The following is a 115343-nucleotide window of genomic DNA, read 5'->3' as shown; positions in this document are numbered from 1 at the left end:
TGAGTAACACTGTACAAACCTATACTTGCCGTAAAAAGCGTTGCAGCAATAATCAGCCAACGTCTTTCAATAGCAAATCGAATTAATGCGTTTATCATAATGTCACCTCCTAATGATCGTGGCTTGCGCCATCTTTCAAGACATCCGCTTTCAAGATGAAGCTATTTCCATAAACATAAGGAGTGTTTGGCATTAGACCGCCTGTCACTTCAATATATTCGCCATCACTCTCACCGAGTTCGACCATACGAACCTCGAAAGTATTGCCGTAACGAGCAAATACCACAGGCATACCGCGAAACGTCTGCACAGCGTCCTTTCGTACTGCTAGATCGACGGTCTTTTGACTGACGCTTACATCGGCCTGCACATGCATTCCCGGCCGCCAGTGCCCTGACAGGTTTTTAATCAAAACTCTGGCTCGTGCTATGTGTCCACCAGTCATTTGCGGTGCAATGTAGATTATTTCTCCAAATACGTTCTCATGTTGGTGTAAGTCAAAGACTTTGGCCTGCTGACCAACTTTGAGCTTTTCGATATTTTCAGGAAATGCAGATAGCTCTACCCAAACACTAGACAAGTCAACGATTTCAAAAATAGCTTTGTCTGTTGCTATTTCTCCGGCATTCATGAACCGTTCCGTAACCTCTCCAGCTATTGGACTGACTACATCGTAGCTCACTCCGCTGGCGGAATTGATAATACGTGCTAACGTTTGGCCAGCTGAAACTTGATCGCCAACATCGACGAATATATCTGCAATCTTCCCTGAATAAGTTGCTTGGATATGCGCAATTTTTTGGTTGACCGGTGCAATAACACCGAATAATCGTTCCTTAAAATTTAACGTTTTAGCGCTCGCGTCTTCAACCAAGATGCCTGCTTTCTCAATGACACGATTGGATAAACTTGTTCTGCCCTCAAACGCTTCATAGTGCCACGAACTTTTCTGACCACGATAGCTAGCAGTTACTGAGACCTCATACGAATGAGGCTCTACAACAACTTCATTACTGACCAAATAATCTTTTTCAGTAGTGAATGAAAGAGCGTCAGTCACATCGCCAAGACGGTGCAACTTTATATCTAACTCGATCTGATCGGGTTGCAATATCTCACCTTGGTAATATGCATAAACGCGCATTTCTGGCGGGATCCCGGATTCAAAAATGGTGATCTCTACAGCAAATCCATCGTCACTTAACAACTTACCTCCATTCGGGCCTTCTATCGTGACTTCACTGTGTTGATGTTCTTCACCTGTACTTGCAATACTCGATTGTGAAAATGCCCAAATAAAAATGATTAAAGCAATTAATAAAAAAGAATGTTTATTAGTCATAGCGCTGATTCCAAAAATACTTGGCCAGTCATTCGCTCAAGTTCAAGAATATCTTGGTACATGGCGTGACGACGGGTGATTTGTTCATATTCCAGTTGTGCTAATTCTTGCTGCGCATCAAGCACCACAAGCAAACTATGAATGCCTGTCATGTATCCAGCTCTCGTTTCACGATTTAGCTGTTGTGCTAACGGCAATAGCTGCTCCTGAATATCCTCTAGATATGTGTAGTTCGTTTGCAGACGAGCATGAATAGCTCTAGCTTGCATTCGCAATTGCTCCCGGACGACACGCTGTTGCATCAAAATCAATTCACGTTCGGCCTTATTTGATTGAATTACGCCTAAATTAGGATTCGTGAGCTGAAGCGGCATCGACGCTTGAAAGACCAGTCCTGATTCATCGAACTCATTGTTATAGCGAACGCCAAATCCGAGCGTAAGATCGGCAGTCGACGCTGACTCTATTGCACTCGCTTTGGCCGCTAAAAGTCGTTCTGAATCTAACAAGCGCAGATATTCGGGCGCCTCGTTCACTGCCGTGTCGACCTTCGCTTTGGTGGGTAATTGAATGCGTTGAGGGAGTTTACCTTGAACTTCAACGAAGTCAGGTTCTGTTGCCCACATGGCGCTCAGTTTCGTGATAGCTTCGGTTAGATGACCGCGAATTTCGTCATAGTCCGCAATTAATTGACTTTGTTGCAGACGAATTCGCGTCAACTCGGAAGAGGGTGCAACACCAGCCTTGATCCTATCCTCAGCAATTACTAATGCATCAGCAATTCGTTTCTGTTGGAGTTGATTCCAAGTGGCAATTTCTTGTAGCCGCAAAACGTTGTAAAAGCGCTCAGTCGTTTCTGCAAGTACTGAGATTTTTGTGTATTGGAACTCGGCATTAATCTGGCGTTCTTGGGCTGAGGCGAAAGCCAATCGTTGCTCTCTTTTTCCGCCCAGCTCAACTAATTGACTGAATGACAACGTAGCTTGTATAGCATCAACTCCTGAATTGGCTCCACTTAAATTAATGTTCTCAAGTTCCACTCCAACCGTTGGATTAGGTCGCAGCGACGCTTGTAATTTTTGCGCTTCAGCCATTCTCTGTTGATAAGGATATTTTTGTAACGACGGACTACTTTGGATTGACCTTTGAAGGGCTTCACGCAAAGTGAGTTCGCTTGCAATTACAGCACTGGGAGTCAATTGAATGAACACCATCGCTGCAATCACGAAATTCAATAATTTCATGATTCATCTCCATGATTAATTTATTGTGCCTACAGCACACTACTTCAGGGTGATGATTATGCGTTTGGTGGGGGAACCGGTGGTTGGTTAGTCTTACTTACGAACGATGTGTCGATATGAGCGATAGCGAGTGTGGGACCATATGAATTCTGAAACGTGATTGAATAACCAGTGATACAACTAACGTGGGCATGAAAATTATGCTCGTGATCAGAGCCCTCAATGTTATCGAGGATGTTTTCATTTGTATCGTTGTGAGAATGCTCGTGAAAAGAATAGTCGTACGTATGCTCTCCGTCTGTTGAATGCCCAGCCGCAACCGCACACGTAAAAAAGGTGTGCAGTAAAATGACGACAATCATAGGCCAAACTAGTCTCGACACGTTCTACTCTCAAGTTTTCTCACTGAGCGGGCGTTCAGGTTAACAGAAATAGCTTCTCGTGCTCAACTAAAGCTGGTGAACGCTCGCTCAACAAATCAACATTTATTCAAGTAATTACTTCTGCAGTTGTTGGCGAATGACCTTTTTGTCAATTTTGCCGACACTGGTGCGTGGTAAATCATCGACCACACTGACCGTGTCAGGTATGGCCCATTTTTCAATCACGCCTTCATCAATAAATGGCTGTAAATGCTTCGCCACCGCCGCTTGATCAAGTTGTGCGCCACCTTTTACGGTCAGCATGGCGTGTGGCCGCTCGCCCCACTCGTCATCAGGCAAGCCAACGACCGCGGCAAGCTCAATATCTGGATGTTGTGAGATCAGATTTTCGATATCGAGTGAGGACACCCACTCACCACCAGTTTTGATCACGTCTTTGATGCGGTCTTTGATTTGCAGTGTGTAACCACTATCAATCGAACCTACATCACCGGTGTGTAACCAGCCATTTTCCCACAGCTCTGCGCCTTTTTCTGGCTCGTTCAAATAACCTTGGGTCAACCATGGTGTGCGCACGACCACTTCGCCCATATCCTCACCATTGTGGGGTAGGAAGCGACCCTTGCTGTCAATAATTCGCATATCGACAAAAGGTACTGGCTTGCCCGCTTTGGTGCGGATGCGAACTTGCTCTTCGAGCGACAAGTCGGCGGAATCCAGAGGCAACCAAGTGGTACTCAACAATGGACAAGTTTCCGACATGCCGTAACCGGTATAGACTTGAATGCCACGCTCAAGCGCTGCTTTCGCCAAGCCTTCCGTAAGTGCACTGCCGCCCAACAATACCTGCCAACCACTGAAGTCGATGGCTTTGGCTTTCTCACTACTTAATACCATTTGTAAGATAGTGGGTACGCAATGGGAGAAGGTGACTTTCTCGGTTACAAACAACTTCAGCAATTGTGGTGGGTCATAACGTCCAGGATACACCTGCTTCAAACCCATCATGGTGGCGACATAAGGGACGCCCCACGCGTGCACGTGGAACATCGGGGTAATCGGCATATACACACTCGATGCTTGCAATAACTGCATCGAATCGTTCATGGAGGTGGTCGCCGCCAGTGCCATGGTATGCAGGACTAACTGCCGATGTGAGAAAAACACGCCTTTCGGATTACCAGTCGTGCCCGTGGTGTAGAACGTGGTGGCAATGGCATTTTCATCAAAATCTGGGAAATCAAATTCGGGTAATGCTTTGCTGAGAAGCGCTTCGTACTCACCTATAACCTCAAACGGAGCCTCTGGGGCTTCAGCCGCATCGGTGCAATGGATATAGCCTTTGACTGTTTTCAGTTCACCCTTCACCTTGTCAATCAAGGGTAAGAAATCATCATGTACCAGGACGAGATCGTCCACTGCATGGTTCATGGTATAAACAATTTGGTCCGGTGCTAAACGCACGTTGACGGTGTGCAAAATCGCACCAATCATCGGCACTGCGAAGAAACACTCCAGATAACGCGGGTTATCCCAGTCTAAAACTGCAACCGTATCGCCTTGTTTGACGCCCGCTTCAGTTAAGACATTCGCCAAACGTTGTACACGCTCATAAAACTCAGCGTAACTGTAACGCTTGCCATTATTACCACCAACAATCTCGTTGGAACCGGCATAACGCTGGCTGGATAATAGGAGCTGCTTGATCAGCAATGGATACTGGTGGGCATCCGCTGTTGGTTTAATTGTTTTTACCGGCATGCTTCATCCTCGTTGTTCTGTCTGCAGAAAATAGTGAACAGGTAACAGTGAACTGAAATGCCAAAACAGCTCGACACCTCACCTCTCGCTCATGTTCACTCTGTTCACTGTTTACTATTCACCATCTCTTACTAGTATTTTCGGGTGACCTCGTACAGGTCGGTTCGGCGATCTTTGAGATTCGTCACCGAGCCTTCATGATGTAAATAACGCAATTCATCTAAGTTCAGATCGGAGAAAATCAGTTGTTCTGTATTGGGTGTGGTCTCAGCCATCGTTGCGTCATAAGGAAACGCAAAGTCTGACGGCGAGAAAACAGCTGACTGCGCATACTGCACATCCAAACTTTCCACTTGCGGCAAGTTACCGACACTGCCGCAAATAACCACATAGCATTCATTCTCGACTGCCCGCGCTTGTGCACAATGGCGAACGCGTAAATAGGCATTGCGCGTGTCGGTCCAAAATGGCACGAATAGTATCTCTAAGCCTTCGTTGGCCATTAGACGACCGAGCTCTGGGAACTCAACATCGTAGCAAATCAGCATGCCTACTTTACCGGCATCGGTGTCGAACACCCGAACCTCATTACCACCCTCAATAACCCAGTCGCGCTTCTCATGCGGCGTGACATGAATCTTCCGTTGTTCTTCAACGGTACCATCACGGCGACATAAATAGGTCACGTTAAAAATGGTGTCGTCTTCGTCCAGCGGCATTGAACCGGTGATGATGTTGACGTTGTAACTGACCGCCATATTCGACATTTCTCGTTTGAAACGCTCGGTGTAGCCTGCTAGGAAACGTATAGCATCCTTTTGCTGACTCTGGTCCGTTAACCCCATGAGCGGTGCATTAAAGAATTCCGGGAAAATGGCAAAGTCACTTTGATAACTGGAAATGGCATCCACAAAGTACTCCACCTGACGGAGCATTTCTTCAACCGAGTCCACCTCACGCATTTGCCATTGCACAGCGCCCACTCGAACATTGCGGATACGACTACCGAGAATATTGTCCGATGGTTCGTAAAGGAAGTTATCCCACTCCAGCAGCGTAGCGAAACCAGCCGAGCGCTTGTCCTCGGGTAAATACTTACCAAGGAGTCGTTTTACTGTGAAGTCGTTCGCAAGTTGGAACGTTAAAATCGGATCATAGATTTCACGACGATGAACCTGCTCAATATATTGGCCCGGTGTCAGCTCTTCCGCATATTTATGGAAGTTGACGATTCGCCCACCCGCCAAAATGGCTTTCAAATTCAGCTGTCGGCACAGCTCTTTGCGAGCGTCATACAACCGTCGACCTAACCGGTAACCGCGATAATCTGGGTCAATCAGTACATCCAAACCATAGAGCGCATCACCTTTGCGGTCATTCAGGATATTTTCGCGTGCGTCCATCAAGTCTTCATAGGTGTGCGGGTTCGAGAACCGTGCGTACTTCACCTTCATGGTCAGCGCGACACCGACAATCTTGCCGCCATCTTCAAGACAAATCTGACCCTCTGGGAATTCTTTGATCAGTTTTAAAATGGTGTGTTCGCCCCAAGCACCACCAATATCTGGATACACTCGATCCATCAAACATTTCAGTTGTTCATAATCATCACGGCGCAAATTGCGCAACTGCAAGTGGAGATCATCAGGGCTCATAGTTTTCCTTAATTCGATTTCAGCGGTCATCTGTGCGATAAAGTATGACGTACTTGTATGGAAAGGCAACCGCGCTGCAATTGGTGAATTTTGTTTGCATCGCCAAATTAAGACATATAAACTTCTGGACGTCTAAATAATAACAAGCTCATTGCACAGGATCTTTTATGACACAGCCCGCTCGCGCTAGTGCCAAGGCTCTTTTGCCACTTGGTCTCTTTCTTACCCTATTCCTCGGTACCGGAATCTATTTTCAACTTAGTGGCGTTGACTATGCGTTCTATCAATTAGCGAGTCCAGTTGCGATTCTACCGGCTATCATTCTTGGCGTGCTGCTAAGCAAAGAGGCTTTCGAGGAGCGCATCAATACGTTTGTGGCTGGTGTTGGTGAGCGCAACATTGTCACCATGTGCCTGATTTATTTATTAGCGGGCGCATTCTCAACGGTCGCTGCGGCAACCGGTGGTGTAGACGCCATGGTCGCCTTAGGATTACAGGTCATTCCAGCAAGCTTCTTATTACCCGGACTCTTCATTATTGCTGCGGTAGTAGCCACGGCAATGGGTACGTCCATGGGCACCTTAGCCGCATTAGCCCCAGTTGCACTTGGGTTAGCGCAAGCCGCCAATATTGACCTCGCGCTCATGGCTGGGGTGCTGGTCAGCGGCGCGATGTTCGGTGACAACTTGTCTATCATTTCCGACACCACCATTGCTGCAACGCGTACGCAAGGTTGCGAGATGCGTGATAAATTCAAAGCCAATTTGAAAATTGCATTGCCCGCAGCAGTACTGACGATTCTTTGGCTCAGCACCTACGACACCGGCAGCGTGCCACCCGAAGCACCCGATGCAAACTATTGGCTCAGCTTGCCCTACTTCCTCATCATTGCACTGGCGGTGATGGGACTGAATGTCTTTGCGGTACTGACCATAGGTATCATTTTGGCGGGTGCATTTGGTATGGTCGCCGTCGGCTACGAATGGGTCGCCTTCAGCAAAGACATCTACGAAGGCTTCACCAGCATGCAGGAAATCTTCTTGCTATCGCTTCTGATTGGCGGACTCTCCGCGTTGATTCGTCAGCAAGGCGGTCTCGCGTTCCTTGCAGGGACGGTGGCGAAAGTGACTAGCGCGCTGTTTAAGCACAAGCAGCAACGCGCTGCATTCGGTATTGCTGGGATGACCGGACTCACCAACTTTGCGGTTGCGAATAACACGGTCACTATTTTGTTATCAGGTGAGGTCAGCAAAAAACTCGCGGAAGATGGTGATTTGGCACCACGCCAAAGTGCGAGCTTACTCGATATCTTTGCGTGCGTGGTCCAAGGTGCGTTGCCGTATGGTGCTCAAGCTCTGTTGATGGGCGCTAGTTTTGGACTATCGCCCTTACAAGTCAGCTTACATACCGGCTACTGCTTTATTCTGGCAGGGGTATCTATTGCGATGATTATCTGGCGCAAGCCACTAGAGAGCCGCACGCCAGTCACGACCAGCGCCTAATTGGTGCTGGGAAGCTCCATAACGCCATCGATTTCAATTTGGGCGCCCTTCGGCAACCCTTTGACTTCGATGGCCGCTCGAGCGGGATAAGGCACTTCGAAAAACTCAGCCATCACTTCATTGACGACTGCAAATTGACCTAGGTCAATCAAATAGATTTGCACTTTCACCATATCTTGCAGCTCGCCACCGGCAGCCTCACAGACCGCCTTCAAGTTTTTGAACACCTGCGTGGCCTGCGCACGGAAATCGTCACTGATAAATTGCATGGTTTCTGGAACCAGCGGAATTTGTCCTGACAAATACACGGTGGTACCAATTTTAACGGCTTGCGAATACGTACCAATTGCGGCTGGCGCATTTTCAGTGTTGATAATCACTTTAGACATGATGAGTTCCTCAGCTTACTTGCGCAGGCGAGACACGCGCTGAACATCCGGCATTTTCCGAATGTAGCGGATCACGTCTGCGAGTTGCTTCCGATCGTGGACCGTCAGAGCAACATCGATATAGTAAATATTGGCATCGACTTCTTCAGTTTTCAGGCCATGAATATTACAGCCTGTTGCTGAAATAGCAGACGTCAGTTTAGCCAGTGCGCCTTGGTGATTGACAATTTCTACGCGCACTTCGGTAATAAATTCGGCTTCTGGTTTGTTATCCCACTGCACGGGGAAGTAACGGCCAGGCTCATCTTCGTGCCCACGCACGTTTTTGCATTCACGGCGGTGAATCACTAGTCCTTTGCCGGGGCTAACGTGCGCAATAATGTCGTCGCCCGGAATTGGTCGGCAGCATTTCGCGAAGCTCACGAGTAGGCCTTCCGCACCTTTAATCGCCAGCGTTTTATGATTCGTTGTGGTGGTCGCGGCGTCATCCTTCAATTGGGATAACTGACCCATCAAACGCTTCGCGATGGCAATCGACATCATATTGCCCAGACCAATTTCTCGCAGCAATGCCTCGCGTGATTCCACTTTGGTTTCTTTGATAACGCGCTTGAATTCCTTCTCTGGAATTTCGTCAAAGTTCGTTGAACCCAACGCGGCACGCAAGAGACGTTCACCTAAGTGCTCAGCTTCAAGAGTTTCTTGGCCTTTCAAATACTGTCGAATTTTCGCCCGCGCTTTACCCGTTACCGCAAAGTTCAACCAAGCAATATTCGGGCGTGATCCGGGTGCTGTTTTAATCTCAACCGTTTGCCCAGTTTCTAGCGGCTTACTCAGCGAAAATACGCGGTTATTGACGCGCGCACCAATGCAGGTGTTACCAATATCGGTATGCACCGCGTAGGCAAAATCAACCGGGGTAGCGCCTTGTGGCAGCTCAATAATGCGCCCTTCCGGCGTAAACACATAAATTTCTTCGGGGAATAGTTCGGACTTCACGTTCTCAATGAACTCGAATGCATTCCCGGTACTTTGCTGTAATTCCAGCAAACTTTGCATCCAACGCCGTGCGCGCACTTGCGCTGTGGTGCCTGAACTTTCTTCGGTTTTATACAGCCAATGCGCGGCAACACCACGATCAGCCATCAAATTCATTTCTTCCGTACGAATCTGCACTTCCACTGGAATACCATGAGGGCCTTTCAAACTGGTGTGCAACGACTGGTAACCATTCGACTTGGGAATGGCAATGTAGTCTTTGAAACGAGTCTCAATGGGTTTGTACAAATTGTGCAGCGCACCCAGCACGCGGTAGCAGGTATCGACCTCGTCGACGATCACTCGGAAGGCATAGATATCCATGACTTCTTCGAACTGTAATTCTTTGTGCAGCATTTTTTTATAGATGCTGTAGAGGTGTTTCTCTCGACCAATCACACGCGCATGTATCGACACTTCTTGCAGGCGCTTTTCAATTTCTTGCTGAACGCGTTCGACCAGCTCTCTGCGGTTGCCTCGAGCCTTTTTCACTTGCGATTCCAACAAGCGCGCACGCCATGGATACAGCGCGTGGAAGCCGAGCAGCTCCAATTCATTCTTAATGTCGTGAATACCCAAACGGTGGGCTAGCGGTGCATAGATCTCTAACGTTTCACGCGCAATGCGGCGCCGTTTGTCTGGGCGCAAATTACCGATGGTCCGCATATTGTGCGTACGGTCTGCGAGCTTGATGAGGATGACCCGAATGTCGTGCACCATCGCCATAATCATTTTGCGATAGTTTTCGGTTTGCAGTTCTTCTTTGGAATGAAACTGTAACTTGTCGAGCTTCGACACGCCTTCCACCAACTCAGCGACAGTCGCGCCAAATTGTTCGGCTAAATCTTCTTGGGTAAATTCGGTATCTTCAATGACATCATGCAGTAGGGCCGACATGATGGTTTCATGATCCAGCCGCATATCTGCCAAAAGTCCGGCAACAGCAACAGGATGGGTAATGTAGGGTTCGCCAGACTGGCGTTTTTGCTTGCTGTGAGCCACTGCGGCCAATTTGAAGGCCGCAGCAATTTGCTCTACCTGATGAGGTGGAAGGTAGTCCGTAAGTTGCTGTCGGAGGCCTTCAAACAAATACACCCGAGTTACTCAATACCACGCAGTGCATCAACCGCTGCTAATTCATCAGCGTCTTGTTGTGCCATTTCACGGCGCTCATCGGCATCTAGACGTTTCGCGTCAATTTTGCCTTCTTCAATTTCACGTAAAGCAACAACAGTCGCTTTCTCGTTATGCTTCCACGGCACCAAAGCATCTTTGCCTTGGGTGGCTAGCTGACGGGCACGACGTGACGCGACCAAGACTAAATCAAAACGGTTGCCAACACGGTCGACAGCTTCTTCAACAGTTACGCGAGCCATTACTTACTCCAGCACTTACAAATGGGTCAGGAATTATACGGATTTAGCCGTCATTCGCCAAGAGATCTTTGAGTTTAGCTGCATGCCGTGCTTGCTGCAACGGCATTCGATGGCGTCGAGCCAGCACAATATGCTCAAAATCTGCCAAAGTAGCGTTAAACTCGTCATTCACCAGCAGGTAGTCAAACTCATGATAATGCGACATTTCTGTCTGCGCTTTTGCCATGCGCTGCTGGATGACGGCATCACTATCTTGTCCGCGAGTACGTAAGCGCTGTTCTAATTCAGCTAAACTCGGCGGGACAATAAAAATCGACTGTGCTGCCGGATAAGCTTCACGAACTTGCCGCGCACCCTGCCAATCGATGTCGAGAAACACATCAACACCCTGTTGTAAGGTTTCTTCGATGACCGTCCGCGAGGTTCCATAATAGTTATCGAAGACTTTCGCCCACTCATAAAACTCGTGGTTATCGATTTTGGCTTGAAAGCGTTCAACGGAGAGGAAATGATAATGCACACCGTCTTGCTCGCCAGGTCGCGGCGCGCGGGTGGTGCAGGACACCGACACTTGCATGGAGCCATCATTGTGGCGTTCCAGCAATGCACGGATTAAACTGGATTTACCGGCGCCACTTGGAGCGGCTACGATAAATAAATTTCCTGGGGCAGTGGCGGTCGATGCTGTCATTAAATATTACAATTATGTCGCTTGCTAATGACGCTAAAGCATAGCATGGTGAGTGCATGAGACAGAAGGAGTTTTGTGATGGGTACTGGCTGGATTATTTTAATCGTTGTCGTTCTGTTGTTTGTCTATTTGATCGGCATTTACAACAAGTTGGTGCGTTTACGTAACCAATTCGAGAACGCTTTCGCACAAATAGAAGTGCAATTAAAACGTCGTTATGACCTGATCCCAAACTTGGTTGAAACCGCAAAAGCCTATTTAAAACATGAACGGGAAACTCTCGAGTCCGTGATTGCGGCTCGTAATCAAGCGGCAGCAGCCTTACCGAAAGCAGCGAAAAACCCGAGTGATGGTGCGGCAATGGCACAATTAGGCGGCGCTGAAGGTGCGTTGGGTTCCGCTTTAGGTCGCTTGAATGTGGTGATGGAAGCCTATCCCGATTTGAAAGCCAACCAGAACATGATGCAAGTCTCTGAAGAACTGACGAGCACAGAAAATCGTGTCGCGTTTGCTCGACAAGCGTTTAACGATGCAGTCATGACCTACAATACGTATCGGCAGTCATTCCCGCCGGTCGCTGTTGCCAGTTTCTTCGGCCACAGCAAAGATGCGAGCTTACTGGAGTTTGCCGATAGCGCTGAAATTCAAGCGGCTCCGAAAGTACAATTTTAGTTCTGAAGCCACAGCAGAAGAGCCACTATGGTTAACTTTTTTGAACACCAACAACAAGCGCGCCGAAACACGCTGTTGTTGGTGTTTTTATTTGTACTCGCTTTCTTCCTCATCATCGGCCTTGTGGTTGCTCTTGCGGCAGTAACTATGGGCGGAGTGACACAAACGCCCGGTAGCACAGACTATGTCGTGCAGTGGAAGCCTCTCGGTATTATCGCTGCGGCTGTGGGCGGTGCCATATTGCTCATCATGATGGCGAAGTGGGTCACATTGAAGCCAGGCGGTCATGTGGTGGCCGAACAACTCGGCGGTGTTCGTATTGCGCCCGATTCCCAAGATCCGGTTCAGAGACGTGTCCTGAATGTCGTCGAAGAAATGGCGATTGCGGCCAACATGCCGGTGCCCGCCGTCTATATTCTTCCGAACGAAGCTGGCATTAATGCATTTGCTGCAGGTTATGAAACCAAAGATGCCGCTATCGGACTCACGCAGGGCTCCATCGAAACCTTTTCGCGGGAAGAACTGCAGGCAGTGGTAGCCCACGAATTCAGTCATATTCTCAATGGCGATATGCGTCTCAATATTCGTTTGATTGCTGCACTTGCCGGTATTCTGGCGCTGGCCCATTTTGGCCGGATTATGCTGCATTCGGCACGCTTCCGCTCACGTGGCCGTAATAACAACAATATTTTACCGCTGGTGGGCATCGCGCTCATGATTATCGGCGGCGTAGGTGTGTTCTTTGGCAACATCATCAAAGCAGCTGTCAGTCGTCAACGTGAATATTTGGCGGATGCCGCAGCGGTTCAATTTACGCGAAATCCCGAAGGTTTAGCGGGTGCCCTGCAACAAATTGGAGCGCGCCAGCACGGAAGCCGTGTGCAGCATCAAAATGCTGATGAAGTGGCGCATTTATTTTTCGGCCAGGCATTGTCGAAGTGGTTCAGCTTGATGGCCACACACCCACCGCTGGATAAGCGCATTAAACGAATTCAACCGCGCTGGAATGGTCATTATCCAGAGCCACGCCAAGCGTTTGTCGAGAGCAAAGCAGAGCAAGTCGCAAAACAACCGAAGCCTTCTGCACTAGACCAGCTAGCACTACTAGCCCTACCGGCATTACTATTGGAGAGGGCCCGCTCACCGCAACATGCACCAGAATTGGTTCGGTCCCTAATTTCCAGTTCGATGGATACTGCCGCGAGCGATTTGGTGAACGAACTTGCTACGCTGGGGCCGTCTCAGCAGCTCGCACTGATTGAGTTGGCTGTACCTGCGTTGCGTCTTGCACCAGAGTCCAAACGCATTGCGTTGATTCATGACCTACAGTTGCTCGAACACAGCACCGACCTCTTCCACTGGTGTCTGTATCAACTGTTGGCTCGGCAACTTCTTCCCAAAGGTGCTTTCAAGGATACCTTAGAAAACAAGCTAGCCTTGGACACCACCTGCTCTGCACTACAGCAAGCCGAAGCAGGCGAAAGTGTTGATTATGCGCAGCTCAGCGCCGCAATAACCACTATCAAACGCTGGTCTCCGCAGCAGAAGCAACGTGTTGTGGAAGGTTGGACTGCCATTTGTACCCATGACGGTGTTATTTCGACCACCGAAAAGAAATTAGTCGCTACTTTGTGCGCATGCATTGAATCTCCACTACCAGACACCATGTTTGAGTAGTCCCTTTTATCTTCGCAACGAGCTATCGTTATAGAGATCCATAGCGATAGTCTGTGCGTAATAATCTCAAATACTAAGTAGGAGTCTTTATGGCCAACTCGATCCCGAGCGAGCTAGCACCATTATTTCAGCCGTTTCAATGCAAAAGCTTACAGTTGCGCAATCGCGTTGCGATGGCACCAATGACGCGTAGCTTCTCACCTGGCAACGTACCCAACCCGAAAAATGTTGCTTACTATCAGCGCCGCGCTGAAGGGCAAATCGGCCTCATTATTACTGAGGGAACCGAAATCATGCATGAAGGCGCTAGCGGTTATCCGAATGTTCCGCACATATACGGCGACGAAGCGATGGCCGGTTGGCGACAAGTGGTTGAAGCGGTGCATGCGGCGGGTGGTCAAATCATCCCACAACTTTGGCATGTCGGTTCGGTGCGTAAGCCAGAATCTGAAGATGCGGCACCAGCATACAGCCCGTCTGGTCTGTTTGCGCCTGGCAAAGCGAACGGTAAAGCGATGACAAAGGCTGACATCGATGCCGTCATTCATGGCTTTGCAGAGTCTGCGCGGTTAGCCAAAGAAGTCGGTTTCGACGGTGTTGAAATTCATGGTGCGCATGGCTACTTAGTCGATCAGTTCTTGTGGGCGGGCACGAACGAGCGGACCGACGAATACGGTGGTTCCTTCGAAAATCGCGCACGTTTTGCTATTGAAGTTGTGCGCGCTGTCCGTGCCGCAGTCGGCGAAGATTTTGCGATTGTGTTCCGTTTTTCGCAGTGGAAGCAGCAGGATTACACAGCGCGCCTGTGCGAAACACCAGCCGAGCTTGAGCAATTACTCAAATGGCTAAGTGATGCTGGCGTGGATATTTTCCATGCTTCACAACGACGGTTCTGGGAACCAGAATTTGAAGGTTCTGATCTGAACTTGGCTGGCTGGACTCAAAAACTCAGTGGCAAACCAGCAATTTCCGTCGGTAGCGTTGGGCTCACTGAAGACTTTATCAGCGGCACCTTTGCTTCCGACAAGCCTGCTGTTGAAAAGTCAGGTATTGAAGAACTCACAAAACGAATGAGTGCTGGTGAATTTGACCTCATCGCCGTGGGTCGTGCGCTGCTCCAAGATCCAAATTGGTTGCTGAAAATGCGTGATGGCCGCGATGACGAAATTGAAGCATTCAGCAAAAAATCATTGACCGAACTGGTCTAAGGTACTCCTAACATGCGACACCGCGTTGGTCTTATTTGGTTCCAAAACGACTTACGAGTTGATGACCATCGCGTGTTGTCGCAAGCCGCATCAGAATGTGATCAGCTAATCTGCTGGTTTCCAGTTAATCCACAATGGTTTATCCCGAACCGTTATGGCATGCGTAGCATAGGTCCGGCACGCTGGCTATTTTTACAAGAGTCTTTACGGCAGCTCGATTTAGCATTACGCCAACGTGGCAATCGCCTGCTCATCACTTACGAGCCACCGCTCCAAGCATTGGCAGAGTTAATCAGTCGTGGTCACGTTGATGTGGTGTATCGCTCGCGCAACGCTGGTTATTACGAAAATCAGTACTGGCAACTCGCGCAGCAACGCTATCCCTATTTAACATTCATCGAAGATGATACCCATACGTTGTTCGACCAAGCGCAGTTGCCATTCCAATTGAAGCAGCTTCCTGAGTCTTTTTCGAAATTTCGTCGCTTGGTTGAGAGACCCGATCTGCGCGTTGCCATACGTCCGCCTTTAGATGCACCGAAGCAACTGCCGACGGCACCATTACGGGCCAGTGATTGGCGTTACTATGATGGGAAACCTATGGCACCATTGCTGCCGGTGGAACAGCCCGTTGTGCAAGGCGGGTGCGAGGCCGCTCTGAGCCATGTCAGTACCTATTTTCGACATCGTCACGCCAGTACCTATAAAGAAACGCGTAACGCACTGGACGACTGGACTTCTTCTACCAAGTTCTCGCCATGGCTAGCGAATGGTTCGCTGTCGGTCCGCCGACTCAATCAGCGCTTACATACCTATGAACGAGAGCATGGAGCCAACGATAGCACCTATTGGATTTACTTCGAGCTGCTCTGGCGCGAGTACTTCCAATGGTATGCCCACACTCACAAACAGCATTTGTATCGCTTTCAAGGCATTAAAGCGCAACGTCCAACCACCAGTTTCTATGGTGGCCGCTTACAAAAATGGTGTCAGGGCAATACGCCCTATCCCATCGTGAATGCATGCATGAAGCAACTCAATGCCACTGGCTATATGTCGAATCGCGGACGGCAATTGGTCGCGAGCTGTTTCGTGCATGAATTACAGCTCGATTGGCGTTACGGCGCAGCTTACTTTGAACAACAGTTGGTGGACTACGATGTCGGCGCTAATTGGGGTAACTGGCAATATCTCGCTGGCGTGGGTGCCGATCCACGTGGCCATCGTCAATTTGACTTAGCCAAACAAACCCGCCAATACGATCCAGATGGTAGCTTTATTGAGCGCTGGGATGGTGCGGTGAATGACGGTCCGCTCGACCATATTGATGCCGCCGATTGGCCGATTAAAGACTAGGATTCCAAGTGAGTGTTGCGGTAGTTTGGCTGAAACGTGATTTACGGCTAACCGATCACGAACCTCTGCGACGTGCTATTGCCTCTGAGCGCCCGGTCATTTTGTTTTATTGCGTTGAACCAGACGTTGTCAAAGCGCCGCACTATGATGCCCGTCACTGGCGCTTTGTGTGGCAATGTCTGGATGACATGACCGCCGAGCTTGAATCCTTCCAGTTGTCGCTTTACCGAGTCCATGGCGACGTCCATCAATTACTCCAAGCATTGCATGACGCAGTCGGCATTGATGCACTGTACAGTCATCAAGAAATTGGTTTGGAAGTCACCTATGCTCGTGATCGTGCCGTAAAAAGCTGGTGCCAAGAACAGCACATACCATGGCATGAAAGCCAAACCGGCGCCGTGATTCGCGGCGCCAAAGACAGGCGTGAATGGGATTCACGCTGGAAACAAACCATGCGTCAGCGCATTCAACCGACTCCGCTGGCAGATGCTCAGCCATTCAAAGGCACCTTACCTGATTGCTGGGAAACCTATGAACCACCCACATCGTGGCTGACGCCAGATGATAACTTTCAACTTGGCGGTAGTAAGCAGGCGTGGGCGACGCTCGAAGATTTCTTTGCCGGACGTGGGAAGAATTATCCATATCACATTTCAAAACCAGAGGGCAGTCGGCTGAGCTGTTCGCGGATGTCGCCCTATCTTGCCTGGGGCGCTATCAGTTTGCGCGAAATGTACCAACAACTGTTGCGGCAGTGGCAGGTTCCCGGATGGCGCAAAGCACTAGTCGCACTGGCTTCTCGCGTGCATTGGCACTGTCATTTTATGCAGAAGTTTGAGAGTGAATCGGATATGGAATTTCGTCCGATAAACCGAGCTTATGAAGCCTTTCCTTATCGTGATGATGAACAGGTTGGTGAGCACTTACTGGCGTGGCAAGAGGGGCGAACTGGATTTCCGATGGTGGACGCTTGCATGCGTTGCTTGCATGCAACGGGCTACATCAACTTTCGCATGCGCGCCATGTTGGTGAGTTTTCTCTGTCATCATTTGCTGATCGACTGGCGTCGTGGCAGCTACCATTTAGCTCGGATGTTTCTTGATTTTGAGCCCGGCATTCACTATCCGCAGTTTCAAATGCAAGCGGGAGTCACCGGCACCAATACCATTCGTATTTATAATCCGGTCAAACAGAGCCAAGAGCATGATCCCGAGGGTTCCTTCTTGCGGCAGTGGCTACCAGAATTAGAACAAGTTCCCGACGAGCTCATTCACACGCCGTGGCAACTCACTCAAATGGAGCAGGCTCTTTATAATTGTCAGCTCGGAAAAGATTATCCAGAACCGATTATCGATTTAACCGAGCGCGCTAAAATTGCCCGTGATCTGCTGTGGGGCTATCGCAAACAGTCATCGGTCAAAGAGGAAGGCAAACGCATCGTGCAAACTCACGTCCGCCAAACCAAATCATAAATAATGCATCTTCTATTCAATGGTTTGTAGCCACTGAAACAGCGATTCGTGCATTTCTTCATCTAATTTTAAGATCTCAACGTGCTGTCTACCGAGCACGGGCTGCACTTGGATATGAGGACGAGACTCTGCAAGCTGCTGATACACCTCAAACGGAGCAACAGGATCGACGTCACTCACATAGATAAGTGTCGGCACATCGAGTTGGGGAATATAAGTCAGGGTATCCGCGCCGCCTTCCGGTACCTCTGCAGCCACTAGTGCATCTGCGACTGCTTCGCGAACCGAATCTTCGGGCAAAAGCTTACTGAACCTCGGCATCATCATCTTGATGACGCTGAGTGTCGAATCATCAAACTTAGCCATAGGTGCAAACAATATCGACGCATCAACGTCGTCTCGCATAATTGCTAGACGCGAAGCAGTCACACCACCCATCGAAACACCGGCCGCAATAAGTGGCTGCGGTAATTCGCGTTCGGGTAATGAATCTAACAGCGCGGAGATAAATTCAGCATCGTGATAACCAAAACTCGGTTGGTCGATACTCGAACCACCGTGTCCCTGCAAATCTGGCACGATGACGTTGAAGCCCATAAAGCGCAGATACATTGCTTGAAACATCCAAATCGACTTATCACCACCGTACCCATGCGCCAAAATCACCGAGCCACGACGCTCAAATGGAAAGTCTTCGCGCAGAAACTTCACTTCATCAGATGTCTCCACACCATTGATTTCCAGTGAATAGGTAAACCGCAACTTGTCATTTTTTTCATTGTCGAGTGACTCAATAAACCAGTAATCCGTGCAACCTCCTAAATGAGGTAGACAGAAAGTGCGCTGGTTGATATTCATTTCCTCATAAAATTTGGGCTGCAGATCAAACATATCTACTGGCGGCACACGTTTAAGCATATTCCGCTCAACAATAGTGGCGCACCCACTCAGACTTACGAAAGTTACTACAAGAAATATCAAAAAACGTGGCGAAAAGCCCATGCACTATTCCGTTATTATTTTGTTAGTTTCTGGAATAGTGCATGGTACTGGATAACTGGGGATCAAACTAGTGCTTGTTCGAGATCGGCGATGATATCGTCAATGTGCTCGATGCCGACACACAAACGAATGGCCTCGGGGCGGACACCAACCTTGAGTTGCTCGTCCGCTGATAGTTGCCGGTGTGTGGTTGATGCGGGGTGACAAGCGAGTGATTTAGCGTCACCGATGTTGACGAGTCGCTTAAATAATTCGAGCTTGTCGTAAAACTTGACACCGGCCTCGTAGCCACCTTTTAAGCCAAAGGTCAGTAATGATGCTGGCAAGCCACCGCGAATGTACTTTTGCGCGAGAGCATAGTGACTATGCTCGGGAGAACCAGCGTAGCTGACCCACTCGACTGCTGGATGTTCGCGTAAATACGCGACTACTTTGGCGGCGTTGTGACAATGCCGTTCAATGCGCAATTCGAGTGTTTCGAGTCCTTGTAGAATCAAGAATGCATTGAATGGCGACAGGGCTGCGCCAGTATTCCGTAACGCTACCGTACGCACCCGTGCAATGAATGCGGCGGCCTCAAAGGCAACGTTATACACGACACCATGATAGGCCGGCTCAGGTTCGTTGAACTGCGGAAACTTATCGGCGTGTTTGACCCAATCAAAGGTGCCGCCATCGACCACAATGCCGCCGACACTGGTGCCATGACCGCCGATGTATTTAGTTAATGAATGCACCACAATATGCGCACCTAATTCGATGGGCTTGCATAAAATTGGGGTTGCTACGGTATTGTCTACAACGAGCGGAATACCCGCTTGTTCTGCTACGTGAGCGAGCCCTGGGATATCCGCAACGATGCCGGCGGGATTCCCGATACTCTCGCAGAACAGAGCTTTGGTATTGGCATCTATCAACGCCGCCAAAGCTTCTGGACTATCCGAATCCGCAAACCGAACTTCAATACCAAATGACGGTAGCATGTGCGCAAATAGGGTATAGGTTCCGCCGTAAATTTGCGGCGTGGTGACAATGTTATCGCCTTGCTTAGCAAGCGTAATCAGAGCGTACTGAATAGCCGCCATACCTGATGCAACCGCCAGCCCAGCAATACCACCTTCCAACGCTGCTACTCGCTGCTCCAGCACATCATTGGTTGGATTCATAATGCGACTATAGATATTACCGGGTACCGCCAAATCAAATAAGTCAGCACCGTGCTGAGCATTGTCAAACTCAAAGGCGACACTTTGATAGATAGGAGTGGCAACCGCTTTAGTTACTGGATCAGTAGTGTAACCGTGATGGATTGCCAGCGTCGCGGGACGATAAGTCGAACTCATAACCACTTCCTAATTAGATGTTTATACGTTTAGACGTCTATAATAATCAAATTAAGATGAGGTGCAAGTCGTTTTTTAAAGATGCTGCAAAATGTCGAGTAAATCGGTGTGAATGCCAGCAGCTGTGACTTCAGGACCAGCCCCAGGACCTTGTATGAGCAACGGATTGGCATTGTAAAGCTCGCTGCGAATTACAAAGTTGGCGTTTCCTGCAGGTAAACTAGCATAGGGTGATGATGGGGTAATGGGCTCGAGACGCGCCCAAGCGTGTGGTTTTGCATTAGCATTCCGCTCAACGGCACCGATGTAGCAGAATTTCTGTGCGGTTGGATGCGTGCACTGGCGCCAGCGTTCAAATTCAGCATCAAAATGTTCAAGGTGCTGCCAGAATTCCTCGCTTGAAAGTAGTGCGAGTGAATCGGGCACTAAGCTCTGCACTTCAATTTCATCCAGCTCCAATGACCAACCCGCTTCACGAGCTAAGATTAGCAGCTTACGCGCGACATCTAGCCCACCCAAATCACTGCGCGGATCAGGTTCGGTGAGCCCTTGGTCTGCTGCTGCGCGCAGCCATTTTGACAGCTGATCACCCGGTTGATAGTGCTGAAAAATCCACGATAAGGAACCGGAAAAATTACCTTCAATACCGAGGATAGGGTCGGCCGAATGCAGCCGCTCCCGAATAGCAGATTGGATCGGTAGACCCGCACCAACTGTCGTGTTGTAACGCCAATGACGCTGGTATTGACGACTAATACGGCGTATCTGCTCATAATAGGTGCTTGAACTAGCGCCAGCATACTTGTTGGCGCAGACAATGTGCGCACCCGCTCGAAGCCAATCTGCATAACGCTGACCCACCGCAGATGAAGCGGTCAAATCAAGCACGATCACTTGTTCATGCTGGCGACTATGGTCACGAATATCTTGATCAAGCTGGTTAAGAATATCGCTGGAATGTTGCCAACCTGCGGCAGTGAGTCCTTGGGAAGGCACACTGTTCTTATCGAGATGAACGTATTGCTGTGATCGATAGAGTCCCCGCACAGACGCCTGAAACGGTAACGGAATAGTATCCGCATAACGGGCAAGCCAGGCTTGACCTATAGTACCAACACCCACCACCAGAATTGCTGTCGGCTGCAAGCTCATGAGTGCTCCACCGGCAAGTGCTTGATAAAATCACGGCAAAAGCTGGCGTAACTCGCTGTGTCTTTAATAAATCCATCATGACCATAGCTCGATGGCAACAGATGTAAGCCGGCACAGCGCGGCAATCTCTCAGCAAGTTCATTCAGTACTTGTGCGGAAACCAATTGATCACTGTCGAATCCAACGAGCAATGTCGGCACACTGATTTCAGCTGGATCAATGCGATACTCATCGAGGGCGGGGCCAAATGCCGTAAAGAAATTACGCGCCCGCTCTGGTGCTTTAGCCACAGTTTGTGCGGACCGAGATAGAATATAGTCGACTGCCGAGGCTCCTTGTGGGTGATAGGTATCCATGCCATCGGCACTGCGATAACTCAACATGGCCAGAGCTCGCGCTAATTGAACCCCACGTTCAGGCTGCCCGGCTTGTTCAGCTAGTGCAATGTACTCTCGCTGCAGTGCGCGCAACATGAGCGCTTGCGCTGTGGGTCGATGCGCAGCTCCAATAATGGCTAAGCCACCTACTTCTAACACCCCCCTGCGCGCTAGCTCCAGTGCTACCACGCCACCGAATGAACCGCCGACAATAGCACGTAGTTGCCGAATACCAAGTTGCTGCAACGCTTGCTCAATGAGAGCGGCATGCCCATCAACACGCTGCGGGACTGGCGTAACCGTGCTATCACCGCTGCCACCCGCATAATCGAGAGAAATCACATTAAGACCAGATGGAATCGCTTCAGCTAGCCCTTGCCACCAGCCAGAGCCGGAGCTCGTGAAAATGTCACGTCCACCAGAAATTCCACCGAGCACCAGCACAGGAGTTCCGGAAATGGAACCATAGGTGCGTAACACCAATTGACCTTCGGCGAGTTGAATCGAGTGGTCTTGAGAATGAAACGGAACATTTTCAAACACGGTTGTGCGGCCTTCAAAGCAGTGCTGGCGGATGCTGCACTGTAACGAGGTTTACCCCACCATGTCAATATGGACGTTTAGATGTCCATATGAGATGCCGTTTATTCGCGGTGAGTCACATTGCGTTTGTTACGCGACAGGCATAGTTTAAAAGGACGCATCATCCGAACCCTAAAGGACGTCAGGTATGAAAAAACTAGTTTCAGCTATTGCTATCAGTACTGCATTAATGAGTGCGGGATTTACCGCAACCGCCAGCGCTGAAAAAATTGCATTGGTCGGCGGCCGCCTAATTGATGGCACCGCTGAAGTTCCCATTCATGACAGCGTTATTTTGGTCGAGGATGGCATCATTCAAGAAGTCGGCAATCAAGATTCGTTACCAGTTCCTGAGGGCTACCGAATTGTCTCCACTGAAGGTCATGATGTGCTCCCGGGATTATGGGAGAGCCATGCACACATCCAGTTAGTTGGACACTCCAACTACAAACATTGGCAGGCTAATTATCGCGACCGCCAAGTCAACGAAATTATGCCAGCAGCGTTGGTTCAGTTGCTTCTTGCTGGGGTGACCAGCGCTCGAGATTTAGGCGCACCACTTGACGACACTGTCGCTATTAAAAAGCGTTTAGCCGATGGCGAAATTCCCGGACCGACGCTTTATACCTCGGGTCCATTTTTGCAGGCTGAAGTTGATGATTGGCAAGGCCATTACCGCTGGGAAGTGAAAAGTGTGAGTGACGCTCGAGCAAAAGTAAAACAACTCGACGAAGCTGGCATGGAAATCATTAAACTGATCGACCAAGACGATATGGATCGTGACGTTGCGCTAGCCATAGTTGACGAAGCACACAAACGCGGCATGAAAGTGGTCGCGCACGCTCACAAGCCGGATGAAATTCGAGTAGGCGTAGAAATCGGCATCGACAACTTTGAACATACCGGCCTGACAACGGCACCAGGCTATCCGCAAGATGTGTTGGACACTCTGGTCGAACGCACTGCCACCGGCATATTTGATGGGCTGTTGTTCTGGACACCGACGATGGAAGGGCTTTTTACCTATCCAGATTTGGTGAGAAATCCTGAACAGCTCGATGACGCATGCTGGAAGCGCGGTCTGCAGCCAGACACCATTGCCGATATCGCACAATCAATTGAGAAACCCGGCCACTTGGAATACTCGCAGCTCACTCCGGTGCGCACACCAACCATCAAAAACAAAATCCGTCAGCTGAAAGAAACTGGCGTGATGATGCTGATTGGTACAGATGTGGGTATTCCAATGAAATTTCATTGCCAAACGACGTGGCATGAAATGGCAGTATGGGTGCACGACCTAGGTTTTGATCCCATGGATACCATTCGCGCAGCGACCTATTGGCCGGCAGTGATGATGGGCGTGCAAGATAAATATGGCTCCGTTACCCCGGGCAAAGTAGCCGACATCATTGCTGTACGTGGCGACGTTTTGAAATACATGAATATTATTCGTGACGTCGATATGGTCATGAAAGATGGTGTGGTTTTCAAACAAAATGGCGTTGTTGACGAAGCATTACTTGCCAACTTTGGTAAAGATTAACGTTAGTCGATTCGAACTACGCAATTACGGCCGGCCTGCTTGCCCTGATATAGGGCACGGTCGGCCCTTCCTAACACGTCTTGATAGGTTTCATCTTGTGGATGAAATTGTGTCACACCACAAGTGACTGTGACTCGAAGCTCGCCCTCGGTGGTCATAAATAGCTCTTCTTCCATCGCCTGTCGCAACCGTTCTGCAAGTCGCTCGGAATCGTTTAGTGATGTATTCGGCAACATAATTGCGAATTCTTCCCCACCCGTGCGCGCGGGTATGTCCGACTCACGAATAGATGCCTTGACCACCTTACCTGCTCTTTTCAGCACTTCGTCACCCGTCATGTGTCCATATTGATCATTGACCTGCTTAAAGTGATCAAAATCGAACGTGATGATGCTGCAGACTGAGTTGTCATCACGCCGACGTTGGCGGAATCGATTTTCAATCATGTCCGTGAAATAACGCCGGTTGAATAGTCCAGTCAAAGAGTCACGAATGGACTGTTCACGTAACAGTATCTCGAGTTCTTTACGCTCGGTAATATCCTGCACGGTGCCGCCAAGCAACTGATGTCCATCTGTCGAGGTTTTTGAATAAGCCCATTCACGTACCCAGCGCACTTGCCCGTCAGGACGGATAATTCGGTGATCGATATCATGAATGCCAGTTTTCTTAGCGCGCTCCTGACTCTTGTCCAACAGTGCAAGATCGTCCGGATGCACAAGTTCGCGGAATGCTTTGACGCAGGGAGAAACTGTATGCGGATCTAAACCAAAAATTTCGTAAACCGTCGCCGACCACATTAACTCGCCAGTTTCTAAATTCGCTTCCCAATAGCCCAGATTGGCAATGCGCTGCGCCGCTTCTAACTGCACCTGACTGCGCTCTAGGTCAATCTCAAGGCGTTTCCGATCGGTCACATCAATAATGAGCCCATGCCAAAGGGTCGAGCCATCATCGAGGCGCTCCGGTATGGAATGTCCATACACCCAAGATTCCTCACCATCCAGTACAACGCGATATTCACATTCCCATGGTTGTAAAGTATCCCGTGACTGTTCAACAGCAGCAAGAACACGGTCAAAATCACCTGCATGGATGACGGCAAACACCACGCTTGCATCAGCAACCACTTGCTCAGGTTTTACGCCATAAACAAGTTCGATTCCCGCTGAGGCATACGGAAAGCTCATCGTGCCTTCGGTATCCATTTGAAATTGATACAACACACCATGCACGTTGTCGGCAATCTTTGTCAGTCGTTGCTCAGCTTCATGTTGCGCCGTCACATCGGTCAGCGAGCCGATAAATTCGATAAGTTCACCTGACTCGGCGCGAACTGCGCGAAGCAAGTCGTCCAGTACCACGAGATGGCCGTCCGCATGTCGGAATCGATAACGCTGCAGCAAGGTATTAGGGTAGCCTTGCTCTTGCCAGTGTTTGACGGCTCGGCGAACCCGATCGACATCATCCGGATGCATACGCTGCCAGAATAATTCGTTGTTTGGGGAGTGCCAGTCTTCGACGGTATAGCCCAAAATTTTCTGCACATTTGCAGAGACAAATACATTCGTCCAAGGCTCCCGACTCGTTTGCGAATAAACAATCGAGGGTAGAGACTCCAGAATGAAACGCTGACGCTCTTGTGCTTGTCTGAGATCTTCCTCTATACGTTTAGCTTCTGTGATATCGATATGCGCACCGCAGATCCACTCTGGCTCACCCGACTCAGTATAGGTTGCTACTTTGCCACTATCGCGAATCCAGACCCAGTGTCCCTGCTTATGCCGCACGCGAACTTCTAGCTCATAGAATTGAGTGGTACCGAGGAAATGTTGCTGCAACGCTTCATCTGAGCGCTTTAAGTCGTCTGGATGAACAAGGTTAATCCAAGTTTGAATTGAGATAGGCTCTAACTCAGCGAGGGTATAGCCAAACATGTCTGCCCAACGCTCATTGAAACGGGTCTCGCCAGTCTGCTTGTTCCACTCCCAAGTACCCACCTGAACACCCGTCAGGATGGCTTGTAAACGAGCAGATTCAGAACCCAGATAGTCGTTTGACATGAATGTCTTCGCTTCTACTTATAATTCGAGAGATACTTAACTAAACTATATTCTTCAAATGTAAGCAACAATAGCGAGTTTTGCCATGCCAAGTTTTGATGTTGTGTCGGAAATCGACAAAGTAGAACTAAAGAATGCTGTCGATAACGCCAATCGTGAACTTACTACACGATTTGATTTTCGCGGTGTCGAAGCAACTTTTGAGCTGAATGATTTCACGGTCACGATGACCTCAGAGTCTGACTTCCAAGTACGTCAGCTCCAAGATATCTTCAACAATCACTGTGCCAAGCGAAATATCAGTCTATCCGGCAGTGATATTGATGACGAGCCCACGCATAGCGGCAAGCTTTATAGCTTGAAAATTGTGTTTAAAAATGGGATTGAGCAACCACTTGGCAAAGAGATCATCAAGCTCCTGAAAGAGCACAAGTTGAAAGTACAGGGTTCTATTCAAGGCGACAAAGTTCGAGTAACCGGTAAAAAGCGCGACGATTTGCAACAAGCTATCGCCATGCTTCGCCAATCAAAAATTGAATTACCTTTGCAATTCGAGAACTTTCGCGATTAGAATAACCTAACATTAGTTATAATTTGGGCGATACTTAACATGGATTGGCGTACCTTTATTGAAGCAATGCCTGGAGTGGTGTATCGCCTAAAAAAACACCCTGATGGGCATTTCAGCCTCCCCTATATCAGCCCACTTATTGTCGAATGGTTCGGCATTCCAACCACCACATTGGAGCAGGATGCTGAATCTTTGCTTGCGTTGATTCATGAAGACGACTTCGATGAAGTCATTGCCTCTAGTGTACATTCTGCACTGAACAATACCGATTGGAATCGTGAATTTCGAATGGTGAAGCCAAGCGGCGAAATCATTTGGCTTGAAGCCTATGATCATGGGCGCACGCTGGATGACGGTAGCCTCGAGTGGACCGGTTACTTGAATGATATTACAGAGCGCAAGCGGCTCGAACGAAAGTTAGCCGCTAGTGAATTGCGTTTCCGAACCTTTGTCGAGAATGCCAACGACATTATCTATACCGTTTCTGCTGAAGGTGAAATCACCTATCTCTCGCCTAATTGGGAAAAGCTATTGGGTTATTCCATTCAAGACTCTCTAGGCACATCGTTTACTGAATTTGTCCACCCTGATGATGTGAGTCGGTGCTACCGGTTCCTCGAGTCTGTGCTTGCCGAAGATCATAAATATGAATCCGTCGAGTATCGCGTCCGGCATGCGCGCGGATATTGGCAATGGCATACTAGCACTGCCTCCATGGTGACAAGTGAAGATGGTCTTAACAAATATTATTTGGGTATCGCACGAGATGTCACTACGCAAAAGAAACAGATGGAAAAGATAGCCAATATGGCGCATCACGACATGTTGACTGGATTACCCAATCGGACGTTTTTCGGTGAAACGCTTGAGCATAATTTGAGCCGCGCTACACGAAAGAAACGAGCATTAGCTTTACTCTTTATAGACCTCGATCATTTCAAGCCAGTGAACGACAATCACGGTCACGCAATTGGTGACGAACTGCTGATTGCCGTCGCCGGACGTTTGCGTAAATGCCTCCGCGCTGGTGATGTGGCTTGTCGTGCAGGCGGGGATGAATTTATTGTGTTGCTTAACGACCTCGACCCGCTCGACCAAACTCAGGACTATGCCGCCATGATTGCGGAACGAATTCGGGAAGAGCTTGCCGAGCCATTTGAGGTTGACCAATTACACTTATCCGTAACCGCGAGTATAGGTATAGCCTCGTTCCCACATCATGCGCAGAAGTTGGGCGATCTTCTTCGCGCAGCCGATCAAGCCATGTATCGAGCCAAAAATGAAGGTCGTAACTGCGTCCGGATGGCTCACTCTGAAACCAGCGACTCCTAACACGAATGCTTTGCCCTCTTTGTCATCACTCACCTCTCGAATTAGTCGTTAAGGAAACCAAAGGTGCGCTAGTTGGGCGTGAGTTCTAGCGCTGCGAAGTATGCTATCTCATCTCGGTGCCGCCCGAGTTTCAAATAGATGATGTAGAAGAGAAAGCACTCTATGACTTACATGAAAATGATTCGGACGACTCGAGTTATCGCGGGTTTCTCAATCGAATAGCCCAACCGCTTCTCAAACTCCTCCCCGAGTCAGCACATGGACTCGATTTCGGCAGTGGACCTGGACCAACACTGTCAAACATGCTCGAAGATGCAGGCCATCGGTGTGCCTTGTATGACAAATTCTATGCAGCGGACGAAAGTGTGTGGAATCGTCAGTATGACTTTATTACCGCAACCGAAGTATTTGAGCATTTACGTGAACCAGCCGTCGTACTGGAGTCTTTGCTAACGCATCTAATGCCACATGGATACTTGGCACTCATGACGCAGCGTTGGATCTCCGAAGACAGATTCAAAAACTGGCAATATCGCAACGACCCAACACACATCATTTTTATGCATGAAGAAACCTGTCATTGGTTGGCAAGAGCCTACGGGCTGAGTATTGCGTACCTCGCACATGGTGTTGTGATCTTCCGCAAGACTGGTGAGCCTGCCAGAAAACCAGTACTATCAAACGATTCCCATTGATTGATCGAAAAAGGTAAGTTCGCATGACCGAGCACTGGCAAGCACGCCGTTCTAATGCCCCGCTACAACGTCCCGGTGACTTGCGCAACGCATGGCAGCGTGATCGCGCTCGAGTACTGCACTCGGCTGCCTTTCGGCGCTTACAATCCAAAACCCAGATCATGAATGTCGGTGAAAATGATTTTTATCGAACTCGCCTCACCCATTCGCTAGAAGCGTCGCAAATTGGCTCGTCATTGATCAATCAATTGCAGCACGTTTGCAGCGCTGAAGAGCGAGAGCTACTGCCTGATTTGAATTTAATGGAAACCTTGTGTCTTGCCCATGACATTGGTCATCCACCTTTTGGCCATGGTGGCGAAACAGCGCTTAATTACAAGATGCTGCCCTCAGGTGGTTTTGAAGGCAACGGTCAAACCTTTCGGATTGTTGGCAAGCTTGAAGCTTATCATCCTGAACATGGGATGGATTTGACCCGGCGTTCGTTACTGGGCTTATTGAAATACCCAGTATTGATGCCCGAACTACCGCAATCTCCAAAGCACGATAAGCCAGGCAGCTTGTCACAATGGAAACCGGCGAAAGCGCTGTTTGCCTGTGACGCCGATCTGCTGGATTGGGTGTTGGAGCCACTGTCAGCGGCAGACCGAGAATTATTTCAGCAAGTCGATACACTCACCAAAGCGCCGTGGCAGAAATCACGGCACAAGGCGCTCGATGCATCGATGATGGAACTTGCTGACGATATTGCTTATGGCGTTCACGACTTAGAAGATGCAGTTGTTACTGGCACTTTGAATGAAAAACAATGGCATCAGCATATGGATTCTGTGGTGGAGCACCTCGAACCAGCGCTGGCAACTCTGATGCATAAACTGGGCCGGCAGCTCTTTGCGAGCGCGCACCATGAGCGGAAAAATGCGATTGGTGCTTTGGTGAATATTTTTGTGACTGCGGTGCGCCTAGAAGTGGTGTTACCTGAGGCCGAAGAACCATTGATTCGCTACAATGCAACCTTGCCAGAGAGTGAGCGCTTACTGTTAAACAGTCTCAAAGCAGTGGTATTCGAACATGTCATTAATCAGCCGTCGATTCAGCAGTTGCGCTGGCGGAGTCAGAATATGCTGTTGGATTTATTCGCGGCATTTCATACCGAGCCTGAGAGATTGCTACCTCGCAACACTCGCGGTCGCTGGCGTGCAGCAATGGATAACCAAGGTGCTGCAGCCGCGGATCGGATTCTCTGTGACTACATTGCAGGCATGACCGACGATTATGCTGAGCGCATGTATCGCAACTTATTCCTGACCTAGTACAGCTGCGGTGACATGACTACGGCAGCGGTCGGTAGCCCATCCAATCGGGCTCTAAGTGCTGCGAGCCGCCATCATGAACCAGTCGAATATACCAACCGTCGAGTAGGTCGATCTGCAGACAGTCATCGACCTCCAGTAGGTCATCTTTGTGAAACTCCAGCGCGTTAGCCAAGCCTTGCTTTTGCACGCTGGCTTTACCTAATTGTTTGGCTTCATCAGCAGACTGAGCGACCACCAAAGTAAAATCGTGAAACTCCGCAATACGGCCCGGATAGTAACCGCCATAGTTCACGAAATAGAGCTTCTTCGATTGCTCCACAGGTTCGCGACTAAGCTCCACCCGATAGCCGTCAATGTGATGGATCTGCATATAGCTATCCATATGAATACCCTGCTGGCTGCCAAACCACTGCTGCCGCAACTGCGGGAAGGTCGCCTCAATCGATTCACCCACTACAAAACGTACATCGTGCAATTCAATGTTTGCCTTCGGCGCGGTACCGCCAACATAGACTAAATACAACTGCATGCTTTATTCCTCAGAAGTGGCAGCTGAGCTGCGCCGAATACGATGCCAAATCAAACCAACTACGATTAAACCGATACCATAACCCAACACTGTTAGCTCGACGAATGCTGCTAGTGATAAGCAAGAAAGTAAGCCAAGAATAGAAATCCACCGCGGAATAAACCGCAAATCAGCATTCACTTTTAACGCAGCTAGATTCGTCAAACTGTAATACACCAATACGGTAAACGCGCTGAATGACCACGCAATTTGTAAGTCACCAATAAGAACCAGCACCAGCATTACCGCGGCGCTAAACAAAATGGCGGCAGGTGCTGAGGTTCGCTCTGCATTCAAATTCGATAATGAGTCCGGAAGGTCTTTTCGCCGTGCCATCGCTAAAACAACTCGTGACACACCAAGGAGTAAATTCAACACCACGCCAGCCATCGCGACAACCGCACCGACTGCAATAGCAGAGTAGAGCCAGATAGGCGCTTGCTGGGCTTTTGCCAAATCAGCGAGTACCAAACTGTCCGCTGTACCCAATGGAAAATTCAGTAATGCCACACCAATAAATAGGTACAAAATAGTCACTACAAGTACGGTCGTGGCAATAGCGCGAGGAATGGTGTGGCGCGGCTCAGTGACCTCTTCGCCCATGGTAGCTATACGCCCATAGCCGGTGTAAGCAACGAACAATAGTGCAGCAGCAGCGAGAACATCACTCCATTGTTGCGGCTCTTGTGCAGCATCAAGTGCGGCCGTTACCGGCTCTAACGTGAAACTGTAACCAATAAAGAGAACTAGCGCGCCAACTGCAATAGCAACTAGCACCGCGTTCGCTCGATTCGAGCGCTTCAAACCGCCCATGACGAGCGCCGCCAAAGCTGCTAATACAGCAATGCTTAATCCAATTTCAGCATAGCTAGACCAACCAAACGCATTCGCTACGGTGGTTCCGATAGCCAAAGCGGCGGTGGCGGCAGACGCACTTTTTGCCAACACGAATAACCAGCCTGCCGTAAAGCCGAGGTCGTGATTCAGAAACCGATAGCCGTACTCGTAGGTACCACCACTCACTGGATGTATCGCAGCCAGTTGAGCGCTCGATAAACCATTACAAGCCGCGACTATTGCCGCTAAGGCAATAGCCCATACTAAATAGCTACCTGCTAACTCTGCACCAAAACCGATACTGACAAAGGCGCCAGTTCCTACAATTGAGCCAAGACCAAGCAGAACTGCTCCGGGCAACCCTGTCGTTCGCTGTAACTTCGAATGTTCCATTATGACTCCGTTTTAGGTAGCAACCAGCGCGGCTCGATAACTTGCGGTAGCCGTTCGCGCACATGGCTGACAAAGGTATGTGCTGCGTAACTTTCGTAACGCTCGCGATGGCGTACCAAATACCAATAGCTCTGCAAGGGAAACCCGCGCATCGACAACGTTGTAACGTGCTCTGCTCCATGCGCTAACGGATGCTCGGATATCACCGCAAGCCCGAGCCCGCTCGCCACACCAAGCCGAATGGCCTCATTACTTTCAATTTGCATGGTTTGCTGCAATCCATAGCCCTGACTACTCAACCATGCTTCAAACAACATTCGCGTTGCAGAGCCCGGCTCACGGATCAAAAAGCGCTCGCCATGCAGTTCTGGAAAGGTAATGGTTTTTCCTGCTGCCCAATGATTCGGCGGCGCAATCAACTGCAATGGATTTCTCACCAGCGGTTCAGCTTCAACATCGGTTCCTGTGGGCGGATGACTGAACCAATACAGATCATCAGCCTGCTCAGCAAATCGTTGTAATACGGTACCGCGGTTCCCAATGTTGAGGATCACTTCAATGTCGGGAAATTGCTCGGCAAAGCTACTCAGCAGTTGCGCCACCAAATACTTTGCCGTGGTCACCAAGCCTATGCTTAGCTTACCCGTTTCACCACCTCGATAGCGCTGCAATTGCAGCTCAAGATCATCGAACCGACCGAGCGCATCGCCGGCCGCTTGGTAAAAATATTCGCCTGCGGGAGTCATCGTAACGCCTTCACGATGACTCTCAAGCAACGGCTCACCAACAATATCACTCAAAGATTTCAATTGTAGTGACACGGTGGGCTGGGTCAGGTGCAACTGCCGCGCGGCTTGCGAGATGGAACCCGCTTGCACCACTGTACGAAACACTTGCAGCAATCGAAAATTAATTCGCCGACTATCCACGTTCAACACCTATATAGATAATTATCTATAGTTAATCACATTAATATTAATTATTAAATATAGATCTATTCACGCATAATCACGCCGCATCATTCACTTGCGACTTTATCGAGGGAAAAGGAAATGCCAGATATTGTGATAGCTTTCTTTGCTTTAGGTCTGATTGCGGGCGTACTCAAATCTGACCTAAAAGTACCTGCATCAGTCTATGATATTTTGACTATTTTATTAATGCTGAGTATCGGTATTAAAGGCGGACTCTCGTTACACGGTAGCGGTGATTCGATTCAATTGAGTCATCTTGGACTGATTGCCTTACTCGGGATTATTATTCCGATACTGGTCTATCCCATCCTCAGTAGAGTCGTACAGCTAAATTCTGAAAACGCTGCCAGTATTGCAGCGCATTACGGTTCAGTCAGCGCAGGTACCTTTGCAGTTGCGTGGGCATTAGCTGAAACCGCTGGACTACCTCTAGCCGGTGACACCACGTTGTACTTGGTGATCTTAGAACTACCCGCAATTATCCTTATGCTCGCTTTCTATCAACATCGCCAACAACAACAAAGCACAGAGCCGACCTCACTCTGGTCAGTATGGGTTGAAGCCTTAACCAGTCGCGGCGTTATTCTGCTGTTAGGTGGCGTCATCATAGGTGCACTGTACGGACCGAAAGGACTGGCACCGATTGAAGGAATTGTCATTGATGGGTTTAAAGTGCTGCTCGCACTCTTCCTTTTGGAAATGGGTTTGTGTACCGCACGTATTTGCACGCCGCTGCCACTGCAGCATTGGCGACTTATTCTGTTCGCGGCTCTCGCACCGTTTGCACTCAGCTGGCTCGGTATTGGACTCGGCCTATGGCTAGAACTCCCGCTTGGAAGTGTGCTCGTGCTCGGTGCATTGACTGCCAGTGCATCCTATATTGCAGCGCCGGCAGCCATTCGTGCGGCCATAAAAAAAGCCGACATAGGCATGGCTATGTTGGCTTCTTTGGGCGTTACATTCCCAGTCAATGTGCTTATACAACTACCACTGTTGACCAAGTGGCTGAGCGGTTAATGCCGCTCAGTCTTCGGTGTGAACGTGACGATTGACGTCAATATTGCCTTTAGTGGCGTGGCTGTATGGACACACTTCGTTGGCCTTTTCGACTAACGTTTGTGCTTGGTCATCAGCCATGCCTGGTAAGTAAACATGCAGGTCAACGGCAATTTGGAAGCCACCTTCACGTTTGCCGATACCGACATTCGCGGTGAGCTTTAAGCCATCGGGCAACTTAGCTTTTTCTTGTCCTGCAACGTGCTTCAACGCACCGAGGAAACACGCTGAATAACCAGCAGCGAATAACTGCTCTGGATTCGTTGCGCCACCTGGTCCGCCGAGCTCTTTCGGTGGTGCTAGTTTTACATCAAGTAAGCCGTCATCCGATTGCGCGCGACCTTCGCGGCCGCCCGTTGACGTTACTGAGGCAGTATAAAGTGCTTCCATCTGTTTACTCCTGTAAATAAGCAAATTGAAAATCAAACGATGCATTAACCTTAGCAGATAAACTCTTGCATGCAAGGTAATCAGTGTATTTAATAAGCAAAAAAGGTCTTTACGTTTGGTTACACTTTAGTGAATACTAAAATAAGACTTAAGGAAAGGAATGCTAATGACTTCTCGAGTGACATTGCCGCTCAACGAACAACTCTGTTTCGCTATGTATTGCGCAGCAAACTCTATCACCCGAATGTATCGTCCCATACTCGAACCCTTCGGGCTGACCTATGCACAATACGTGGTCATGCTCGCGCTATGGCATGGCGGTAAAATGCGGATGGGAAATTTGTCAGCCGAAACCCAATTCGACTCGGGCACGCTAACGCCTTTAGTTCGCAAATTAGAGGACAAGGGTCTGCTGCAACGCATCGCATGCCAGAATGATGATCGCGTCAAATTTGTTGAATTGACCCAAAATGGCGCAGATCTAGAGCGACGTATGAGCGGTGTTGCCGATCAGATGCGCTGCCAAATGGCACTCACTGATGAGCAAATTGCATACATGCGAGAACTCTCTCACCAATTGAAGCTTGGCTTTACTGACGCTGAGTATGCGTCACAGCGAACCGCTCGAATGAAATAGCTTGTCAGAGAACGCCAGGGTTTAGCTGCCAGATGCTGTAGTTTAATGCCGCAGCAAAGGTCACCCACAGCAAATACGGAATCAATAGAATCGCAGCCGCGCGGTTCACCCGCCAATAAGCCGCAATAGTAATGAGTATAGAGCCCCAAAGAAGCATAATTTCGACATAGCTAATCGCTCCGAGATACCAAGCGAAAAATAGCCAACTCCACAATGCATTGAGGCCAAGCTGAATAAAGTTGATTTTCAAAGGTCTGGTAGCGACACCTGAGAACCCATGCTCACGCCAAATCAACCAAGCGGCTATACCCATTAACGTATAAAGCGCTGCCCATACTGGGCCAAACAACCATGCTGCAGGCGCCCAGTCAGGCAACATCAGCTCGCGATAAAATACTGGGGCATTGGCTGAACCGATACCGCCGACAAAGGCAACTAAATACGACAGCGCGAGCCATCCAAACAAACCACCTACTTGCTTCGCTAACGACATGCTTTACTCCGAGAGATAGTGAACAGTGAATAGTGAACAGTAAAAACTTTCGCTTCAGTTTAGTCCAAGCTATTCTGTTTACCATTCATTGTTTTATGTTTTCTATTCACTATTCACTATTCACTGTGTTTTTATGAATCATTGGTTAATGAAAACTGAGCCGGATGAGTTGGGCATCGATGATTTTGCGCATGAACCGCAGCGCGATTTCATGTGGGACGGTGTGCGCAATTACCAAGCGCGCAACTTTATGCGCACGATGCAACCGGGTGACCACGTAGTGCTCTATCACTCATCCTGCAAGCACATTGGCGCAGCTGGCATCGTTCAGGTAACCCGTGCTGCTTATCCGGACCCTGAACAATTTAATCCAGAATCAGCGTACTACGATCCAAAAAGTTCACCAACGGAACCGCGTTGGGATGCCGTCGACTTGCGCTTTGTCGACAAATTCTCTCGCATTATTCCACTGACAGAGCTGAAAACCTTGTCGGAGTTGGCTGACTGCGCGTTGGTACGCAAAGGTAATCGACTTAGCGTGATGCCATTATCTGTAAATGAATATAAAGCGATCCTTTCCACTACCAACCGTTGATTCGTGACCAGCGAGTCGCTTGTGTATGGCGATCATCGCTCACTACATACTCGTCAAACTGGCTGGCGGTGGCACAGGCATGATTTGGTAACACACAAATTTTGGTACCAATGGGTAAATCGGGTAATGCAGCCTCGCTGCCTTCGCGTAACATCATCACACCATGCTCTTGACTGGTATTGGCGACGATAAGATCGGGATAAACCTCGCCATCAAGGGCAGTTACCACGCCATAACCTTGGTCTACCGCCTGTTTGGCTGTGCCACGATCACGTGACAGCGCCATCCAGCCCGCATCACAAAGAATCCAGCCTTTATCGGGGCGATGACCAATAACAGTTGCCACCACACCAATCGCAATATCTTCCAGTGCACAGACGTGAATGCCTGCCATTACCAGATCTTGAAAAACATAGACGCCCGCTCGCACTTCGGTCACACCCTCGAGATTCTCGGCATAGTGCGCCGTTGGCGTCGACCCCACACTCACCATAGATACCTGCATACCCTCGGCACGTATAGATTCAGCAGTGCTGACAGCGGCTTGGCGCTCGACTTCAGCAGCTGCAGCCTTCTCGGCATCTGTTTCGCAGTGATACGAGCCACCGGCATGCAATAAAACGCCGGCCAGGGCATTCCCCTCATGCAATTGGCGCGCAATGACGAGAATGTCTGAATCACCAGGTACCAGACCTGCACGATGACCATCACAATCCAATTCAATTGCCGCACGTATACCCGTATTCCATTTCTGATTTGCTGCCAATACCGCTTCAGCCTGAGCTGTGCTGTCTAACAACACAGTCACCTTCACTCCTTGTTGCATCAATGCTGCCAGTGGCTCCAACTTGTCTGGACTGATACCTACCGCATACAAGATGTCGCGATACCCGCAATCCGCAAAATACTCGGCCTCTTTGATAGTCGACACGGTGATAGGTCCAAGCGGCTGCTTGCACATCAATTCTGCAATGGGTGCTGACTTCGCTGTTTTGACATGCGGTCGCAGCGTCACTCCAAGAGCATCCATTCGGGCTTGTAACCGGTCGATGTTACGCAACATACGCGGACGGTCGAGCAGTAAATAGGGGGTACGAATCGCTGTCAGTTCCATGGGGGCCTCATATCGAAGTGCAGATAACAGTGAATGGTCAATAGTTAACAGAGCGCTTTTCGATTCACTGTGCACTGTTCACTTTTTTCATCTATACTAACTATATTCATTTGCATATATCGGAGTTGCTATGCGCCTTGACACTACTGCCGAAATTTCCGCTGCTATTAGAACAGCTCGTGTTGCACTGGGCTGGTCTCAAACCGAACTCGCTGAGCGAGTCGATACCACGCAGGCCGTCATCTCAAAAATTGAGAACCAAGGCGACGGTCGCGTCAGTACCTTATTGCGAGTGCTGGCTGCGCTAGAGCTGCAGATGATCGTGCTACAACAGCGCGACAGCTGCCTCTGGGCAAAAGTTAAAAGCTAGAGCCCGGCTGCTGTAAAAACTCGATTTCCGCTGCCGTCGATTCACGGCCAAGTACTTGGTTTCGATGCGGATAGCGCCCGAATTCCTCGATGATCACTTTATGTTTGTGCTCAAATTCAAGGTTATATTCGAGCCCCGGTTGATCAAATAGCCGCACAGCTTCTTCATGAATAGCGAGTGATTCACTGTGCATGTAGGGCATATACATAAATGCGCGTTGCAGCGTCGGCAATTGCTTATCATGTCCACCTGCCACCGCCTCTTGCGCCAGCGCCAGTGCTAATGAATCTGCTGCAAACGCACGGGCGGAATCACGAAACAAGTTACGGGCGAATTGATCGAGCACAATAATTTCGGCTAAACGCCCACGCGAACTCTCTCGCCACACCCACAACTCTGCCGCAGCCGCCTTTTCATAAGTTGCGGCAAAGCGCTTTTTAATAATGGCATCAACGTCAGCGTCCTTTTTAAACCACTGTTGCTGAGTCAGTTCTTTGAACCAAAAATTCAGTACTTCTGTGGCTGTTACCGCCATGCTTGATGAGCTTGCCATGCTTTATCCTCGCTCTTCCATTTCTTTCGTCGTACTCTTTGCCATACTAGTTGTCATACTAGCATGAAAAATAACAAGGAGAATTCCATGCGTTCCCTCTCAATGACTTTGTATTTTGCTCTGCTTTTCACACTACAAGGGGTCAGCACTGCTGCTTTAGCTGCAGAAGCCACTCACTCCAATCGCGCAGATGCAGTTGCGAAAACTGTCGACCATTTTCTCTATGGTGCCAGCGTCAATGACAAGATCAGTCATGGCGCGTTTTGGGCAGAAGATCTCACCTACACCAGTTCCAGTGGTATCCGCTTTGGGCGCGAACAGTTAATGTCGGGCATGCAAGACGCTGTGCGGATTCCAGATGATGAAGTGGACTCTTGGTACACCTCCGAAAACCTAGAAGTAAAGTGGGCGGGCGATGCTGCCATCGTTAACTTTACGCTGGTTGCTACCGCCGCCGACGGCAGTCGTCAGGAATATCTGAATAGTGGTGTATTGGTTGAACGAGATGGACGTTGGCAGGCCATGAATTGGAATGCCACGCACAAAGCGAACCCGACCGAGTAAGCGTTAACGCAACTGGTGGTGATGTCGCTTAAAGCGGCTCGCCAACCAGCGGTAGACAAAGCTGAAGCCAGGATACATGGCAATCACGCGGCCACTTTTGCTTTTGTACCAACTGTTACAGCCACCGACTTGCCATACCGTATTGCGCATTTCGCGGTGAATCATGTCAGTGTACTCTTCTTCCGCAGCAGGCTTCACTTCAATACTGGCTGCGGGCGAATCTTGCAGCTCCTGTAAACAGCGCAGAATGTACTTCATTTGTGATTCGATAATAAATAGTGCTGAGGTATGCCCAATGCCTGTATTGGGTCCAGTGACCAAGTACAAATTCGGAAAACCGGGCATGCTGGTGCCCAAATAGGCACGCGGAAATTCTTCCCAGAATTGCTCTAATGTCTTGCCATCACGCCCTGTTACGCGAAACGGAATCGAACCGTCGGTGGCTTGATAGCCCGTTGCATACACAATAGCGTCGAGCTCAAGTTGAGTTCCCTGCGCGGTTTCGATACCCGTGCTGGTGATGCGAGCGATACTATCGTTGCGATCATGCAGGCTAACATTATCCCGCTGCAATGCTGGATACAGCGTACTCGATACTAAAATGCGCTTGCAGCCAATAAGGTAATCGGGTGTCAGCTTTTGCCGCAACTCAGGGTCTGGAATGGATTTACGCATAAAGCGCTCGGCTTCAGACTGACCGATAAAGCGCATCAACCGCTTTGAGTATTTAAACGCGATGACCCGATATTCCAGTGCCCAATAAATAGTTTTGCGAAGCAAATGGTACATCGGTTTCCACTTCAGCAACGTGCGCGCTACTTTGCCAAATTTCCAATCGTGCCGCGGCAACACCCAATGCGGTGAGCGCTGAAAGACATGGAGCTCCTCAACCTCAGAGGCGATAGCAGGGATGACCTGAGCGGCACTAGCGCCACTGCCAATAATGGCTACCCGCTTCCCCTTGTGATCGAAGTCATGGCTCCATGCATTGGTATGGAATTGCTCGCCTTGAAAGGTGTCTTGCCCGGGAAACTCGGGTGTCAGTGGTTGACTGAGCGGCCCTGATGCGCTGATGACACTGCGCGAACGGAAAATATCGCCAGCTTTGGTTTGAATCTGCCAATGGTCATCACACCAGTCCAACTGCTGAACATCTTGTCCAGTGCGTGTTTGCTCCCGCAGACGATACTTTTTAATGATTTTATTGGTGTAGTCCTCGAGCTCAGGTTGCTCGGCGTACATCTGCGTCCATGGGTAGGGTTCAAACGAGAGTGAGTAGAGCGGAGATTGCACATCGACAGCGGCGCCGGGATATTTATTCTGGACCCAAGTGCCGCCCATAAAATCGCGGCGTTCTAAAATGAGAAAGTTATTCAGTCCGCGTTTACGTAAGTTAATAGCAGCTATTTGGCCACCAAAACCACTTCCAATAATAACCACGTCGTACACGGAAAATCCCTGCTCAATCAGCTCAAGTGAACCTCATAGTAGCAGGGATTTTCACCAGTTCGAAGTGCTTTAGTCAGTGCGTCGACGCTGCCGTTTATTGCGACGTTGCCACCAAATATACCCCCCGGTAATCGATAGCAGCAACGGCAGTAAACCGACAAAACTATACAGAGCTTTCACACCTAATCCGCCCCAACTGCCAAAGTGCAAACGCCGAAATGCATCCAGCGTTTTCATACCTGCACCTTGCTCATTCAAGTTGTAGGTACTCAAAAAGTCGCCAGACCATGCATCGTAGTTGGAGACACTGCCATAATTGCTCAGCAGCGGGTTTGCTGTGGGGGCGCGTCCAAACACTGTAAACGGTAACTCTGGCTCAAATGGAAACAGCACGTAAGTTGGTTTGAAACCCTCAATTCGAGTCTGACTGTCGGCTACCAGCTCATCAATATTGACCGAGTCGGAATAGAGACGTTCAGTCATGATGTGATGCTCTTGCCCACCGCCATGTTCAGTCCATTCTTCGTAAAAAATTAACCCGTTGTAATACACCCCGGTGATACCCAGCACCAGCAACACGGGCGAAGCAAAGGTACCCGCCATTTTGTGCAAGTCACTGAACACGACCAACAATCGGTGGTCCCAGCGCAAGGTGAAAAAGCGCGCCCAGAACCGCCGATACATGATCAGCCCAGAGATCCCCATAAAGAGCAAAAATAGCCCTAACACCAGTGTAATTAACAGACCAAAGTGTTCCGTCGCAAAACTAAAGTCCAAGGTCTCTAAGTCATTCAGTAGCAGCGTGTAATGCAGCTCCAATAGCCAGTCGGTTAAGTAGTGACCGGGCTCTGTTGGCAGACTCCGCAGTTCACCTGTATACGGGTTTAAATGAACTTTGTGCCAGGCATCCGTGCCCTCTTTAATCACAAATACGCGGTCCGCTTCATCATGACCCGCTGGAAAGATTTCCCAGCTTCCAATTTCATAATCAGGTAACTGCTGATTCACTCTGAGCTTCAGTGTATTCAGGGGCAAACGTGGTTCGTCGCTTGGTGCTAAAGCAGCGACATCCGGCAGCAACCAGCCGTCAATTTCTTTCTTAAAAACCAGAATACTTCCGGTTAGGCATATAAGCAGAAAGGGGACCATGAAAATGATCCCCAGCCAGCCATGCCATTTATGCAAGCTTTTGCGCATGGTCAATAACTCTTAGAACAAGTAGGTGAGTGTCGCGGAGTAATTGCGCGGCGCACCGTAATAGCCTTGTGCCCAGAGCAAACTATTGATGTATTTTTCATCCGTTGCGTTCTGCACGTTCAAGGTTAGGCTGAGCGCTTCACTAAACTGATAGTTCGCCATGAGGTTTAAGCGGCCATAGGCCTCTTGCGTGGTCACGATATCTGCGCCAGCATTGGCATAGGTATCACCCACCACACCTTGGAAGCGTGAAATGGTGTCTTGCCACAAGTAGGTTGCGCCAAACTTCAGGTTTGCGATTGCCGCTGGCTGATAGGTCAAAGACGTACGGAATAAATTCTCCGGCGTATAATCTTTGACCAATTGATCACCATCAATATCGAATGCCGATGCAGAAATGGTGCCCTGCAAGCCTTGCATGATTTGACCGGTAAGTTCGACTTCAAAGCCTTTGCTGGTGATGCCATCTGCCGCACGGTAAACCTGCTCCGGCGCGCCCGTATTCGGGTTGGTGACGGTGCCATCGCTAACGCCCAGATTCACCTGCTCAACATTGAAGTAAGCTGCCGATAATAGTGCCGCACCTTCGAACAATTCAGTTTTAAACCCAACTTCTGAGCTCTCACCCGTCAGTGGTGGTAGGTGACGGAAGTCGCGGTCACGCAGGTTCTGAGCTTGGAACGTCTCGGTGTAGGACGCATAAACTGTGGTTGCTGGCGTCAACGCATAAGTTGCGCCGAAATAGGGAATAAACTCATCCGCTGCACTCGACTGATCGACGCCGTAGCCAATTCCGTTGCGTTCAAAGTCGTTCCAACGACCACCCAGGAGTACCTTAAAGTTATCGGTAATTGCGAGTCGCGTTTGCGCGTAAAATGCTTTCTGGGTGTTCTCAATAGCGCTGCCATCTTGGCCATCCGTGAATTCTGGGAATGGTGTATTACCAGTCCAGTCCTCCAGCGCGGGCATGACTGGGAAGCCGTTGCCGGTATGGAAATCATAAAGCGATACATCGACATAATCGAGACGCGAATAATTAGCACCGACGACGACTTCATGCTCTTGTCCCCATGCAGAGAACGAGCCGCTGACGTATGCATCGAAAGTATCTTGTTCGTCGTCTAAGTCATATTCGCTACCGTAACCAATCAGGCCTAAACCAGTATCAGGATCCAAACCGATGGCTGGATCAGCCAAATAGGTATAGAACAAGAAACTATCTTCGTCGGTGCGTACTCGGTTGTATGCTAAACGCAGAGTCCACATATCCGAGAGCGCAGTCTCAACGTCAATAAAGCTGCGACTTTCGCGGACATCCCACTGCGACCAGTCCGCTGCAATATTGGTCGACACATCAAAATTAGTCGGCGTGCCGTCACCATAATAGAGGGTTAACGCACCCCACAGGTTGCCGTCGGTTTCGCTGTTATGTTCGCTGTGGCCGAAGGTAATCAAAGTATTGTTCGTAGGCGCATAATCAGCGACCAAATAGACCATTTGCGTTTGATTAGCATAGCGGTCGAGATACGATTCGCGGTCGTCACCGACCACTACAATACGGCCACGGAATGAGTCATTGAACGCACCTGAAAAATCACCTTCAAGACGCTTACCACTCCATGAGCTCAAACTACCACTGACCGAACCACGGAACTCAGAGGTAGGCTTCTTGCGCACTAAGTTGACGGTTGCCGATGGACTGCCGACACCAGTCATGACGCCGTTAGCACCATGAACGATTTCAATTCGTTCATACATTGCTGTATCGAAACGCCCGTGAGAATTGCTATTAATTAGTGGCAAACCCAAACCATCCACTTGGAAATTATTCAGCTCAAAGCCGCGTGATGTGTAGTAGGTACGATCGGACTCGACTTGCTCGACATTCACGGTGGCCGAGTTCTCAAGAGCTGAATTCAGATCGGTTAACGCGAAGTCTTTTAGTTTTTCAGCCGTAATGACGGTAACTGTTTGCGGAGTCTCTTTGATACTCAGGTTCAACTTGCTTGCCGACTGTTGGTCCTCTGCCAAATAGCCACTTTGCTTATGACCTAAAATTTGCAGACGTTCCATGGCCTCGTAAGTTTGGGGATCAGCATGCGCTTGGACAGCAAGAACTGCAGAGATGGCGAGTGCAACACGAGATACAGCTTTCACAGATAATTCCTTTAATGGTGACAACGATGGCGCAAATGATAATGCAAATGCGAACGATTCGCAATACTGATATTTCGCTTTCTGTCTGCCACAAAAAAAGCGCTAGCAGCTCAAGGCAACTAGCGCTTTTTATCAATTAGAATATCTGTTTAGCTTTGGGTGTTCGGCACAATACGTAATTCAACACGACGGTTCTGGGTACGACCTGCTTCAGTTTCATTGCTGGCAACAGGCTGCGACTCACCAAAGCCTAAGGTTGTTAGACGACGGCTGTCGACGCCATTACCATTCAGTTGATTACGCACCGCAAGTGCGCGATTTTCTGACAAGCGCTGGTTGTATTCAGCTGACCCGGTGCTGTCGGTGTGGCCTTCAATCACCAAGGTTGTTTTTTCATAGCGCTGTAGCACTTTACCAACGTCCGTTAGCACCGGCGCGAAGCTTTGCGAGATCACTGAACTGTTAGTATCAAAAGTGATATTGCTTGGTAATTGCAGACGAATGTTGTCGCCGTCACGGATGACCTGAACGCCACTACCAGCGAGCTCTTGGCGGAATTCCTCTTCCTGTTGGTCCATGTAGTTACCTACAGCTGCACCGGCGAGCGCGCCTACAGCAGCACCCCACACATAACGGCTTTTGTCATGGTCACCTGTGCCTTTACCAATCAATGCTCCAGCAACGGCTCCAATAGTGGCGCCTTTCTGGGTATTGCTCCAACCACTATTCGCACACCCAGTGAGGGCAAGCGATGCGGTAACAGTCGCTATAATCAGTTTGTTCATGTGAAACTCCTTACTTGCGTTCAATCCATAGAACTTGACAAAGTAAAGATAAAACTAGCACAGCAACGGTTCACGCAATCAGTCTTTACTCCAGATTTACTCGTTTTGCTCGATTAGTCGGCAAGCCATAAAAACATACCACAGCGTTTGTTGAGCACGGTCGGTCGATAAAACTGATCGGGAGCTCGTTGAGTGAGTCCATAACACACGTGAAGTGGTATCAAATGCTCTTCACGCGGATGACAAAAGCGTGCAGCAGGTGCCTGTTCCCAGTTAATCAGTCGCTTCTTACGTTGCTCGTGACTGAGCTCTGATGATGTCAAGGTTTCGACCAACCAGTTCTCAAACGCCACATTTTTGGCATCACTTTCTGCTGAGTCGGTATTGAAAAACTCTCGCATATTGTGAAAGGAAAAACCTGAGCCTAACACCAGAATATTGCGATCTCGCAGTTGCGCTAACGCCTCTCCGAGTTGCAAATGCTGTTCCGCGTCTAATGACCGCATCAGCGACACTTGAACAACTGGAATATCCGCCTCCGGGTAAATCAGCTTTAGCGGTACAAATACGCCGTGGTCCAAACCGCGCTCAGCATCGAGTTGTGGCTGAAAATCCGCAAGTGCATCCTGAATTTCCACTGCCAACTCTGGCGCACCTGGGCTTGGATATTGAATGGAATAGGATTCCGGCGGAAAGCCACTATAGTCGTAAAGTAGGCTTGGAGACTGCGCCGACGTGATGGTCGGCTGTTGAGCCTCCCAATGGGCACTGATCACGATAATAGCTTCGGGTTTGGGAAGCTGGCGGCGCATGTCCGCCAGCACCTCAAGCATTTCACGATGACGCGCATCACCTAGTAAAGGTAAAGGACCACCGCCGTGTGAAATAAACGCTACGTTCATGATTACTTCTCGCTTAATGCTTTATCGACCGACCAATTCCCTGCGCCTTGTATTGCCAGAGCGACACTGGTGACCAAAAGAACGAGCGCAAATTCGTAGCCGTTATTCGCCATAAATAAGCCGTTTTCAAAGTGCACCGTAAAGATTGCCACTAACATCGTGAAAGCAGAAACGATTGCCGCCGGACGTGTTAACAATCCAATCGCTAGCGCTAACCCACCAAAGAACTCAGCGGAACCTGCTAGCAGTGCCATAATGTAACCGGGCTCCAAACCAATACTCGCCATCCACTGACCGGTTCCCTCTAACCCATATCCACCGAACCAACCGAATAGTTTCTGCGCACCATGCGCAGCTAAAATGAGACCAACTGGAACGCGTAATACAAATGCCGCCCAACCTGCGTTGGTACTCAATACTTTTTGAATAAAATTGTTCTTCATAACTAAATCCTCTTAATCATTGATGAAAGGCTGTTACCGCAAGCATGAGCAATACTTTACTATCAACATTACTTATGATTAATATGGTCTGTATTTTAATATTAGCAACACTATGTTGTTAATTGGAGGATTTGTGGATCGGCTCGATGCTATGCGAACGTTTATTACCGTAGCGCGGGAGGGAAGCTTCACCAACGCTGCAGAGCGCTTGGGTATGTCGCCACAGCTGGTGAGCAAGTATGTGAGCCAGTTAGAAGCACATCTCGGCGTACGCCTCCTCAACCGCACCACTCGCCGTGTGAACCTGACTGAAGCTGGAAGACGTTACGAACTCAGCGCACGACAGGTTCTACAAGATATTGATGACCTCGAGAATGATCTGGGTGATTTGCAATCGTACGCTACTGGGCAACTAAGAATTAGTGCGCCGGTGTCCTTTGCCATAGCTCACTTAGCGCCGCTGCTTAGCGCGTTTCAAGAACAGTATCCTGCGGTAACCTTTGATGTGCAGTTGAATGACCGCAAAGTCGACATCGTTGATGAGGGCTTTGACTTAGCACTGCGCATCGGCCAACTCAGAAGCTCTTCATTGATTGCGAAACGCTTGGCGCCGGTGCGATTAGCGATATGCGCGGCTCCGGATTATCTAGCCAAACACGGCACGCCAAAGTCCCTAGAAGATCTCAAACAACATAAATTGCTGCATTACAATCTTATGGAAGACGACACGAGTCCATTGTTAAAGGCTTGGTTACAGCATCGACACACACTTATCTCAAATAATGGTGATGTTTTAACTCGTGCAGCAATTGCTGGTTCTGGTCTGGTAATTCAACCTACGTTTATTGTCAGCGACGCATTGGCTGCTGGAACTCTGGTAGCAGTGCTGAGTGACTACCTACCTGAACCATTGGCACTGTATGCCGTATATGCACATCGCACGTTGCTCGCCAGCAAAGTCCGTGCATTTCTCGATTTTAGTGCCGATTATTATGGCGACATCCCACCCTGGGATCATGCGTTTACAGGAACTTCAACATGACTCGAACGATATTTATTTCTGGCGCCGCTGCCGGCATAGGTCGCGCTACGGCTCTCTATTTTGCGGCACGTGGCTGGCGAGTCGGCGCCTTTGATATTAATGAACAAGCTTTGGGTGGCATGGCTGTTGCCTATCCCGATAATATCGTAACTGGGCAGTTAGATGTTCGCTCCGCTGAGTCTTGGCAGGACGCTCTCGAGCAATTCTGTAGCGACGGCACTCTGGATGTCTTGTTCAATAACGCCGGTATTCTAGTATCTGGCGATTTCACCGCCTCCGCAGCCATGGACCATGCACGGCTAATTGATGTGAATTGTAACGGCGTGATGCATGGGTGCCATGCGTCTTTCGAGTATTTGTGCCGTGGCCGGGAAGCTCGCGTTATTACCATGTGCTCTGCCAGCGCGATATTCGGTCAACCTCAACTAGCAAGCTATTCGGCTAGTAAGTTTTTTGTCAAAGGCATGACCGAAGCCTTGAGCCTCGAGTGGGAACCACACGGCATCCAAGTGATGGATGCAGCCCCATTATTCGTCAAAACCGCCATGGTTGAGGGTCCTGAAACCCCTGCAATGCGTAAGCTCGGCATTCGCTTAGAACCTGCCGATATCGCCCTCGCCATATGGCGAATGGCGCACTACAAAGGCAATAAAATGCATTGGCATATTGGTATGCAAACCAAACTCGCGGCACTCGGCGCAAAACTTTCCCCGCACTGGGTCAACCGTTGGGTCAATCGCCGCATCACCAGCTAACACGACATGTCTTACATCATGTGTTCATCGAGGTGGCTGATTTCGAGAAATTGCTCTTTGGATAGACGTTTGAAGTTGATAGAGCCCGTGGTATTGGTCAGAAAGCCATAATAGCGTCCAAATAAGTTCTTAATCTGGCCATCTTGCTCCGTCTGGCTCCATTCTAATTCCACAATACCATTGAAGTTCCAGTCTGACGCATTAAGAAAGTTAGAGTATTTATAAACCAAAGTTCCTTTGTTCGAGAACGGATTGGTGAACAGCACTTCCTTAGCTTCAAAATAGCGTTCTGGCGGTGACGAACACAGCCAGCCCCGAATTCTTAATTTGTTCCCACATTTATCAATCCGAACCACACGCGGAATTGCATAATTTTGATTATCATCTTTGACATCTGGACGGACGCGATCCATGTAAATCCAATATCCAACAAAGCGCTGAATCCCCTGCGCTTTGCGGTAACTTTCGAGCAATCCCAGCAAAACAACACTTAAACCCGCGGAAAAGACCAACGCTTCGTAGAGCTCGATTTGAAACATCTCACCCAACACTGCGTTATTTAGCTTTTGTACTGGGAAGGCCAACAACAACGTTGCTGCAATAACTAATTTGACGAGCTGTTTGAAATTCTGTTCGCTGTAGACAAGTGAGCCAATCACTCGATCCCAGAGTGATTTTTTAGAGTCTGTTCCGGCATATTCGACAAGTACAAACTGAGTACTGTTTTGACTGTGATCTTGAACATTAGCTTGCAGCAAATGGAGTTCATTCAATTCACCGGCTCGACGTGAACACAGCACAGCCGTAGAGTCGGGGAACTCACCTTCTTTCAGTGCCCGTGCAGAACCAGCCGTATCTTCGTATTCACGTTCCTCATAATCGCCCAACACTTCCTGCATTGTCTGCCGACATTGCGTGAGCGCTTGAATATGCGAAGCGACGTGGGTGACTTGAGCAGGTGTAATCGAGCTATCTTTTACAAACAAACAATGTCGAATAGGAAGGATATGTCGGTTCTTTAATGTCCACTCGTCAGAGTAAAAAGCTTCATTAGTTTCTTGAACTTGACCACCTACAGTATTTTGGGTGGCTACTACGCCAAGATCGACCGTTTTCGATTTCAATGCCTGCGCTACACGAGCAGACGACACCAATGAAATAAGTTGGTAGTCCTCAATGCCGGATTCTGTCATCAGATTTATAGCGGCTTCTTCGCTATAACTACCCGGCACTCCTTGGTATCCAATTTTTACTGTGGCCATCAATGGCGCCCTATTGTTGATGAAAATCTGAGTTACATCTTATGTATTCGGCACCTTAATTTCTAGACCGACTTCAATCGAGTGCTAGCCCCCAGCGCAGGGATGTGCGTTTGACTGCCTCGACGTTCTCGGTGGCGAGAATTTTTATCGGCGTAGTTTCGAAACGTGCTTCTAGATCAAGGTGCTGCTTCAGCCATGCCACCATAGCCTCACCGGAATGAATGGTTTTGGCACCACCAAAATAGGTTGAAATGCTGTCTGCTAAGAGCGGGAAATGCGTACAGCCGAGTAACACAACATCGGGCGTCTCTAGTCCATTGAAATAATGTTTGAAGGCTTCCTCTAGAATTGGCCCTGCGTAGATTTCTTCTTCTACCATAGGCACAAACAGGGGCGTGGCCATAGCGGTAACATGTTGGAACCCAAGGTCAGCAATGCGCTGCTGATAGGCATTCGACTTGATGGTTGAGCGTGTGGCAATAACCAGAACACGAGCTGAAGACGGCTCGGCTGCAAGCTGTTGCAGCGCCATCACGCCGGGTTCAAGTACGCCATAAACCGGCTTGTTGGCGAACTTCTGCATGGCTTCTAAGGCAGTCACACTCACGGTGTTACACGCAACCACGAGGGCATCGACGTCAGCGCCATTGAAAAACTCGACCGCTTCCAATGCATACCGCGTAACCGTGTTACTGTCTTTGTTGCCATATGGCACGCGCGCGGTGTCACCGTAGTACAGAAGCTCACTGAAGCAGCCGCTTTGCTGCAATGATCGAGCCACTGTTAGACCACCGACACCACTATCAAACACACCCACTTTCATTGCTAACGTCGCTCCATAACATGACTTTTGTCTCGGCTAGTATATGATAAATAACGTCCGACAGCCCAGAGCAAACCACAGAGATACCCATGAACGTAGAACTCATCCAACATCCGCTGGTAAAACACAAACTCGGCCTCATGCGTGAGGCAGGGATTTCAACCAAGAGTTTTCGCGAGCTCGCCAACGAGTTGGGGAATCTTTTAACTTATGAAGCAACCAGCGATTTTGCGTTAGAAACGCACACCATTCAGGGCTGGAATGACACCCCAATTGAAGTTGAAAAGCTAAAAGGGAAGAAAGTGACGGTGGTACCTATTCTGCGTGCTGGTCTTGGCATGTTGGATGGCGTGCTTGGTATGATTCCTGGGGCTAAAGTCAGCGTGGTCGGCTTGTATCGCAATGAAGAAACACTGCAGCCCGTTCCCTATTTCGAAAAATTAGTGTCGGATATCGACCAGCGTACCGCGCTGGTAATTGACCCAATGTTGGCGACAGGCGGCACCATGAATGCCACCCTAACCATGTTGAAAAACAAAGGCTGCACCGATATTCGCGTGCTGGTTTTAGTCGCTGCACCAGAAGGCGTTCGAGCGGTCAATGCGGAGCATCCAGATGTCCGCATTTTCACCGCAGCAGTTGACTCACACCTCAATGAGCACGGCTACATCATGCCCGGCCTCGGCGATGCAGGCGACAAGATTTTTGGCACCCGCTAACGTATGAACTGAACAGGTATCAGCATGAAAACGATTGGTTTGATTGGTGGCATGAGTTGGGAATCAACTCAGGTTTACTATCGGCTGCTGAATCAGCAAATCCAAGCCGCACTTGGCGGCCATGCCTCAGCTAAGCTAGTGCTTTACAGTGTGGACTTTGCGGAAATTGAACGCTTACAACATAGCGGTGATTGGGCAGCGACTGCCGTGATTCTGGCGGATGCTGCGCGCGCGCTGGAACGAGCAGGCGCTGATTTCATTGTTATTTGTACCAACACCATGCACAAAGTAGCCGATGAAGTTGCTGCCGCGGTTCGTATTCCATTGCTACATATTGTTGATGTGGTGGCGGAACGTTTGAAGCGCGATGGTGTTAATTTGGTTGGTCTGCTCGGCACTCAGTTTACGATGGAACAAGATTTTTATCGGCAGCGCTTAGAGCAACAGGGTATTCGTGTTCTCGTGCCTGAACTCCCAGAGCGCCAGCAAATTCATCGGATTATCTTTGACGAACTTTGCCATGGCCAATGTCATCCAGAATCCAAAACAACCTACCTCGCTATCATCGATGAACTTGCCCGCGTAGGTGCTCAAGGCGTCATTCTTGGCTGCACCGAAATTGGCATGCTCATTAACGGCTCTGATACGACAGTTCCACTCTACGACACCACCACCATTCACGTGGATGCTATAGTCGCGGCAGTACTCGCAAACTAGCTTTAGGCTGTTCATTGCGAGAGCTTGACGCACAATGTGGTTGTGCATAAACTATGGATGGTTGGAAAGCTTTATGGCAATCAAGTTTAGAGATATGTGGCTTGAGTTATTTTATGAAGCAAGCGAAGGCAATAAGAGAATTCCAAAGCAAATTGAAAGTACGTTGTACCGGAAGCTACAAATTTTAGACGCAGCAACTCAAGAATCTGACTTGATAATTCCGCCAGGTAATAGATTCGAGCATCTTGCAGGTAAACTACATGGCTGGTGTTCTATTCGAGTCAATCGACAATATCGACTTATTTTTCAATGGCAAGACAAAACAGCAATGCAGACCTATCTAGATCCCCATAGATATTGAGCGCTAAGGACAGATTGTGAGAACAACAAAACGACGACCTGTGAGTGTCGGTGAAATGCTAGTGTCAGAATTTTTACGACCCATGAATATTGAAATTTGTGAACTCGCTCAAGCAATGGGTGTGCATCGTAACTCATTAAGCAGAATAGTTCATGACAAAGGAAGCCTTACTGCACCGATGGCTATCAAGCTTGCGGCAGCGCTTGGTAACAGCCCTGAATTCTGGTTAAACATTCAACATGCTGTTGAGCTCTGGGATATTAAGCATAACGCATATAAAAATGAAGCTAAAAACGTTACGAAATTACTTCCTCAACGTGGGCAGCATCAAACTTCATCATAATTTAGACTAATACTTGGGTAAGTAGCGGAAGCGCGGTATTGATTTTCCGTCTACGGTGACCTGTTCGACAAACATGTCGAACGGGCGCACCCACAGTCCTCGGTCACCATAAAGAAGACGGTATAGCACTAACCATTCTTCAGTTTCAGAGTGCCGCACCACATCAATAACCTCGTAGTGATTGCCTTTGTAGTGCTCGTATTTTCCGAGTTTGATGCTGGGTTTCATTCTGCTTGCATACTCTGTAACTTGCGGGGCAGGCCAGCGACCTCCTCTTCCTCGCGCAATGTCAGGACTTCACAGCCATCGGCCGTTACTAAAATAGTGTGCTCAGTTTGGGCAGAGAGCTTTTTGTCACGGGTGATCACCGTCCAACCGTCTTTCTTCGTTCTTATCTTAGCAGAGCCCTGGTTGATCATCGGCTCGATAGTAAAGGTCATGCCCTCGCGCAATTGCACGCCCGTATTCGGCAAACCGTAATGAGTAACCTCAGGCGCTTCATGCATTTCTTGCCCGATACCGTGCCCACAATATTCGCGTACAACGCTGTAACCATGCGACTCCACATACGTTTGAATGGCACTGCCAATGTCACCTAGGTGAGCGCCCGGACGTACCTGTTCGATGCCTTTCCACATGGCTTGCGTGGTCACTTTGACGAGCTTCCGCGCCAGCGGCATTGCGTCTGGCAACACATACATCTTGCTTGAATCGGCAATGTAGCCGTCTTTCTCCAGCGTGATATCAATATTCACAATATCGCTGCTTTTCAGCGGCTGATTGGCCTTCGGAACCCCATGACAGACCACCTCATTCACCGACGAATTCAGCACGTACTGATAACCATACTGACCTTTGCTCGCTGGACGCGCTTGCAGGTCATTCACAATATAGGCCTCAACCAAATCGTTGATTTCCATCGTTGTGATGCCCGGCTGGATCTTTGCATCCAGCATCTTGAATACTTGCGCGAGCAACTTACCAGCATGACGCATTTTCTCTTGCGCCGCGGCATCCTTAATCATGATTTCTGGTTTCATGAATCTCTCTGTAGTTAACGACTAGCACGCTTAAATTGCACGATTTCAACATCGTTCCCATCTGGAAATTTCGCGCGCAATTCCAGCGTCCCGCCAAGTGCCTCGATGTAAGAAGATAAAGTACTGATCATCGTATCAGGGCGCTTTTCAATCTGCGAAACATTTGGCTGAGCTATACCGAGCACATGGGCGAGCTCAACTTGGCTTTTCCCACGCATTTTTCGAGCTTCTGATAATGACATTTCAGCAAGTAAAATAGCTGCCTTTTCACTTGCAGCCGCCTGAACTTCCAGCTTCATTTGTTTACGTAAATCATTTAACGTCTTAGTCATCCTACAACTCCAGTTGCGCCTCAATAGCCTGCGCTTTTCAAATACGCAGCAAGTTCTTCTTCTGCTATTCGAACCATTTCTTTATAGAATAGTTTGCCTCTAGATCCATCTTTTCTTCCGCCACACAACAAAACTGCTTGCCGCTTCGGGTCGAATGCATAGAAGACTCGATAGGGATTACCTGAAGTCTGAATAATTAACTCTTTCAGATTCTTGAAACGCCGAGTTCCCTTAATTGTATCGGTATATGGTCGCTTCAAATGCGGTCCAACAACTTCAAGAACCTCGACCATTGCTTGAACATCAACTTGCTCTGATTCACTGAGTGCCAGAAACCATCTCGCGTAGGTATCTGAAACAATAACCTTCCATGTCATATTTGAACTCTGCTTAATAAAAATATAATCAATAAAATATATACCGTCAAGCGTATATTGCGTGACGCAAGATATCTAAGGTAAACATGCCAGTATTGTTCGTGCTTAGTATTCAAGCTCGAAAATGGAAGGGCGGATAAATCGGTAAGGTATATTTAGTCTGTAAGGCTGGCTCAAAGAATTATTCTTAATTCTTTGTTTTGTATATTTTTTCTGTAATTCGAATTTAGTCTAGATAGCGGTTGTAAGTCTGTTGAGCTAGCGACATACGACAATCGACCAACTACAAAATCAGATTGCAACCTGATCAAATGAGGATTTATAGAGCGTTAAGACTCGCTACAAACGGTCACTTTAACGCGCTGGCCGCGAGTGATTTCGCCGACGTGCTCGAAGCGAATGGGGAGCCCCATAGCTGAAAATAAATCAGGCCCGTCTTGTAGATGGAAATGGAGATGTGGCTCGGTTGAATGGCCAGTGTGGCCGCAGTTGCCGATGCGCTGACCTTGCTGTACGTGATCACCAACTTTGACTGGTATTGTTCCTTTGACGAGGTGTGCGTAAAAGCCGTACTCACCTTCAGCGTGTTTAATGATCACATGATTCCCGGCAAAGTGACGACACAAGAAGTCAATGACGCCAAAACCTACGAACGGAGCTGGTCCAATATTGTCGACTATGGCAACGACTTCGCCATCAGCCGCAGCAAGAATCGGCTGGTTGTAGCAGAAGTAATGATTGAGTCGTGCACCGCTGTGATTATGCCGACGGTATTCCGCGTCAGCCTGCACAAAGTCATAAGCGTACCTTTGTGTCAGTACATCCCAAGAGTGAGAGGTAGCTTGCGTTAAGCCGCCATTAAATACGAGCCATTCACCCTCGAACGGCAGTCGATAACTCACCTTGGTTTGATACTTAGCAATTTCCTCTTCACGTCCTTTCATGCGTTTCGCGATGCGAGCCTGCCCACCGAGTTGCTTGAACTGTTGAATCAATTGCCAAGGATTGAGCGATGACAACAATAGCGTTGGATAAAACGTGAGTAGCATGACGTAACGTGAGACGTGCCGTATTGGACCAGAAGTTGGCCAGCTCTCCGCAGGATGCGGCTGCCGCTCTGCTTTCGGGACTCGAATAGTATTCAGCCAACCCGCGATCACAAAGTACAGTCCAAGGTAGATCACCATCGTCCAAATTCGCGCCAGCTTGTAATCAAACAACCCACGCACGCTATAGTCGATCACAAACATGATGAGCAAGGCGGCAATCATTGGTGAGTACCAGTTGCTGAAACGATGAGCCCAGTGCTGCTTTTTTGGTTGGGTCTCAGTGGTCATGGTTGCGCCCTGTTGCTGGAAAGTGAACGGTGAATAGTGAACAGATATAGAGACTGTAGGTAGGTTGGAGATTTGGAGCAATGGTTTGGCGTCAGTTGATTTGTGAGCATCAAATATTGATACTATGATTATCATTATTTGATACTTTTGAGGTGTTATGTCAGGAGCTTCCTTTCATCCGCTGGTCATTGATCGTTGTTTAGAGCTCATTAAAGCGAAGCTCAAAGACAACGGAGTGACGTACCAAGATATCGCAGCGCTTATGGATGTGTCAGAGAACACCGTCAAACGCATGCTAAATCAGGACGACATCAGCTTACAACGACTACTGCTGTTGGCTGATTATTGCCGCATTGATGTCACCGACCTACTGCAAGCAGCGCAGCAAGGACATGGTCAACACCACTACTTTACCCCACGACAAGATCAGGCATTCGCCGACGACTCTGTGCTCTACGAACTATTCGTGCAACTGTTCTTCTTACGCATGACTGCGCCGCAAGCAGCTGAAAAGCTGGGACTAAACCAAGTCACTTTGTATCAGAAATTGCGTTTGTTAGAAGATGTCGAACTAATAGAACTCGGTGTAGCTAATCACATTCGCTTCTTGGTCGAGCCACCCCTTGGTTTCGCTCCAGATAGTTTGGTTCTGCGTCGCAGCATTGCTGAGCACGTTCAACGTGCAAGTGCACACTTACTACAACCCGAGCGTGATGCCCGCGAATTGTTGCTGCTCAAACCGCTTCATTTACCACCGAAAGCACATCAACAACTGTGCGAAGATATTATCGCACTGGTCGACAAATACGCCGAATTCTCCGAGCTTTATCAAAACGAAACCGATACCGGGTACGCTTACGAACTCGCGCTCGCGCTGCTCCCCAACCGCTAATCGGGCAAGTAGGCCATCAGGTCACCCGGCTGACAGTTCAGCGCGCGGCAAATGGCTTCCAGTGTACTGAAGCGGATGGCTTTGACCTTGCCGGTTTTGAGTAACGACAAGTTGGTCATGGATACTCCCACCCGCTCCGATAACTCGGTTAACGACATCTTATTCTTGGCTAGCTCAACGTCGAGATTGATTTGAATACTCATTCCGCGATACCTCCGCGCACGTTAAACCACCTCAACTGTTTGTTCGCCACGCCAAAAATGAACTGCGAGAAGCAGCATTAACACTGGGAACAAGAAGATATTGGCGATGCCTAGAATTACCGTGAATTGGAAGACAGCCATGATCAACACGCCGCACGCAAACACTTTCATTAGCATGCTGAGCTCAGCGAAGCGAAGCAATAATGCGATTGCGAAAACGAAGGCTACTGCCGCATACAAGAACAGAATCACGAGGCTGGCAATCAATACGAATTCAATCAAGCCGTCACTGTAGCTGGCTAGTAGCCCCAGAGACAATGAGATATCTACTACTACCGTCAGATGAAATAGCGCGACTAATGCTGCCATGACTAGCAGTGCCACCGCCGCTAAACCACCCTCAATTTGGTCCTTGAAAGATTGTCGTAGCGCCAAGTACACAAACACTTCAAGTGCACCAATAATCACAAACAACACATCCCAAGCGTCAAGCGTGGTGATATTTTCGAGAAAGCCGTTTTCATAATTGTCGATAGCGAGGCCGAACACACCCAGCCAATAAATTGGGAACAAGATAGCCAACGCCAATGCTGCCATACCCGCCCACTGATAGAAATTCGATTTCATTGTCTGACTCCGGTAAGTAGCGCCAGTGCTCATTGCACCATGCGAATACCCACAAGATAGATCTAGTTTCAATGATATGCAACGAATATTTTATGTTTATCGTAAAATAATGACAGCTGAGTTAGTTATACCCAGACGAAATGGTTGGCGTCGAGTTCGGTTTCGCCATGAAAGCGGTAAGCAACTAACTTGCCGTGTTGGCCTGTGACCGTCCAGTCAACGCAAGCAATGTGAGACGACTGTAAGCGAGGTTCTCCGCGCATCCAATAATGACCGACAAACAGCGGCTTCTGATTGTCGTAACCAGGTAATGCACTGGAATCGATATTCGCATTTGGGAGTGATGACGGGTCACCGACACTGATCGCTAAATCGCGATACCGCTGACTATCAGTACGCCACCATTGGGTTCGGATTGCTCGGCGTTCGTGGCCATCTTTATCATGGAAGTATGTCCCATCTGGAAGGGATGTTTCCCACCCTTTGCATAGTGTTTCAATAGCGTCGAACAGCTCATGGCTCGGAGTAGTTGCGGATTTCCAAGCACTTTCTAATAGAGCGCCGCGAGAGTCCAAATAGCGATTGAGAACGGCTAACGACTGTTCATGCCAGCAGGCATGCACAACCCGCAAATCAGGTAGGTCTAGGTAAAGTGGTAAACGGCGAAACCACTCAATGGAGCTGGCATACCATTCTGGAGCTTGCTCAGCCTCTTGGAGAAAAGCTTGATGCTGGGCGCGATTCTTCTTGGTGTGCGGCCGCAGTGGTTGACCATCAGCATCCATAGTCGCCCACGCCACCGCATTAAATTCGTGATTCCCCATAATAACGAACGCTTCGCCGGCTTCATGCATCGCACGTATAATGTCGACGCTGCGGCGTTGATATGGCCCGCGATCGACCAAGTCACCAACCGAAATCAACTTGCGCTGCGGATGTCGCCAAACACCATCGGCATTTTGATAACCCAGCTTTTCTAACAGTGACTCGAGGCGCTCTGCATGACCGTGCACATCACCAATAATGTCGTACATAGGCACTCCTCTTTTAGACATTTAAGCAAAGTAACCTAATTATGCGACAGATTGTGTCGGCTATTTTCATCTCTCGTAAAACGCATCACGATGATGTGACATGAAAGGGAGATGGCTCTGTACAAGTCGCACAGTCATATCGGTGTGAATTCCTAGTGACGAGTATTCACCTAGTTCGTCTGATATTAGAATCCTGCCTTTATCGTTGAACGTAATGAAATGGAGATCAAACGCTTTATCGAGATTTGGTGTGAGAAGTAAACCGTTGTATGGATCCAGCCTTTCCTGATGACTCGACTTTGCCCAGGGTTTGATATGCGAGGCCATAAGTAGAGATAAATTTGAATACCCCGTGACACAGCATCCTTTCCACTGCGCAATAAGTCGCTCTCGAAACTTGCCTTGACCCCGACGAGCTTGAACAAGCGTTGCTTTAGTCGTCTCAGGAATCGTATCGTCCTGTTCGATTAGAGCAACATCATGTTGAGATTGCGCATCAGTTAGCTGATCCAAATAGGCCTGATACAGCTTTAATGCCGCCATATACATCTGGCCACCGCGCTTATTGTGCTCAACAAATGCTTCAACACCATTCGCTCGGTTAATGATGCGGGAAAGCTCGAAGTAATCTTGAATAGTTAGGATGTTCTGTTTCGTGACACCACTATTGGACAGCCAATTTGAGATGCTATTTTTAAGAGCGCCAGTATAGTTTTTAACTGTTTTCTCTGACTTACCTATAGCTCTCGCCCACAGTTGGAAGCCTTCTTCATGAGAGTCTAAATTCAGTGCTAAAGCGGCTCTCAACTGAACTGCCGCGATAGGGTCTTTCATAAACTCAAACAGCTCTGCATCAACAGAAACGTGCTCGATAGTGGCGTGAATAGAGGATTCAGACGGTGTTTTTATCTTCTCATATTCATCTTCTCTCCCTTTTCGAAGATGATGATGCCAAAATTGAGAGGATCGCAAATAGAAGAATGGATTGACCGCATTTAAGCTATCACCGGATTTTCGAAGCCGTTCAAAGTGCCAAGCGAAGCGATTCTTCAACGTATCGTTGAAATAGAAAACGTTCCACTGAATAACACCATCAGCGACCAAATCCATTACCGCAAACAACATACAAATTTTATGAGGGCTGGTATTACCCTTTGAACGATTGGGACGAACATCCTTGAATTGCTCTATATATTCTTCTAGCACTTTCAAAGTTTGATTCCTTTTCTGTTCTTTATCTATTTCCGAAACACCAATGTTTGCCAGCGCACTTGCTGACGCGCTAGCTGGTCATGGTTAAAGGCCGACTGCAACAGTTCTAGTCCATTGTCCTGAGCCCATTCAAACATTTCATTTTCATGCTGCGGATAACTCTGACGGCCGTCATCAAAGCCGCCATGACGGAGGGTCACAACGCAGATCCCATTAGGATTCAGTAATTGAGCAATTCTCTTAAGGGATTGGCGTTGCTGTTCTGGCGTAAGGTGCATCCACACTGCGCTCACCAAAATCAGATCGAACGTGGTAGTCACTTGTTTGAGGTCTGGCAGCGTGTCATCAAGCCAACTAACGTCTGCTGACTTAGATTGACCTATGCTCCGTAGCTCTTGCACTGGCTCAATAGCCGTCACTTTCAGACCCATTTGAGCCAATGCTAAGGCATCACGCCCAGATCCCGCACCAATATCGAGTGCACTGCCGTGCTTGGGCAACCAACGCAGCCAATCCCCGTGCACCTGCTCGAAGCTTAAACTGTCGTATTGTTCCGCAAGCTTGGCGGCATTGTCTGCGTAGAAATGAATACTATCCATGTGAACTCATATTGCGCACTTGCCTGTGCGAAGATTGATGCAAGCGCTAATAATTGGTAGCTTCAGCTTAGCCACGTTAGCGAGAACTGTCATGCCCATTTTACAAACTGAACTCAGACTCCGTCCCTATCCACGCGGATTTCACATCATTACCGATGATATTGAACGGGCGCTACCTAACTTACACGAAGTGAAGGCCGGGTTACTGCATGTGTTTATTAAGCACACCTCAGCATCGCTGACCATCAATGAGAATGCTGACCCAACCGTGCGCACCGACTTCGAAAGTTACTTCAATACTATGGTTCCGGAAAACGCTCCGTACTATCGTCACACCTGCGAAGGACCAGACGACATGCCGGCACATCTTAAATCTAGTTTGCTGGGTAGCTCGGTCACTGTTCCACTGACCGATGGTCGTTTGAATATGGGAACCTGGCAGGGCATTTACTTGTGCGAGCATCGCGACCATGGCAACGCGCGCACGCTGGTGCTCACTGTGACCTTCTAACTATTCAGTTGCGAAAGCTACTAGCGTAGTCCTTTCACTTTTATGAGCTAAGTTCCAAGACAACAATAGATTTGCCTTGTTGTACCCCACTTCTTAAGCTCATATGTTTATGACCAAATAGGATGTGTTAACCATGGTTGACACCTTTCCGGGTGTTAACTATAGTTGGCAAAACTAATCAAAGAATAATCATTTTAGGGCAGAGCAATGAGAGTAAAACTTAGCCGCTGGGAACCCGAAAAATATCTTGATAGCCACGAAGCGATACATGCATACCTCGAAGCATGTATTGAAGAATCGGATGGAGATCCTTCATTTATCATTCATGCTTTAGGGGTGATTGCGCGGGCTAAAAATATGAGTCAATTATCACGCGACACGGGTATCAGTCGCGAAGGCTTGTATAAAGCATTCTCAGAAAACGGAAATCCAACTTTCGCAACCGTTGCAAAGGTTGCAAAAGCCCTGGGTTTGAATCTGACACTAGAAGCAGACAGCCGATAGCAGCCTGGAGGAACCAGCATGAACGAAAAGAACTCGGATAAAGAAACTGAAGCCAAAAAATCAAATCACACAGCTGGCAGCGGTATCGCTATAGGCGTCGCTCTGGGTGTAACTTTCGGGATTGTGTTCGACAATCTTGCGATTGGTATTGCGATAGGTTTGGCTCTCGGTGTTGCTTTTGACGCTTCGGCAAATAGCCGCACGCCGAAGGGATAATCTCTTTAAACGTCCTTTAGATAAGGTCGGACTGGCTTTTATCTTTCCCGAAATAAACAAAAACCGATTGTGTTAAAGTTCTTGCAATTAGTTTTAGAAGAGTGAGATTAGAACGCATGGCGGAGCAAAAATCAGAAAACCCCATTTGGAAATATCTATTTGTCGGACTCATTATCGGTGCACTGTTTTCCTTTGTCTTCGACAAATTCCCGACGTTCATGATTTTGGGTATGGCAGCAGGTTTAACCTACGGAGTCATTGAGAAAAGTCGCAACAGCTCGAGTAAAGAATAAAAGCCACACTACAAGGACGTACCATGAAATCGCTTCTACCAATGATACTGGCAACCCTGCTTCTAGCGGGGTGTGCTAGCTCACCGCAACAAGCTAATGATGAGGAACTCACAAAGAGTGAAGCCGAAGCGTTAGTTGCAGGTTTAATAGCAGAGGATGCTGACGAATCCGAAAAATACATTTATCAATTTCAGCATCGAATTCTGCCAGAATGGACGCATCATTCTGATGGTCAATTCTACGACGAACTAAGAGCTGGCGATGACTCATATTTTCGCGAGGTTGCCACTGAAATTTTGGGTGAAGACTACGCCAATTCAATTGAGATTCAATCCATCGAGAACGAAGAAGCAGTACTCATAAACTTTCCTGAACCCAAATCGTTCACCCATTGTTACGCTGTCCTTATCCTCAAGAATCCAAATGTTGAAGGTGCTGTAGATACGTTCCAATACATCACATTGGAAAAGACGCTTCCGCACGACGATCATCCGAGACTAGCAGTGCTTGGAAACTGGAACGCAGAAGGCAGTCATGGCAACTTTGGCGCCCGCACCTATACCGATGCACAAACTTTCCTTGAAGACGTGCTTTACGGCAACCGCGAAATGTATATGAGCTCGACCCCAGCAAGCGCCAGCGAGAACAACTGAACATTCTCATGTGAGGATAATTTTATGATTATCACATCCGTTGCAGAGCAAGACGATCTTGATCAATTAATTGACGACGCAACAATGAGCCACTTACCCATGTTTATTGTTGGCAAGACAAACAATGGTGTTCTCATTGCCGAAGATGATTGGTACGCGATTCAACAAACTCTACTCATCGAATCTTTGGTGGAATTAAATCAAACGCTCAAAGAAGGCATGCGTACACCAATTGAGCAATGTTCGAATAAACTAGATTGGTAAACCCCTTGCTTATGAGCAGAGTTATCCCGGTAACAAATAATAATACTTAAAAGTTCTATAAGTTGATTAATTGAGCTAATTAGGCCCTTTAAGAGCTATAAATATGCTTACATAGTTTATCGACCAGACCTTGGCTCAGCAGTTGTTCAAGTACTGCTTTGGCGGTAGAGTTGATGCCTCGGTTTGGTATTTTGAAGGGACAACAATGACGTACATTGAAGAGTCACTCTCCACGGATGAGAAAGTGGAGCACATTTTTAAACTACACTGGTTTGCCTACGTGCCCATGTATTTGTGGATTTTGTTGGCGTTGGTGACCTTTGGCGTGACGCTGCTGATTGCGCTGTACGAATACTTTCGCCTGAAGAACATTGAGCAAGGCGTGACCAACAAGCGCGTGATCAATAAGTTCGGCATTATCAGTCGCAAAAGTGATGAAATGAAGTTGAAATCGATTGAAACCGTCGAAATTGACCAAGGCATTATCGGCCGTATTTTTGGTTACGGTACGGTGCGCGTGACTGGTCGCGGTACCAGTGATGTGAAATTTATTAAAATTGATGACCCACTGCACGTGAAACGCTGCATTGAGAGTATTAGCAACCCGATAGGGTAGTTCCTTCATTTGATTGGCAGGTGTTATAGGCTTTGTTTCGATAGAGCCAAGATGGCAGTAAAGCATGCGCTTTCGCCTGCTTTACGACCGACTCTTGCGCATGTGAATCGCTAACGAACCTTTTTACAGCGAAATCATAGTGTCCCGTTATGGCGCCATTGGGCGTGAGAATGGCCGAACTCGAATCGGTTAACCACGCGTAATTATTACCAAATTGCATCATTGCGCGATTTGCTGGTGGAGCCTCATCGCTCGATAAATCTTGGCCTAAGCTTGGCGTGAATGATGACACTCCCGCAAGTGATATGACCGTCGGTAACAAATCAATCTGGCTTGTAATCGCGTCGACCATTTTGGGTGCTATTGAGTGTCCAAGAATCAATCCAGGAATATGAAATTTGTCGATAGGAACTAGTTCATCGCCATACACACGAGTGTCATGATCAGCAACAATGAGGAAAATCGTGTCTTCCCAGTAGTTACTTTGTTTGGCTTGCTGAATGAATTTACCGAGAGCGTAGTCCGCATATTTCACTGCATTCTCCACACTCTGCTGGGGCTGGTTGTAGAGTTCAATCGTATTGTCTGGAAACTCAAAAGGTTCATGATTCGAGGATGTGAAAACTAAACTAAAAAATGGTACGTCTGTCTCGGCTAGTTCACTAAAACGTTGATGTGCCAATTGAAACAAATCACCGTCGCTGGCTCCCCAACTACCAACAAATTGTGGGTTTTTAATGCTCTCAATTCCCAGAGTAGACTGGAAGCCATTGCCAGAAAAGAAGCTCTGCATATTGTCAAAATGGGTCTCCCCACCATATAGAAACTCCGTAAAGTAACCATGTTCAGCGAGCAAACTTGCCGCTGTATAAAAGTTTCGCTGTGACAGTGATAGTTTCACGGTACTCCGAGCCGGTGTCGGCATGAAGCTCGAAATAACCGCCTCAATACCACGAACCGAACGAGTTCCAGTTGCATACAACCGGGTAAACCACCAACCTTCTTGCTTAAGTTGCTCCAAATTTGGCGTAACCGGAATACCACCTAAACTCTCAACAAATGTGGCGCCCAAGCTCTCCTCTAATATGACGACGATATTCTTAGGCTTAGAGGTAACCACTGAAGCTTGATTAAAATGAAGCGTCGGATAGCTAGTACTTGGAAACTGCTTTCCAGCTAAATGTGGTTGAGCCTTCACTTCCGTTAAAATTTCAGCAAGCAGCATATCGCCGTAGATAGCGGTGGCATCGGCCTCGTGACGCAAATTGTAAAGCGCATACTCGACTGAATAGGCCGAGTTAATGATCAAATCATTCACCAGTGCATCGGACGTAACTGCGAAAAAAGCCGGATTCGCAGGGCGATGCGCAAGCGTTGAACGAATTCCCACAATCTCCAACACAACCAGCAAAGGCCACAACATTAAGGCAGCCCGAAAACTGAATGTCTTACTCGTTTGCCGCGCATGGAGGTATCGGGCAACTTTAACTAAGAGCACCACACTCAATGCGAGTATCAGCGTGCTTGCAATGACCCAAAACTTAAACCCACCCCAAAGAGTGCTGAATACCTCTTGTGGGTATCTCAGGTATTCAATAAACAATCGATTAGGGCGCAAGTCATATTGAAGTATGAATGCAGGTGTCGCCGCTTCCATGAATATAAGAAAACTTAGCGCTACCACTAGCCAACTAACCTGAATTTTGAGCCATAAATCCTGCCCGAATTTGTTGGTCAGTAAGGGTGCCATAAGCAAAATGGGTAGCGTCAAATAGCCCATCTGAATAACATCGGCTCGTAACCCAAGTGCAAGCAATTCAATAACATTTCCAGCAGCCGACACGCGATCCCAATGCCAGATAAATAGGAGCCCACGGCTCATACTTAAAATGACGAGACCCAATACATAACCAATCAGCAACGTTTGATAAGGCTTGTATGCTGCATAAAGAAATTTCTGGTGTTGAATAAGGCGCATCGTCATCTAACCACTCGAACTAAGATGCCGCTAGCATAGAAAGTGAACCTTAAGGTCAACTTAATATTGCGCCAATAAACTGCTTTTTATTTGTGAGAGGTAGTTTATGAAACTGAGCCAGAAAGGATTGCGAGCAGCATGGCTATGTGGAGTGTGATTCTGTGGCCACATTGAAAAACTCATTCCAACGCCCTCTGACTGTGATGCTTGGATTCGCAGCTCTCATAATTGTACTGGAAGTTTCCGGTCTAAAATTCGACCTAGCGGAGACTTTTTTCAGTTGGGAAGGCGAGCGGTGGTCATTACGTAATCACTTCATTACGAAGACCATTTTGCACGAGACAGTTCGGTGGCTGAACATAGTTGCGGTGCTGGGTCTGCTGTTGGTAACCGTCTATCAATACATCGGGCGACCTTTTGCCACGGATAAACATCGTTATGCCCTGCTGCTCATCTCAGTACTTTTCTCGTTTGGACTAGTGAACTACTTCAAATATATCTTAGGAATGGACTGCCCGTGGGATCTACAGCAGTTCGGAGGGAGTCAGCCCTATGTGCCACTGTGGCAGTTTCGACCTGAAGATCAAGCGGCAGGCCGCTGCTTCCCCGCCGGACACTCTAGTATTGGCTTTGCCTGGATAGCTTTGTACTTCTTTTGGCGCCAGCGGTATCCCCATCGAGCCCGAAAAGCATTCGTCACCGCTCTTATTATCGGCTTTATTCTGGGTCTGTCTCAGCAATTGAGAGGCGCACACTTTTTTATTGATGATGTCACCACTGCATTCATTTGCTGGTGTATTCCCGCCATTATTTTTCACATCGGAGACGCCAATGCGAGTGTTCAACGCTAAATCATTGAGTTGGTCCATTGTCGTATCGGCTTGGCTCGTAATTGCCTATTCACGCCCATTACTTAGCGCGCTTGAACAATATCAAGCCGGTGCGCTGCTGCAACTCAAAATTGGCCTCTTGTTGTGGCTGTTCTATGCAGCATTTTTATCACTGAGCCGCGCGCTGGGTTGCTTTAAAGTGGTTGCCATTGCACTCATTATGATTGCGGCTCCAGTGAGCTTTTTCATGCAACAGTACGGGGTTGTTATCGACCCTGACATGTTAGTTAACACTATCGAGACTGATATTGGCGAAACTGCTGATCTGCTATCGCTCGCGCTGTTTCAGCACCTCTTTCTTCTCGGCGTACTTCCGAGCATTCTGATTTGGAAATTTGATTCATCGACAACGCGCTGGTCAACCCAACTGGGACAAGGAGTCTTAGCATCAACTTTGCTAGTGGCGGTCATGAGCACTATGATGTACACCAATTACGATGACTTCGCGTCATTATTTCGGAATCACCGCGATATCAAGTATCGGATTGTTCCATTTAATGCGATTTCATCAACCGTTTCGGTGATTAAGCAGCACTTCGATGTGCCGACAGAATTTGTGACATTAGGCACAGATGCGGTGCAAAGAAAATCCATGTCCAAACCTAAAGTGATGGTTGTGATTGTCGGTGAAACCGCTCGCGCCGACCATTTCTCTGTGAATGGCTACGCTCGGTTAACTACACCGAAACTGAATAGACTGGCAGCCAGCGGACAAATTCTTAGCTATACAAATGCGATTTCCTGCGGCACCGCCACGGCTATATCCGTGCCCTGCATGTTCAGCTTCGCCACTGCAGAGACTTACAACGATACCGTTCGCTCATCTAGTAACGTTCTCGATGTGTTGAAACAGGCGGGCATTTCGGCCACCTGGATTGAGAATAATTCTGGTTGTAAGAATGTCTGTGACCGTATCGAAACGACGGTGCTCGACCAGCAAGGTTGTGCAGAGCTAGAGTGCTTCGATAATGACATGGTGACGCGTTTATCAGCGCTTCTGCAAGAAACAGAGCGCGATCGAGTCATTGTTTTGCACCAAATGGGTAGCCATGGTCCGGCTTACTATAAGCGCTCGCCTCAGTCGCTCAAACAATTCCAACCGGAGTGCGAGAGTGCTGATTTGACCGCTTGTAGCAAGGAACAAATTATCAATGCCTACGACAATAGTTTGTTGGTAACCGATGCCTTGATTAGTGGTGTCATCGAATTACTGCAAACACGCACCGACATTGATGCGAGTATGATGTATGTGTCTGACCACGGCGAATCACTGGGCGACCATGGTATATATTTACACGGTTTGCCGAATTGGATGGCGCCAGCTGAACAGCGTCAAATTCCGTGGATTGTATGGCCGACTAGTCACTTTAAGAATATGACCGTAGACAACCAACAACCGGTGAGCCATGATTATCTTGCTCATACATTGTTAGGCTTTTTCGAGGTGGAAACCGCGTTATATGACCATCAGCTCGATTTAATTGACTCCACAGGAAGTGTGAACATTGCGCATACTACTCCTTGAAGACCATCAGTCGCTCGCCGAAGGCATTATCCAAGGCCTTGGACGAATGGGGTATGTGGTCGATCACTGTTTGACGCTTGCGCAAGCGGACGCCGCGCTAAGTACTGACCGTTTTGACCTCGCAATCTTTGATTTAGGACTCCCGGACGGACGTTCAGTCAGCTTAATTAAACAGTTACGAAAAGCCGGCAACCGATTGCCTGTTATTGTCCTCACAGCCTTTGACGATCTTGAGAGCAAGCTATCCGCATTGAATGAGGGAGCGAACGACTATGTTGTTAAACCCTTTGAATTGCGTGAGTTAGAGGCTCGTATTCGAGCGCAGCTCCGAAGCCAAACACAGCAAGTCAATGACACCGTGACCTGTGGTGAACTGACTGTTGATCTCGCCGCGCAGCAATGCCGTGTTGGTGAGCAGACTATTCACCTGACTCGACTCGAGTGGCTCATCATGAAACAGCTCGCACTTCACCTCGGTAAAATTGTCAGCAAAGAGCAATTGGAGAGTGCTTGTTACGGCTGGGGTGGCGACAATGAAAGTAACTCCCTAGAAGTTCATCTGCATCATCTACGTAAGAAATTACCGCCGAATACTATTCATACTGCTCGAGGCTTAGGTTACCGACTCAGTGAGTCAAAACCATGAGTAAATGGTCCTTACGACGCACCTTAATCATAGGTATTAACTTAGCGGTAATCGCTGTATTAATGATCACCACATGGAATATCTATCGGGATATTCTGCACGAAATTGATGAAGTTTTTGATGCGCAAATGGCGCAAACGGCGAAGTCGATAGCGTCTCTATATCCGGTCGATGCGCTCGCTGAATCTAATCCACAAGAAATCCCACTTTCGAGTTTTTATGACTTAGGTGAAGTAGACGATGGCTCACTCGAACGTGGTCAGAGTGGGCATAAATACGAGCATAAGATTGGCTTTTTTGTCACCACCGAACAAGGGCAACCCCTGGCATATACTGAGCAGGCGCTCGCTTTTGACTTTACCGACAGACGCGCTGGTTATCATGACGCACAGCACAGCGGCTACACCTGGTTCGTTTACAGCTATTACTCTGTAGCAAAATCTATTTGGGTACATACCTTTCAACGCGAAGATGTGCGCAGTGAGCTCAGTGGTTATTTAGCTCGCGATCAGTTGTATCCATTGTTGTTGATGTGGGTACCGATTAGCTTGATTGTGTTGTTTATCGTTTACTTTGCGCTCAAGCCCATCAACCAGTTGGCGCAAGACTTACGCTCGCGTGAGGTCGACCAACTTCACCCTATCACCACTGAATTGCCGCAAGAACTTGAGCCTATTCGTACCGCCGTGAATATTTTGTTGGCACGAGTCGACTTGTTTTCTAAGCGTGAAAAGAGATTCATCGCAGACGCCTCACATGAATTGAGAACCCCTTTAAGCGCGATTAAAGTGCACGCTGAGAATGTTCAGCATGCTAGCGACCCTGTGCAGGCTCAGCAATCAGCGGCAGCCATTATTGAATCCGTCGACCGCATGTCGAATTTGGTAAATCAGCTACTCAGTTTAAATAGATTAGATAGTTCTGCCGCACTAACAAACTCAGCATCGCTACAGGTCAAAGAGATTGTGATGGCTGCAATTAATGGTCTACCGAGTCGTGATGTCGAACGCTTTCAGTGGGATATCAATGTTTCAGATTTGTCCGTTCAGGGGAATGAATTGCTGTTAGTCAGTGCAATTTCCAATCTGATTGCTAACGCCATGAAATTCTCACCGTCCGAGAGTACTATTTCGATTCGAGGGCAACAGACAGCGTCACATATTCTTCTCTCGATCACCGATCAAGGAACAGGCGTGCCGAAGGATGTTCTGCAGCATTTGGGCGACCGCTTTTATCGACACCAGGAACATTCACATATTGAAGGCGCTGGATTGGGTCTTTCAATCGTCGCGAAAGTCATTGAGCTCCACCGTGGAACACTGAAATTTAAACAGGCAGAATCGGGCGGGTTATTGGTCGAAATCGAGCTACCAAAAGTTGAAGCTTGACGCGCTACTTGATCCGCAGCGCGTCAACACTGTGACTTCTTTTACGAAGCTTTTTTGTCAGCGATGTAGTCGTTGACGAACTGCTCGAGGATATTTAGCGGTACTGGACCGTTGGCTAGCACGACATCGTGGAACTCACGAATATCGAAAGCATCGCCCAGCTCAGCTTTGGCTTTTTCACGCAGCTCAACAATCTTCAACATGCCAATTTTGTAGGCTGTTGCTTGGCTAGGCATGACGATGTGACGCTCAACCATTTTCACAGCATCGGCTTCTGCGTTTGGCGTATTGCTCACGTAGAAATCAATACCTTCTTCACGCGTCCACTGTTTGTCATGAATACCCGTGTCGACGACCAGACGCACCGCACGCCACAACTCCATCGCTAAGCGACCGAAGTCTGAGTATGGGTCTTTGTAGAAGCCATACTCTTTTGGCAGCATTTCGGTGTAGAGTCCCCAACCTTCACTGTAAGCCGTGTAACGACCGAACTTACGGAACGACGGAATGCCTTCCAGCTCTTGCTGAATCGCAATTTGCATATGGTGACCCGGAATACCTTCATGGTAAGCCAAAGCTTCCATCTGGTAAGTCGGCATCGACGCCATGTCGTACAAGTTAGCGTAGTAAACGCCTGGGCGTGAACCATCCATCGACGGCTGCTGATAGAACGCTTTACCCGCTGACTTCTCACGGAAAGGCTCGACCGCTTTCACAATCATGTCGGCTTTTGGCTTAGTGATAAACAACTCGTCTAAGAAGCCACGCATGGTATCGATGTACGCTTTCGCTTCATCAAGGTAACGCTGACGACCTTCTTCAGTATCTGGGTAGATAAAGTCTTGGTTGTTACGCATGTACACGAAGAATTCTTGCAGCGTGCCTTCGTAACCTACTTGCTCCATGATGCCGCGCATTTCTTCATGAATACGCGCCACTTCATCCAGACCAATTTGATGAATCTCATCAGCGGTCAAATCGGTGGTAGTGGTGCGTTGCAGTGCGTTGTTGTAGAACGCTTCGCCGTCTGGGAATTTCCACGCGCCGTCTTTGGTGGTGGCTTGTGCTTCCAACTCCTTTACGGTCGCGATAAGGCTGTCATAAGCGGGCTTCACTGACTCAACGAGTGCAGTTTCAGCAGCACCTTTGAGGTTGTCGAACTGCGCTTGCTCAATATCCAGCTCATCAATTTTCTTGGTGAAATCGGCTAGCAATACACTTGGCTCACCGTCATCAAAAGGTGCACCACTGATCAAGTTTTGGCTATCACTGATCACATACGGGTACACAAACTTCGGCGCGATAATGCCTTTCTCAGCACGAATTTTGAGATTCTCACTCAGCTGCTGGAATAGCTCTGGTAGGCCATTCAGACGCGCAATGTAATCTTCAGCGTCATCCACTGAGCTAATGCGATGTTGGTTAATCAACAGTGACGCGACGCTCGAATGCATACCGAACATCTGATTCACTGGATAGTTATAATGACGCCATTGGAAGTCAGCAATTTCTTGCTCTAACTCTTGCTTCATCAACATCCAGCTCAAGTATGTTTGTTCGTCTAGCTGGCTTTCGTCAATGGCTTCTACTTTCTCTAAGTTGGCTTTCGCAATAGCGAGCTCTTCTTCGGCTTTCGCGTCCGAAATGTCGTCCCACTTATCTTGGTCATCTTTGATGCCCAAGTAAGACTGATACATAGGGCTGCGCATCACCGCATCCATGAAAATATCTTCAAACAACTGATTCGCTTTTTCCGATTCAGTTTGTTGCTGCGCCTGTTGCTCAGCCGCGGTCTGCGCTTCAGTTGCTGCGTTCGTTTTCGGTGCTTCCGAACATGCCGTCGCGGCCAATGCCAACGACACCGCCAGCGCAATGCGCTTCATATCAAACATGGTGTTACTCCTGTTGTTTTTTATTCTAGTTAACCGTGCCCACAGCATACCAAATCACGACAGCGGGGGGATCATGTTTCGTAGCCGCTCGATGTCTCCAACGCTCACCTGGTTTTGCCGAAAATAATGAGGCCACTCCGCGACCAGCTGACTCACTTCATCAACAATTTTGCGAGCCTTGAAGTCTTGCAATCCAAATCGCTTAGCTTGTGACAGCATGTTTTCCTTAGTACCTTCACGACCATAATCACCAATACCCAAACTATGTTGCCGACTGGCATTGATAGGCAGCACGTCATAAGCCGGGGCTAGTCGCCATGCCTGTTGCGGAGGAATATGTTGCTCGTGAAAATCGAGAGGTATGAGCCAGGCATGGTTGCGTGCATGATCATCGGTATTGCCAATCAAGACATTGAAAACCATACGGTAGTAGAGATCGATAGCATCGCTCGCCTCAGCACTATGCTGACGTAACAACTCAGCCAGTCGGCCATAACTGTACCAAGTTTTGAGACTTAGCTGACTGATAGAACTTTGTTGCAACAACGTATTGGCGCTCAAAAAATGATGACTCACAGCGCCAGCATTGCGGTCAAAGCGCTTCACAAGGAAAACATCTTCAGTTGCGCTGTCATCCTCACCGGTACTGATAACTTCTGAGCTTGCAACGTGAACTGCACCAAGTTCGTCGAGCATGCGCATGGTGGCGTGTTCAACGCGGGCCACATTATAGAGATCATCCGCTTTGTTGAACTTCACGAGGTATTCTTGATCTTGGTGGGTGAGCAAGGTCTTTGGGCGTGCGCCTCCCATCGATGAGCCGAACACGAAGGCTTGTCGCACTTCATCCGACACTTCCTCGGCAGCGAGAATGGCATTTTTCCCACGACGAAGTAGTTCAAGATCGGCAAGGGTGTTGGGCGATAGCTTGGGCTTGGTTCGTTCGCGCGATAGACTGAAGCTCAACGCGCCGACTCCCATGGCGGCACCCGCTATCAAAAACTCTAACTCATTCTGTGGCTGTGTGCGGTGTAGCTGCGTAATGAGTTTGCGCCCCCACGAGTCAGCCCCAGCGTCACTCAATACTCCAAAAATACCTTTGTTGATGGTGCAGAGGTGTTCGGTTTCCGTGAGCGGCAAGTGAATCGGATCGATTGCAAATGCGTTGGCCCGCGCCAAATATGACTTGCCGTACACAAACGTACCCACCTCAGTCCGTGTGTTCAGTGACACCCGCCCACACAACACAGGCTCCGACTCTAACCCCTCTATGAATACATAAGCTTCAGAAGTCATTGTCGAGTCCTTGCGGTGCAGTCGAGCCGTCGCGCTTACGTTGTGGCAAATCACTGACCATTTTGAGCTGGGTATCTGCTAAAGCTAAAAACGCATCGAGCTGCCCCAATAACGCCAACGCCGTAAACAAAGTTTCCGAGTTGACCGGCACACCTTGCTCCATGCGCGAGACCGTTTTCGGACTGCACCCCACCCGCAGCGCAAACTCCTGTTGGTCCATGCGCTGCGCACGATGGCGCTTGATCAGCTCGCCAAGAAGCTCGTGAAATTCATCGACAGCTTGCATATCTCGCCCTCTTCATCACACTTCCTGCTTTCATATTAGTATAATTTGACTAATTAGCAATTAATTGGGCTTTTTTTACTTATTATTGGAACAATCAAATATCAAATCACACAAAGTAAGGTGTGATGTTGCCTAGCTATCAAATACGTCAGGCCATTTTCCGAATAATTGATTCGAATTCGCGGGTAATCTCCAGTTGCTGTGCAGCCAATACTTTGAAATGGTCACTGATCATGTCGTGACTCGATACACGCTTCCAAAAAGCAATAGCGGCGGGAAAAGCTGCTTCCCAACAAATGCGTGGAACACTCGGGTGGATGCTTATTGCATATGTTGTTGCAGGCAAATCACCGGTGCTTTTGGGGGCAAAATGCATCGGTAACATGTCGTAAATCGGAGCGAGTTCGTAGGGGCGGCCGCCTCGATTCACACATGAGATATTGCCGAGGTGCATGTCCGAATTCGCGATCAACTGACCGAATGCCCAGCTTATCTTGCTATGTGTAGCTGCTACTTCAGAAATAATATTTTGTTGATGCAGCAAGTCAGCGATAACTGGCCAAGGTTCATTGGCTTTTCCGACAAACTCGAGATCGAGACTGGTCCAAGAAATCACTCCCAAGCGACCACCCGTATCGGTGCGATCAAAACGTCTCGATGCAAGCAGTGTTCGTTGGTTTACTTGAAAACTCCGACTGGTTGCTGCGATATTCGCAATACTTTGGTTCAGTGCCGCGCTAGCCAGCGCCTCAGCATGTAATAGATCCGCCCATCGGTTTGCGGGTGAATCAATCTCAAGCTGTTTCACCTGACCCGAGAACTTGATCAGACACTCTCCTTCATGCAATCGTGCAGTGAACTTAGGTTGTTCACCTTTTGCTGAGGAATCAAAATGCTCGCCTCGAGCAATTGCGTCGGCTCTCGTACCAGCCTCTGCATCACTCATCATGGAATCAGGAGCTGCGTTTAACCACCGAGTATAGGCTGTGTCACCAATCAGTAAGTTCCCCACATGATCCTGAGGGTAGCTTGCAAGAACCGAAAGTGTCGTATCCTCCGACCAACGGTTAGGATCAGAGTCGACAGGCTGCCCTTGCGCTCGAAGCTGTTGCGCAAACGAGCGCCCCAAGAATCCTTGCGGACGCATATCCGTTACCCACCAAGGCAATGATTCAAAAAACGTCCACTCAGACTGTTGCTTGTCGGTAGTGTCACTCTTGCGAAAATATTCAGCCAAATAACTATCCGCTGGGTACACCACATGAAGATGAGCTATTTTTTCTGCCTGACCATGCTCGTCCACACGATAGATCGGCAACACATCTACGTCAGCTTTAATTGCGGGGGTTGGCATCGATAAACGCCGCCTTAAATACCAACGCGTCGAACGCCCGTCTCCCGCTTTGATGACCTTCGGGCCCATAGCATTCAAGCGGCGACTCACCGTAGTAGCATCTATATCAAGGCGACGCGCCAGCTCTGCCGCAGACATCGGACCGGACCTTAATATTGAAATAATGTTATCGTTTAACTCTGGCATCGCATCATGAACTCGCTGTTGAGTATTTATTGATATTAAATACTGCTATTAATGCATGGATAATTATGGGCTTTTTCTAATCATATACCATTGTGTTATATGCATTATTTGATAGACCTTATCTGTATGCCGCATGCATTTATGCATTGATTAATAGTTGTCGTTTAGATGTTATAGCAGAAACGTTTAGTCAACGCCAATTTGATGCCAAGCTCCCTTCGTTTCGCTCTAGCTAGCTGCCTTAACACCGCTGCGTTGTCGATAAACAGCGCATCTGGAATATCGGAGACCGTAACTTTCTTCGCCATATCGTTAAACCCCAGCCGAATAAATCACCGTAATTGGTGAATATATGTGTTGGTAGGAAGCTCTCCCTGTTTATTCACTGGTAATGGTGATTAATTGCTATGGGGATGAGCCGATTAGAGCTTCTATTCGGCTCATTATTTGAGCCGAATAATAGACTTGAGTGGTTCACTTTTTAGTTTGCCTTCCTTAAGAGTGACGCCGTGTTCAGTGGTTGTTTCCAAAATGGAACTAACCACTTCTAGCTCCGGCTTAGAGCTTTCTTGTATTCCGAAACACCGTAAATTTTTTACGGGTAATTCCGTATATTTTGTATATGCTGTTCGTATGATCTGAATCACAGGAAATCAGCATGAACCAAACGAAAGTTACTTTTAGCATCATGAAGCCAGTCGCTCGGGCACTCGAAAAAGCGATGGCAAAGAATTTTTTGAAACGCGATCCTTTTCTTAATCATCTCATTTCGGTCGAGCTTGCTCACATATCTGAGGCTTTGGAAGGACGTAAAAATAGCACTACCGCTCGAGCTTTTATCGACAAGAGTTTAGATAAAAAGCGAGCGACCGTTGCACTAACAGTTGTCTTAGACAAGTCGGTTGCCGGACGTCTTAGCAGTATTACCAAGAAACATGTGGTTAGTCGCGATGCATTAATAAACCGCATTTTGCTGTTCATGCTATTCGGGCACAGCCAACTCCTTAAACTCGAAATACAACCTCTCGCTCGAGACGTTGAATCGTTTGCTAATTACGCAGAGGGTGTTCCAACATCTCCCGTGAGCGCGCTAGCTTACATCATGGACGACCCGCTATTCCTCATTCGCGAAGATCTTCGAGCTATTGGAATGAATATGTATCTGATCGATTTGGACAGTGTAGCTGACGGATTGAATGCAAAAACAGCCTGCTGCTTAGAGGACAAAGATCTGCCTAACTCAAACCCTGAACTCGATGAATTATTTGACGACCCAACAATCTTTGATTTACCAGAGAGGATTCCTAATGAATAAATCAATACATTGCTCCAAACGTCAGCAAAAGCGTGCTATTCCGAATCAAGCGCTCAGATGGTTACAGGAATTTGGTGACTGCCAAAAGGCTCACGGTGGATTAAATAAGCGATACTTCAGCAAGAAAAGCATTCGAGAACTTGAGAGTGAAGTTGGCCCGCAAATTGTTGGGCTGTGCTCTAAGTACTTAAGCGTAGTTCTCATTGAAAATGACGATGGAAAAATCGTTACTGCTTATTGGCAACACTGAGGAGACACCGAGATGATGCATCACTATATGCGTGCGGCGAATCGTGGCGACAACGCATACGACCCTCATCCCTGTATGGTTGAAGTAAAGAATTCTAACCTTCAGTTGTGCAGCGATTTTCTTCAACACGCTCAAAAACGTAAGAAAGGAATGCCGAATATTCACTTTAGTGTGGCTTTGAATACGATCTATCGGTGTATAAGCGATAATATCGAGCCCAACACCAGCGATGTTTATCACGTCATTTTCAAGCGGCGACGTATTTACCGAGGTAAATCAGCACTTGGCGGACATACTGTTCGACTACTATTCTTTATTTATGACGGGCGAGACAAATCTCTTTTCTTCACAGGCTTCTTGCGAACCCGAATTCGGGAGTCTTGGCAGACTTTAAGTAATCAAGAAATCCAAGACGGAATCTCGATAGTCAAAGATGGACAAATTTGTCCTCCGACGTTAGAGGTTTTACGCCCGCCAAATACGGAGTCATCGGGAAGAATCGTATGAATGCTACCTACAAATATTGTGACAATCGACAGTGCCCACTATGTGCGGTATTCATTGCTAGGCGTAACCAAGATAACTCAAGTTATTGGATACCCTATGAAAGCTTCGGACCTGACCGAATATACAGTAAAGATTTGGACAATCTGAAGGTTGTGATTCGCGAGTCGAACTTCCCATCACTAACTGGTTACTACATAGATTCCGAGAATCGAGTCTATAAAAAAATGACACCTATTGGTGAAAAATATATCGACAGCCCCTCTCAAAAGCTCGTACAACACCTTCGAACCGGTGATTTAGCTCGCGAATCAACATTAGTTTGCTGTCAGTGTAGATTCGAGAAATCAGGCTGGATTGGTGATGAACTGATGTGTGATTCATGTCACACACCCCTTGTTTGCTCGGATACGCTAACTTCAGCCTTCGTCAAAAACCACAGCACTTGCCCAGGCTGCAAAACCGGGCAAATATTAGAAATGCCCGTGACTGTAGAATTCTATAACCCGTTTCCTGATATGTATTCCTGATTGGCTCCGAACCAAGTATCACTCGATATTTTGGATCTGAATATTGATCACGCAGAAGAAAGCACTTTACTTTCAATATCTTAAATCACAAAACCCAATAATATCTCAGGACTTACTACCCAATATACTCCCCATACTCTAAAACCACTCAACCGAGACGAATCGAAAACACCACCAGCCTCTCACCCCTTCTCTGATTCAGCGAAGTAATCTCTAACTCCTCTAAATTGAGACCGACGTGGCCTCAAAGCTGGGACCTCTGCTTCCAGGTCAGCAATCTTCAAAGGTACCTATTGAGACACCCAACCGGCCAAGAGAATTGTCGTCAACTGGTCATCCTAATTGTCGCCGAACATCCCCCCGGCAATCGAGGGGTGGGGCTGCGTAGGGCCGTGTGACCCCATCCTGCAGCGTGACCTGATTGAGTCAAGGCCGGGTTGTCATGCAGGCAGCTTGGCTGCAAGGAGTTCGACCTTCTCGATATTGGGCGGAGAACTGAGCAAGGTAGCGGCGTTGGCCATCAAGGCCGCGGCGATCTGGCCGTTCAGATGTGCCTGGCGACCTGCCTCATCGGCAAAGGCATCGAACACACCGAACGTCGAAGGGCCAAACTTCAATGCAAACCAGGCAGTGGTGCCGGATTCGGCGTTGGCGAGCGGCAGTGCGCTGGCCAGGAAGTCGGCAAGCGCAGCCTCCTGGCCGGGTTTGGCTTCGAGGCGAACAAACAGGGCGAGCTTGGTCATATTGTAATCCTTTGGGTAAATGGTTTAGGTGAAAGCACCGACGAGCCTGCAGTCTAAGTCTTCATGACAACCATTTATATAGACAAAAATGACAACTTTGATATCATTATTGCCATGAAACTTCATATCCTTGTTTGTGATGGCGTGTTTGATCTGGGGCTTGCGGCGCTCACCGACACAGTGGGCTTGGCCAATGCGATGGCGGGCTCGCTTCCACAGGCTCCCGCGCACATAGAGCTCACGCTGGTGGGCGTGCGGCGTCGCATCCGAACTGCGCAAGGCTTGACGGTCCCCGTGGTCACTGCGCGTGGTGTGCCGGAACCAGACGTCGTGCTCGTGCCCGCGTTTGGTGAAAAGATGCCTGACACGCTCTCGGCTCGGCTCACACGCCCCGACGTGCCCGATGCGGTCGCCGTGCTACAGCAGTGGTCCACCGCTGGCGCGCACCTTGGTGCCGCCTGCTCCGGTAGTTTCTTGCTTGCAGAGAGTGGCCTGCTTGATGGGCATCGTGCGACGACGTCATGGTGGCTGGGGCCGATGTTTCGGCAGCGCTATCCGAACGTCACGCTGGACGAGTCACGCATGATCGTGAACTCGACACGCTTCACTACCGCGGGTGCCGCTTTGGCCCACGTCGACCTGGCCTTGCGCATCATCCGGGGGCGCAGTCCGGCGCTGGCGGCCCTGGTGGCACGCTATCTGCTGGTCGAGGCACGCAGTTCGCAAGCCGAGTTCGTGATTCCCGACCACCTTGCGCATGCCGACCCGATGGTGGAGCGCTTCGAGTCCTGGGCCAGAAGTCAGCTCGCGAAGGGGTTCTCGCTGGCCGAGGCGGCCAGCGCCGCGGGCACAAGCGAGCGCACCTTGGCGCGGCGGCTGCAAAGCGTTTTGGGCAAGACACCGTTGTCGTATTTCCAGGACCTGCGCGTGGAGCATGCCGTCCATCTCTTGCGCACCGGAAACGCGAGCGTCGACCAAGTCGCCGCACAGGTCGGGTACTCGGATGGGGTGACCCTGCGGGCCCTGTTGCGCCGCAAGCTGGGCCGGGGTGTCAGGGAGTTGCGACGCGGTGGATGACCAGAGGCGTTTGGTGTATGTACAGCTGGAGACCGCCGGGAAACTGACGCAGGCCAAACGGCGCATTTGGACAAACTGACAAAACTACTGCCCGCCACGGCCCCACAGAATTTAACTTAACGATTCGTCCAGGAAATCCAGCAGCATCCGCACTTTTGGGGATAAATGCCGGTTATGTGGATAAATCGCCCAGATTCCATCGTCGGCTTCTTGATAATGTTCCAGCAAGTTCATAAGTTTTCCACAGGCCAATGACGGCTGAACGTAATAATCGGGAAGTTGCACGATCCCGATGCCTTTCAGGGCCGCGTCCAGCAACGCCCAACCGCTGTCGCACTTCATGTTGCCTTTAACGCGAACGTTGTAGGGCTTACCTCGGTCCTGAAAGCGCCAGTAATCCAGATTGCCTTGCAAACAATTGTGCCGGTCCAGTTCCGAAAGCGAATGCGGCACACCATAGGTGGATAAGTATTCCGGCGAGGCGCACACGTATAAGGTTCGTGACGACAACCGCTTGGCCATCATGGATGAATCTTCCAGTTTTCCCAGCCGAATCGCCAAATCGTAACCGCCACCGACCAGATCCAACTTCTGGTTGGTCAGATTCAGCTGCACCTCCAACTCCGGGTAGCGCAGGATGAAATCGTTCACCAAGGGGGCGATCACCTTCTCGCCATAGGTCACCGGTGCGGTCAGCCGTAATTTTCCCTTGGGGATAAGTTGCAGGTTGGTCATGGCCCGCTCGGCCTCTTCCAGACCATCGAGTACCTGGCGGCAATACTGGTAGTAGGTTTGGCCGGCTTCCGTCACCGAAACCTTGCGGGTGGTGCGATACAGCAGTTTGGTCGAAAGCCGGGATTCCAGTGCGCTGACCTGCCGGCTCACCTGAGCTGTGGAAATGCCCAATCGTTTCGCCGCAGCGGTAAAACTTTCCGCTTCCGCGACCGCCACAAACTCACTGACCCCTTCCCAAATAAACATGTTCAGTTCCTTGCGTTACGACTTGGGTGAGCTTAGATACAAAATGCCGCCAGCAAACAAAATACGGTTCATTGTTACTATACAGTAAAGGTGATTTGCTTAATTGGCCGATTATCTATCTTAAGAATAATAATACAATGATCCCATCAACATGGCAGAAGAACCTGCCGAAGCCCGACAAAATCTGGAGCACACAACATGACTCAGACCATCAAATCTAAAGCCGCTATCGCCTGGGGCCCGAAACAACCTCTGTCCATTGAAGAAGTGGATGTGATGCCGCCTCAAGCTGGCGAAGTACGTATCCGGGTGATCGCTAGCGGTGTGTGTCATACCGATGCGTTTACCTTGTCTGGCGAAGATCCCGAAGGCATTTTCCCGACCATTCTCGGCCACGAAGGCGGCGGTATTGTTGAGTCGGTAGGCGAAGGCGTTACAAGCCTGAAAGTGGGTGACCACGTTATTCCGCTCTACACCCCTGAGTGCGGCGAATGTAAATTCTGCACCTCTGGTAAAACCAACCTGTGCGGGAAGATTCGTGAAACCCAGGGCAAGGGCCTGATGCCAGACGGCACCACTCGTTTCTCGTTAAACGGCGAGCCGATCTATCACTACATGGGTTGCTCAACCTTCTCCGAGTACACTGTACTGCCCGAGATTTCTCTGGCAAAAGTGAACAAAGAAGCGCCATTGGAAGAAGTGTGCTTGCTCGGTTGTGGCGTAACCACCGGCATGGGTGCGGTGATGAACACCGCCAAAGTAGAAGAGGGCGCTACCGTGGCCATCTTCGGTATGGGCGGCATCGGCCTGTCGGCGGTGATTGGTGCCACCATGGCTAAAGCCAGCCGCATCATTGCTATCGACATCAACGAGAGCAAATTTGAGCTGGCCCGCCAGTTGGGCGCGACCGACTGCATCAACCCGAAAGATTACGACAAGCCGATTCAGGAAGTGATCGTAGAACTGACCGACGGCGGTGTGGATTATTCCTTCGAGTGCATCGGCAACGTAGATGTAATGCGTTCAGCACTGGAATGCTGCCACAAAGGCTGGGGTGAGTCGGTGGTTATCGGTGTTGCGGGCGCCGGCCAGGAAATTTCCACGCGTCCGTTCCAGCTGGTGACCGGTCGGGTCTGGAAAGGCTCTGCCTTTGGTGGCGTGAAGGGCCGTTCCGAGCTGCCGGGCATCGTTGAGCGGTACATGCAAGGTGAATTCAAGTTGAACGATTTCATCACCCACACCATGGGGCTGGAAGATATCAACAAGGCGTTTGATCTGATGCACGAAGGCAAGAGCATCCGTACCGTTATTCACTACGACAAGTAATGAAATCTGGTCGCCTGCCAGTCAGGCGGGCGACCGTTTTGTTGAGAGGTTGCAATGACTATTGAAAATCTGAGCAGTAATAAAAGTTTTGGTGGTTGGCACAAGCAGTACAGTCATCACTCCGAGACGCTGAACTGTTCGATGCGGTTTGCTATCTACCTGCCGCCGCAGGCCTCCAATGGCAAAAAGGTGCCAGCGCTGTATTGGTTGTCCGGGCTTACCGGTGTGGTTCCGTATCTTCTACAGGACGAACTCGTGAAAAGCGGAGCCGATGAACAGCCTGTCGCATCAGTCAGGATGATGATTGATATATCTCGTCCGAATTAGTCCGCCCGGCCAACGGGCGGATATACTATCAGCTCTCGTACACAAAATTTCCCGAGGATGCTATGAACACACTTTTTACTCCCCTGAAAATGGGCGCCAGTGAATTGGCCAATCGGGTCTTCATGGCCCCCCTCACCCGCGTCCGTGCCGACGCTGATCACGTTCCCACGGATATGATGGTTGAGTATTACGCCCAGCGTGCCTCTGCCGGCCTGATCATCACTGAAGCGACCATGGCTATTGAAGGCAATTCGGCCTTCTGGCGCGAGCCCGGTATCTATTCCGAGGCGCAAGTTGAAGGCTGGAAGAAAGTCACTGATGCGGTACACGCCAAAGGTGGCAAGATTTATCTGCAAATCTTTCACGGTGGCCGCGCCTGCCACCCGGCGTTAAACAATGGCAAGGATCCGGTAGCGCCCAGCGCCATTGCCATCACCAGCGATGAAGTGCACACACCGGAAGGTAAGAAGTCCTACACGGTTCCCCGCGCACTGGCCGACAGCGAAATCCCGGCCATCATCGACGGTTTCCGCACCGCCGCCGAGAATGCCAAGCGCGCCGGCTTTGACGGTGTTGAGGTTCATGGCGCCAACGGCTATCTGCTGGACCAGTTCCTGCGTGATAGCTCCAACCATCGAGGAGGCCCCTACGGTGGCCCGATCGAAAATCGCGCCCGACTTCTGCTGGAGGTGATTGAAGCCGTATCCGGAGTGTTCGGTTCCGAGAACGTCGGTGTTCGACTGAGCCCCCTCAACAGCTTCCAGAGCATGAAGGACAGTGATCCGGTCGGTCTGGTTACCTGGCTCGCCAAGCGCCTGAACGACTACGGCCTGGCCTTTGTTCATTTGATGCGCAGCGACTTTTTCGGGGAACAGCAAGCGGACGTCATTACTCCGGTCCGCGAACACTTCAAGGGCAAGTTGATCCTCAACATGGGCTACACCGGTGAAGAAGCAGAACAAGCCATCGAATCCGGACTGGCCGACGCTGTCGCCTTTGGCGTGCCCTTCATTGCCAACCCGGACCTCCCAGAGCGCCTGAAGCTTGGCGCCGAGCTCAACGAAGCAGATCCGGCGACTTTTTACTCCCAGGGTGCGGAAGGGTATATTGACTACCCTTACCTTGAAAGAGTTAGCTGAAGCATAATGTCGAAAGGGGGCTGTTAGCCCCCTTTTTCGTTGCGGCGACTTCTCTGGCCGGTTAGACCGCTTTCAGGTGCCGCCCGCAGGGCGAGGTGGTCCATCCCGAGGTGCCACCGGCTGACTGATAACTGCGGCTCGTGGACAGATACACCAGGCTGCTGTACGGTCGGTCGCTCCTGTCGATACCTTGCTCCGTAATCTCCTCGGGGGTAAAGCCGTAGGCACCGAACTCCACTGAGGTGTTCTCAGGCTGGCCCGGCACCACAAAACGCTTCGTCAACTTGCTTCTACCAAGGTGTCCGTTTTAATTGGGGGCTACTACACCAGTATCTCAGCAGCACAGCACTGGTGCGGCTCTTCGGTTTTGCATTGCCGGCACAGTCGAAATAAGTCCAGGCCAGCGCGAAGAGGGACAAGCCGCCCATGGCCGCGTTGTCGGTACAGCGCGCCCGCCAGTAAAGATAGGCCGTCAGCGCCCGATTCAACGCGTAGCTCAGCGCGAAATACGTCCAGCCTTCACCGCCCACGTCGGGAATCGCCGCCGCGATGGTCATCATCGTGACAATATTAAGTGCCATCGCCACGCGATGCGGCATGTCCGTGGAGATCTACAGTGAGTTATAGACCGAACTGTCTGCCCAGGCATAGAAAATCGCCAGGAACAGTCCCGTAAACACCCAGAATCCTTGCCACCCCAGATGATGGGACAGGTAATTCCCCAGAATGAAAATTGTCACCACATGGACCAGGTCGAAGAAAAGTTCCACCCAGTGCACGCGGTCGTGGGTTTCATCGACATCCATGTAATGGCGCGGTCGCCGCCAGAGAAGATCGCTAATGACCATACACTACACCTTTTTCTTGTTGTTCTGGCGGTGAATTATGCGCCGGCCAGAGACTAGCGGAAGCTACGAACTGTTAATCAAGTTCGACCACGATTTTACCAATCTGCTGATTTGACTCCAGATAGTGATGCGCTGCCACTATCTCTTCAAATTTAAAGCTTCGATCAATGACAGGCTTGAGTGTTCCTTCGGATAAACCCGAGTGGATAAATTGCTTTGCTCTGCGAAAACGCTCGATGTCTTTTATAACTTCAGTAAACACATACCCCCTAACTGTCAGACTTTTACGAAGTGCTATTTTTAAGGGAAAAAGGGTTGTTTCGGGACTTAATGCTCCGTGCACTATTATTGTTCCTTCAGGGCTCATTGCTTCAGCAATTTCAGCTATCTGCGGCCCACCGACAGCATCAAATGCGATTTTTAAATTGTTTGCTCCCAAGATGCTTCTCAAGCTATCCAGTAGCGGTTCTTCTTGGGTTGCAATCACATGGGCCGCGCCAGCCTTGAGCACAGCAGCCTTTTTAGCTCCTGTTAGAGTTGTAGCGATAGCGGTACCCCCCAGAGAATTCACAATTTGAATCGCAGCCAATCCAACACTGCTCGATGCGGCGGTTATCAGTACTGAATCGCCTTTTTGCACGTTAGCAATTTCGACCAAAGCGCCATAAGCTGTCAGGTACTGCATCCAAGCTGCTGCGCCTTCAGCAAAGGTTAGCCCTGCTGGTTTGGGTGCCACATATTCACTTGGTACGACAATCTCTTCTGCGTAGCAGCCATTCTGAGAAAGCCCCATCTGAGGGACAATACAAACCTCTTCCCCAAGGCGTAAATGATTCACCTCTTCCCCGACTTCAATAACTATCCCGGATGCTTCATAGCCGATTCGCGACGGGAAGTCAGCCTTTTCTATATAGTGGCCTCGCCTAAACATGGCATCAGCACGATTGAGCCCAACAGCTTTGACCGCAATACGAACATCAGTGGCCTGCAAACTTGGACTCGCCAGCGAGTCAATAGTTAATACCTCGGGGCCACCTAATTCATGGAAACGAACAGTTCGAATTAGTTTTCTTGGGTTCATATGCATCCTCAACAATGACTTTTTAAGCAATTACATCAATAACGACTTTACCCATGGACCCCAACTCTACGGCATTATGTGCATCCATTGCCGTGTCTAGGGAAAAGCGTAACGGATCGAGTAGTGGCTTAATTTGTCCAGCTTCAACAAGAGCCGTAATTTGCCGCAGAATGTCACCATGATGTTTGCGTCCCTCTCCGCTGAGCTGTGGGTGTAACACAAAAATTCCTGACAATGTTGCAGAACGTATTGACGACGGTGCGAGGTTATGTGAGCTGAATGCAGCACAGCTTAAAATATGGCCGTAATGTGCAATGATACCTAATGAGGCATCGAGTGCAGAGCCACCGACAGTGTCGTAAATGATATCGAATCCTTTGCCTTGGGTGTATGCGTCCATGTAGTCAGCAGGGCTTGCAGTGTGATAATCAATTGGCGTGGCACCAAGCGCCTTGAGCAGTTGTTGTTTTCCAGTCGATGCAGTGGCATAAACGTCGGCACCTAAAGCCTTAGCAATTTGCACGGCTAAATGCCCAACTCCGCCAGCTCCACCTTGGATAAGGATTTTCTGGCCCGCTTTAACATTCGCCTTGTCAACCAAACCTTCCCAAGCAGTAAGTGCAACCAGAGGTAAAGCCGCAGCTTCACGCATGGACAAATTTTTCGGTTTGGGAGCAAGTAACTCAGCATCTACGTTGGCATATTCAGCCAATGAGCCTTGCAATCCTCGCACTCCGCCAGTCAGACCATAAACTGCATCGCCTATTGCAAAGTCGGTGACGCCGTCGCCGACAGCAACAATTTCTCCAGCTAAATCGGTGCCAAGTACTGCGGGTAATTCCGGCATGGCGTAAGGAGCGATACCTTGGCGGATCTTGTAATCAATAGGATTGACTCCACTTGCAAATATTTTTACTTGCACCTGACCTGCTGATGGAGAAGGTAAGTTAATCAGGGCATCCCGGAATACTGTACCTTCTTCATAGCTATCTAATATCAAAGCACGCATTTGTCTGTTTAACGCTGTCATCAATAACCTCACAAACTGAATATTCAGCGGGTGGTTAAATCACCCGCTGGTTAATCGGTCTTTTATTAAACGAATTAAAACTCTTGAACAGTTGGGCGCAGAACAATCTCGTTGATATCCACATCCGCAGGCTGCTCAATTGCGTATGCGATAGCACGAGCAACAGATTCAGATGGAATTTCATTTTGCTGATAAAAATCTTTTACAAAGGCTGCACCCTGAGTATCTGAACTTCCATGTTTTAATTCAGATTCAACTGCACCTGGTGAAATGATTGTTGAACGAATTTTACCCCCAACTTCATGGCGTAAGCCTTCGGCAATAGCGCGAACAGCGAATTTGGTTCCGCTGTAAACCGTGCCGCCGGGACTGAATACTTTGATACCTGCTACGGAAGAAATATTGATAAAGTGGCCTGTTCCCTGAGCCTGAAAGATCGGAAGCGCTGCGGCTACTCCATACAGCAGACCTTTAACGTTGATGTCAATCATGCGATCCCATTCGTCAACTCGAGTCTCAGCTAACGGTGCAATCGCCATTAACCCTGCATTATTGATAACCACATCAACTTTACCGAAGCGCTCTTGTGCAAGATTTACAAGGGCCTTCACTTCGTCCAGGCTAGTCACATCTGTCGCTTGAACCGCAACTTCTCCGCCCGCTGCGCGTATGTCAGCAGCAATAGCTTCAAGCTTATCGATGCGTCGGGCACCTAAAACAACAGATGCGCCAAGGCTGGCTAAATGTCTTGCCGTGGTCTCGCCTAAACCGCTGCTACCACCAGTGATAACAACGACCTTACCGCTGATGTTATTTGCTAAAACACTGCTCATAGTTAATATCCTCAAATAAGTCGAATGACGTTGTCTAAATAACAAGCAAAGTATCCCTTACCTTTAAAAACCAATAAATGGAAACGTTTTTATTTGACAATTCCATAATTTGGAATAATATTTGTGTATTCATATCAAACCTGAGTGTGACTGTGATGCTTAACAGATTGGAAATGCTCCGGATATTTTGTACTGCTGCTGAGTCTCGCAGCTTTAAAGAAGCGGCTAACCGTCTGGGAATTTCTCCTCAGGCAGTGACGCGAGCAGTGAAGGAGTTAGAGCGATTGCAAGGGGAGCTTTTATTTCATCGAAATACTCGACACATACAAGTGACCCTAGTTGGAGAAAAATTTGCTTTGATAGCAAAAGAACGCCTGCGCGCTGTAGATGAATTGTTTCAAACAAGCGCCCCTAACTCGGGTAATGAATTACAAGGGCGGGTTCGTATCGCAGCTCCTGTTGGTTTTGGTCATAAGTGCTTAATGCCAGTATTACTGGAACTTTCAACAATACATCCTCAACTGGATATAGACCTGACACTCAGTGACGAGCGCGTGGATGTAGTTGACGAAAAAATAGATATTGGGATTCGTATCGGCTTCATGAGAGATAGTCGATTTATTGCCCGCCAGCTCACCAAAATTAATATGTATGTCGTGGCTTCGCCTGACTTAATAAATAGAGTGGGAAGGCCTGCGTCTATTGAAGAACTAAACCACTTGCCGGTTGCAGGGTTAGTAGATCGCAATACGGGAAAGCTTTGGCCATGGGTTTTTTCCATGGACAGACAGTGGACGCCATCCATAACACGTTTTCGAAGTGCCGACGCCGAAGCTGAATTAATGGGTGTACAAAATGGACTGGGGTTTGCTCAAATTCCTGACTTTTTGGCCCAAGACTTATTACGCCAAGAGAAACTTGTTAGAGTGTTAGAAGAGGTCGAGCCTGTGCCTTGGGATTTATATATTTATCGCCCTCAACGTGGTCCAGTACCACAACGTGTTCGATTGGTTTTTGATCACTTGGTGTCAAGATTGAGTGTCCGCTAATGGCACATAAGTAATATTCATAAAGTGCGAATACTACATTAGCTCACTTTATTGCAAAAAAATCTTAGCGTCAGCCAACGAGCAGTTCGGATAGCCTTCCGGCAAGGTGATGGCCTTGCGCTTACCCGCGTATGTATATCTTACAAACCATGACGCAGTACCTTGTTCAATTCTGAAATAGAGCCCATCACCCACACTTTTCCGAACGTCCTCACCGGCTCTAACAAGTGCTTTGATCTGGCTACTGTTCATGACTATCTCCCAGGTGGTGACAAAACCAAAAGATGGAGACCCTATAAATTATTTGTCACCACCTTTGTCACCACAATATAGCGGACAATCACGAACATTGCATTACCATTAGAAACGAAAAAGGCCGCAATGACGCGACCTTATCCAAACTTAGTATACTTAACAAAACTTAACATGACTTTATTCTATATTTTGGATCTGCTCGCGCATTTGCTCGATGAGCACTTTGAGGTCGACGGCGGCGGCGGTGATGTCGGCGTTGATGGACTTGGAGCCGAGGGTGTTCGCTTCGCGGTTGAACTCTTGCATCATGAAGTCGAGACGGCGGCCACAGGCGCCACCTTTGCGGAGGATTTTGTGGGTTTCGGTGACGTGGGCGTCGAGGCGGTCGAGTTCTTCGGCAACGTCGACTTTCTGCGCCAGCATAACCATTTCGGCTTCGAGGCGCTGTGGGTCGAGTTCGACTTTGGCTTCTTCGAGGCGGGTCATTAGGCGCTCACGCTGCCACTTCATCACTTCTGGCATGTGGTTGCGAACAAATCCGGCACGCTCGGACACGCCTTCAAGGCGCTCTTCGAGTAAGCGCTGTAATGCGGCACCTTCGCTTTCGCGGTTCTCGATAAATTCTGCCAATGTGGTTTCAAAGGCGGCGAGTACGTCGGCTTGAATGGCATCCATGTCGTCTTCTTGCTGGGCAACCACACCTGGCCAACGCAACACATCAATGGGATTCAACACGGCACTGGCTGACTGGTTGGCGACCCAATTCGCGGATGAAATGACGCTTTTAGCGAGTTCTTCATTGAGGTTGAGCGAGGTTTGTCCGCCTTGTTCAATGGTCAAACGCAGTGAACATTCCACCTTGCCACGCTGCAATTGCTTCCGCAGACGTTCACGCAAGTTGTTCTCTAGGCTACGAAATGACTCCGGCAACCGGAAGTAGGTTTCCAAAAAGCGCTGATTGACCGAGCGCATTTCCCACACCGCATTGCCCCACTCGGCTTTCATCTCATGCCGCGCATAACCGGTCATACTTTGAATCATTGATCTTCCTTATAAACTTTAACTGCGCGTAGTTTAGCACTCTTCGTCTCGCGGTACAGTAGGTCGATGTCTGACATCAATATACGGTCGCACAAGTCTAAAACTGGTGTTCAACTAAGTTAAACATTTTAGTTATCATCAGGTGATATTTTAATGGGTGTGGATTATACTCTCGAAACGCTGCTGGATTTGGATGGCGTCGTGATCTACCAAGAGGCTGGTTACTGGATATTTATCGAGGCGAAATCAATCAATGCTAATCAGCGAGTGCCTCACGGTATTAAGTATTCACTGACATTGCATGACTCTACCGGAACTCGAGTACTTGGAATGGATAACGCCCACCCCATCCCTAAAGCAACGACATTCGGGAAGAAGCCCAGATTCAGTGATCATATTCACACAGCTAACGGACGCGTTATTCCCTATGAGTTCATAAATGCTGGCAAGTTACTTCAAGATTTCTTTGATTTAGCAGATTCGTACATGAAGGAGAAACACTAATGTCTATTCTGCACATTGGCGTGAAGTCGCAAGACGAGATTCGTGCTCGACTCATTGCTATTGCCAAGGGCGAGTTAAAGCCCTCTGAGAATGAGCCTAAAGTTTGGTTTCCGTCGATTCGCTCGCTTGCGGAAATATTGTCCGACCAAAATCGTGAGCTGCTTAAAATGATTGCGCAGAATAATCCTCAGTCGCTCAAAGAATTAGCAGTGCTTTCTGGACGTGCGCCCAGCAATCTATCTCGCTCACTGAAGACCATGGCACATTACGGTTTGGTGAAAATGGAGAGGCATCAGAAGGCAATGAAGCCTATTGCTGTTGCGACAGAATTTCAGATCCACATCTGATATAATCGCGCCCACTTTATTTCATCGCATTAATTCACAGCCAAAGAAGGAGCGCAGCATGCGTCCAAGCGGTCGTACTTCGCAACAAATTCGCCCGGTAACCATTACCCGGAATTACACGCGACACGCCGAAGGCTCGGTGTTGATTGAGTTTGGCGACACCAAAGTGTTGTGCACGGCGAGCGTCGACAAAAGTGTCCCGCGCTTCTTAAAAGGTAAGGGCCAAGGTTGGGTCACAGCTGAATACGGCATGCTGCCACGGTCGACGCATACGCGCATGAATCGTGAAGCGGCGCATGGCAAGCAAGGTGGTCGCACAGTAGAAATTCAGCGCCTGATTGGCCGATCGTTGCGTGCCTGTGTTGACCTATCGGCGCTTGGCGAAAACACCATCACGATTGACTGTGACGTGCTCCAGGCCGATGGCGGCACCCGCACAGCCTCAATTACCGGTGCTTGCGTGGCGTTAGTGGATGCATTGAACTGGATGCGCAAAGAGAAGCTGGTGAAGTCGAATCCGTTGAAAGGTTTGGTCGCAGCTATCTCGGTAGGCATGTACAACGGCACGCCAGTAGCTGACCTTGATTACCCAGAAGATTCGAAAGCTGAAACGGACATGAACGTAGTCATGACCGAAGACGGCAAACTGATTGAAGTGCAAGGCACTGCTGAGGGTGAGCCGTTCTCGTTCGAAGAGATGAATGAGATGTTGGAGCTGGCTCGGCATGCGATACGCGAGCTGATGGATCAGCAGCGGGCAGCATTGGCATAAAGACAGTTAATAGTGAATAGGTAACAGGTAATAGCCAAGCCGTGAATAGGTAACAGTGAAGAGATGCAAACAGTGGGGTGCTGTTATCTGTTCACCGTTCACTGGTTACTCTAGTATCAGAGGTATTGATGAAAACATATCAGAAAGAGTTTATTCAGTTTGCGCTGGGGCGCGGTGTGCTGAAGTTCGGCGAATTTACGCTGAAATCAGGGCGAGTAAGTCCTTACTTTTTTAATGCTGGATTGTTTAATCAAGGCTCTGATTTGGCGCGGCTGGGTCGCTTTTATGCGGCGGCGTTGCAAGACAGTGGCGTGGAATATGACTTGCTATTTGGTCCGGCGTACAAGGGTATTCCCATTGCCACGGCGGCAGCCATTGCCCTGTTCGATACCTACCAAAAAGATGTGCCTTACTGCTTTAATCGCAAAGAGAAAAAAGACCACGGTGAAGGCGGCAACTTAGTTGGTTCGCCGCTGCAAGGTCGCGTGATGTTGGTGGACGATGTGATTACCGCAGGCACGGCTATTCGCGAGTCGATGGAGATTGTACAAGCCAATAACGCACAACTTGCGGGCGTGTTGATCGCGCTAGACCGCCAAGAGAAAGGCAAAGGCGAACTGAGCGCGATTCAAGAAGTGGAGCGTGATTACGGCGCAACAGTCATCAGCATCGTGTCACTGAACGACGTAATTGAATTTGTGCGCCAAGAGCCGGAATTCGAGCAGTATCTGCCAGCGGTAGAGGCGTATCGCGCGAAGTACGGAATAAGTGACGGTAAATAGTAAATAGTGAACAGTGAATGAAGAGATTTTTCCTTTCACTGTTCACCGTTCACCGTTCACCAAATTCGTTAGAATTTTTCTGGGGTTTCCAGCGCTATCCCTACTCGGCCATTCATGACCTGACATTCGCCGCCTGACACTTGTGAGCGGGTGTTGTCATCGGCCAATACCGTCAATCGATATTCCCCCTGCAGCAGGTTGAACTGCTTGCGATCACGACACAGCAACCGCATTGAATCGATCATGCCGCGGTCATCTAAGAAGCGGGTAGTGGGTTCGGCTTGGATAATCTTGCCGTCGGTCGCAAAGCGCACAGCGTTGATGTCTTGGTCGCTGATGCGGCCCGATGCGCCAGAAGTCAGATAGTGGAAGGTCGACGCCACAGCGTTATCAGCTTGCTGCGCACCCACGGCGAAGAATACGCCACGCTCACCAATCACGCGGAACTCATTACGCAATACGTTTACTTGCAGGGCAGTCGTTTCATCCACGCCAATCGCCATTGGGGTGAAGGTTTCCGCGGCTAGCCGCAGTAACCGAGCTTGCCGGCCACGCTCAGAAAAATGCGTGTCCAAAATGGCGTATGGGAACAAGCCGATACCACCCAATGGATGATAGGTCAGCGTATCTTGATTCATGTCACGTGGGCATGAATCGTTGTTGTTACAGCCCGGCACGGGCGGCTCTGCGGCACGCGCGCCAGCCTTCAAAGCCTCTGCAGAAGTCCCGTTGGTAATCATCGACTTCGCCGTCATGACGGCAGTACCTGCACTGGTACCACCCACTACAAAGTTACCGCTACTTACCCGCGAGTAAATTTCGGTCAGCAATGGCGACGGCTGGCTCAATGGATTCAACAGCGCCTTACGAGTCAGGTTCTGATCGCCACCATTGATAAACACCGCATCGACATTCTCAATCATCTCGATTCCGGCGCCAGCACGCTTACAGAAATCTACTTGCTGCTGGTATTTCTCCGCATGTACACGGCTGCGATCCCAAGCCCCGAATTGCTCTTCACGGATCTCGTTAATGGCATCACATTTGCCGCTGCGCTGCGCTTCATACACTGCCGCGTCAATCGGCAGCCACTGTGCTTCTGCACCAAGCTCAGCAAATAAGTTCACGTAGAAATCGACCGCGTCATAAGGGTCACGCGCGGATGCGGTGATTACTGCAATGCGTGGCTTGTCGTCACCGCCAGCAACAGTGCCGCGAACCTTCGCCGCCTGCGCCACAAATTCCTCAAACACACCAACGGCTTCTTTGTTCAGCGACTCGGCAACATTCACTTGTTCTTGCATGCCCGCAGGCACTGGCATTTCCAAATGATCGAGGATTAAATTCCACTCCGAATCACTCAAATTCTCATATAAATATTGCGTAGCGCGGCGTGTAAACTCATCCACAAACACCCGCTCTGGCAGAATGTCTTCATTCATTCGCTCACGAATAATCTCAAGCGCTTCACGCACGTCATCACGTGTTTCGCGACGGTTAAACGGCCAATAATCATCATCCAACAAAGGTTTGGTGTATTTATCAGAGAGGTTGATATAACGGTCGACTCGCATCACTTCATTGTCGATCCAACCGCCTTCATCACAATTATTTGCTGCCATACTCGAGCACACAGATAGCGCACCACCAGCAAGTAACAATTGATAGTCTGGGCCACTACGCTCAGTCTCCGCAGCTTGCGCCATAGCCAGCATTGGCAAGCACGCCAGCGCTCCCGCGACACCCTTCATTACTTTCAAGATATTTGAACTCATTCGCTTACTCCCAACTACTGTGCGTCAATCTCAGACCATCAATAAGACCAGAAGTTTATCATTATCTGCTGCCGGCTGCCCGATTCATGCGCGTTTCAATGAGGATGAGCAGATCAGTTATAAAGCGCGCGCCTAACTGGTATAATGGCGCTGCGCGTACAATCGTGTGGCGCCTTTTTTGTTGTAAATAGAGGTTCATTGGTGTCGTATTGCACTCGATTGCTAGTTCTGATCATTGGGGTCATGAGCGCATCGCTCTGGTTAGCGAGCGTGACGCCTGCGCACGCGCAAGTGCCATTCGTACCGCCAAAGAATGAAGCCGAACGCCCACCATTCCCAATTCAGGAAAATACACTAACGAGTCAGGGGCAAGTGCCGCCTATTCGTGATGTGGTGTTTCGTCGCCCCGAAGATGGCCCGTTTACCAATTATGTTCGTGAGCTAGTAGAGCAAGCCTATGCCAACTTGGGTATTCGTGTTGGCTATGTAGATATGCCACGCACGCGCAGCTTAGTCGAAGCAAACAGTGGCCGTATTGCCGGTGAGCTGGGACGATTGCCAGGTCTCGAGAACGAATTTAATAATCTCATTCCGGTACCCTTTCCGTTATTTTCATTTGAAATTGTGCTGGTTGCCGACCGTCGCAAATGTGGCATTTGTAATCTCGACCAGGTCGACAGCATTGCCTATATCAGTGGTATGCAGTCGGTTGAGTCTATTCTGAATGATTATGATTATCCGAATGCGACCGCCACCGCCCAAGATCTCGACCAGCTACATCTAATGTTCGAGAATGAGCGCGTGCAAGGTATTCTGCTGAATGACTTTGAAGCACGCCAATTGGGCTATTACAACGATCGGCATCTGATTGTAGTACCCCTGTGGCAGAATGAAGCGTTTCATTATTTACATAAGCGCTATGAACACATAGTGCCATTGCTCACCGCTGAATTTAATCGGTTGCAGTTAGACGGCGAAATTGATCGAATTTCCAGACGCAATAGCGTGACCCCCTTTGCAACCAGCCTACCAGAAGATGAGGAACTCTCGTTTGAGATGGTCAGCGCAACGTCTGGCTACTGGCGTACCTACACGGACTTGGATGGTACGGGTAAATATTGGGATATTATTCGCCGCGTTTTTGCGCCAATAACGAACGAGCTCAACATCAACACCAATACCTACTTACGCGCAATTTTTGGTCTGAGCGACCAACGCTTCGATATGTTAGTGGGCACTTACGCACAGCATCAGCCCCGTAATGCCATAGTCTCGCGGTTGCATTTTGACTATGACCGACCGCTGTATGTGTTCACACTGACTGAGGCGGATATGGCAAAAGTGCGCAATGGCACGTTAGAAAAACCAATTTGCCATGTCGCTGGCTATCAATACGGGGATTTTCTGCCAGACGGGCTCAACTACTATTATGCTAATAGCAGTTTAGATTGTTTTGCGATGTTGGATGAAAGTCGCGCGGGCGCAGTCATCAATTATCGTGAGAATTTGCCTGATTGGAACAACACGCCGTATGAACGGTTGCTGATCCACAACAGCTTACCGATTCATGTGGCCTTTCAAGATACGCCGCGTGGACGCCAGTTACGGGATTATTTTGACCGCCGTTTTCGAGAGCTCGTTAGCTCAGGCGAAATAGCGGAAATCTATGCAGAAGCGGAGCTCGAGCGTTCTAAACTTGGACTCAGCATCCGCCCGCAAACTGCTGTTGCCGCCACGCCTCAAAACTAATCACTGCGACCGCATTGGATAAATTCAGCGATCGGTTGTTCGGCATCATAGGAATACGGATCCGAAACTCTGGGGTGAATTGCGCCAAAACAGAATCGGGTAATCCACTGGTTTCAGAGCCAAACAACAACACGTCATCTGACTGGTAGTGCGCGCCTGCATAGGAGCTGCTGCCTTTGGTCGTACAAGCAAAGATTCGACGGTTACCCATGGCTTCTTTGAAGCTCGCATAATCTGGATAGCGCTTCACATTACTCAAATCATGATAATCGAGACCGGCCCGGCGTAACTTCTTTTCCTCAAAGTCAAAACCAAGCGGTTCGATAAGATGCAATGAGCAGCCATTATTCGCACATAGTCGAATGATATTGCCAGTATTGGCGGGCATTTTGGGCTCATGTAGGGCAATGTGGAACATCTGCTGAACAACTCCGATCACTCATAGTGCCCAATTTTTGGGCATGAAATTTCGTTTTTTCGACGCGAGCCAGTAGAATAGCAAACTTCTTCAAAAAGACGAGCACGAGCATGGCAGAATCATCACGGGATTACAGTTTTTGGGTCAAAATAGCGACCCGCGCTTCTGTATCTGTGGCGTTGATTCTGATCATCGCTAAAGGTACCGCTTGGTGGCTGACCGGCTCTGCGTCTATGTTGGCATCACTCACCGACTCGTCACTGGATACCTTGGCGTCGCTATTTACCTTTTTTGCGGTGCGCTACGCGTTGGTTCCCGCCGACAAAGAACATCGCCACGGTCATGGTAAAGCGGAAGCTTTAGCCGCCTTTATTCAATCTATTTTGATTTTCATTTCGGCTATTTTGCTGATTATCCACAGTCTGCAACAGTGGAGCGCTGCCGAGACGGTACAGCGCGTTGACGCAGGGATCTACGTCTCAATTCTAGCGATTGTTTTGACCAGCGTGCTGGTGACCTTGCAGCACAAAGCCATTCAGAATACGAGCTCTGCCGCTATTGCTGCGGATAAATTGCATTACACCTCTGACCTACTATTAAACTCAGCAGTTATTGTGGCGCTTGCCTTGAGTGCTTGGAATTTATGGTGGGCGGATAGTGTCATCGCCATTGGCATCGCAGTGTATTTACTGTGGAATGCGGTGCAAATTGCTCGCGGTTCATTGCACACATTGCTGGACCGTGAGTTGCCTGACGACGAGCGCCAGCTCATCATCAAGACCATCCGAGAGACAGCAGGCGTGCAAGGCTTTCACGGATTGCGGACTCGCTCGGCAGGACCAACTCGCTTTATTTCCTGCCATATTGAACTTGAAGATCACCTGACGTTAAAGCAGGCTCATGATATTGCGGATGACACCGAGCATCGGCTGCAGGACCTATTTGAAAGCACTGATGTGTTGGTGCATATGGATCCCCAAAGCATCATTATGGATGCCACTACCCCATCACCTACTGGCTCGCCACGGCTGAATATTAATCGGCCTTAGTCGCTTGTTCCGCTTCTTCAATTAGCACCTTCAATGCCTGCTGCCGGTATTCATCGGCTTCAATAAAGAGCTCATGACGAGCTTTTGGCACTTGCACCAATCGTCCTTGTGGTAATACCTCGAGGACGCGCCGGTGGGACTCATTATCGACCACGGTATCGCCACTGGACTGCACAATCGTCACTGGAATGCTGATCTTCGAAGCTTCAGCCTCCACTTTCGTGCAGGCGCGCAACGCTTGCACCACCCACGCAAACGTTGGCCCACCTAATTGAATACTCGGATTCTGCTCATAGATATGGCGGAACTTGGCGTAACGTGCCGCGCTATGGGTTAAATCATTGCGAGCAAAAGGGATATCCTGATAGTCGGCGCGCGCAGGGAAATACCACGGCTTATCGGGCTGCAGCCACTCGTTGAGCCGTAAACCAAACTCAGCAATCGAGAGCGCAAGGCTTGCCGGGATTGGATTCGAGCGAATACCAAACATTGGTGAGCTCAACACTGCCCGCGCGACGCTGTGTTCGTGTCGTGCTAGGTATAAAGCGGCAATCGCGGAGCCCATGGAATGACCTAATAAGGTGATGGGTTGGGCGGTAAAACGTTCGCTAACATCATCCATAAACGCGGCAAAATCACTGATGAACGTATCGAACTCACGAATATGCCCACGCTGTCGAAACGCCGATTCCCGGTCCGACTCACCTTGCCCACGATGATCAAGCAGCGCCACTGAGTAACCAGCCTGCGCCAGCTCCCACACTAACTCTTGGTATTTGATGGCGGCTTCGATACGTCCGGGACTGACCACAATCACACCCTTCGACTGCGGCAATGTCAGGTAGTAAGCGTAGAGGGTAATGCCGTTGGGACGCTCGATAGCCGTGCGTTTAACATTGTTGCACCAAAATGGTGCAATGACGGTATCGTAGAACGATGACCAAGTCGTGTCGCTATCGCTGGGCTTAGTTTCCGGCATCTGGGGCTCTCTAACAGAAGGTGAAAAGTGAACAGTGAACAGAGTGTCCTTTCGATTATCTATTCACCATTCACTATTTACCATCTTTTGGCAATGAAACACACACCTCAAGTCCGCCATCGGGATGATTTTGTGCGGTAATTTTGCCGCCGAGCACCAGCGCGGCGCGTAAGCTCAGTGCCATACCCAGGCCAACGCCAGCTTTGTGGTGACGCGAGGGATCGCCACGGAAGAAAGGTTCAAACAGCTTTTGCAACTGCTCCTCTGGCACGCCTTCGCCAAAGTCACGTACAAAAATGTGGTAAAAGTTACCGGCTTTTTCGCAGCGTAATTCAATTAGTTCGGTGGTGTATTGCAGCGCGTTGCGAACAAGGTTCTCGAGAACCAAGCGTAACAGCTCGCTATCGCTGGACAATACTGGCCAGTCACCATGTTCAGGGGCTTTGGGTAACACATGCACGCGGCGACCTTGCTCGGCATCCACATAGCTCAAATCGGCGGCCAGTTGTTCCACCAGCTCACGCGTATCCACATCAACGCGGGTCAATTTCACCAGTCCATTCTCGAGCCGCGATAACGACAGAATGCGCTCAATAATGGTACTGAGCCGTTCTAAGTCACGTCCCATTTGTTGCAGGTGTGGATTGTCCGTCGGCGTATCATCGTCCTGTGACAGCATCAGAGCCACTTGCATCCGCGCCAGCGGCGAGCGCAGCTCATGTGACACATCACTGAGTAACCGCCGCTGGGCATCGCGTGAAACAGCGAGGTCACGGGCTGTGGTGGAAAGCGCGCGGGCAAGCTCGCCCAGCTCATCGGAACGTTTCGGAAGTCGGTGTAATTGCGGTGATTCGCTGCCCTTGGCAATTTCGCGCGTTGCTTGAGTCAGGCGCTTCAGCGGCCGCACCAACCACACACCCAACACGATGGAGATTAAACCACTACCAATCAGCAATGCGGTGGTTTGTGCTTCTTGCGCTTCCTGTTCCGACACCACCTGCAGCCGCCGCTCTTCCAGCGTTAATGGCCGCACCAGCAAGATCCGTCGCCCGTCGTTTTCAAAGGGACCAATCAGCATCTGGTTGTTGTAAGGGATCTGCTCTTCTTGGGCAGCCTCGAGCTGACGCAGCACAAGGCGCTGCATACTGCTACTGATATTGCGTTCGACCTGCAGCCGTTCCTGACCTTGCGGCGCGAGGGATGCCACTACTCGGAAGTCACCGGCCAACAAACGACCAGGCGTCAGGGATGCAAAAGTTTGGGAGTCACTGAGCAGCGGCGTCAGCGTATTTTGGACATTAGCAGACAATGGCTGTGGCTCAACGGGTTTGCTGAACCACAATGCCAATAAGTAACTGCTACTCGCCACACCAAAAAACAACAACCAAAAGAGGATGAGGAGGCGTAGGCTAAGCGACTGATACCAGCGTGTCCGCACGTCAGTTCGCTTATGCTGAAGCTAGTGCCATGAGGCGATATCCACGCCCACGCACGGTCTGGATCCGCTCTGGATTATGGTGAATTTTCTTACGGATGTTACTGATGTGAACATCCAAGCTGCGATCAAATGGAGCCAATTGACGACCCAACGCAGCGACAGACATCTGGTCTTTACTGACCACTTGGCCACCACCTTGCACCAGCACACGCAAGATATCGAACTCCGTTGGCGTTAGCTCTAACACCACGTCATCCACTTTGGCTTCATTTTGCATAGGGTCAATGTGGAAACCGGCGTGCTCTAATGGCTCTGGTGTCACCGAAGTGTTCGGCGTACGACGTAACAAGGCTTTCACTCGCGCAACCAGCTCTTTGGGATAGAATGGCTTCGGCAAATAGTCATCTGCGCCCAATTCCAAGCCCGCAACACGATCGTCGTCATCACCACGTGCAGTCAGCATCAACACTGGCGTGCTACGTGACTGCTGGCGTAAGCGTTGGAGCAGCTGAAAACCGTCGATACCGGGCAACATCACGTCCAATAAGATCAGGTTGTAAGAACCGCTTAGTGCACGTTGTAATCCAGTCTCGCCATCAGCAGCCAAGGTCAACTCGTAACCTTCACGAGTGAGTATCTGTTCGAGCATGCTGCTCAATTCAGCATCATCGTCGACTAATAGTATCTTGGTCATAATTTTGTCCTGCGCTCGTTGCATAGGTTTTCTCTTGACCTTAATTATGTAAAGAAGACTTCGTAAAGGGCAGCCCATTTACGTTAATTTTACGTCGCTAGTCAGCTTCCGGCATCAGTTGTTGTACTTTGCGGGTCAGCGTATTGCGCCCCCAACCCAACAATTCTGCGGCTTGCTGCCTATGGCCAGCGGTCGCTTCAAGCGCCTGTTTTAAAGCTTGTGCCTCAACTTGCGTAACGATGGTGTTAACGATATCGGTTTCGCCAGCAACCAAACGCCGCTCAATTTCTTGTGCGATGGCGGCCTTCCAATCATCACTCACAACTCCAAAAGACTCGTTGGTGACATGTTCAGGAAGGTCCTGCACATCGATAACCGCCCCAGGCGCCATGACGGTTAGCCAGCGACAGGTATTCTCCAATTGCCGCACATTGCCCGGCCAAGCCGAACGCTGCAAAACCTGCACTGCTGCTGCGGTCAACCGCTTGGGCTCGCCGCCAAGTTCGCGGGCCGATAATTCTAAAAAGTGACGCGCCAGCTGCGGGATATCTTCACGCCGTTGCTCAAGCGTTGGCAACTGCAAACGAATCACGTTCAAACGATGGAATAAGTCTTCACGAAATAAGCCATCTTTGACGCGCTGCTCCAGTTGCTGGTGCGTTGCTGCAATAATCCGGACATCCACTTTAACCGGCTCATAACTGCCCACCGGGTAGAACTGTCCTTCGGCTAGCACTCGCAATAAGCGAGTCTGCACGTTCAGCGGCATATCACCGATTTCGTCGAGAAACAGTGTCCCGCTATGGGCTTGTTCAAAACGTCCACGGCGGCGTTGCGTTGCCCCGGTAAACGCGCCTTTCTCATGACCGAACAACTCGGACTCGACCAGCTCACTGGGAATCGCAGCCATATTCAGTGCAATAAACGGACGCTGTCGCCGCGGGCTGTGCTGATGCAAAGCCCGAGCGACTAACTCTTTACCTGTACCAGATTCGCCAGTGAGCAAAACTGTGACAGAGGAATGCGATAACCGTCCAATGGCTCGAAACACATCCTGCATTGCAGGCGCATTGCCGATTAAGCCCGACATCGCCTCGTCATCGGCATTGACCACCGGAGTTTCTGTCTCTTGCGATTGATGTTCCAGTGCCCGCGTGACCGTGTGCACCACTTCATCGAGATCAAACGGCTTAGCGAGGTATTCAAACGCACCGCCTTGAAACGCATTCACTGCCGAATCGAGATCAGAATGTGCCGTCATGACAATGACTGGGAGCGACGGGTAGCGCTGCTGAATGGTCGCCAGAACTTGTAAGCCATCTTCGCCGGGCATACGGATATCGGTGAGCAACACGCCAGGTAATACAGCGGCTTGTTCCAGTGCCGAATACAACTCACCCGCACCGCTGAAGCTTTGCGTTGTCAGTCCTGAACGTGACAGTGCACGTTCGAGCACCCAACGAATGGAGCTGTCGTCATCGAGAATCCAGACGGCTTGTTGACTCATGCTGCATCCCTCGCTTGGCCATTGCGTACCCGCGTTTCAATATAAGGGAGATAGACGGTAAATTCGGTGTGTCCGGGTACGGACTCCACATCAATTTTTCCGGCATGCTGATGCACGATGGTTTGCGCAATCGACAAACCTAGTCCAGTGCCACCCGCACGACCGCTTACCATGGGATAGAACAGCGTGTCGCGCAGTTGCGCTGGAATTCCCGGACCGTTATCACTGACACTCACCACGGCACAGTGCCGATAGCGCTTGCCATAAATGGTTTGCTGGTGCGCGATGCGCGTCCGCAGCGTAATCACCCCATCGCTCTGATTAACATTGTGTTGCGCTTCAATGGCGTTCATCACAATGTTCAGTAACGACTGTTCGAGCCCTTCCGCAGCCATGGTCAGATCCGGCAAACTGGGATCATAATCCCGCTGCCATTTCACGGTCTGCAGTTGTTGTTCGGCGCTCAATTGCGCCAACTGAATAACCTGCTCAAGCACCGCATGCACATTGTGTGGCTGCCGTTGTGGCAGACGGTACGAACCCAACATACGGTCCACCAAATTACGGAGGCGATCGGCCTGCGACATAATTAAATCGGTATATTCACGCAGCGCTGGGTCAGGCAATTCACTTGCCAAGAGTTGCGCGGCACCGCGTAAACCGCCGAGCGGATTCTTAATTTCATGCGCCAACCCACGGATCATGGTTTGCGCTGCCAGCAATTGCTGTTGCTGGGAATTCTCTTGGTTTATTTTACGAATTTGGTCCACTTGCCGCAGTTCTAACAATGCATAGTGTTCACTCTGGCTTGGACCGTTCGCCATAGGCTGTGCACTAAACTCCACCGTGACACGCTGGCCATCATGAAATGCGAGGAGCACCTCACTGTCCGAGACGCTTTGTTGTTCGGCGAGCGTTTGTTGCAACACCGCTTCATCTAAGGAGCTGTCAGCAAAGAGGCTAAAGAAGGGCGCTTCGCGCAAACGACGGCGACTGCCATCGAGCAAGGTCTCAGCCGCGGCATTCATATATTGGATCTGCAGCCGTGAATCGAGTACCACGACAGCTGTTAAGAGTTGGTCCAGTAACGCGTGTCTATCGTCAACCATTGCCGCCACCTGCAGCAGGTGGTCGCGGTGCGAGTATGGAGGCGCGTTGCACGTAGACAACGGTAATATCGGTGCGCGCTAACTCAGTGTCATCTGGCGCATACACACGAACCTGCAAGCGTCTCTCACCACGCGCGACATCACGTAACGTCACTTCAGTGAGTGGGCCTCTGTAAATGGGCTGCGTGTCGAGGTATAGCTGGTAGATCGGTCGACCCTGCAAACCCTGTACATCAGCTTGCCAGCGTACTTTGAACTCGCCATTGTTCGCGCGAATCGCTTCTTTTTGTTCTGGACTGGTAATGGCAACCGTGGCCGTCACCTCAGCCAGCGGATCAACAACTTTAGCGGGTTCTTGCGGGGTAGTAACTGGGGCAGTCTTCGCAAATTCAGTAGCGGGAGCCGCATCCACGTTAACAGTTTCGGCTCCCTCTAAAGGTTTATCAGTATAGGTACAGCGTCCGTCTGCGTCGCACTTTTTATAAACCTGCCCCTGCGCCGTGCTCAGCACAGCGAGGGTCAGAGTCAGTATAATCAGCGCGTTTCGCACCATCAGCTTTAGTCCATACAGTGACGTCTATTAACAAGAGTAATAGAGGTCAAACTCAATTGGGTGCGTAGTCATCTTCAGCTGCATAACGTCTTTCATTTTCAGCTTGATGTACGCATCAATCATATCGTCAGTCATGACACCGCCAGCAGTTAAGAACTCGCGATCTTTATCCAACGCTTCCAGCGCCATTTCTAATGAATGACATACGGTTGGAATTTCTTTCGCTTCTTCTGCAGGCAAGTCATACAAGTCTTTATCCATAGCATCGCCAGGATGGATCTTGTTTTTGATACCGTCGAGACCCGCCATCACTAACGCTGCGAAACACAGGTAAGGGTTAGCTGATGGGTCAGGGAAACGTACTTCAATACGACGTGCTTTCGCGCTCGCAACTACTGGAATACGGATTGACGCAGAACGGTTACGTGCCGAGTAAGCCAACATGACTGGAGCTTCGAAACCTGGGACCAAACGCTTGTACGAGTTGGTGCTTGGGTTAGCGAATGCGTTGATAGCACGGGCATGCTTGATGATACCGCCAATGTAGTACAGCGCGGTTTCACTCAAACCACCGTATTGGTCACCAGCAAACAGGTTTTTACCGTCTTTGCTGAGTGACATGTGCACGTGCATACCTGAACCGTTGTCGCCAACAATTGGCTTCGGCATAAAGGTTGCGGTCATACCGTATGAATGTGCAACGTTGTGCACCACATACTTGTACGTTTGAATTTCGTCAGCTTTCTTCACCAGCGTGTTGAAGCGGGTCGCCACTTCGTTCTGACCAGCAGTTGCCACTTCATGGTGGTGCGCTTCAACGACTAAGCCCATGTCTTCCATCACGGTACACATGGTGCTACGGATGTCGTGCGCAGAATCCACTGGTGGTACTGGGAAGTAACCGCCTTTCACACCTGGACGGTGCGCTAAGTTACCGTCTGAGTATTCTTTACCTGAGTTCCACTTGGCTTCTTCTGCTTCGATTTTATAGAACGAACCGCTCATGTCGGTATGGAAACGAACGTCGTTGAACAGGAAGAACTCTGGCTCGGGACCAAAGAATGCGGTGTCAGCAATACCAGCGGCTTGCAAATAGGCTTCAGCGCGACGAGCGATAGAACGCGGGTCACGGTCGTAACCTTGCATAGTGTCTGGCTCAAGGATGTCACACACTACGTTCATAGTGACTTCGTCAGTGAACGGGTCTAGCACCACAGTGGTGCAATCTGGCATCAATACCATGTCGGATTCGTTAATGCCTTTCCAACCGCTGATAGAAGAGCCGTCAAACATTTTGCCTTCTTCGAAGAATTCTTCGTTAATTTGTGACACGGGAATAGTCACGTGCTGCTCTTTACCTTTGGTGTCGGTAAAGCGTAAGTCCACAAATTTCACGTCGTTGTCTTCAATAAATGCCATTACGTCTTGCGGTGTAGACATGAGATCCTCCACGAATCGATGCGTCTGAATTGATTTGTACAGTATAGCGGAGCTTTCACTCCATGCTGGCCTGCGCCTTGTTGGACAGGATATAGCAAAACCCGTGCCAAAGTTATAAGTAGCTTTATATCAATGGTTTACTGCTAGAGCAGGGGTCGCAGCGCATCTAATTGCACCATTATAGTGCAAACGGCTGCACCATGCTAGTGCGAAGGGATGGTGAATAGTGAATAGTGAACAGTGAACAGTGAATAGAAAACTCTACTTTTCACTGTTCACTGTCTTTCCTGTTACCTATTCACCGTTCACTGTTCACTGTCTTTCCTGTTACCTATTCACTGTTCACTGTTCACCAGCTCTTTTCAGGAGCGAGGCGTAGAGTAGTGGGATCACCACTAGCGTCAGCAGGGTCGAGACCGCGATACCGAACACTAGGCTCACCGCGAGACCATTGAAGATGGGGTCGTCGAGGATGAAGAAGGCGCCCAGCATGGCGGCGACTCCGGTCAGGATGATTGGCTTGGCGCGAACGGCTGCGGCATTGATCACCGCGTCATTCAGAGCCATGCCGTTGGCCACGGCGTCACGGATGAAGTCCACCAGCAGTATTGAGTTGCGGACAATAATGCCGGCTAAGGCAATCATGCCAATCATTGAGGTAGCGGTGAATTGTGCGCCGAGCAACGCGTGCCCCGGCATGATGCCGATCAGCGTTAGCGGTATGGGCGCCATGATCACCAGCGGCACCATGTAGCTGCCGAAGTGACCCACGACCAACAAGTAAATAAGCAGCAAGCCAACAGCGTAGGCGAGACCCATGTCGCGGAACGTTTCATAGGTAATTTGCCACTCACCATCCCACTTCACGGCAGCGGTATCCCAACGGTCGGGCTGGCTGATGAAGGTTTGTGGTAAGTCGATGTTGTCGGTGGCGGCGAATAAGCCGTACAGCGGACTATCCACAGTGCCGGTCATATCTGCCATCACATAGGTTACGGGACGCTGATCTTTGCGGTAGCGCGCCTGTTGCATTGGTACTTGATGACGCTCAACCACTTCATGCAGCGGAATCATCTGCCCATGCTGGTTACGAATGCTCACTGACTGTAGCGGTGTTATCTGACCTTGCTCGGTAGCCGGCAATTGCATGACGAGCGGCACCAACTGAGTTTGATTCGGCAGCGCCAAATAAGTCAGCGGTTGACCCTGTAACGCGGTGCTGATGAGTTGTACGACCTGCGCCGGATTCACGCCCAGCAACGCTGCTCGGTCATAGTTCACCGACCAAATTTCCTCTGTGGTTGCGGCGACCAGTGTACTGTCGAGATCCACAATGCCGTCAACTTGCTGCAATGCTGCCATGACTTTTCGCGCAGCACTCTCGCGTTGCTCGGCCGATGGACCGTAAACCTCCGCGACAATCGGTGCCAATACTGGTGGCCCCGGCGGCACTTCAGCCAAGGTTAAGGCCGCGTCATGCTCTGCAGCGAGCGGTTGCAGCAACTCACGGATGGCGATTGCAATTTCATGGCTGGAGCGGTCGCGCTCAGACTTGTCGACCAAGGTCACTTGCAGATCACCTTGATGCGCATCACTACGCAAATAGTATTGGCGCACTAAACCATTGAAGCCAATAGGTGCTGCGGTACCCGCATAAATTTGCGTCGCCGACACTTCAGGAATACCGTCGAGTCGTTCTGCCATGCGCAGCAATACATTGTTGGTTTGCTCCAGTGGTGAACCCTCAGGCATGTCGAGCACCACTTGAATTTCACTTTTGTTGTCAAACGGCAGCATCTTCAGCACCACCGCTTGAATCACGGCCAGCCCCATCACCAGCACAATCAGTCCAATCAGACCGAAGCCCAGGGTATAGCGCTTTTTGCGACTGCTTAGCAGGGGCTGCATGATGCGTTGAAATAAGCGTTGCAGCTTCTCATCCTGCTCATGCTCGCTGGTGTGCAACGAGTCCGTTTTGCCGAGGAGTCGTTGCGCTAACCAAGGTGTGACGGTGAGCGCAATGATCAGCGACAGCAGCATACCCAACGAGGCATTGATGGGGATTGGGCTCATGTACGGACCCATTAAGCCGCTGACAAAGGCCATCGGTAACAGCGCGGCAATGACCGTAAAAGTAGCCAAAATAGTGGGTCCGCCCACCTCTTCAACCGCTTGCGGAATAATGTCTTTGAGTTTGCCCCCACGCCCACGATGTCGGTGAATATTCTCGACCACCACAATGGCGTCGTCGACCAAAATACCGATGGAGAAAATTAGCGCAAACAAGGACACGCGGTTGAGGGTAAAGCCCCACGCCCACGACGCAAATAGAGTCGTGGCTAAGGTCAGGATTACCGCGCTACCGACGACCACAGCTTCTTTGCGACCCAGGGTAAAGAGCACCAACAACACGACCGACAAGGTGGCGAACGCCAACTTCTGAATCAGCTGCGATGCTTTGGCGTCAGCGGTCTCGCCGTAGTTGCGCGTCACATCCACATTCACTTCAGTAGGCAACCACTGCGCTTGTAATGTACTCAGGCGAGTCAGCACCGCCTCGGCGATTTCGACTGCGTTCTCGCCCGGCTTTTTGGTAACGGTGAGCGTGATAGCTTGCTGGGCTTCAGATTCGCGAGTACGCGTCCACACATACCGCGTTGGCAATGCACCATCGGTGCTTAGCTCAGCCACTTGACCAAGCCGCAGCGGCTTGCCATCAACTACGCCAATGACCAACTGCTCCAAGGTGGCGAGGCTGTCAATAAAGCCGCCTGCTTGAATGGGAATACGCATGCTTTCTTGCAAGCGATAACCGGCTTGCGCACTTTGGTTGTAGGATTGCAGCGCTTGGCTCACGGTATTGATGTCGAGTCCAGCGCGCGCCAAAGCGGTCGGGTTAAGAGTCACCGTGACCTGTTCTGGCTCGGCACCAATAATGGCGATATCACGCACACCGTTCACGTTTTTCAGCGGCGTCACTAAGGTATCGGCGACCGACTTCAGATCGAGCTCGTCCGCCGTGAGGGTAAGTCCAAGAATGGGTACATCATCAATACCCTGCGCTTTGACTAACGGCGGGCTCGCTTGCGGATTGGCATACTGCCACTGAGCCACCACATCAAAGAGTTCCACCAACGCGGTTTGACGGGCCACACCCACCTCAAACTGCACGGTGATCAGAGCCTGACCCGGACGCGCTACCGCATAGACATGTTCAATGCCTTGCATGCGTGAAAATGCCTGCTCCAGCGGTAACACGAGCTGTTGCTCGACTTGTTCAGCACGAGCACCTGGCAATGCCACCATCACGTCAGCCATGGTCACATCAATTTGCGGCTCTTCTTCACGCGGTGTGATGAGCGCCGCAAAAATGCCCAACAACAAGCCGAATAAAGCGAGCAGCGGCGTTAAGCGTGAGTTCAGCGCCCACTGCGCCATGCCGCCGGCAATACCGAGACGGTTACTCATAGCTGATGACCTCACCCGCATTCAAGCCACTCAAGATTTCAACTCGACCGTCGTAGGCTTCAGCCACTCGCACGGCGCGCCAGTCACCACTGGCGAGTTTAACCAGCGTCAATTCACCCTGCTGGGTAATGGCTTCGGCTGGCACACTCAAGCCTTCGTATTCGCCAGTTTTAACACTGACGCCTAACCATTGACCGGGCAACAATTGCAGGTCTGCAGGTAACGTCAACCGTAACCGCACGCTGGCCGAAGCTGCATCGACTGTAGGAAATAATTTGAATTGAGTCGGCTCTATCCAACCGTCTTGGGTTTGAATACGGGCACTGGAAAATCGTTCTACTGCGCGCGCCAGTGTCATCGGCACATCGACATGGATGCGCAGAGTAGTGGGGTCAAAGCCACTCATTAGTGGCGTGCCTGGCTGCACGGCTTCACCGGGCTCAACCAGCCGTTCACTGACCACGCCGCCGTACGGCGCTTTGACTGAACTATACGATAATTGCTCACGCGCTCGCGTGACTGCGGCTTGCGTTGCCTTGACTTGCGATTGGGCATTTTGGAGCGCCGCTTCAACCCGATCGAGCTCGGCTTTTGGCAATAAGCCATCGGCAACGATACTGCTGATACGGTCGTACTCACGTTGCGCTGCCACCAAAGTCGCCTGCGCCGCTGACTCTTGCGCCAGCGCTTGCGCGACTGCTTGATACTGTTCGGTTGAGGTGATGTTCACTATGGTCGCACCGGGCTCGACGACATCACCAATATCGACGAGCACTTGTTCCACTCGCCCCGAAGTCTGCGCCGATACCGTTGCCGCGTTCGTCGCTTCAACAATACCTTGCAAGCGCACAAAGCTCTCAACTGTGCTCGTCTGTACAGTGGTCTCTGCCGCGTGAATTGGCAGTGCGAATAATAGAAATGATAAGCCAGCAAATTGACGCATAACATGTCCTCAAACTTGTTGATGACATGTATTTTAGAAGATTCTAAATTAAAGGCAAGAAATACCCTCCTGTGAAAATAGCACCGCAACACAAAAAACGAATTGCGGTGCTATTACGGACATCTAGATACCAAAATCATCGTAGCGAACTTGCTTCTCTGCCACTCCAAGTGCGGCCAGCATATTGCGCGTGGCCACTAACATCGGTGGCGGTCCGCAAACATAGCAATCAATGTTTTCCAAGTTCTGCTCTCGTAAGAATTTACGTGCAACATCATGAACAAAGCCAACTTCACCGCTCCAACCAGAAACATCGTCGGAAACGACCGGAATATACTCAACTAAAGATTGTTGAGCGAGGTTTCTAAACTCATCGAGATAGCATAACTCCGATTCACTTCGCGCCCCGTAGAAGAAATAAATGGGTCGAGGCGTCGCCTTTTTTAACTCGCTTTGGATGAGCGCTCTCAGTGGCGCAATACCAGCACCACCGCCAATAAATATCTGGGCTGTGTGGCTTGGGCTGTCATCATTGAGTATAAAATCACCCATTGGACCGATAGCATTGATGGTATCACCGGCAGCCATCTCACATAAATAAGTGGAACCAAAGCCAGGCGGAATTCCTTCATTTGGCGATACCATTTTGCGGACATTAAAGACCAATTCTTGATCTCCCGGAGCTGTCGAAAATGAATAATTGCGGCGCACGCCCCAGTCACTCTTCAGCTTCTCTGACGGAATAATGAACTGCATAAACTGGCCTGCTTGATATGCAAATTGGGTATCACTTTGATTACGAAACGTTAGCTCGAAGATATTCGGTGTAAGGGGCCGACTTTTGACCAGTTGAAGCGAATGCTCTTGCGGTCCATTATCGCTCAAGTGAACTTTTGATTTGCCATTTGTACGATGTTGGCAACTCAATCGAAATCCTTGGTCTAATTCCCGAATCGTTAGATGTTGACGATCTAGTTCACTGACTTTTGGTGGATGGTCAAAGAACTGAACTTTACACAAACCACAGGTCCCACCACCACCACAAGCACTTGCTATAGGTTGCCCAGTTTTCTGAAAATGCTCTAAATAGGTAGGCTTCCGAACAGGATTCAAATCGCCGCGTGCTAAATTACGGCAGAGTAAAATCAACCCTGACAGACTGAACCAAAGTGTCACAATACCTGCTGTTACAATAAGCAGATGATTAAAACTACGTTCTCCACTGTAGTCCATAAAATGAAGTTTGAACGCCCAGTCTGCCAATACCCACGGAGAGTTGCGGTGTGCAACCACTTCACCTGAATCAGCATCAACATAGATTCGAGTATTAAGATCATCGTCAATATTGACTTTGTAACCGGATGCATCCCATTCAACCACCTCAGAACTGCCGTCTACACGCTCAACATTAATTAACTGACCGGGACCAGAGTATGATGCAAAGGCAATTTTTGCTGCTAGCTCTGGAGTCGTTTGCCATACATTGCCCGTCTGTCCATCGATATAATGTTGACCCGATTTACTGTTCACAACAAATTGAGGAATATTCAAGATCGAACGTAGTTCAATTGCTTCAATGTGACTAAAACGCGTCATTAAATCGGTCTGACTAACATTCGAATTATTTACCAACGGATTGGGGGTGTGGTCCATATGATGATATTGATTGCCCGACATCGCATGATGCCCGGTCAACGAAAAGTAAAAGCCACTAACAATCCAAAGTACAATCTGAATTAGAATAATCAGACTAGTCCACCGGTGCAGCCATTGTAGGAAGCGCATCATTGGCCTACCTCCGCAGTCTTCGGCTTACGGATCGTGAAAAATACCAACACGGCACCCGTGATCATGAAAACAAAATTAAGAATAATAAAACTTCTGAGTAGCCAACTTTCTATATCCACGCGTTCTTCGTAATCCATAATGTGCATCATCCACATAATGTCAAAGCCGCGCCAAAACGTGTGCCGCTTTGTCACTAAATCACCAGTATCTGGCGAGAAGTACAAACTTGTACTCCCAAAATCATCGAAATCAACCCGCCACACTGGCAGTAAGTCTGGATTTAGTTCGGTAGGGGGATTTTCCGTCAACCATTGCACTCGCTCGGCAGGTTGATCACCAAGGTTATAGATATTTTCGGCAATGCCTCTAATATCTTCGCTATCCAGTTTTACCGGCTCCAAAGTCTGCGCATCGAGTAGTAGCGAATTGTGATGTAAATTCACTTTATACACAGGCTCCGACCGCTGGTTTAGCCAGATAGATGTCAATTGAATTGAGCTCGCATCTGGATACAAGTCTTGAACATCCGCAAAAGACTTAAATTCGTTCGTATGATGCATGGGCGCAGAAGTGTCGCGAACTAAATGGTCGCCATGAATGAAGCTCAGCTCAAAAAACACCATATAGCCGCCACTGATGCTCCAAACAACCATCTGTAAACCAACCAAAATAGCTAGCCAGCGATGCCATACTCGCCAACGACTACTGGGTATTGATACTGCCATAGTATTATTTCTCCACGAGAGATAAAAAAATGCTGCAAGATGCTTGAACCACACCTTGCAGCACAACCTCCAGGGTTAGAACGCGTAACGCACTTTTACAAATAACTGACGACCGAGTAAGTTGTATGTCATGGTGTCAGTATTCGCATCCGTCCAGCTTTGAATGAATGGTGGCTTTTTGTCGAACAAGTTATTGATTCCACCAACCAGTGTTAGGTTTGAATTTACAAAGTAGCTACCCTGTAAGTTGTGGTAGAAAACACTTGGAGCATGGTCGCCTACATCACCCTCAGCTGCGTTAATGTCATCGGCACCACCAATATACTGAACATTCCAATGCGCCTGCCAATCATCGCTTTCCAAAGTTACCGCCGCATTAGAGCGCCAGTTTGTATAGCTTCCGCTACCACCGGTAATATAGCCTGCATATTCTAACGAATCTGCACCTGCGAACGGAGTTACCGTATACTCGTCTAAGTAGCTCACGGTCCAGTTGAAAGAAGTGTCTAGACCAGCAATAGCGGTTTGGTAAAACACTGCTCCATCTACACCTGAAACTTCCTCAGTTGCTGCATTCGTTGGTTGAGCTGACAGAAAGTTGATTTCGCCAGTTAGGCTATCCCGTGTGAAGTGCGAATCGTCACAGAATGGATGAGATAGATTGTCCGATCCATAGCACACCGAAAGTTTAGTTGAGCCAGGGATGCGTTGAATCGCATTCGAGATATCAATTTTGTAGTAATCCAAAGTCAATTGCAGATTATCAACCAACGACGAATCCCAGACAAAACCTGTGGTGAAGGTCTTAGCATCTTCTGGCGCCAGATTTGGATTTCCACCAACCGTTGTTAATACAGTTGCTCCGAGCTGCGTATAACCTGCTGGCACACCATCTGCCTCACAGTTTGCTGCAACAACAGAATTCTTGCCAGGTTGATCCCAGCCATCGCATGGATCAGTTGTGGTTAAGTTACCTTCAGCAACACCGCCAAATAACTCCGGAATATTAGGTACACGGAACGCGGTCGAACGCGTCGCGCGGAACTTGAACTGATCATTTACTTGCCAATGGAAGCTTGCTTTGTAGTTGCCGTCGCTTCCAAATGTATCGTAGTCGCTGTAGCGATATGCCAATTCCAAATCCATTGACTTCGCAAAATCTCGGTCGCGCAGAATTGGCAAGGCTGTCTCCAAGTACACTTCATTCACTGTGTAGTTGCCAGCTATGGGGTCGGCTTGGTTGGTGTTCATAACGCCCGCGACAATCGACGAATCAGGGTTCCGCCACCCTTTTTCTTTCCGATGTTCTACGCCAAAGGCAACCGGCATAAATCCGGCAGGCAATTCAAGTAAGTCGCCAGCAATGTTCGCTGTTAACGAACGCTGCTCATTACCGCCCTCATCCATAGTTCGGAACATGATGTAGTCAATTGCTGCTTGATCAAAGCCGCCGTAACCGAGTAAGTCTAAGCAAGGAATACCGCTCTCTCCGCACTGCGCGGGGTCAATTGCACGACCAAGTCGTTCCATGTTCGCAATATTTGTCATCCCATCGATAGCTGTATTGCGGCCATAGTTGTAGGCTATTTCCCAGTTCCAACTGTTGCCCAGCATTCCATTCAATCCGGTCACGACTCGCCAAGTGTTAACTTCTTGGAAAAACTCTCGTGGTCCAGCTTCTGCAAGTCGACGACTATCCAATCGGATGTCTTCACCAGTAGGATTATCTGGATGATCCGCGCCATACGTAATTCCACCCACAGTGCCGGCCGTAGCTAACTGATTTGAACGTCGATTATTGTATAGCACTTCGGTAAATACATAGGTGTCACCCGCTAATCGATAATCTGCAAATGTCGAAAAATTCCAGTTGGTAATTGGATTTACAGAATTTAACTGCGAAAAGAAGTCAAAATTGTGCTTTGCAGGATCATAAGCTTCATAGAAGTCGCTATCGCCACCTTCCTCTTGATTAAAGTTAATACGAGAACCTGCATCTGGACCCGAAAGAATAGTCGCTCGGCCACCAATAGTACTGGAACTACCAAAACAACCAAGTTCGCCTGGCGCTACTTCTGCCAGTGCGCACCCTGCTTGGTCGGCCATGTTGACCGCATCACTCGTTCTATAGCCGATAGTGGAAACCATACGTCCACGGTCGTTACTTGCGCCAAATATAACGTTCAGAGACTTATCTTCACCATCGCCTTCATCCGTTGCACCTGCTCGTGCTTCAACGGTGAAACCATCGTAGCTTTTCCGAGTGATAATATTAACAACGCCTGCGACAGCATCGGCCCCATAAATTGCAGATGCGCCATCTTTGAGTACTTCGATACGTTGGATCATCTCAAGGGGAATCATGTTCAAATCAACACTGCTATTCGCGCCAGTACCACCGTTGACGATGCGTCGACCGTTCAGCAGCACTAGGGTTCGATTGATACCTAGTCCGCGCAGATTCACTTGCGCAGTACCATATCCGTTGCCGGTCCAGTACGCATTGCTTTGACTTCCTGCGAAGCCCGCAGAAGCCGACATACGTTGAAGAATAACTTCCAAAGATGTCACTCCGGACATCTCAATATCTTCGGCTGTGAAAACTTGCACCGGAGCGGCACTTTCTGCTTCAGTTCGCTGCAAGCGCGAGCCTGTAACGGTTATACGTTCTGCTGCATCGACCGTGGATGTTGAATCGACGTCTTGCGCATGAGCTGGTGCAAAAATGGCCGCGGCGATTGCCGTCGTGAGGCTAGAAATAGCGAAATGTCTCATAGTGTCACCTGAATTTATTTTCATAATTGTAATTACATGGGTAAGACAGCGACTCTACAGCTACATGAGTTGTCTATACATCTCATAACATAGCTTATTTCATTAAAGTGTAAAGTAGGGAATTTACGGGATAGCCCAAAATACCGGCGTTTTAGCGTAGTTGTATAGTCAACTAATGCCAATATTTATAAGATGATATAGCTATAAGAATGAGGAAAATACTCGAAAATTAGGATTAACACAAAAAAAGTTGTCGATATTATCAAATTTTTATTTGGATAATATTTCTGATTAACAGAATAGGAATTCATCAATAAATATCAGTAAAAATAATCACATTAAGCATACATAAATTTCCCGTAGTGACATCTCCCATACGGCTCTGCATACTTGTTGCCTGTGCACCAGTTTTAGGAGTAGTGGTAACAAACGCATTTCGCTTTCTTTCTGGTAGCTCCACGAGTATAATACGCCGCTATTTTGACCAATCGTGGTTCCCACCTCTGTTTTTTAGGCTTTTTAATGACAATCCAAGCAACTGAACTTTTAAAATTGCGCAATATCGCCATCATCGCGCACGTTGACCATGGCAAAACAACTCTGGTTGATAAGCTCCTCCAGCAATCTGGAACGCTGGCAAGCCGCGGTGGTAACGAAGAACGCGTGATGGATTCGAATGACCTTGAAAAAGAGCGTGGCATTACGATTCTTGCGAAAAACACTGCGATTAATTATCGCGATTTCCGCATCAACATCCTTGATACTCCGGGACACGCCGATTTCGGTGGTGAAGTTGAGCGCGTATTATCAATGGCTGACTCAGTCTTATTGTTGGTTGATGCCGTTGATGGCCCAATGCCACAAACGCGCTTCGTAACGCAAAAAGCATTCTCACATGGCTTGAAGCCGATTGTGGTGGTGAACAAGATTGACCGTCCAGGCGCACGTCCTGATTGGGTTGTGGATCAAGTATTCGACTTGTTCGATAACTTGGGCGCGACCGACGAGCAGTTGGATTTCCCGATTGTTTACGCATCTGCGTTAAACGGTTTTGCTACCTTGGATTACAACAATCCAAGCGAAGACATGACTCCGTTGTTCGAAACGATTCTCGAGAAAGTATCACCACCTGAAGCTGACCGCGATGGTCCGTTACAGATGCAGATCTCGCAGCTGGATTACTCAAGCTACTTGGGCATTATCGGTATTGGTCGTATCAAGCGTGGTTCGATTAAGTTGAACCAACAAGTAACGATTGTCGGTGCTGATGGCTCCACCCGTAACGGCAAAGTCGGCCAAGTATTCGGTTACTTAGGTTTGGATCGTATTGATACCGACAAAGCGAGCGCTGGAGATATCGTTGCCGTGTCTGGTTTAGGCGAATTGAAAATTTCTGACACCGTGTGTGCTGCCGGTTCTGTGGAGGCGTTGCCTGCACTGACTGTTGATGAGCCAACGGTCACCATGACGTTCCAGGTCAACACCTCACCGTTTGCCGGTAAAGAAGGTAAGTATGTTACTTCACGCCAAATCTTGGAGCGTTTGACCCAAGAATTGAAGCACAACGTTGCTTTGCGTGTTGAAGAAACAGCAAGCCCAGACCGCTTCCGCGTGTCAGGCCGTGGTGAATTGCACTTAGGTGTTTTGATTGAAAACATGCGCCGTGAAGGGTTCGAATTAGCAGTATCACGCCCTGAAGTTATTATGCGTGACGTTGACGGCGAGAAGCACGAGCCGTTTGAAACGCTGACCGTCGACATTGAAGAAGAGCATGGCGGCTCAGTCATGGAAAAGCTTGGCTTGCGTAAAGCTGAGATGACCAACATGACTCCAGATGGCAAAGGCCGTATGCGTATCGACTTTATCGTACCAAGTCGTGGTTTGATCGGTTTCCAAACTGAGTTCATGACACTGACTTCAGGCTCAGGTTTGATTTACCACACGTTTGACCATTACGGTCCGGTTAAAGCGGGCACTATCGGTCAACGTATCAATGGCGTATTGATTTCAAACGCTACCGGTAAAGCATTGGCCTATGCCTTGTTCAACCTACAAGAGCGTGGTCGTTTGTTCTTGGGTCACGGTGAAGAAGTGTATGAAGGCCAGGTTATCGGCATTCACAGCCGTTCGAATGACTTGACCGTGAACTGTTTGAAAGGCAAGCAGCTGACCAACATTCGTGCCGCAGGTACTGATGACGCGTTATTGCTGACTCCACCTATTCGCATGTCATTGGAGCAAGCACTTGAGTTTATCGATGACGATGAGTTGGTCGAAATCACGCCAAAATCTATCCGTATTCGTAAGCGTATGCTGACCGAAAACGAGCGTAAGCGCGCTAGCCGCGCATAAGCAACGCTAATCCCATGGGATTAAAAAAGGCGACCTTCGGGTCGCCTTTTTATTTGCCTAATGGCTTATGCCGCGCGTTTCAGTTTGACCTGTGGGCGACGGCGCCAGAGCGCGCCACCCAATGCCATCAAGGCCAGCCAGATACTTAACTGACCACCACTGGATTTACCATCCACACGAATGACTTCAATCGCATCGACATTGACCGTGAGCGTTCCAGTTGCTTCACCTCCATTGCCGTCACTGACCACGTAACTCACTGTAGCCGTGCCATCAAAACCTTGGCTTGGTGAGAAGCGAACTTGGTCGTCACTCGTAATAGCCGCAGAGCCACCGGTATTCACCGATACCTCAACCAGCGTCAGCGAGTCGCCATCTGGGTCACTGTCGTTCGCCAGCACGTTCACGGTAATCGCAGTACGGTCATCGGTTGAGGCGCTGTCGTTACC

Annotated in this window: 116 protein-coding genes and 2 pseudogenes (1 of these 118 running past the window's edge); 50 read left to right on the top strand and 68 right to left on the bottom strand. The window is 49.3% G+C overall.

The features are described from left to right. The 5 genes from ACN0S4_RS10195 to ACN0S4_RS10175 form a co-directional block, all read right to left on the bottom strand. Positions 1-98, bottom strand: the 5' portion of a protein-coding gene (locus ACN0S4_RS10195; RefSeq protein WP_417657573.1) for an efflux RND transporter permease subunit. 3031 nt of this gene lie to the left of the window's left edge; only the first 98 of its 3129 coding nucleotides appear in the window; the start codon lies at positions 96-98; the stop codon falls past the left edge of the window. 11 nt (positions 99-109) lie between these two features. Then, positions 110-1342, bottom strand: a complete 1233-nt coding sequence (locus tag ACN0S4_RS10190; protein ID WP_417657572.1) for an efflux RND transporter periplasmic adaptor subunit — start codon at positions 1340-1342, stop codon at positions 110-112. Further along, positions 1339-2586, bottom strand: coding sequence for a TolC family protein (locus tag ACN0S4_RS10185; RefSeq protein WP_417657571.1), 1248 nt, complete (start codon positions 2584-2586; stop codon positions 1339-1341). Before ACN0S4_RS10185 ends, ACN0S4_RS10190 begins: the two co-directional genes overlap by 4 nt. Positions 2587-3083: 497 nt before the next feature. Beyond that, on the bottom strand, positions 3084-4730 hold the full coding sequence (locus ACN0S4_RS10180) for a fatty acid--CoA ligase (protein ID WP_417657570.1): 1647 nt from the start codon (positions 4728-4730) through the stop codon (positions 3084-3086). Between the two features lie 131 nt (positions 4731-4861). Beyond that, on the bottom strand, positions 4862-6385 hold the full coding sequence (locus ACN0S4_RS10175) for a carbon-nitrogen hydrolase family protein (RefSeq protein ID WP_169931175.1): 1524 nt from the start codon (positions 6383-6385) through the stop codon (positions 4862-4864). Between the two features lie 167 nt (positions 6386-6552). On the opposite strand from ACN0S4_RS10175, the gene ACN0S4_RS10170 reads away from it, so the two are divergent. Further along, complete coding sequence (locus tag ACN0S4_RS10170; protein WP_417657569.1) at positions 6553-7887, top strand: Na+/H+ antiporter NhaC family protein; 1335 nt, start codon at positions 6553-6555, stop codon at positions 7885-7887. On the opposite strand, the gene ACN0S4_RS10165 is transcribed toward ACN0S4_RS10170, so the two are convergent. From ACN0S4_RS10165 to gmk, 4 genes are read right to left on the bottom strand one after another with little or no spacing between them, the layout of a single operon-like run. Next, the gene (locus ACN0S4_RS10165; protein ID WP_417657568.1) at positions 7884-8276 is read right to left on the bottom strand and encodes a Rid family detoxifying hydrolase; all 393 of its coding nucleotides are present in this window, start codon (positions 8274-8276) and stop codon (positions 7884-7886) included. The two genes, ACN0S4_RS10170 and ACN0S4_RS10165, sit on opposite strands and share 4 nt — an antisense overlap. A gap of 15 nt (positions 8277-8291) precedes the next feature. Then, positions 8292-10409 carry a bifunctional GTP diphosphokinase/guanosine-3',5'-bis pyrophosphate 3'-pyrophosphohydrolase gene (gene spoT / locus ACN0S4_RS10160; RefSeq protein WP_417657567.1) on the bottom strand — a complete coding sequence of 706 codons (2118 nt, stop codon included), beginning with the start codon at positions 10407-10409 and terminating at the stop codon, positions 8292-8294. A gap of 5 nt (positions 10410-10414) precedes the next feature. Then, positions 10415-10690, bottom strand: coding sequence for a DNA-directed RNA polymerase subunit omega (gene rpoZ / locus ACN0S4_RS10155; RefSeq protein WP_169931171.1), 276 nt, complete (start codon positions 10688-10690; stop codon positions 10415-10417). A gap of 43 nt (positions 10691-10733) precedes the next feature. Continuing rightward, a complete protein-coding gene (gene gmk / locus ACN0S4_RS10150; protein WP_417657566.1) occupies positions 10734-11381 on the bottom strand; it encodes a guanylate kinase in 648 nt (215 codons plus the stop codon). A 78-nt stretch (positions 11382-11459) separates the two neighbouring features. On the opposite strand from gmk, the gene ACN0S4_RS10145 reads away from it, so the two are divergent. From ACN0S4_RS10145 to ACN0S4_RS10125, 5 genes are all read left to right on the top strand, one after another. Next, a complete protein-coding gene (locus ACN0S4_RS10145; RefSeq protein ID WP_417657565.1) occupies positions 11460-12053 on the top strand; it encodes a LemA family protein in 594 nt (197 codons plus the stop codon). Between the two features lie 27 nt (positions 12054-12080). Beyond that, positions 12081-13730, top strand: coding sequence for a M48 family metallopeptidase (locus ACN0S4_RS10140; RefSeq protein WP_417657564.1), 1650 nt, complete (start codon positions 12081-12083; stop codon positions 13728-13730). An 89-nt stretch (positions 13731-13819) separates the two neighbouring features. Further along, positions 13820-14938, top strand: a complete 1119-nt coding sequence (locus tag ACN0S4_RS10135) for an NADH:flavin oxidoreductase (RefSeq protein WP_417657563.1) — start codon at positions 13820-13822, stop codon at positions 14936-14938. A gap of 12 nt (positions 14939-14950) precedes the next feature. Further along, a complete protein-coding gene (locus ACN0S4_RS10130; RefSeq protein WP_417657562.1) occupies positions 14951-16294 on the top strand; it encodes a DASH family cryptochrome in 1344 nt (447 codons plus the stop codon). An 8-nt stretch (positions 16295-16302) separates the two neighbouring features. Further along, positions 16303-17769: an FAD-binding domain-containing protein gene (locus ACN0S4_RS10125; protein ID WP_417657561.1), complete on the top strand. Its 1467-nt coding sequence runs from the start codon at positions 16303-16305 to the stop codon at positions 17767-17769. Between the two features lie 12 nt (positions 17770-17781). Here ACN0S4_RS10125 and ACN0S4_RS10120 read toward each other — a convergent pair whose 3' ends face one another. From ACN0S4_RS10120 to ACN0S4_RS10105, 4 genes are all read right to left on the bottom strand, one after another. After that, positions 17782-18687, bottom strand: a complete 906-nt coding sequence (locus ACN0S4_RS10120; protein WP_417657560.1) for an alpha/beta hydrolase — start codon at positions 18685-18687, stop codon at positions 17782-17784. 146 nt (positions 18688-18833) lie between these two features. Beyond that, positions 18834-20114: an O-acetylhomoserine aminocarboxypropyltransferase/cysteine synthase family protein gene (locus tag ACN0S4_RS10115; protein ID WP_417657559.1), complete on the bottom strand. Its 1281-nt coding sequence runs from the start codon at positions 20112-20114 to the stop codon at positions 18834-18836. A 75-nt stretch (positions 20115-20189) separates the two neighbouring features. Beyond that, the gene (locus ACN0S4_RS10110) at positions 20190-21266 is read right to left on the bottom strand and encodes a hypothetical protein (protein ID WP_417657558.1); all 1077 of its coding nucleotides are present in this window, start codon (positions 21264-21266) and stop codon (positions 20190-20192) included. Continuing rightward, complete coding sequence (locus tag ACN0S4_RS10105) at positions 21263-22186, bottom strand: alpha/beta fold hydrolase (protein WP_417657557.1); 924 nt, start codon at positions 22184-22186, stop codon at positions 21263-21265. Before ACN0S4_RS10105 ends, ACN0S4_RS10110 begins: the two co-directional genes overlap by 4 nt. A 187-nt stretch (positions 22187-22373) precedes the next feature. Here ACN0S4_RS10105 and ACN0S4_RS10100 point away from each other — a divergent pair, with 187 nt between their 5' ends. Next, positions 22374-23771: an amidohydrolase family protein gene (locus ACN0S4_RS10100; protein WP_417657556.1), complete on the top strand. Its 1398-nt coding sequence runs from the start codon at positions 22374-22376 to the stop codon at positions 23769-23771. Between the two features lie 2 nt (positions 23772-23773). Here ACN0S4_RS10100 and ACN0S4_RS10095 read toward each other — a convergent pair whose 3' ends face one another. Further along, complete coding sequence (locus ACN0S4_RS10095) at positions 23774-25834, bottom strand: PAS domain-containing protein (RefSeq protein WP_417657555.1); 2061 nt, start codon at positions 25832-25834, stop codon at positions 23774-23776. A gap of 85 nt (positions 25835-25919) precedes the next feature. Between ACN0S4_RS10095 and ACN0S4_RS10090 the strand changes: the two genes are divergently transcribed. From ACN0S4_RS10090 to ACN0S4_RS10075, 4 genes are all read left to right on the top strand, one after another. Then, complete coding sequence (locus ACN0S4_RS10090; protein WP_417657554.1) at positions 25920-26405, top strand: YajQ family cyclic di-GMP-binding protein; 486 nt, start codon at positions 25920-25922, stop codon at positions 26403-26405. A gap of 39 nt (positions 26406-26444) precedes the next feature. Then, a complete protein-coding gene (locus ACN0S4_RS10085) occupies positions 26445-27737 on the top strand; it encodes a diguanylate cyclase domain-containing protein (RefSeq protein WP_417657553.1) in 1293 nt (430 codons plus the stop codon). Positions 27738-27853: 116 nt separating this feature from the next. Further along, positions 27854-28432, top strand: a complete 579-nt coding sequence (locus ACN0S4_RS10080; protein ID WP_417657552.1) for a class I SAM-dependent methyltransferase — start codon at positions 27854-27856, stop codon at positions 28430-28432. Positions 28433-28455: 23 nt separating this feature from the next. Continuing rightward, entirely contained in the window at positions 28456-29745 is a 1290-nt protein-coding gene (locus ACN0S4_RS10075) for an anti-phage deoxyguanosine triphosphatase (protein WP_417657551.1), read from the top strand. A gap of 19 nt (positions 29746-29764) precedes the next feature. On the opposite strand, the gene ACN0S4_RS10070 is transcribed toward ACN0S4_RS10075, so the two are convergent. Genes ACN0S4_RS10070 through ACN0S4_RS10060 form a run of 3 tightly spaced genes read right to left on the bottom strand, consistent with a single transcriptional unit; the run spans position 29765 to position 32475 of the window. Next, positions 29765-30277: a DUF1543 domain-containing protein gene (locus ACN0S4_RS10070; RefSeq protein ID WP_417657550.1), complete on the bottom strand. Its 513-nt coding sequence runs from the start codon at positions 30275-30277 to the stop codon at positions 29765-29767. A 3-nt stretch (positions 30278-30280) separates the two neighbouring features. Continuing rightward, entirely contained in the window at positions 30281-31546 is a 1266-nt protein-coding gene (locus tag ACN0S4_RS10065) for an APC family permease (RefSeq protein WP_417657549.1), read from the bottom strand. Next, on the bottom strand, positions 31546-32475 hold the full coding sequence (locus ACN0S4_RS10060; protein ID WP_417657548.1) for a LysR family transcriptional regulator: 930 nt from the start codon (positions 32473-32475) through the stop codon (positions 31546-31548). Before ACN0S4_RS10060 ends, ACN0S4_RS10065 begins: the two co-directional genes overlap by 1 nt. Before the next feature lie 123 nt (positions 32476-32598). On the opposite strand from ACN0S4_RS10060, the gene ACN0S4_RS10055 reads away from it, so the two are divergent. Then, positions 32599-33537 (top strand): sodium-dependent bicarbonate transport family permease, encoded by a 939-nt coding sequence (locus ACN0S4_RS10055; protein WP_417657547.1) that lies wholly within the window; start codon positions 32599-32601, stop codon positions 33535-33537. Between the two features lie 6 nt (positions 33538-33543). On the opposite strand, the gene ACN0S4_RS10050 is transcribed toward ACN0S4_RS10055, so the two are convergent. Continuing rightward, positions 33544-33966 carry an organic hydroperoxide resistance protein gene (locus ACN0S4_RS10050; protein WP_417657546.1) on the bottom strand — a complete coding sequence of 141 codons (423 nt, stop codon included), beginning with the start codon at positions 33964-33966 and terminating at the stop codon, positions 33544-33546. 166 nt (positions 33967-34132) lie between these two features. Here ACN0S4_RS10050 and ACN0S4_RS10045 point away from each other — a divergent pair, with 166 nt between their 5' ends. Beyond that, positions 34133-34603, top strand: coding sequence for a MarR family winged helix-turn-helix transcriptional regulator (locus ACN0S4_RS10045; protein ID WP_417657545.1), 471 nt, complete (start codon positions 34133-34135; stop codon positions 34601-34603). A 4-nt stretch (positions 34604-34607) separates the two neighbouring features. Here ACN0S4_RS10045 and ACN0S4_RS10040 read toward each other — a convergent pair whose 3' ends face one another. Next, on the bottom strand, positions 34608-35096 hold the full coding sequence (locus tag ACN0S4_RS10040) for a TspO/MBR family protein (RefSeq protein WP_417657544.1): 489 nt from the start codon (positions 35094-35096) through the stop codon (positions 34608-34610). Positions 35097-35229: 133 nt separating this feature from the next. On the opposite strand from ACN0S4_RS10040, the gene ACN0S4_RS10035 reads away from it, so the two are divergent. Beyond that, on the top strand, positions 35230-35691 hold the full coding sequence (locus ACN0S4_RS10035; protein WP_417657543.1) for an EVE domain-containing protein: 462 nt from the start codon (positions 35230-35232) through the stop codon (positions 35689-35691). On the opposite strand, the gene ACN0S4_RS10030 is transcribed toward ACN0S4_RS10035, so the two are convergent. After that, positions 35678-36805: an alanine racemase gene (locus ACN0S4_RS10030; RefSeq protein WP_417657542.1), complete on the bottom strand. Its 1128-nt coding sequence runs from the start codon at positions 36803-36805 to the stop codon at positions 35678-35680. The two genes, ACN0S4_RS10035 and ACN0S4_RS10030, sit on opposite strands and share 14 nt — an antisense overlap. A gap of 130 nt (positions 36806-36935) precedes the next feature. On the opposite strand from ACN0S4_RS10030, the gene ACN0S4_RS10025 reads away from it, so the two are divergent. Continuing rightward, positions 36936-37175 carry a helix-turn-helix domain-containing protein gene (locus ACN0S4_RS10025; protein WP_417657541.1) on the top strand — a complete coding sequence of 80 codons (240 nt, stop codon included), beginning with the start codon at positions 36936-36938 and terminating at the stop codon, positions 37173-37175. Here the strand turns inward: ACN0S4_RS10025 and ACN0S4_RS10020 are convergent. After that, positions 37165-37728 (bottom strand): DUF924 family protein, encoded by a 564-nt coding sequence (locus ACN0S4_RS10020; protein ID WP_417657540.1) that lies wholly within the window; start codon positions 37726-37728, stop codon positions 37165-37167. The genes ACN0S4_RS10025 and ACN0S4_RS10020 overlap by 11 nt on opposite strands. An 87-nt stretch (positions 37729-37815) precedes the next feature. Between ACN0S4_RS10020 and ACN0S4_RS10015 the strand changes: the two genes are divergently transcribed. Continuing rightward, the gene (locus tag ACN0S4_RS10015) at positions 37816-38292 is read left to right on the top strand and encodes a nuclear transport factor 2 family protein (RefSeq protein ID WP_417657539.1); all 477 of its coding nucleotides are present in this window, start codon (positions 37816-37818) and stop codon (positions 38290-38292) included. A 3-nt stretch (positions 38293-38295) separates the two neighbouring features. Here the strand turns inward: ACN0S4_RS10015 and ACN0S4_RS10010 are convergent, their stop codons facing one another. The 6 genes from ACN0S4_RS10010 to ACN0S4_RS09985 form a co-directional block, all read right to left on the bottom strand. Continuing rightward, the gene (locus ACN0S4_RS10010) at positions 38296-39741 is read right to left on the bottom strand and encodes a flavin-containing monooxygenase (RefSeq protein WP_417657538.1); all 1446 of its coding nucleotides are present in this window, start codon (positions 39739-39741) and stop codon (positions 38296-38298) included. Between the two features lie 69 nt (positions 39742-39810). Beyond that, on the bottom strand, positions 39811-40938 hold the full coding sequence (locus tag ACN0S4_RS10005) for a PepSY-associated TM helix domain-containing protein (RefSeq protein ID WP_417657537.1): 1128 nt from the start codon (positions 40936-40938) through the stop codon (positions 39811-39813). A 12-nt stretch (positions 40939-40950) separates the two neighbouring features. Continuing rightward, on the bottom strand, positions 40951-43095 hold the full coding sequence (locus tag ACN0S4_RS10000) for a TonB-dependent siderophore receptor (RefSeq protein ID WP_417657536.1): 2145 nt from the start codon (positions 43093-43095) through the stop codon (positions 40951-40953). 149 nt (positions 43096-43244) lie between these two features. Beyond that, a complete protein-coding gene (locus tag ACN0S4_RS09995) occupies positions 43245-43880 on the bottom strand; it encodes an OmpA family protein (protein ID WP_417657535.1) in 636 nt (211 codons plus the stop codon). Between the two features lie 113 nt (positions 43881-43993). Then, the gene (locus tag ACN0S4_RS09990) at positions 43994-44782 is read right to left on the bottom strand and encodes a DODA-type extradiol aromatic ring-opening family dioxygenase (protein WP_417657534.1); all 789 of its coding nucleotides are present in this window, start codon (positions 44780-44782) and stop codon (positions 43994-43996) included. A gap of 2 nt (positions 44783-44784) precedes the next feature. Continuing rightward, positions 44785-45225 (bottom strand): DoxX family protein, encoded by a 441-nt coding sequence (locus ACN0S4_RS09985; RefSeq protein WP_417657533.1) that lies wholly within the window; start codon positions 45223-45225, stop codon positions 44785-44787. A gap of 133 nt (positions 45226-45358) precedes the next feature. Here ACN0S4_RS09985 and ACN0S4_RS09980 point away from each other — a divergent pair, with 133 nt between their 5' ends. Both ACN0S4_RS09980 and ACN0S4_RS09975 read left to right on the top strand, forming a co-directional pair. Next, positions 45359-46267 (top strand): LysR family transcriptional regulator, encoded by a 909-nt coding sequence (locus ACN0S4_RS09980; RefSeq protein WP_417657532.1) that lies wholly within the window; start codon positions 45359-45361, stop codon positions 46265-46267. Continuing rightward, positions 46264-47022, top strand: a complete 759-nt coding sequence (locus tag ACN0S4_RS09975; protein WP_417657531.1) for an SDR family oxidoreductase — start codon at positions 46264-46266, stop codon at positions 47020-47022. The genes ACN0S4_RS09980 and ACN0S4_RS09975 overlap by 4 nt, the downstream gene beginning before the upstream one ends. A gap of 11 nt (positions 47023-47033) precedes the next feature. Here ACN0S4_RS09975 and ACN0S4_RS09970 read toward each other — a convergent pair whose 3' ends face one another. Both ACN0S4_RS09970 and murI read right to left on the bottom strand, forming a co-directional pair. Further along, positions 47034-48284 carry a prephenate dehydratase gene (locus ACN0S4_RS09970; protein WP_417657530.1) on the bottom strand — a complete coding sequence of 417 codons (1251 nt, stop codon included), beginning with the start codon at positions 48282-48284 and terminating at the stop codon, positions 47034-47036. Between the two features lie 73 nt (positions 48285-48357). Further along, positions 48358-49107 carry a glutamate racemase gene (gene murI / locus ACN0S4_RS09965; protein ID WP_417657529.1) on the bottom strand — a complete coding sequence of 250 codons (750 nt, stop codon included), beginning with the start codon at positions 49105-49107 and terminating at the stop codon, positions 48358-48360. Between the two features lie 89 nt (positions 49108-49196). Here murI and upp point away from each other — a divergent pair, with 89 nt between their 5' ends. From upp to ACN0S4_RS09945, 4 genes are all read left to right on the top strand, one after another. After that, the gene (gene upp / locus ACN0S4_RS09960; protein WP_417657528.1) at positions 49197-49826 is read left to right on the top strand and encodes a uracil phosphoribosyltransferase; all 630 of its coding nucleotides are present in this window, start codon (positions 49197-49199) and stop codon (positions 49824-49826) included. Positions 49827-49850: 24 nt separating this feature from the next. Next, positions 49851-50543, top strand: a complete 693-nt coding sequence (locus ACN0S4_RS09955) for an aspartate/glutamate racemase family protein (RefSeq protein WP_417657527.1) — start codon at positions 49851-49853, stop codon at positions 50541-50543. 73 nt (positions 50544-50616) lie between these two features. Continuing rightward, positions 50617-50904 (top strand): type II toxin-antitoxin system RelE/ParE family toxin, encoded by a 288-nt coding sequence (locus tag ACN0S4_RS09950; protein ID WP_417657526.1) that lies wholly within the window; start codon positions 50617-50619, stop codon positions 50902-50904. A gap of 16 nt (positions 50905-50920) precedes the next feature. After that, positions 50921-51247 (top strand): HigA family addiction module antitoxin, encoded by a 327-nt coding sequence (locus tag ACN0S4_RS09945; protein WP_417657525.1) that lies wholly within the window; start codon positions 50921-50923, stop codon positions 51245-51247. Positions 51248-51253: 6 nt separating this feature from the next. Here the strand turns inward: ACN0S4_RS09945 and ACN0S4_RS09940 are convergent, their stop codons facing one another. The 5 genes from ACN0S4_RS09940 to ACN0S4_RS09920 all read right to left on the bottom strand — a co-directional run bounded on the left by ACN0S4_RS09940 (position 51254) and on the right by ACN0S4_RS09920 (position 54333). Continuing rightward, positions 51254-51475: a DUF1653 domain-containing protein gene (locus ACN0S4_RS09940; RefSeq protein ID WP_417657524.1), complete on the bottom strand. Its 222-nt coding sequence runs from the start codon at positions 51473-51475 to the stop codon at positions 51254-51256. Further along, the gene (gene map / locus ACN0S4_RS09935; RefSeq protein ID WP_417657523.1) at positions 51472-52287 is read right to left on the bottom strand and encodes a type I methionyl aminopeptidase; all 816 of its coding nucleotides are present in this window, start codon (positions 52285-52287) and stop codon (positions 51472-51474) included. The genes ACN0S4_RS09940 and map overlap by 4 nt, the downstream gene beginning before the upstream one ends. Before the next feature lie 14 nt (positions 52288-52301). Then, a complete protein-coding gene (locus tag ACN0S4_RS09930; RefSeq protein ID WP_417657522.1) occupies positions 52302-52619 on the bottom strand; it encodes a helix-turn-helix domain-containing protein in 318 nt (105 codons plus the stop codon). Between the two features lie 20 nt (positions 52620-52639). Beyond that, on the bottom strand, positions 52640-52996 hold the full coding sequence (locus ACN0S4_RS09925) for a type II toxin-antitoxin system RelE/ParE family toxin (protein WP_417657521.1): 357 nt from the start codon (positions 52994-52996) through the stop codon (positions 52640-52642). 329 nt (positions 52997-53325) lie between these two features. Next, positions 53326-54333 (bottom strand): M23 family metallopeptidase, encoded by a 1008-nt coding sequence (locus ACN0S4_RS09920; RefSeq protein ID WP_417657520.1) that lies wholly within the window; start codon positions 54331-54333, stop codon positions 53326-53328. Between the two features lie 157 nt (positions 54334-54490). On the opposite strand from ACN0S4_RS09920, the gene ACN0S4_RS09915 reads away from it, so the two are divergent. Next, on the top strand, positions 54491-55225 hold the full coding sequence (locus ACN0S4_RS09915) for a helix-turn-helix domain-containing protein (RefSeq protein ID WP_417657519.1): 735 nt from the start codon (positions 54491-54493) through the stop codon (positions 55223-55225). Here ACN0S4_RS09915 and ACN0S4_RS09910 read toward each other — a convergent pair. The 5 genes from ACN0S4_RS09910 to ACN0S4_RS09890 all read right to left on the bottom strand — a co-directional run bounded on the left by ACN0S4_RS09910 (position 55222) and on the right by ACN0S4_RS09890 (position 58900). Beyond that, entirely contained in the window at positions 55222-55428 is a 207-nt protein-coding gene (locus ACN0S4_RS09910) for a helix-turn-helix domain-containing protein (RefSeq protein ID WP_169931130.1), read from the bottom strand. The genes ACN0S4_RS09915 and ACN0S4_RS09910 overlap by 4 nt on opposite strands. 21 nt (positions 55429-55449) lie before the next feature. Beyond that, complete coding sequence (locus ACN0S4_RS09905) at positions 55450-56055, bottom strand: hypothetical protein (RefSeq protein ID WP_417657518.1); 606 nt, start codon at positions 56053-56055, stop codon at positions 55450-55452. 125 nt (positions 56056-56180) lie between these two features. Next, complete coding sequence (locus tag ACN0S4_RS09900) at positions 56181-57089, bottom strand: metallophosphoesterase (protein ID WP_417657517.1); 909 nt, start codon at positions 57087-57089, stop codon at positions 56181-56183. 66 nt (positions 57090-57155) lie between these two features. After that, positions 57156-58295 carry an HNH endonuclease gene (locus tag ACN0S4_RS09895; RefSeq protein ID WP_417657692.1) on the bottom strand — a complete coding sequence of 380 codons (1140 nt, stop codon included), beginning with the start codon at positions 58293-58295 and terminating at the stop codon, positions 57156-57158. 32 nt (positions 58296-58327) lie between these two features. Then, positions 58328-58900, bottom strand: a complete 573-nt coding sequence (locus ACN0S4_RS09890) for a class I SAM-dependent methyltransferase (RefSeq protein ID WP_417657516.1) — start codon at positions 58898-58900, stop codon at positions 58328-58330. Between the two features lie 91 nt (positions 58901-58991). Between ACN0S4_RS09890 and ACN0S4_RS09885 the strand changes: the two genes are divergently transcribed. The 7 genes from ACN0S4_RS09885 (at position 58992) to ACN0S4_RS09855 (ending at position 61957) form a co-directional block, all read left to right on the top strand. Next, positions 58992-59411, top strand: a complete 420-nt coding sequence (locus ACN0S4_RS09885) for a secondary thiamine-phosphate synthase enzyme YjbQ (RefSeq protein ID WP_417657515.1) — start codon at positions 58992-58994, stop codon at positions 59409-59411. Positions 59412-59618: 207 nt separating this feature from the next. Continuing rightward, complete coding sequence (locus ACN0S4_RS09880) at positions 59619-59915, top strand: addiction module antidote protein (RefSeq protein ID WP_417657514.1); 297 nt, start codon at positions 59619-59621, stop codon at positions 59913-59915. Between the two features lie 18 nt (positions 59916-59933). Continuing rightward, positions 59934-60131 (top strand): hypothetical protein, encoded by a 198-nt coding sequence (locus ACN0S4_RS09875; protein ID WP_417657513.1) that lies wholly within the window; start codon positions 59934-59936, stop codon positions 60129-60131. Positions 60132-60247: 116 nt separating this feature from the next. Further along, on the top strand, positions 60248-60424 hold the full coding sequence (locus ACN0S4_RS09870; protein ID WP_417657512.1) for a hypothetical protein: 177 nt from the start codon (positions 60248-60250) through the stop codon (positions 60422-60424). A gap of 23 nt (positions 60425-60447) precedes the next feature. Continuing rightward, positions 60448-61077 (top strand): hypothetical protein, encoded by a 630-nt coding sequence (locus tag ACN0S4_RS09865; protein ID WP_417657511.1) that lies wholly within the window; start codon positions 60448-60450, stop codon positions 61075-61077. Positions 61078-61101: 24 nt separating this feature from the next. Next, positions 61102-61341, top strand: coding sequence for a type II toxin-antitoxin system prevent-host-death family antitoxin (locus ACN0S4_RS09860; RefSeq protein WP_417657510.1), 240 nt, complete (start codon positions 61102-61104; stop codon positions 61339-61341). Between the two features lie 205 nt (positions 61342-61546). Continuing rightward, positions 61547-61957: a PH domain-containing protein gene (locus ACN0S4_RS09855; protein ID WP_417657509.1), complete on the top strand. Its 411-nt coding sequence runs from the start codon at positions 61547-61549 to the stop codon at positions 61955-61957. On the opposite strand, the gene ACN0S4_RS09850 is transcribed toward ACN0S4_RS09855, so the two are convergent. Then, positions 61938-63941 carry an LTA synthase family protein gene (locus ACN0S4_RS09850; protein WP_417657508.1) on the bottom strand — a complete coding sequence of 668 codons (2004 nt, stop codon included), beginning with the start codon at positions 63939-63941 and terminating at the stop codon, positions 61938-61940. The genes ACN0S4_RS09855 and ACN0S4_RS09850 overlap by 20 nt on opposite strands. Positions 63942-64096: 155 nt before the next feature. On the opposite strand from ACN0S4_RS09850, the gene ACN0S4_RS09845 reads away from it, so the two are divergent. The 4 genes from ACN0S4_RS09845 to ACN0S4_RS09830 are packed head-to-tail and all read left to right on the top strand — an operon-like array spanning position 64097 to position 68384. Continuing rightward, complete coding sequence (locus ACN0S4_RS09845; RefSeq protein ID WP_417657507.1) at positions 64097-64786, top strand: phosphatase PAP2 family protein; 690 nt, start codon at positions 64097-64099, stop codon at positions 64784-64786. After that, positions 64767-66350 carry a phosphoethanolamine transferase gene (locus ACN0S4_RS09840; RefSeq protein WP_417657506.1) on the top strand — a complete coding sequence of 528 codons (1584 nt, stop codon included), beginning with the start codon at positions 64767-64769 and terminating at the stop codon, positions 66348-66350. The genes ACN0S4_RS09845 and ACN0S4_RS09840 overlap by 20 nt, the downstream gene beginning before the upstream one ends. Beyond that, complete coding sequence (locus ACN0S4_RS09835) at positions 66331-66996, top strand: response regulator (RefSeq protein ID WP_417657505.1); 666 nt, start codon at positions 66331-66333, stop codon at positions 66994-66996. Before ACN0S4_RS09840 ends, ACN0S4_RS09835 begins: the two co-directional genes overlap by 20 nt. Beyond that, a complete protein-coding gene (locus ACN0S4_RS09830) occupies positions 66993-68384 on the top strand; it encodes an ATP-binding protein (protein ID WP_417657504.1) in 1392 nt (463 codons plus the stop codon). The genes ACN0S4_RS09835 and ACN0S4_RS09830 overlap by 4 nt, the downstream gene beginning before the upstream one ends. Positions 68385-68425: 41 nt before the next feature. Here the strand turns inward: ACN0S4_RS09830 and ACN0S4_RS09825 are convergent, their stop codons facing one another. The 4 genes from ACN0S4_RS09825 to yjjJ form a co-directional block, all read right to left on the bottom strand. Beyond that, complete coding sequence (locus ACN0S4_RS09825; RefSeq protein WP_417657503.1) at positions 68426-70276, bottom strand: DUF885 domain-containing protein; 1851 nt, start codon at positions 70274-70276, stop codon at positions 68426-68428. A gap of 54 nt (positions 70277-70330) precedes the next feature. Further along, positions 70331-71572: a type II toxin-antitoxin system HipA family toxin gene (locus ACN0S4_RS09820; protein WP_417657502.1), complete on the bottom strand. Its 1242-nt coding sequence runs from the start codon at positions 71570-71572 to the stop codon at positions 70331-70333. Then, entirely contained in the window at positions 71562-71858 is a 297-nt protein-coding gene (locus ACN0S4_RS09815; protein ID WP_417657501.1) for a helix-turn-helix domain-containing protein, read from the bottom strand. The genes ACN0S4_RS09820 and ACN0S4_RS09815 overlap by 11 nt, the downstream gene beginning before the upstream one ends. Before the next feature lie 148 nt (positions 71859-72006). Continuing rightward, the gene (gene yjjJ, locus ACN0S4_RS09810; RefSeq protein WP_417657500.1) at positions 72007-73398 is read right to left on the bottom strand and encodes a type II toxin-antitoxin system HipA family toxin YjjJ; all 1392 of its coding nucleotides are present in this window, start codon (positions 73396-73398) and stop codon (positions 72007-72009) included. A gap of 658 nt (positions 73399-74056) precedes the next feature. Here yjjJ and ACN0S4_RS09805 point away from each other — a divergent pair. From ACN0S4_RS09805 to ACN0S4_RS09795, 3 genes are read left to right on the top strand one after another with little or no spacing between them, the layout of a single operon-like run. Next, complete coding sequence (locus ACN0S4_RS09805) at positions 74057-74713, top strand: hypothetical protein (protein WP_417657499.1); 657 nt, start codon at positions 74057-74059, stop codon at positions 74711-74713. After that, complete coding sequence (locus ACN0S4_RS09800) at positions 74706-74963, top strand: hypothetical protein (RefSeq protein WP_417657498.1); 258 nt, start codon at positions 74706-74708, stop codon at positions 74961-74963. Before ACN0S4_RS09805 ends, ACN0S4_RS09800 begins: the two co-directional genes overlap by 8 nt. 12 nt (positions 74964-74975) lie before the next feature. Next, positions 74976-75470, top strand: coding sequence for a hypothetical protein (locus ACN0S4_RS09795; RefSeq protein WP_417657497.1), 495 nt, complete (start codon positions 74976-74978; stop codon positions 75468-75470). Positions 75471-76437: 967 nt separating this feature from the next. Here ACN0S4_RS09795 and ACN0S4_RS09790 read toward each other — a convergent pair. Next, positions 76438-76740 (bottom strand): putative quinol monooxygenase, encoded by a 303-nt coding sequence (locus tag ACN0S4_RS09790; RefSeq protein ID WP_007182542.1) that lies wholly within the window; start codon positions 76738-76740, stop codon positions 76438-76440. Positions 76741-76803: 63 nt separating this feature from the next. Between ACN0S4_RS09790 and ACN0S4_RS09785 the strand changes: the two are divergent. Together ACN0S4_RS09785 and ACN0S4_RS09780 are read left to right on the top strand one after the other, a co-directional pair. Then, positions 76804-77385 (top strand): annotated as a pseudogene (locus ACN0S4_RS09785) (AraC family transcriptional regulator); the annotation flags it as partial. 123 nt (positions 77386-77508) lie between these two features. Continuing rightward, a complete protein-coding gene (locus ACN0S4_RS09780) occupies positions 77509-77817 on the top strand; it encodes a helix-turn-helix domain-containing protein (protein ID WP_374367937.1) in 309 nt (102 codons plus the stop codon). A 111-nt stretch (positions 77818-77928) separates the two neighbouring features. Here the strand turns inward: ACN0S4_RS09780 and ACN0S4_RS09775 are convergent, their stop codons facing one another. Next, the gene (locus ACN0S4_RS09775; protein ID WP_123634556.1) at positions 77929-78798 is read right to left on the bottom strand and encodes a LysR substrate-binding domain-containing protein; all 870 of its coding nucleotides are present in this window, start codon (positions 78796-78798) and stop codon (positions 77929-77931) included. A gap of 198 nt (positions 78799-78996) precedes the next feature. On the opposite strand from ACN0S4_RS09775, the gene ACN0S4_RS09770 reads away from it, so the two are divergent. From ACN0S4_RS09770 to ACN0S4_RS09760, 3 genes and pseudogenes are all read left to right on the top strand, one after another. Further along, positions 78997-80124 (top strand): S-(hydroxymethyl)glutathione dehydrogenase/class III alcohol dehydrogenase, encoded by a 1128-nt coding sequence (locus ACN0S4_RS09770; protein ID WP_008175541.1) that lies wholly within the window; start codon positions 78997-78999, stop codon positions 80122-80124. Between the two features lie 54 nt (positions 80125-80178). Further along, positions 80179-80394: pseudogene (locus tag ACN0S4_RS09765) on the top strand (alpha/beta hydrolase-fold protein); the annotation flags it as partial. A 119-nt stretch (positions 80395-80513) separates the two neighbouring features. Beyond that, a complete protein-coding gene (locus ACN0S4_RS09760; RefSeq protein ID WP_417657496.1) occupies positions 80514-81590 on the top strand; it encodes an alkene reductase in 1077 nt (358 codons plus the stop codon). 290 nt (positions 81591-81880) lie between these two features. Here the strand turns inward: ACN0S4_RS09760 and ACN0S4_RS09755 are convergent, their stop codons facing one another. From ACN0S4_RS09755 to ACN0S4_RS09735, 5 genes are all read right to left on the bottom strand, one after another. Then, positions 81881-82189 carry a hypothetical protein gene (locus ACN0S4_RS09755; RefSeq protein ID WP_417657495.1) on the bottom strand — a complete coding sequence of 103 codons (309 nt, stop codon included), beginning with the start codon at positions 82187-82189 and terminating at the stop codon, positions 81881-81883. Between the two features lie 12 nt (positions 82190-82201). Then, the gene (locus ACN0S4_RS09750) at positions 82202-82438 is read right to left on the bottom strand and encodes a low temperature requirement protein A (RefSeq protein WP_417657494.1); all 237 of its coding nucleotides are present in this window, start codon (positions 82436-82438) and stop codon (positions 82202-82204) included. Positions 82439-82511: 73 nt separating this feature from the next. After that, positions 82512-83519, bottom strand: coding sequence for a zinc-dependent alcohol dehydrogenase family protein (locus ACN0S4_RS09745; RefSeq protein ID WP_417657493.1), 1008 nt, complete (start codon positions 83517-83519; stop codon positions 82512-82514). Positions 83520-83541: 22 nt separating this feature from the next. Continuing rightward, positions 83542-84549, bottom strand: coding sequence for a zinc-dependent alcohol dehydrogenase family protein (locus ACN0S4_RS09740; RefSeq protein WP_075608639.1), 1008 nt, complete (start codon positions 84547-84549; stop codon positions 83542-83544). 74 nt (positions 84550-84623) lie between these two features. Continuing rightward, on the bottom strand, positions 84624-85382 hold the full coding sequence (locus tag ACN0S4_RS09735; protein ID WP_417657492.1) for an SDR family oxidoreductase: 759 nt from the start codon (positions 85380-85382) through the stop codon (positions 84624-84626). 155 nt (positions 85383-85537) lie between these two features. Here ACN0S4_RS09735 and ACN0S4_RS09730 point away from each other — a divergent pair, with 155 nt between their 5' ends. Next, positions 85538-86431, top strand: coding sequence for a LysR family transcriptional regulator (locus tag ACN0S4_RS09730; protein ID WP_417657691.1), 894 nt, complete (start codon positions 85538-85540; stop codon positions 86429-86431). A 48-nt stretch (positions 86432-86479) separates the two neighbouring features. On the opposite strand, the gene ACN0S4_RS09725 is transcribed toward ACN0S4_RS09730, so the two are convergent. Both ACN0S4_RS09725 and ACN0S4_RS09720 read right to left on the bottom strand, forming a co-directional pair. Next, entirely contained in the window at positions 86480-86683 is a 204-nt protein-coding gene (locus ACN0S4_RS09725; RefSeq protein ID WP_417657491.1) for an Arm DNA-binding domain-containing protein, read from the bottom strand. A gap of 180 nt (positions 86684-86863) precedes the next feature. Then, the gene (locus ACN0S4_RS09720; protein WP_417657490.1) at positions 86864-87727 is read right to left on the bottom strand and encodes a YicC/YloC family endoribonuclease; all 864 of its coding nucleotides are present in this window, start codon (positions 87725-87727) and stop codon (positions 86864-86866) included. A gap of 153 nt (positions 87728-87880) precedes the next feature. On the opposite strand from ACN0S4_RS09720, the gene ACN0S4_RS09715 reads away from it, so the two are divergent. The 4 genes from ACN0S4_RS09715 to pyrE all read left to right on the top strand — a co-directional run bounded on the left by ACN0S4_RS09715 (position 87881) and on the right by pyrE (position 90132). After that, the gene (locus tag ACN0S4_RS09715; protein WP_417657489.1) at positions 87881-88231 is read left to right on the top strand and encodes a toxin-antitoxin system TumE family protein; all 351 of its coding nucleotides are present in this window, start codon (positions 87881-87883) and stop codon (positions 88229-88231) included. Continuing rightward, a complete protein-coding gene (locus ACN0S4_RS09710; protein ID WP_417657488.1) occupies positions 88231-88578 on the top strand; it encodes a helix-turn-helix domain-containing protein in 348 nt (115 codons plus the stop codon). The genes ACN0S4_RS09715 and ACN0S4_RS09710 overlap by 1 nt, the downstream gene beginning before the upstream one ends. 58 nt (positions 88579-88636) lie before the next feature. Then, the gene (gene rph / locus ACN0S4_RS09705; protein WP_417657487.1) at positions 88637-89350 is read left to right on the top strand and encodes a ribonuclease PH; all 714 of its coding nucleotides are present in this window, start codon (positions 88637-88639) and stop codon (positions 89348-89350) included. 128 nt (positions 89351-89478) lie between these two features. Then, positions 89479-90132 (top strand): orotate phosphoribosyltransferase, encoded by a 654-nt coding sequence (gene pyrE / locus ACN0S4_RS09700; protein WP_417657486.1) that lies wholly within the window; start codon positions 89479-89481, stop codon positions 90130-90132. A 68-nt stretch (positions 90133-90200) separates the two neighbouring features. Here pyrE and ACN0S4_RS09695 read toward each other — a convergent pair whose 3' ends face one another. Next, on the bottom strand, positions 90201-91907 hold the full coding sequence (locus ACN0S4_RS09695; RefSeq protein ID WP_417657485.1) for a cyanophycinase: 1707 nt from the start codon (positions 91905-91907) through the stop codon (positions 90201-90203). Between the two features lie 201 nt (positions 91908-92108). Between ACN0S4_RS09695 and ACN0S4_RS09690 the strand changes: the two genes are divergently transcribed. After that, positions 92109-93656, top strand: coding sequence for a hypothetical protein (locus tag ACN0S4_RS09690; RefSeq protein WP_417657484.1), 1548 nt, complete (start codon positions 92109-92111; stop codon positions 93654-93656). Here ACN0S4_RS09690 and ACN0S4_RS09685 read toward each other — a convergent pair. Continuing rightward, a complete protein-coding gene (locus tag ACN0S4_RS09685) occupies positions 93610-94074 on the bottom strand; it encodes a tRNA (cytidine(34)-2'-O)-methyltransferase (protein ID WP_417657690.1) in 465 nt (154 codons plus the stop codon). The genes ACN0S4_RS09690 and ACN0S4_RS09685 overlap by 47 nt on opposite strands. Positions 94075-94184: 110 nt before the next feature. Between ACN0S4_RS09685 and ACN0S4_RS09680 the strand changes: the two genes are divergently transcribed. Then, positions 94185-95123 (top strand): cation diffusion facilitator family transporter, encoded by a 939-nt coding sequence (locus tag ACN0S4_RS09680; protein WP_417657483.1) that lies wholly within the window; start codon positions 94185-94187, stop codon positions 95121-95123. On the opposite strand, the gene ACN0S4_RS09675 is transcribed toward ACN0S4_RS09680, so the two are convergent. The 12 genes from ACN0S4_RS09675 to ACN0S4_RS09620 form a co-directional block, all read right to left on the bottom strand. Further along, complete coding sequence (locus ACN0S4_RS09675; protein ID WP_417657482.1) at positions 95110-96102, bottom strand: alpha/beta fold hydrolase; 993 nt, start codon at positions 96100-96102, stop codon at positions 95110-95112. The genes ACN0S4_RS09680 and ACN0S4_RS09675 overlap by 14 nt on opposite strands. 73 nt (positions 96103-96175) lie before the next feature. Beyond that, positions 96176-97540, bottom strand: a complete 1365-nt coding sequence (locus ACN0S4_RS09670; protein WP_417657481.1) for a sensor histidine kinase — start codon at positions 97538-97540, stop codon at positions 96176-96178. Between the two features lie 10 nt (positions 97541-97550). After that, positions 97551-98234, bottom strand: a complete 684-nt coding sequence (locus tag ACN0S4_RS09665) for a response regulator transcription factor (RefSeq protein WP_417657480.1) — start codon at positions 98232-98234, stop codon at positions 97551-97553. 97 nt (positions 98235-98331) lie between these two features. Next, complete coding sequence (ntrC, locus tag ACN0S4_RS09660) at positions 98332-99741, bottom strand: nitrogen regulation protein NR(I) (RefSeq protein ID WP_417657479.1); 1410 nt, start codon at positions 99739-99741, stop codon at positions 98332-98334. After that, positions 99738-100850, bottom strand: coding sequence for a nitrogen regulation protein NR(II) (gene glnL, locus ACN0S4_RS09655; RefSeq protein ID WP_417657478.1), 1113 nt, complete (start codon positions 100848-100850; stop codon positions 99738-99740). Before glnL ends, ntrC begins: the two co-directional genes overlap by 4 nt. After that, positions 100843-101403 carry a DUF4124 domain-containing protein gene (locus ACN0S4_RS09650; protein WP_417657477.1) on the bottom strand — a complete coding sequence of 187 codons (561 nt, stop codon included), beginning with the start codon at positions 101401-101403 and terminating at the stop codon, positions 100843-100845. Before ACN0S4_RS09650 ends, glnL begins: the two co-directional genes overlap by 8 nt. Before the next feature lie 27 nt (positions 101404-101430). Further along, entirely contained in the window at positions 101431-102843 is a 1413-nt protein-coding gene (glnA, locus tag ACN0S4_RS09645) for a glutamate--ammonia ligase (protein ID WP_417657476.1), read from the bottom strand. Positions 102844-103185: 342 nt separating this feature from the next. After that, on the bottom strand, positions 103186-106311 hold the full coding sequence (locus ACN0S4_RS09640; protein ID WP_417657475.1) for an efflux RND transporter permease subunit: 3126 nt from the start codon (positions 106309-106311) through the stop codon (positions 103186-103188). Then, positions 106304-107254: an efflux RND transporter periplasmic adaptor subunit gene (locus ACN0S4_RS09635; protein WP_417657474.1), complete on the bottom strand. Its 951-nt coding sequence runs from the start codon at positions 107252-107254 to the stop codon at positions 106304-106306. The genes ACN0S4_RS09640 and ACN0S4_RS09635 overlap by 8 nt, the downstream gene beginning before the upstream one ends. Before the next feature lie 123 nt (positions 107255-107377). After that, positions 107378-109042: a PepSY domain-containing protein gene (locus tag ACN0S4_RS09630; protein ID WP_417657473.1), complete on the bottom strand. Its 1665-nt coding sequence runs from the start codon at positions 109040-109042 to the stop codon at positions 107378-107380. Further along, the gene (locus tag ACN0S4_RS09625) at positions 109039-109767 is read right to left on the bottom strand and encodes a hypothetical protein (protein ID WP_417657472.1); all 729 of its coding nucleotides are present in this window, start codon (positions 109765-109767) and stop codon (positions 109039-109041) included. The genes ACN0S4_RS09630 and ACN0S4_RS09625 overlap by 4 nt, the downstream gene beginning before the upstream one ends. Before the next feature lie 75 nt (positions 109768-109842). Next, complete coding sequence (locus ACN0S4_RS09620; protein ID WP_417657471.1) at positions 109843-112542, bottom strand: TonB-dependent receptor; 2700 nt, start codon at positions 112540-112542, stop codon at positions 109843-109845. A gap of 522 nt (positions 112543-113064) precedes the next feature. Here ACN0S4_RS09620 and typA point away from each other — a divergent pair. Beyond that, complete coding sequence (gene typA, locus ACN0S4_RS09615; RefSeq protein ID WP_417657470.1) at positions 113065-114894, top strand: translational GTPase TypA; 1830 nt, start codon at positions 113065-113067, stop codon at positions 114892-114894. 65 nt (positions 114895-114959) lie between these two features. Here the strand turns inward: typA and ACN0S4_RS09610 are convergent. Continuing rightward, positions 114960-115343 (bottom strand): Ig-like domain-containing protein (locus tag ACN0S4_RS09610; protein ID WP_417657469.1); only part of this gene is annotated, 384 nt, incomplete at its 5' end.

The organism is Pseudidiomarina aestuarii, from assembly GCF_048263735.1.
GTDB classification, from domain to species: Bacteria; Pseudomonadota; Gammaproteobacteria; order Enterobacterales; family Alteromonadaceae; genus Pseudidiomarina; species Pseudidiomarina aestuarii_B.
Note: the sequence above shows the minus strand (reverse complement) of the source record. Positions and strands in the feature narration are given on the sequence as shown.

Excerpts from the sequence above, each read along its gene's own strand:
- ACN0S4_RS10190 (WP_417657572.1), bottom strand. The coding sequence starts at position 1,342 with ATGACTAATAAACATTCTTTTTTATTAATTGCTTTAATCATTTTTATT.
- ACN0S4_RS10185 (WP_417657571.1), bottom strand. The coding sequence starts at position 2,586 with ATGAAATTATTGAATTTCGTGATTGCAGCGATGGTGTTCATTCAATTG.
- ACN0S4_RS10180 (WP_417657570.1), bottom strand. The coding sequence starts at position 4,730 with ATGCCGGTAAAAACAATTAAACCAACAGCGGATGCCCACCAGTATCCA.
- ACN0S4_RS10175 (WP_169931175.1), bottom strand. The coding sequence starts at position 6,385 with ATGAGCCCTGATGATCTCCACTTGCAGTTGCGCAATTTGCGCCGTGAT.
- ACN0S4_RS10170 (WP_417657569.1), top strand. The coding sequence starts at position 6,553 with ATGACACAGCCCGCTCGCGCTAGTGCCAAGGCTCTTTTGCCACTTGGT.
- ACN0S4_RS10165 (WP_417657568.1), bottom strand. The coding sequence starts at position 8,276 with ATGTCTAAAGTGATTATCAACACTGAAAATGCGCCAGCCGCAATTGGT.
- rpoZ (WP_169931171.1), bottom strand. The coding sequence starts at position 10,690 with ATGGCTCGCGTAACTGTTGAAGAAGCTGTCGACCGTGTTGGCAACCGT.
- gmk (WP_417657566.1), bottom strand. The coding sequence starts at position 11,381 with ATGACAGCATCGACCGCCACTGCCCCAGGAAATTTATTTATCGTAGCC.
- ACN0S4_RS10145 (WP_417657565.1), top strand. The coding sequence starts at position 11,460 with ATGGGTACTGGCTGGATTATTTTAATCGTTGTCGTTCTGTTGTTTGTC.
- ACN0S4_RS10140 (WP_417657564.1), top strand. The coding sequence starts at position 12,081 with ATGGTTAACTTTTTTGAACACCAACAACAAGCGCGCCGAAACACGCTG.
- ACN0S4_RS10135 (WP_417657563.1), top strand. The coding sequence starts at position 13,820 with ATGGCCAACTCGATCCCGAGCGAGCTAGCACCATTATTTCAGCCGTTT.
- ACN0S4_RS10130 (WP_417657562.1), top strand. The coding sequence starts at position 14,951 with ATGCGACACCGCGTTGGTCTTATTTGGTTCCAAAACGACTTACGAGTT.
- ACN0S4_RS10120 (WP_417657560.1), bottom strand. The coding sequence starts at position 18,687 with ATGCTTAAACGTGTGCCGCCAGTAGATATGTTTGATCTGCAGCCCAAA.
- ACN0S4_RS10115 (WP_417657559.1), bottom strand. The coding sequence starts at position 20,114 with ATGAGTTCGACTTATCGTCCCGCGACGCTGGCAATCCATCACGGTTAC.
- ACN0S4_RS10110 (WP_417657558.1), bottom strand. The coding sequence starts at position 21,266 with ATGAGCTTGCAGCCGACAGCAATTCTGGTGGTGGGTGTTGGTACTATA.
- ACN0S4_RS10100 (WP_417657556.1), top strand. The coding sequence starts at position 22,374 with ATGAAAAAACTAGTTTCAGCTATTGCTATCAGTACTGCATTAATGAGT.
- ACN0S4_RS10095 (WP_417657555.1), bottom strand. The coding sequence starts at position 25,834 with ATGTCAAACGACTATCTGGGTTCTGAATCTGCTCGTTTACAAGCCATC.
- ACN0S4_RS10090 (WP_417657554.1), top strand. The coding sequence starts at position 25,920 with ATGCCAAGTTTTGATGTTGTGTCGGAAATCGACAAAGTAGAACTAAAG.
- ACN0S4_RS10085 (WP_417657553.1), top strand. The coding sequence starts at position 26,445 with ATGGATTGGCGTACCTTTATTGAAGCAATGCCTGGAGTGGTGTATCGC.
- ACN0S4_RS10075 (WP_417657551.1), top strand. The coding sequence starts at position 28,456 with ATGACCGAGCACTGGCAAGCACGCCGTTCTAATGCCCCGCTACAACGT.
- ACN0S4_RS10070 (WP_417657550.1), bottom strand. The coding sequence starts at position 30,277 with ATGCAGTTGTATTTAGTCTATGTTGGCGGTACCGCGCCGAAGGCAAAC.
- ACN0S4_RS10065 (WP_417657549.1), bottom strand. The coding sequence starts at position 31,546 with ATGGAACATTCGAAGTTACAGCGAACGACAGGGTTGCCCGGAGCAGTT.
- ACN0S4_RS10055 (WP_417657547.1), top strand. The coding sequence starts at position 32,599 with ATGCCAGATATTGTGATAGCTTTCTTTGCTTTAGGTCTGATTGCGGGC.
- ACN0S4_RS10050 (WP_417657546.1), bottom strand. The coding sequence starts at position 33,966 with ATGGAAGCACTTTATACTGCCTCAGTAACGTCAACGGGCGGCCGCGAA.
- ACN0S4_RS10045 (WP_417657545.1), top strand. The coding sequence starts at position 34,133 with ATGACTTCTCGAGTGACATTGCCGCTCAACGAACAACTCTGTTTCGCT.
- ACN0S4_RS10040 (WP_417657544.1), bottom strand. The coding sequence starts at position 35,096 with ATGTCGTTAGCGAAGCAAGTAGGTGGTTTGTTTGGATGGCTCGCGCTG.
- ACN0S4_RS10035 (WP_417657543.1), top strand. The coding sequence starts at position 35,230 with ATGAATCATTGGTTAATGAAAACTGAGCCGGATGAGTTGGGCATCGAT.
- ACN0S4_RS10030 (WP_417657542.1), bottom strand. The coding sequence starts at position 36,805 with ATGGAACTGACAGCGATTCGTACCCCCTATTTACTGCTCGACCGTCCG.
- ACN0S4_RS10025 (WP_417657541.1), top strand. The coding sequence starts at position 36,936 with ATGCGCCTTGACACTACTGCCGAAATTTCCGCTGCTATTAGAACAGCT.
- ACN0S4_RS10020 (WP_417657540.1), bottom strand. The coding sequence starts at position 37,728 with ATGGCAAGCTCATCAAGCATGGCGGTAACAGCCACAGAAGTACTGAAT.
- ACN0S4_RS10015 (WP_417657539.1), top strand. The coding sequence starts at position 37,816 with ATGCGTTCCCTCTCAATGACTTTGTATTTTGCTCTGCTTTTCACACTA.
- ACN0S4_RS10005 (WP_417657537.1), bottom strand. The coding sequence starts at position 40,938 with ATGCGCAAAAGCTTGCATAAATGGCATGGCTGGCTGGGGATCATTTTC.
- ACN0S4_RS09995 (WP_417657535.1), bottom strand. The coding sequence starts at position 43,880 with ATGAACAAACTGATTATAGCGACTGTTACCGCATCGCTTGCCCTCACT.
- ACN0S4_RS09990 (WP_417657534.1), bottom strand. The coding sequence starts at position 44,782 with ATGAACGTAGCGTTTATTTCACACGGCGGTGGTCCTTTACCTTTACTA.
- ACN0S4_RS09985 (WP_417657533.1), bottom strand. The coding sequence starts at position 45,225 with ATGAAGAACAATTTTATTCAAAAAGTATTGAGTACCAACGCAGGTTGG.
- ACN0S4_RS09975 (WP_417657531.1), top strand. The coding sequence starts at position 46,264 with ATGACTCGAACGATATTTATTTCTGGCGCCGCTGCCGGCATAGGTCGC.
- ACN0S4_RS09970 (WP_417657530.1), bottom strand. The coding sequence starts at position 48,284 with ATGGCCACAGTAAAAATTGGATACCAAGGAGTGCCGGGTAGTTATAGC.
- murI (WP_417657529.1), bottom strand. The coding sequence starts at position 49,107 with ATGAAAGTGGGTGTGTTTGATAGTGGTGTCGGTGGTCTAACAGTGGCT.
- upp (WP_417657528.1), top strand. The coding sequence starts at position 49,197 with ATGAACGTAGAACTCATCCAACATCCGCTGGTAAAACACAAACTCGGC.
- ACN0S4_RS09955 (WP_417657527.1), top strand. The coding sequence starts at position 49,851 with ATGAAAACGATTGGTTTGATTGGTGGCATGAGTTGGGAATCAACTCAG.
- ACN0S4_RS09950 (WP_417657526.1), top strand. The coding sequence starts at position 50,617 with ATGGCAATCAAGTTTAGAGATATGTGGCTTGAGTTATTTTATGAAGCA.
- ACN0S4_RS09940 (WP_417657524.1), bottom strand. The coding sequence starts at position 51,475 with ATGAAACCCAGCATCAAACTCGGAAAATACGAGCACTACAAAGGCAAT.
- map (WP_417657523.1), bottom strand. The coding sequence starts at position 52,287 with ATGAAACCAGAAATCATGATTAAGGATGCCGCGGCGCAAGAGAAAATG.
- ACN0S4_RS09930 (WP_417657522.1), bottom strand. The coding sequence starts at position 52,619 with ATGACTAAGACGTTAAATGATTTACGTAAACAAATGAAGCTGGAAGTT.
- ACN0S4_RS09925 (WP_417657521.1), bottom strand. The coding sequence starts at position 52,996 with ATGACATGGAAGGTTATTGTTTCAGATACCTACGCGAGATGGTTTCTG.
- ACN0S4_RS09920 (WP_417657520.1), bottom strand. The coding sequence starts at position 54,333 with ATGACCACTGAGACCCAACCAAAAAAGCAGCACTGGGCTCATCGTTTC.
- ACN0S4_RS09915 (WP_417657519.1), top strand. The coding sequence starts at position 54,491 with ATGTCAGGAGCTTCCTTTCATCCGCTGGTCATTGATCGTTGTTTAGAG.
- ACN0S4_RS09910 (WP_169931130.1), bottom strand. The coding sequence starts at position 55,428 with ATGAGTATTCAAATCAATCTCGACGTTGAGCTAGCCAAGAATAAGATG.
- ACN0S4_RS09905 (WP_417657518.1), bottom strand. The coding sequence starts at position 56,055 with ATGAAATCGAATTTCTATCAGTGGGCGGGTATGGCAGCATTGGCGTTG.
- ACN0S4_RS09900 (WP_417657517.1), bottom strand. The coding sequence starts at position 57,089 with ATGTACGACATTATTGGTGATGTGCACGGTCATGCAGAGCGCCTCGAG.
- ACN0S4_RS09890 (WP_417657516.1), bottom strand. The coding sequence starts at position 58,900 with ATGGATAGTATTCATTTCTACGCAGACAATGCCGCCAAGCTTGCGGAA.
- ACN0S4_RS09885 (WP_417657515.1), top strand. The coding sequence starts at position 58,992 with ATGCCCATTTTACAAACTGAACTCAGACTCCGTCCCTATCCACGCGGA.
- ACN0S4_RS09880 (WP_417657514.1), top strand. The coding sequence starts at position 59,619 with ATGAGAGTAAAACTTAGCCGCTGGGAACCCGAAAAATATCTTGATAGC.
- ACN0S4_RS09875 (WP_417657513.1), top strand. The coding sequence starts at position 59,934 with ATGAACGAAAAGAACTCGGATAAAGAAACTGAAGCCAAAAAATCAAAT.
- ACN0S4_RS09870 (WP_417657512.1), top strand. The coding sequence starts at position 60,248 with ATGGCGGAGCAAAAATCAGAAAACCCCATTTGGAAATATCTATTTGTC.
- ACN0S4_RS09865 (WP_417657511.1), top strand. The coding sequence starts at position 60,448 with ATGAAATCGCTTCTACCAATGATACTGGCAACCCTGCTTCTAGCGGGG.
- ACN0S4_RS09860 (WP_417657510.1), top strand. The coding sequence starts at position 61,102 with ATGATTATCACATCCGTTGCAGAGCAAGACGATCTTGATCAATTAATT.
- ACN0S4_RS09855 (WP_417657509.1), top strand. The coding sequence starts at position 61,547 with ATGACGTACATTGAAGAGTCACTCTCCACGGATGAGAAAGTGGAGCAC.
- ACN0S4_RS09850 (WP_417657508.1), bottom strand. The coding sequence starts at position 63,941 with ATGACGATGCGCCTTATTCAACACCAGAAATTTCTTTATGCAGCATAC.
- ACN0S4_RS09840 (WP_417657506.1), top strand. The coding sequence starts at position 64,767 with ATGCGAGTGTTCAACGCTAAATCATTGAGTTGGTCCATTGTCGTATCG.
- ACN0S4_RS09830 (WP_417657504.1), top strand. The coding sequence starts at position 66,993 with ATGAGTAAATGGTCCTTACGACGCACCTTAATCATAGGTATTAACTTA.
- ACN0S4_RS09825 (WP_417657503.1), bottom strand. The coding sequence starts at position 70,276 with ATGTTTGATATGAAGCGCATTGCGCTGGCGGTGTCGTTGGCATTGGCC.
- ACN0S4_RS09820 (WP_417657502.1), bottom strand. The coding sequence starts at position 71,572 with ATGACTTCTGAAGCTTATGTATTCATAGAGGGGTTAGAGTCGGAGCCT.
- ACN0S4_RS09815 (WP_417657501.1), bottom strand. The coding sequence starts at position 71,858 with ATGCAAGCTGTCGATGAATTTCACGAGCTTCTTGGCGAGCTGATCAAG.
- yjjJ (WP_417657500.1), bottom strand. The coding sequence starts at position 73,398 with ATGCCAGAGTTAAACGATAACATTATTTCAATATTAAGGTCCGGTCCG.
- ACN0S4_RS09805 (WP_417657499.1), top strand. The coding sequence starts at position 74,057 with ATGAACCAAACGAAAGTTACTTTTAGCATCATGAAGCCAGTCGCTCGG.
- ACN0S4_RS09800 (WP_417657498.1), top strand. The coding sequence starts at position 74,706 with ATGAATAAATCAATACATTGCTCCAAACGTCAGCAAAAGCGTGCTATT.
- ACN0S4_RS09795 (WP_417657497.1), top strand. The coding sequence starts at position 74,976 with ATGATGCATCACTATATGCGTGCGGCGAATCGTGGCGACAACGCATAC.
- ACN0S4_RS09790 (WP_007182542.1), bottom strand. The coding sequence starts at position 76,740 with ATGACCAAGCTCGCCCTGTTTGTTCGCCTCGAAGCCAAACCCGGCCAG.
- ACN0S4_RS09780 (WP_374367937.1), top strand. The coding sequence starts at position 77,509 with ATGGTGGAGCGCTTCGAGTCCTGGGCCAGAAGTCAGCTCGCGAAGGGG.
- ACN0S4_RS09775 (WP_123634556.1), bottom strand. The coding sequence starts at position 78,798 with ATGTTTATTTGGGAAGGGGTCAGTGAGTTTGTGGCGGTCGCGGAAGCG.
- ACN0S4_RS09770 (WP_008175541.1), top strand. The coding sequence starts at position 78,997 with ATGACTCAGACCATCAAATCTAAAGCCGCTATCGCCTGGGGCCCGAAA.
- ACN0S4_RS09760 (WP_417657496.1), top strand. The coding sequence starts at position 80,514 with ATGAACACACTTTTTACTCCCCTGAAAATGGGCGCCAGTGAATTGGCC.
- ACN0S4_RS09755 (WP_417657495.1), bottom strand. The coding sequence starts at position 82,189 with ATGCCGCATCGCGTGGCGATGGCACTTAATATTGTCACGATGATGACC.
- ACN0S4_RS09750 (WP_417657494.1), bottom strand. The coding sequence starts at position 82,438 with ATGGTCATTAGCGATCTTCTCTGGCGGCGACCGCGCCATTACATGGAT.
- ACN0S4_RS09745 (WP_417657493.1), bottom strand. The coding sequence starts at position 83,519 with ATGAACCCAAGAAAACTAATTCGAACTGTTCGTTTCCATGAATTAGGT.
- ACN0S4_RS09740 (WP_075608639.1), bottom strand. The coding sequence starts at position 84,549 with ATGACAGCGTTAAACAGACAAATGCGTGCTTTGATATTAGATAGCTAT.
- ACN0S4_RS09735 (WP_417657492.1), bottom strand. The coding sequence starts at position 85,382 with ATGAGCAGTGTTTTAGCAAATAACATCAGCGGTAAGGTCGTTGTTATC.
- ACN0S4_RS09730 (WP_417657691.1), top strand. The coding sequence starts at position 85,538 with ATGCTTAACAGATTGGAAATGCTCCGGATATTTTGTACTGCTGCTGAG.
- ACN0S4_RS09725 (WP_417657491.1), bottom strand. The coding sequence starts at position 86,683 with ATGAACAGTAGCCAGATCAAAGCACTTGTTAGAGCCGGTGAGGACGTT.
- ACN0S4_RS09720 (WP_417657490.1), bottom strand. The coding sequence starts at position 87,727 with ATGATTCAAAGTATGACCGGTTATGCGCGGCATGAGATGAAAGCCGAG.
- ACN0S4_RS09715 (WP_417657489.1), top strand. The coding sequence starts at position 87,881 with ATGGGTGTGGATTATACTCTCGAAACGCTGCTGGATTTGGATGGCGTC.
- ACN0S4_RS09710 (WP_417657488.1), top strand. The coding sequence starts at position 88,231 with ATGTCTATTCTGCACATTGGCGTGAAGTCGCAAGACGAGATTCGTGCT.
- rph (WP_417657487.1), top strand. The coding sequence starts at position 88,637 with ATGCGTCCAAGCGGTCGTACTTCGCAACAAATTCGCCCGGTAACCATT.
- pyrE (WP_417657486.1), top strand. The coding sequence starts at position 89,479 with ATGAAAACATATCAGAAAGAGTTTATTCAGTTTGCGCTGGGGCGCGGT.
- ACN0S4_RS09695 (WP_417657485.1), bottom strand. The coding sequence starts at position 91,907 with ATGAGTTCAAATATCTTGAAAGTAATGAAGGGTGTCGCGGGAGCGCTG.
- ACN0S4_RS09685 (WP_417657690.1), bottom strand. The coding sequence starts at position 94,074 with ATGTTCCACATTGCCCTACATGAGCCCAAAATGCCCGCCAATACTGGC.
- ACN0S4_RS09680 (WP_417657483.1), top strand. The coding sequence starts at position 94,185 with ATGGCAGAATCATCACGGGATTACAGTTTTTGGGTCAAAATAGCGACC.
- ACN0S4_RS09675 (WP_417657482.1), bottom strand. The coding sequence starts at position 96,102 with ATGCCGGAAACTAAGCCCAGCGATAGCGACACGACTTGGTCATCGTTC.
- ACN0S4_RS09665 (WP_417657480.1), bottom strand. The coding sequence starts at position 98,234 with ATGACCAAGATACTATTAGTCGACGATGATGCTGAATTGAGCAGCATG.
- ntrC (WP_417657479.1), bottom strand. The coding sequence starts at position 99,741 with ATGAGTCAACAAGCCGTCTGGATTCTCGATGACGACAGCTCCATTCGT.
- glnL (WP_417657478.1), bottom strand. The coding sequence starts at position 100,850 with ATGGTTGACGATAGACACGCGTTACTGGACCAACTCTTAACAGCTGTC.
- ACN0S4_RS09650 (WP_417657477.1), bottom strand. The coding sequence starts at position 101,403 with ATGGTGCGAAACGCGCTGATTATACTGACTCTGACCCTCGCTGTGCTG.
- glnA (WP_417657476.1), bottom strand. The coding sequence starts at position 102,843 with ATGTCTACACCGCAAGACGTAATGGCATTTATTGAAGACAACGACGTG.
- ACN0S4_RS09640 (WP_417657475.1), bottom strand. The coding sequence starts at position 106,311 with ATGAGTAACCGTCTCGGTATTGCCGGCGGCATGGCGCAGTGGGCGCTG.
- ACN0S4_RS09635 (WP_417657474.1), bottom strand. The coding sequence starts at position 107,254 with ATGCGTCAATTTGCTGGCTTATCATTTCTATTATTCGCACTGCCAATT.
- ACN0S4_RS09630 (WP_417657473.1), bottom strand. The coding sequence starts at position 109,042 with ATGATGCGCTTCCTACAATGGCTGCACCGGTGGACTAGTCTGATTATT.
- ACN0S4_RS09625 (WP_417657472.1), bottom strand. The coding sequence starts at position 109,767 with ATGGCAGTATCAATACCCAGTAGTCGTTGGCGAGTATGGCATCGCTGG.
- ACN0S4_RS09620 (WP_417657471.1), bottom strand. The coding sequence starts at position 112,542 with ATGAGACATTTCGCTATTTCTAGCCTCACGACGGCAATCGCCGCGGCC.
- typA (WP_417657470.1), top strand. The coding sequence starts at position 113,065 with ATGACAATCCAAGCAACTGAACTTTTAAAATTGCGCAATATCGCCATC.